The sequence below is a fragment of the Paenibacillus herberti genome (genome assembly GCF_002233675.1).
Taxonomy (GTDB): domain Bacteria; phylum Bacillota; class Bacilli; order Paenibacillales; family Paenibacillaceae; genus Paenibacillus_O; species Paenibacillus_O herberti.
Map to the genome: position 1 here is coordinate 180054 of NZ_NMUQ01000004.1, position 115343 is coordinate 295396.

The window sequence follows — 115343 nt, forward strand, 5'->3', positions numbered from 1 at the left end:
CTCTCGGCCGCACCTAGACGCTCTTTCAAGTAGCTTTGACTACTTGAGCAGGACCATGGCCGCGCCTTTACGCGCATTCAAGTAACTTTGACTACTTGATCAACCTCTCGGCCGCACCTAGCTCGCTCTCAAGTAGCTTTTGCTACTTGAGCAAACCTCTCGACTGCGCCTAGCTCGCCTTCGTTTACTTACCTTTGCTAGCCACGCCTGCGTTTTCCGCTGCTTTAGAGAAGCGCTGCTTCACAAAAGCAGCTGGCGTCCCGGCATGCACCTCACCGTCAGGAACGGATCGAGTGACCGTGCTGCGAGCAGCGACGACGCCCATGACACCAACCGTCACCCCAGGGTAGACAAAAGAGTCACTGGCAATCCAGGCACCATCGTGGATGACGATCGGGCGAGTGATGAGACCAAAGGATTCATCCTCGATATCATGAGAGCCGGTGCACAGGTAGCTGCGCTGCGACACGATGCAGTGACTGCCGACATCGATTCTGTCGAGGCTGTAGAACTCGGCGTCATCTCCGACCCAGGAAAAATCGCCGATACTGACTTTCCATGGGTAGGTGAAACGCGCCGTGGAGCGAACTTGAACGCCTTTGCCCACTTTGGCCCCGAACAGTCGTAGCAGGAAACGCCTCCAGCCGTACATCGGATGCAACGAGTAGCGGAACAGACTTCCCTGCACCAGCCACCACAGGAGCACGATCACGCTGCTTCTGCCGCGGGAATACCAGTCCTGGTTGTACTGGTCCAGTCTGATTCGGTTGTCTAGCCGTATTTCGTTTATTTCCCGTTGCTGAATCCATCCTGCGTCAACCTTCTCATGCTGATCCTTCCGTCTTTCCCTCTTACTCCTGTCCTTGTCCAAGCTCACGCTCTTCTCCACACTCATGAGCCCCAGTTCAGTCCTGCCTCTGCACCTCTGCTGCTTCCTGCCGGGTCCGACTCCCCAATGAGCTGTCGGTATTCCTGCTCTAACTGGGCGCCCACTTGAGACCATTCGTAATAATGCGATACCATCGCACGGCCTTGTTCTCCCATTCGGACGCATAACTCGGGATCGTTCAGCAGCTGGCAAGCAGCCTCCGCTACCTTGACAGGATCCACTGGCACAGCCAGTCCGGCTCCCTCTTGAACGACCTCCCGCCAGATGTTTACCTTGTCAGAAATAACAACTGGAATACCGCAGGCCATCGCCTCCACGACCGCAATGCCGAAATTCTCCGTGTAGGATGGCAACAGGAACAGATCGGCATCGCGCAGTACCGCCAGCTTGTCCTTGCCGGTCAGCATGCCTGTGAAAATTGCGAACTCGCTAAGCCCCGCCGCCTTCAGCCATTCCCGCACCTTTAGGCCGTAGTTCTCGTCATCCGGGCCAGTTAACACAAGCACTGTATCCGGGTGCTCACGATGAATATGTTTGAATGCCTCGACGAGCACGTCGAGTCCCTTCTTGAAGTTGATCCGGCTGAAAAAAAGCAGCATTTTTTTGCCCTCAAGCAGCTTATAGCGGGATCGGAACGAGCCGTGAATAGGCAGTTCCTGGTATTCAGAGGAGTTAACGCCGTTCGGTACGACGAAGCCCGAACTGCCGTGTACATAAGGCTTCGCCAGTAATAGCTCCTCTTCGGTTGTATAATGGAGAGCATTGGCAAGCCGGATGTTGCGATCCTCGAACAGCGTCTCCATGATGCGCTTCCGATAGCGGTGGCGAGCATACATGACCGGATCCAGCGTGCCATGCGGGCGTACGATGTACGGAACCCCATGTTTACGTGCGTAATGACCGGCTGCCATGCCATGGAAAAGATACAACGAATGGATATGCACGATATCAAAGTTAGGAATCGCTTTATTCAGAGCAAAAGCCATTGCCGGCGAGGTACGCCAAAACTTAGGCTGGATGACTGGAAAGTATCGGATGTCCACTCCGTTTTTTCGAATGACTCGATCCGTCGGCTCGTCAAGCACACCGTTGCCATCCTGGTTCGTACTGAAGATTGTTACCTCATGGCCGCGGGCTGCCAGCACTGCTGCCATTTCCATTCCCGCCTTGGCCGGTCCCCCGTAGCGAGGAGCCAAATTGGCGATAACATGCAGAATTTTCATTCCTTCACTTCCGTTCTCAAAAGGTTAACCGGACAAGCTGCCCGAGCTCCGTGTGCCAGTGCGTCCGGACGCTGCGGTCATGTCGCTCCTGATTCGCTCCAGAATGCCATGTAGCCTTGCCGTATAGTTTGAGTAGCTGAAATAACCAAGCTCTTCCGGCACAATGCCGCGAGGAGCGCCCAGCAGCCGATTGATGCCGCTATACACCTCATCCGGGTCGGATGGGTCTATCAGCTCACCGAGCCGGCCGTGCAGCAATGCCTCGCTGCTGCCATCCTTAAGACTTGCCAGCACCGGAACTCCGCAGGCCATCGCCTCCAGTAGCACGATACCGAAGCCCTCGCCGTGGCTCGGCATCGCGAAGCCGTCAGCCAGGCGGTAATGATCCGCCTTCTCCTCCTCCGCAATCATTCCGGTAAACACAACGGAGTCCGTTAATCCAAGCGCCGCTGCTTTCGCTACCAGGCGAGAGCGATCGCTTCCGTCTCCTACAATGAGGTAGCGCAGCATCGGCAGCTCCAGCTTCAGACGGGGCATCGCCTCCAGCACCTCGTCGAACCCTTTCTTCCGGTCCGCCCCTGCCAACCGGCCGAGCGTCATGATGACACGGTCCTCCGGCTTCAAGCTATAACGTTTCATCAAATAAGCAGGGCGTGGTCCCGGTGTGAACAGGCCGGGCTCAAAGGAGTTCGGAAGCACATAAGAAGGCACTCCACTTAGGCCAGACCAGCCAGTAAAACGTTCGAGCGTCAGGCGGCTGACCGAGATTATGGCATCGACCTGACGGAGCGCCCAGCCGATCCCCCGACGCGTGACCGGATCCCATGCATCGATGCCGTGTATGACTAACACGATGGGAGCTCCGGTTAGTTTTTTGGCCAGCGCCGCGAAAGGCAACAAATTGATATGACCACACAGAATGAGGTCGCAGCCTCTGGCGCGACCGATCAGGGAAGCCAGCACTGCCTTCAAGTAACGTTGTTTGCTGTCTAGCCCTGCCGTCACGTAGTCGAGCTTCTCCGGCAGCTCGCCGGGTGGATGGGGCATAATGCGCGGGATAGCCACAGCCCTCTCCAAACCAGGGCTGGAGCAGAGCGCTCCCAGTAGATCCCGGTTGAATTTGGCAATGCCGCCATGCCCGCCGTACGCATCCGTGAGCAGTACAAGCGGCTTCATAAGTTCTTGTCTCCTTTGAGAATTGGTTCGCCGATTATTCAAGGGCCGCCGGGCTGCTTCCCATTACAGAGAAACAGTGCCCGCTTTGAGCCGATCCCGTGGCTTTTCCTCTTGCCGGGCGGCAACATTGTCGACCGCCTCTGGCAATTTTGACGCCGTCTTCGTACCCGTCAGCACCGCCCAACAAGCTGACAGCAGGAACAAGTAAACGAACTGCTCCAGAATATTAGTCGAAATGCATAATACAAGATTGACAACAACGATGACGTAAAGTTGAATGCTTCTTCCCTGCATCTTTTGCAGCAGTCCAGGTGCAGCGGCGATGGCCGCGAAGAGCAGTAGAGCCAGCGTCACCAGGCCGAATTGCGTCAGAATGGAGTTGAACGTACCGTCCATGATCTGATGCTCAAGCTCAACTTCCATTTGTTTATTAAGGTTAACGCCGCTGTTCGTGCCATAACCGAGACCATCTCCGAACAGTACAACGCTGAGTGGATTGCTCGTGAAAAAGCCCGTCAGCATGTCGATGCGGCCACCTTCCACCTGAGCTTCCACGATGCTTCCCCGGTCAGCCATTAGCGTGGCAGCCTGTACACCGCCCATCAGAGCAAGCAGCGAAAAGCAGATGATAGCTGGCGTCAGATACACCGAGCCTGGCCGTTTGCGCCCTTTGAACACCGTCTCCACCACTAAGAAAAACACAACTAGGAAACAGCCGATAATCGCCGAGCGTGTACCGGACATGCCGGCGATACAGAGGCATAGTAACTGCAGCATTGGCCCCAGCCTGCGCTGTGTCTTGCCCACCACAGCCCTTGCGGCATAGAGGAAGATGGAGCTTCCGAGCGCCATATACCCGGCGATAGAGATGCCTCCGAAGGTACCAATCAGCCGCAGCGAAAATGGATTCACAACGCCGAAGCGTCCGGTGAACAGCACATACTGGACAGTCAGCACGGCAAATTCGATTAGGATTAGCCAGCCGAGGCAGCGCGCGAGCATGCGGATGAACTCCGTCTGGCCGCGGATATAACCCACCGCTTTGACGCAGAACAGAATCAGCAGCAGTGAGCGGCCTCCGGCAGCAACCTGGTACAGGTTAAGCCCCGCTTCGCGGAAGACGAGCACGCTGCTTCCGTAGAGCAGCAGCAGCAACACCGGCAAATAATGGGCGGCCAATCGATAGCGCTCCTGCTTGCGAACGTCCATCCAGAAAAACAAGCCGAGCAGCACCACCATGAGAATATCCTTCACATACCGAATGCTGGGACCGAAAATAGGTTCGTTAAGAGCGAACTTGGCGTACGAAATTCGCGCGTTCACCATATCGTTCAGTGCTTCCGGCAAATAGGCCATTGCCGCAAAAATCAGATAAGCGATCAGACCGCGCCGCGCCCAGTCTTCCAGGGATAGCCTGCGCATATTCATCACCTTATGCGTGTACGCTCATCGCAAGCTGGTAAGCCGCTTCATGTCCGACGCGCTTCATATCCTCGTCGACCATCATTTTGACTAGCTGCTCGAAGCCAACCTCAAGCTCCCAGCCGAGCTTCTCCTTCGCCTTCGTGCAATCGCCGAGCAGCAGATCCACCTCTGCGGGACGTTGGAACTCGGGATCAATGACAACATAGTCGCGATAGTCGAGGCCTACATGGGAGAAAGCAACTTCCAGCAGCTCGCGAACGGTATGCATTTCACCCGTGGAGATGACAAAGTCATCCGGCTCATCCTGCTGCAGCATCAGCCACATTGCCTTGATGTAGTCGCCAGCGAAGCCCCAGTCGCGGAGCGCGTCGATGTTGCCCATGCGCAGCTCGGTCGCCAAGCCCAGCTTGATGCGGGCGACGGCATCGGACACTTTGCGTGTCACGAATTCCACACCGCGGCGCGGCGATTCGTGGTTGAACAGAATGCCGGAGCAGGCGAACATGCCGAAGCTTTCCCGGTAATTGACTGTAATCCAGTGGCCGTATACCTTGGCTACGCCGTAAGGGCTGCGCGGATAAAACGGCGTTGTTTCCTTCTGCGGCGTTTCGAGTACTTTGCCGAACATTTCGCTGCTAGAAGCTTGATAGAAACGCGCGCTCGGCTTCACGATGCGCACCGCCTCCAGCATATTCGTCACGCTGATCGCCGTCAGATGGCCTGTCGCGAGCGGCTGCGGCCAGGATGCAGCCACGAACGATTGCGCCGCCAAGTTATACACCTCGTCCGGATCGGATACACGCATCGCCTCGATGAGAGAAGCCAAGTCAGTCAGATCGCCCGACACCCAGTTGATGCGGGTTTTGATATGCTCGACGTTCTCGTAGTTTGGCGTGCTCGTACGGCGACGCATGCCGTACACCTGATACCCCTGGTCGAGCAGAAACTCTGCCAGATAAGATCCATCTTGACCGGTTACTCCTGTAATTAGCGCTCTTTTCATATGCTGTATCCCCCTATTGGATGAATAATTTGAATTGATATTGTTTATTCGCTGACGCTTCTCCGGGCTCGACCTTTGGCTCCGCTGCTCATTTCACCTAAGCAAGAACGGCCTGGCGATAGCCCGCGTAAACCTCGCGGATGCCCTCATCGAGCGGCTTCGACGCCCGCCAGCCGAGGCTGTTAATGCGGCTTGTGTCCACCAGCTTGCGCGGCGTGCCGTCCGGCCGTGATGTGTTGAACGCCAGTTGGCCCTCGAAGCCGACCACCTTGCCGATCTGCTCCGCCAGCTCGCGGATGGCGATATCCTCGCCAACACCGATGTTGACGATGTCGTCGCCGTCATAGTGGTTCATCAGGAACAGGCAGGCATCCGCCAAATCGTCGGAATGCAAGAACTCACGGCGCGGATTGCCCGTGCCCCAAATTTCCACCTGAGCCGCTCCATCCTGCTTGGCCTCATGGATTTTGCGCAGCAGCGCCGGCAGCACATGAGAGGTTTCCAGATCGAAATTGTCGCCTGGTCCGTACAGATTCGTCGGCATCGCCGAGATGAATTTTGTACCGTACTGGCGGTTGTATGCCTGACACATTTTGATGCCAGCGATCTTGGCGATCGCATAGGCTTCGTTGGTCGGCTCCAGATCGCCGCGCAGCAGGCTGTCTTCATGCAGAGGCTGCGGTGCCAGCTTCGGATAAATGCAAGTCGAGCCGAGGAACAGCAGCTTTTTCACGCCATGCCTTCTCGCCGCATCAATCACATTTGTCTGAATGAGCAGATTGTCGCGGATGAAGTCTCCACAGTAATCGTTGTTGGCGACGATGCCGCCGACCTTGGCAGCAGCCAGGAATAGATAGTCGATGCTAACACTACTGAAAAAGGCTTCAACTGCATTGTTATCCCGCAGGTCCAGCTCCCTGCTGGTCCGGCCGATCAGGTTCGTGTAGCCGCGGGCCTCGAGAGCCCGCCAAATGGCGGAACCGGCCAGTCCACGATGTCCAGCCACGTATATTGCGGCATGTTTGTCCATATTCGAGGCTCCTTTATACTCGTATTTCCGTTGCATGCTTGCACTGACCACAGACAGCGAAGACGTATGACAAGCGGAATCGGTCTTTTATTAATGAATCCAACTATTGGGTCAAAATGCATCCTTGCTGCCAAGCAGCACCCGCACGGTCCGCAGCAGAATGGACAGGTCCATGCTAATCGAGCGCTCACGCACATAACGTAGATCCAGCTCGACCATCTGCTCGAAGCTCAGGCTGCTACGGCCGCTCACTTGCCAAAGCCCGGTGCAACCCGGCGTCACTTCCAGCCGCTGGCGGTCATACGGCGTGTATTCCGCCACCTCACGCGGCAGCGGAGGGCGCGGCCCGACGAGCGACATATTGCCTTGCAGCACGTTGACCAGCTGCGGCAGTTCGTCGATGCTCGTTTTGCGGATGAAACGGCCGACACGCGTGATACGAGGATCGTCGCGCATTTTGAACATCGCGCCTTGCACCTCGTTCTGTGCCATCAGTTCCTTAAGCCGCTCCTCCGCATTCGACACCATGGATCTGAACTTGTACATGCGGAACGGCTTGCCGTCCTTGCCAACCCTCGTCTGATAAAAAAATACCGAGCCCTTCGGGTCCTCGAGCTTGATCAACAGACCGAACATGACGAATACCGGACTGAGCAACAACAATCCAATCAGCGAGCAAACCACGTCCAGCACCCGCTTTATTCCCACGTACAGAGCCAACTGCCGCTCCTGAATTGGACAGCTTGCTCCTGCGACCGCAGCTTTATCACTTCTTTCTTGATAAGCCAAGTGTCATCTGCCCCCCGCTTGAATGGAATAATAGTATGACTAGTTCGCCACCTCGCCTGCGGACAGCTCCGATCCCGGAACACCGCTTGTCCAGGCGGTAAAGTAACTCGTGTTTTTGCCGTAGGAGTTGTCGAGCAATACATTCGGCTTGTCCATCAGACAGCTGAGAATATGCCCATGCAGCCGTGAGGTGACGATGCTTCCGTAAAGTCCGAACTCGCGAATCGCCTTATCCACCAAGTATTGGGAGTATCCGTACCAGATCCGCTGCAGCGGCCCACGTGCTCCCGGCAGCCGATACAGCTTCATTAGCAGCACAAGCGCTTTGCGCTCCATTGGCGTGTAAAGGCTGGTCCAGTCGAGCGAGGCGCTGCGGGCTCCACTCTGCTTCTCAAGCTGCTCCTGTTGAGATGTTTTCTCAATGTCGGTCCTGAGGAAGAACAGCGTGTCTCCCTGCGCAACACTTGGAGATTCGATTGGATATAGCTGATGAGCCATATCTGGCGACATGTACACATGCACGTTTTTGAATTTTTTGCGGGCCATCTCGTAGCTAAGGGAATCTCGCACATACAGATGCACATCCCCGTGCCGGTTCAGAATCGCAGCCGTGCGTCCGAAGTTCAGCTCACTCTTATAAAAAATCGTCTGTGGCAGCATGACGATGCGATGCCCCGGATAACGCTCCACAACCCGCTCACGCAGCAGTTGATGCTTGGCGTACAAATCGCCGAAGTTGCCGCCGCCATGCAGGACGAGAATGCAGCCTGGCGGAACCTTCAATCCATCAGGAAAATCCAGCACGCTGTAACGGGCTCTAACCCGGATTCCATAAGCCTTGAAGAAGGCTTCGGTTCCCTTCATGATCAGGATGTCGCCGCCGTTGCTGTGTACGGGATAGTCGATGTAGATGATTTCAGAACCCCTGGGAATGCTCTTTGTTATAAGCGATAGCCGCTCTTTCAACTGTTCCATCGGATGCTGACCGGCTTTGCCGGCGCTTTGCTGCGACTGTCCCTGCTCCATCTTACTCATGCGCTCTCAGCTTCCCCTCCTGCGGCGGCTGCCGCTTTTTTTCTTGATTTGATTCGATCCTTCAAGAACTTCAGATCCTCACGACCGGATAAAATACTGCTCAGCGATACATCGAACAGCAGCTTCATCGAGGCAATCGAGATTGCCATACGGATGAAGGCGCCACACAGCAGCGCGAGAGCCAGACCCGTTAGCCCCATCATCGGGGTGAAAACGAAAAACAATCCGATCGTCGCCGCCAGCGCGATGATTTGCCGCACGAGCACCATGCCCGGACGCCCCATCGCGTTGAAAGCAGAGGCGAGTATCCATGAACCTCCGCCAATGATGCATTCGATGGACAGCAGGTAGAAGGCGGCATTCGCTCCCGCGAAATCCGGTCCGAACACGAGACCGATTAATCGGCTGCCGATCAGCATCGCCGGCACGACGGCCAGCAGCATGAGCAGCATGGACAATCGGAAGGCACGGCTGACAGAGGCGATGACAACTTCCTTGCTTTCGCCCGTAATTTTTGGGAAAACGACACTCGTAATCGCGCTCTGCACGACGTTGAACATGCGCGAAAGCGCGTAGATGACGGAATAGATTCCGAAGTCACGAGGTGTTAGCAGCGCCAAAATGATCAGCTTATCGAACTGGCCGTACAGGGTGCCGAGCAGGTCCGTGCCGTAAACACGGCTGCCGTAGCCGAGCAACGGTCCTGCTACCCGGCGATTCCACATCCCCTTCAGCGATGCAAGTCCAAGCTCGTCTCGCATCGCGACCAGCGCCAGTGCGATGACGATCGCCGTCGTGGCGAGATAAACGATCGTCGCGGCGGGAATCGTCAGCGCACCGACCATCCATAACAGGACCAGACCGACCAGATTGAACAGCGGCACATACAGCCGGATGCTGTTGTAAACGCCAAAGCGTCCACGGCTCTGCGCTGCGGCTGCAATCAGGTTGACTGCCAGCGCCATCGGTATAGCTAACGCCGTGTACAGCTGAGCCGAGCGAATCGCCTCGGGGCTATAAGCGTTCATCCACTGTGGCAACAGCGCCCAAGCTACGGCTCCCGTAATCAAGCTGATCGGAAGCAGCAGAGACAGGGCGAAAGCCGCCGTCTCCCGCAGCGGTGCGCCGCGTTTTACTTGAAAGATGAGCGAGGTCGGCAAGCCGAATCCTGTCAGGCTAGCAAGAAAGGCTGGCCAGAACAGAATTGCGGCTAGCTCGCCTTTGCCCTCAGCGCCGAGCAGCCGGGCCGTGAGTATCGAACCCAGCGTACCGAGCAGCAGGATGAGCATATTGGCGCCGCTCGTACGGGCGATTGTTGCCAGCGAGCCCTTGCCGCGCAGCGCACCGCCCGATAGCCGCGTTGCCATGCGGATGGCGCGCCCAGCAGCCAATCGGACCGCTTCCGTGCTCATAACCGCTCCTCCTTTTGCACCTAAATTATTATTCATAACGCGACCATGAAGGCAAACGAATACCTATAAAATCCGCTATTTCGCCCGTTATACAGCTCGCTATACCGGCCACTACTAGAACTAGCCAAGCTGGCCGGAGATGAGCCGTTGCTACTTGAACCAGCCGAGCCGACCGGCGATGTAGCCGTTGCTGTACTGGATCCGCCGCAGTTGGATGATCTGCTTACGCGGATTCGCCAGCGAGAACAGCAGCATGACGAGCGCGGGACCAATTTTAAGCGCCTGCTTGGTCATATAGGCGGCTCCACGACTTCCCCGGGCAGCATCGCTGATGCCCTGCCAGTATACTCGCCTCAGGAACCATTTTCGGCTAATTCGGCTCTTGTCGATCTTGTGATCAACCGCCGCATGGGGCGTATAGTACACTTGGCTGCTCTGGCGAATGCGCTCGATTAGTTCGCTCTCCTCATTGGACAGAAGACTGCTGCCCACGCGGCCCAGATCTTCGCGGAACGGTGCGTATTGCCGGAACAGCGAAGCCCGAAAGGCTACATTCGCGCCGAACGGGATACGCGGAGACTCCATCTCCATCACGCGCGGCGAGTAATCAAGCACCGTATAAAGCGTCTTGAACGCATCCGGCAGCCAAGCCGGCTCGCCGCCTTCCCAGATGGGATCAATGCGTCCTCCGACACATCCTATCGCTGGGTCGCTCTCGAACACATCAACGATGGCGCCCATCCAACCCGGCTTCGCAATGGCATCATCATCAAGGAACAGGATGTATTCTCCTCTTGCCTCTTTGATTGCCCGATTGCGCGACACGGACAGGCCAAGCTTCTCTTCCCGCACATAACGGACTCTCTCCGCTCCAATGCCGGACATAGCCTGGATTTTTCGTACCTCCGCCTCCGTACCGTCGGTAGAGCGATTGTCGATGACGAGCACCTCGTACTGCAGGTAATCGAACTGCTGCTCCAGCACGCTCAGTACCGCTTCACGGGTATCCCGGGCCCGGTTATGGGTGCAGATGGCTGCCGTTACTTTCATCAATCCCACTCCATTCTTCTAATCGCTGCTATTCTCCGCGTGCTGCCAACAGTTCGTGGCCAAGCTCGCGCTCCAGCAGCTCACTCATTTCCATAAGCAGTGGATGGCGCAGCTCTGGTCTGCGAATCGCGAACTCCAATGTTGTCAAAATAAAGCCCAGCTTCTCGCCAACATCATAACGAACGCCTTCAAAGTCATAGGCGTATACGCCCTGGCTTTCATTGAGCCGCTGAATCGCGTCCGTCAGCTGGATCTCACCGCCAGCTCCCGTCTCATGCTTGCCGAGGAAATCAAAGATTTCCGGTGTCAGCACGTAACGGCCCATAATGGCCAAATTGGAAGGCGCTTCGCCTGGTGCAGGCTTTTCTACAAAACGATGCACGCCATGCAATCTGCCCGCAGGTACTTCGATATGTCCGATTGGATCTACGATGCCATACCGATGCGTCTGATCAACGCCGACCGTCTGCACGCCGATGACCGATTTGCCGGAGCGATCGTACTGCTCAATTAGCTGCTTCGTGCAAGGTACGTCCGATTGCACGATATCGTCGCCGAGCAGCACCGCAAACGGCTCATTGCCGATGAAATTGCGTGCGCACCATACGGCGTGACCAAGTCCCTTGGCTTCTTTTTGGCGAATATAGTGGATCTCGACATTGGATGAACGGCGGACTTTCTCGAGAATGTCCAGCTTGCCTTTTTCGAGCAGCGTATGTTCCAGTTCAAAAGCGATGTCGAAGTGATCCTCGATGGCCCGCTTGCCCTTGCCCGTTACGACGATGATATCTTCAATTCCGGATTCAATCGCTTCCTCGACGATATACTGGATGGTCGGCTTGTCGACAATCGGCAGCATTTCCTTTGGCATTGCCTTAGTTGCGGGAAGAAATCTCGTTCCAAGACCCGCTGCGGGGATGATTGCTTTTCTCACTTTTTGCATACCGCTCACCCTCTTCTTTTCATCGGATTGGTTGATTCCATATTTCTAAATATCACTCAGGGCATCCAACCCTACCTCACATCATGCCCTTGACGATTAACGTCTAAGGCCGCTGGCCCACAGCATGACCGAGTACCTCCGCTGATAAAGGTGCAAGAGGCATTACCTTGGCGGTTGGTCCGCCTTTGTCCTGCGCTTGCCATCTGTGAGCTTCAAAGCTTTATCCGCGCTGCTCCCGCTTAAACGTTCTGCCGCTCTCGCTCAAGCGTTCTGCCCCTCGTCTCCGCCGTAGTAATAATAGTAGTAGCCGTCACCGCTGCTCCGGTCCACATTGTTGAGCACAACGCCCAATATCCGCGAGCCCGCATTCTCAAGTGAAGCCTTCGCCTTACGAGCCACATCGCTCTTGACCTTGCCGGAGTCGATGACGAGCAGCACTCCGTCGCATTTACCGGCGACGATATGAGCATCCGTCACCGCCATAATTGGCGGCGTATCGATGATGACCCGGTCATAACTGCTCTTGGCTAGCTCCAGCAGGGAACTCATCGCCTTTGACCCCAGCATTTCCGACGGATTCGGCGGCGTCTGACCCGCTGTCAGCACATCAAGGCCATTCACTGCCGTCTCTTGTATGCCCTGCTCTAAGCTGAAGCGGCCGTTCAACACACCGGTAAGCCCTGTTCGGTTCGATAGGCCGAAAATATGATGCTGGGATGGTTTCCGCATATCCGCATCGATGAGTAGCACCCGTTGCCCGGCTTGAGCGAAAGTTACCGCCACATTGGCCGAGGTTGTGCTTTTGCCTTCACCGGCTCTGCAGGAGGTGACCATCATCAGGTCGACGGGCTCGTCGACTCCGGCGTATTCCACTCCTGTACGCAGCATCCGGTACGATTCCGATATCGGCGACTTCGGGTTACTCTCCGTGATGAGACTCCATTTACGCGTCGATCGAGACATTGCTTTCCCTCCCCACATGGCCAGCGGCCGGTATTTGCTTCGTATGGCGATTGTTGCCCCCGCTTGGAACAACCTCGCTGCCCTTGAACTTCGGAATGACGGTCAGCACCGGCAATCCCAGCGTATCCATCACATCTTCCTCGGTCTTGATCGTGTCATCCAGATATTCCAGCAGGAAGGCCAGACCAAGTCCCGCCAGCAGCGACAATACAAATGCCATCACGATGTTCAGCTTGGCGTTCGGAGCGACCGGCGCGGCATTCGCTCCAGGATCGGCTTGATTCAGAATCGACACATTGTCAACCTGCAACAGCTTCGGAATCTCATTTGAAAAAACGGCCGATACCGCATTGACGATCCGCGCCGCACTTTCAAAGCTGCTATCCCGCGCCGTCACCGACATGACCTGCGTGTCGTTAACGGAGGTAACCGTAACCTTGCCCGCCAGTTGACCAGCGCTCTGGTTCAGCTGTGGATATTCCTCTGCAACGATCTGCATGATGCGCGGCGTCTTAATAATTTCCTTGTAGGTTTTGATTAGCTGAATGTTGCTGTTGATTAAATTTAGATCCAGGCTCGACATTAACCCTCCGCTGTCCTTTACCTGGCCAACCAGCAACTTGGCCGATGCTTCATACTCCGGCTTGGCATACCAGTAGGAGTAGGTCGCTGATAGCGAGCAGCTCATGATGACAACGGCCACGATCAGCCAAAGCCTCTTTCGGATCATGAACGCATAATGTTTAAGTTCCAAGATGTCCCCTCCAGTGGATAGGCTTGAGATGAGAATTCTTAATGAATTATTAGAAGAAGTTAATTATTCAATACGAGAACTACTAGCCAAAAAAAAGAGGTGCATCTAGCGAGAAAACCTCTACCATTCACCCATTTCTTCTCTAGCTTTGCTTGTTTAGAAAAGTCTCTACGCTGCCGCCATCTAAAACATGCTCGACGAGTTCTTCCGAGCTTCTGCCCAATCCTTGCTCGCGAAGCAGGTTACTTAATAGATCGGCCAGATCGACTGGCTTACCTGTAATGGCAATGGGAGCTAAGCTTCCCTTTACGAATCCGTCTTCTGTCCATTCTGTGATGTCTAAGCTGTCGTCACCCGTCTTGTTCAAGCTGCGGTCATCCGCCAGCTTGTCCAGGAACGCTCGAAGTCTCTCCTGCTTTGCTTCAGCCGATAAAGGCTCCGCTTGATGATGAAGCGCCATGCTTTTTTCCTCCCTGAATCTTCAGCCTTCGTAATCATTAGACATATTCTGCCATACGATTCCGGATTTAACGGGCAAGCATCCGACACTAACAGAGCTTGTTGTTAACGATTATGACACAGATAGTAGTAAAAGCTAGAGGGAAGAAAGGCATGTACGGATTAGGCTTTCCTGTTCATTTTCAAAAACAATTTTTAAGTACCCTGCTCCTAGTTTTACTGTATATTCAATTATGAATATTCTGAACTGTTGCCGCTTACATGATTATGTATGCGCTACCTATTTACTATGACGATCCCTTTACATGAAATAAAAAGAAGACTTGAGACTCATTTCTCCGACATTCTCGATAAAAACAGAAAAACCCGCGTAGAAAGCGGGTTTTTGAGGGAAAATAAAGCCCCTGAAGGGCAATTGGCAGGCATATAGGAATCGCCTTTTGCTTCATTAAAAAAGGACTTTCGAATCAGATAATTGATGCTGGTCCTATTTCATGCTTTGCCAGGATGGGATTCGACAGATTCCGCGACTTTGGTCACCTCTTCCAAAGTTTCCGAATGACGGAAAACCCATAACTTATTGAGTGAAAACCCGGCTCCAGTTGCCACAAATATGGCTATTCCTTTGCTAATTAGTGTATTCCAGTCTAAAAAGCCATGGAAAAAAGCTAAAATAGCGGTTGATAATCCGAACATTAAACCATTTACCGCGAGGAATTTAAGCATTTCATCCCTTTTTGCCCGGCCTGTGCGCCTAAAGGTCCATTTGCGATTCACCACATAGCTGTTAACAGTTGCTAAAGCATAGCTAAATGTCTGAGCCAAAAGATAATGCATACCGAATACAGCATTCAATAGGGCAAAAATGGCATAATCAACTGCCGTATTCATGACACCGGTCAAGCTGTATTTAATTAAAGTTTTCATTAAAACGGTCCCTTTCTTGCTTAATGTTCCTTTTAACCTAAGGCATGATGACTCGGAGCGTCAAGTTTACTATTAAAAAGAAACCATTCAGCAGGATAAAAACGGCTCAAACGGGGTATATAATGCTCATCGCATCTCAGAGAGCGAGGGACAGAAGATGAACAAATGGTTTAAACGGACTACGGTGGGGTTCGCAGCATTACTCTGCGTCTCACCGCTGCTGTCAGGAGCAAAACCCGCCATCGTACATAATCGAGAAGCTCCACCGGCCTGGACATCAGAAACGCTAATCGCCCACGCCATGGGCTCGGTGGATCAGTATTTTTATACAAATTCCCGCGAAGCCCTGCAGCAAAATTACAGGAAAGGTTATCGCGTTTTCGAGGTGGATCTGCAACTCACGACCGATAATTATTTGGTTAGCCGCCATGATTGGGGAAGCTATCTTTACGATCGTTTTGAACAGACACTGCCGCGAGAAAAGATGGACAAGCCGCTCCCGCTGAAAAGTATTTTAAACTTGCCCATTCTGGGGAGTTATCAAGCGATGAGCTTTGAAGATATCGCTGATCTGCTGCAAAACTATCCCGATATCTGGATCGTTACCGATACAAAGGCAGCTAATGCTGAGGAAGCTCGGCTTCAATTTGAGGCGATTGTCCGGGCTGCTAATGGTAAGGAAGAGGTGCTTACCCGTATTGTTCCACAGTTGTACAGCCGGGAGATGTTGGATTGGGTTGAGTCGGTTCATTCTTTCCCTTCCTATATATATACGCTTTATCAATCACCAGACTCTGACGGCGAAGTACTGGATTTCGTCAAGATGAATGATCGTGTTGATGCCATTACGATGCCGGAGGATCGCGCACTGAATTCCCGTTCGTTGATCAGCAAGCTGAATTCCCTGCGCGTCCCAGTGTATGCAAATACGATCAATGATCCAGATATTATCAGGAAGCTGGCCCATGGAGGCGTTCATGGATTTTATAGCGATTCGATGACCTACAGCAGACTTGAGGAAGAGCGAATCAAGCTTGGAGACCGCTAACTGACAGCTATCGTCAACATCCTACTTAGCTCGCCATTTCTCTAACGTAGTTGTCGGTTCATAAGAGAAAAGAAACCCTTCCAAAAGCAAAGTTGATGCAGGAAAGCTTCGCAAAATGAAGAACATGTAGATAATCCAAAAATTAGAAGTATCAGAGGTTGCATCTTTTGTCAAGTTTGATTATACTTACTTTACTTAAGGAACAAATTGCATGCGATTTATGCTTTACAAACACCGTGTTAAGGATGAATTGTAACCAATTCATAACTGTTTTTTAAGAATCTATTAATCTTACTTGGTTACAATAAGAATAACCAAATCAATCGAATAAGCTTCGACGATACAAGCTTGACCAACTCGACCAAGAATTGGAGTGAATGGCCATGAGAACATTGATTTCTTTTCAAAATAAGAGCATTCCCGTATATGTAACTGAACAAAATAATAAAAAAGCTCTGGATAAACTCGGTGAGGTGCTGAATCGCAAGCTGCTGACCGGCAAAAATGCCGTTAAAAGCTGTATCCTTTCCCTGATCAGCGTGGAGATTACCGGCAGCGAAGCGACGCTGCACACAATCAACGAGAAAGATACGCTCACGATTTCGCTTTATTAAGATTAACGCGCGAGCTTAACATCCTTGCTATTGCTTAACATGAACACCTCCCCGCTGGGAGGTGTTTCTTGCTTCCCAGAGCCAACGGTACATTATTGGCATAGCTTACATAACTGAATTGGAGGAGAGCCCACATGCTATTCATCAATAATGGGGACATGCACGACCCGTCCCTTAACCTGGCGCTGGAGGAGTATGTGCTGCGCCACTTGCCTGCCGACAACGACTATCTACTCTTTTATATTAATGAGCCCTCCATCATCATTGGCAAAAACCAGAACACGCTAGAAGAGATCAATGAAGACTATGTACGCGAGCGCGGCATCCATGTGGTTCGCAGGCTGTCGGGAGGGGGCGCGGTATATCATGACCATGGTAACCTGAACTACAGCTTCATTACCAAGGATGACGGCGAGTCGTTCCGCAACTATAAAAAATTTACCGAGCCGGTTATCGGTGCTCTTCGCTCCATGGGCGTAGAAGCTGAACTAAGCGGTCGCAACGACATTGGGGTCGGCGAGCGCAAAATCTCCGGCACAGCGCAGTTCGCCACGCGCGGGCGCATGTACACGCATGGAACGCTGCTATTTAATTCCGACATCTCTCACGTCGCTTCTGCACTCAAAGTAAATCCAGAAAAATTTAAGTCCAAGTCCACCAAGTCGGTTCGCAGTCGTGTGGCGAACATTTCGGAGTTTCTGCAGGAGCCGATGACCGTGCAGCAGTTCCGCACCCGCGTGCTGGAATCTCTATATAAAGGCGAGCCGGTTGAAACTTACGAGCTGACCGAGTCCGATTGGGAAGGTGTGCGGAAAATCGCCGAAGAACGCTATCGGAGTTGGGATTGGAATTACGGCCGTTCACCAGCTTTCAATATGCGTCAGGTCAAACGTCTAAGCGCCGGTACTTACGATGTAAGACTGAATGTGGTTGAAGGCCGCATCCAGCAAGCTTCCATTTACGGCGATTTCTTCGGTACGGCTGAGGTTAGCGAGCTGGAAGCACGGTTCACCGGCATCCGGTACGAGCTCGACTCCGTGCGCGAGGCGCTGGACGGCGTAGAACTTACTCCCTATCTCGGACCGATGGAGCCCGATGAGTTCCTGGGGCTGCTGTTCTAATTAAACATTGTCTAAGGAGCAAAGCTCCCGTCACGGTGACGGGAGCTTTGCTCTTTGCTATTTCGATAAGCGTGCTCACAAAGTCATCTGTTCCCCCAACGCTAATCAACCAAACTGAATCACCCGGTTGTTATCACGCTGGAACTCTTGGTACCTGCTGCCCCGGAACGTGAGCTTGCCGACATCCCCCTCAGCAAGCTGACCGAAGTCGCGCCCGCTGACCGTAAACTCCATCCGATCCCCGCTCTCCACTTCGAAGGTTGCGTAATAATCGGTAAATGTCTGCTGATTCTGCCCTTCCTCATAGGGCTGCTGGCTGCGCACCCTGGATCGTTTGCTGACAACGGCCGCCTTAACCGAGAGAAGCGGCTGAGCGTTGTTCCGGCTCCAGCTCATATAAGACTTCAGCAGGCCTGCGCCGATTATGACCGCTATGACCGCAATCAGAATCGTCAGCGTTGTTCCCGCCGCCGAAAAGATCGAATCAATGCCCGAATCGGTTCCCATTCCCGTTCCCTCCTCAGATGACTGGCCTGATGCTGTCCTTAGTCCCATTTTATGTTGGAGCGATCCCTATATATTCGAAAGGATTAGGGAAGCCCGTCCAGATTCATAAGCGCGAAGCACCGGCAACGTTCAGCCCAATGAAAAAAAAGAGCAGACTCTCTCGCCAGAGAGAATCTGCCCTTCACCTTTAGAGTCAATATTGGCTTAACCCATGCTCATTGCTGCCATTTTTTCAAAAGCGCCTTCCTCAACAAGCGGGAAGTGGCAAGCCACTTGGCGTCCAGGCAAAACCTCGCGAATCAGCGGCTCCTCCGCTTTGCAGCGATCCTTAGCCATCGGGCAACGCGGGTGGAAACGGCAGCCAGATGGCGGATTGGCTGGTGAAGGCACATCGCCCTTCAGGATGATCCGCCCGCGCTTAAGCGCCGGATTCGGGCGCGGAATCGAAGATAGCAGCGCTGCCGTATACGGATGCAGCGGCTTGTTGTACACTTCCTCAGTCGGTCCGACCTCAGCCATTTTTCCTAAGTACATCACGCCAACGCGGTCAGATATATGCCGAACAACGTTCAAACCGTGCGCGATGAACAGGAACGTCAGCCCTAACTCGCGCTGCAGGCGGGCAAGCAGGTTAAGCACCTGGGACTGAACCGATACGTCCAGGGCACTGACCGCTTCATCGGCCACGATGAACTTTGGATTCAGCGCAATCGCTCGCGCGATACCGATCCGCTGCCGCTGGCCGCCTGAGAACTCATGCGGGTAGCGGTTACGACGGTTAGCGTCTAAGCCAACAAGCTCCATCAGCTCCACAACACGGGCTTCGATTTCTCTGGGCTTCATATTGGTATGAACTTTAAGCGGCTCCCCGATGATGTCGCTGATAAGGAAACGTGGATTCAGAGAACCAAATGGATCTTGGAAAATAATTTGCAGATCCTGACGCAGGCCGCGAAGCTCCGAGGAGCCTAGCGTATGAATGTTCTTTCCAGCGTAGATCACTTCGCCATCGGAAGCGCTCTGCAGGCGGAGAATTACCCTGCCAAGCGTTGATTTACCACAGCCGGATTCACCAACAAGGCCGAAGGTCTCCCCTTTTTTGATTGCCAGGGAAATATCATCAACCGCTTTAACCTGGCCGACAACACGACTGAGCAGCCCTTTTTTAATGGGGAAGTATTTTTTGATGTTTTTGACCTCTATTAGCGTCTCATTAGACAGCTGTCTGCTCATACTCTAACCTCCCCGTGCGCAATCGCCGCTCCTGCAGGAGACACAATCGAGTCGCCCCCATGCTCCTCATACAGCCAGCAGGCCGCCTTGTGATCCTGACCCAGTTGGAAAAAGCCTGGCTCTTGCTTGCGGCAAATGTCCATCGCGTGAGTGCAACGAGGATGGAAGCGACATCCGGTCGGCAGCTCATTGATTCGCGGGATATTGCCTTTAATCGTATAGAGCTCCTCACCGTGGCTATCTTCAAAACCAGGTATCGACTTCAGCAAACCGACCGTATAGGGATGGCTTGGTTTCGCGAAAATTTCATGGACGGAGCCTTCCTCCATAATACCGCCAGCATACATGACCACGATACGATCCGCCATCTCGGCGGCTACACCCATATCATGAGTAATCATGATGATAGACATATCGTTGTTCTTTTTGAGCTGTTGCAGCAGGTCCAGAATTTGCGCCTGCACAGTTACGTCAAGCGCCGTCGTAGGTTCGTCCGCGATCAGCAGCTCTGGCTGGCATGCCAAGGCAATCGCGATAACAACACGCTGGCACATACCGCCGGACAGCTCATGGGGATACTGCCTAGCCCGTACTTCAGGAGATGGAATTCCCACCTGGCGCAGTAAATCAACGGCCGCTTTCATCGCCTCTTTATCCGATTTGTTCTGATGCAGTCGCAAGCTTTCGGCAATCTGCTCTCCAACCATAAATACCGGATTGAGCGAGCTCATGGGATCCTGGAAAATCATCGCAATCCGATTTCCACGGATTTTGCGCATCTCCTCCTGGCTTTTCGTCGAAAGCACTTCTCCATTAAATTTGATGTCGCCTTCCAAAATCATACCGCCGGCATAGTCAATGAGCCGCATGACAGCAAGCGAGGTTACGCTTTTTCCGCTTCCCGATTCGCCTACGATACAAAGAGTCTGGCCTTTTTCCAGGTCGAACGAGATCCGATCCGTTGCCTTCACGATATCTGTGTTCACCAGGAATCCGGCGGTCATTTGGTTGACTTCGAGAATTTTGCGCGCCATTGTTCCAGCCTCCTTGGGGAAAGATGCATCTTCTGACGGGGATCCAGAGCATCGCGAATGCCATCGCCGATGAAGTTAACCGCTAGTACAACGATGAAGATGCAAAGACCGGGATAAACGCCCTGCATCGGATCAATAAGCATGAACTCTTGAGCTTTGCTGAGCATCTGGCCCCAGCTTGTATCCGGCGGCTGAATGCCCAGACCGAGATAGGAAAGACCTGATTCCGCCAAAATAGCGCCTCCAACCATCAATGTTGCGTTAACGATAATCGGGAAGCTTGCATTACGCAGCAAGTGACGGAAAATGATGCCCCAGCTCGATACGCCGATCGCCTTCGCCGCTTCCACGTACTGCATCTCGCGCAGCTGCAGGAAGGTGCCGCGGACGAGTCGGGCGACGCCCATCCAGCTAGTAAAGATCATAATCAATATCATGTAGGTGAACTCTGAGCCAAAAATAGCAAGAATGAGAATGTTCAGGAACAGAAGCGGCACGGAATACATGACGTCGACTGCGCGCATAAAAATAACATCAATCCATCCGCCGAAATATCCAGATATGGCTCCAATTAATGTGCCAATGATGACAGCCCCTGCGGCCACGGAGAAACCTACCGTTAATGAAACCTGCGAGCCATAAAGCAAGCGGGAGAAAATATCACGGCCCAATTCATCAGTCCCGAGAATATGGCCATCTACGAAGGGTTTTATGCCAGCGCCCATCATATCCGTTTTCGCCGGATCAAAAGGAGCAATCAGACGGGCAAATATAGCTAAGATTACAAATATCATAAGTGTAATCAAGCCAATCATCGCGTAGGGGTTTCTTCTGAATTTCCTCCATGTCAGCGCCCATGGACCTGGGGGCCTCTTGGCCTTGCCGAGCTTAGTAGCGGGAAGCTTCGCTTCGTTAGGTGTATGCTCCAAATTTACGCTCATGCTTTGCCTCCCTTGCCAAGCTGCACGCGTGGATCAACAACGGCATATAAGATGTCAGCAACAAGATTGCCGATTACGACAAATACAGCGCTAAGCAGTGTTATCGCCATCAAAACCGAATACTCTCGAGAATTGGCCATTTCCACAAACAACCGTCCCATTCCCGGCCAGTTGAAGACCGCTTCCGTGAGCGCAGCTCCTCCAACAAGGATGGACAAATCCAAGCCAATAAGCGTAATGACCGGGATAAGGGCATTGCGTAAAGCGTGACGGAACACAACCTTATTTTCTTTGACTCCTTTGGCTCGCGCTGTACGAATATAGTCTTGTTCAAGCACTTCCAGCATGCTGGCACGAGAGTACTTGAGATACCCGGCCAGAAATCCAAGCGTCAAAACGCTTACAGGAAGCACTAAATGTTGAATTAAATCCATCATATTTCCTTCTTTGCCCATCGTGTACATATCCGATAGAGGAAGCCAGTCCAATTTAAGAGAGAAGAAGCTTTGCAAAATAATGCCGAACCAGAATGTCGGCATCGCAAACCCGACATAGGAAATAAACGAAGCCGTCTGATCAGACACACCGTATTCCTTGGTGCTGTTGTAAATGCCCCAAGGTATCGCAATAATGAGCGAGAGTATCCAGGCTACGCTCATTAATATGATCGTATTTTTGACGGTAGGCCAGAGAATCTCTCCTACTGGAATATTGTTCTTGAAGGTAGTGCCAAGATCGCCAGTGACAATATTGCCAAGCCAATTAAAGTACTGAATAGGAATCGGGCGGTCCAGGCCAAGCTGTTCCGCTCTAATTTGACCTGCTTCTATAGATAGTCCAGGGGATAAAAAGATTTGAGTCGGTCCTCCAGGAGCAGCGTGAATAAGCCCAAATGTAAACACAGTAATGAGAAATAACACTAAGACAGATTGCAACGTCCGTCGAATAATATACTCGCCCATAAGGCTGCTCCTCCTTAAGTAAACTGGGTAGCCGGCTTTGCGCTGTGCAGAACCTGCATTCAAGATGACTGCTGTCCGGTTACGCACAGGGCAAAACCGTCTCTGTTAGCGGTCAAGATCGAGAAAGTAGAAAGGAGGAAGGACGCTGCCCTTCCTCCTCGTTTTTGTGAAGCCAACTGTTGAACTTGTTTATTTAGCGTCCTCGACCCACCATTTGTTGACGCCGAAGAAGGCGCCATATGGGAGAGCAGCTACAGGGGTGTCTTCTGCAGCAAATTTGACGCGTGGTCCGATTACTTCCGGCGTACCATACTGGTAAAGGAATACATATGGCAAGTTGGTTGAAATTTGCTGAGCGACCTGTTTGTAGATTTCTTTGCGCTTCGCTTGATCCGTCGTGGAGTAACCTTCAATCCATAACTTATCGAGCGTTGGGTTGTTATACCAGCCAGAGTTTTGACCATTCGGCGGGAAATACTTCGCCGAGAATACGGACTCGCTGTCAGGATCTGGGCTGTTCAGAGACCATGCCTGCAGGGCTGCCTGGTATTTACCAGGTGTAATATTCTGCTCGATCCACGAGGAGAAATCGATACCCTTCGTCGATACTTTGATGCCAATATCCTTAAGGTTGTCTTGGATAACGGTGGACACTTGCTCGCGGCGGCTATTGCCAGCGTTATATTGCAGTTCGAACTCGAACTCAACTTTGTTTTTGTCGACGGTACCGTTGCCGTTTGTATCTTTCCAGCCGTCTTCGGCAAGCAGTTGCTTCGCTTTTTCAACATTATAGTCGTAAGCAACAGCATCGGCGCCTGGATCAGCCCATGTTCCCGGCAGGAATGGAGCATTCAGCGCTTGGCCTGTGCCTTTGAGAATGTTGTCAAGCATGCCTTGGCGGTTGAGCGAGTAAGCGATAGCTTGGCGGGTTTTTTCGCCGGTGAATGGGGATTCCTTGCCGCCGAAATTCATTTTGTTGAAGTTGAAGCTCATGAATTCATACAGCGGACCCGGAGCCAGCAGAACGTTCAGTCCTTTGGATTTAACTGCCTCTACCGAAGTGACCGGGATGGCGCCAACGAGGTCTATATCGCCTTTAATGATGGCTTGAACGTTCGTATTCTGATCGGCGTATACTTTGTGGATGACTTTCTCAATGTTGACGTCATTCGTATCTTTGGCCCAATAGTTGGCATCCTTATCCAAGATATTGTATTGCTTTTGTTTCCACTCCGTCCATTTCCAAGGACCATTCGACACCGTTACAGCAGGATCTTTACCGTAAGCATGGTTTTGAAGTTCCTTGACCGGGACGTCCTTCAGGATGTGAGAGGGCACAACCGCCGTAACAAGGTTATTAAGGAATGGAGCAAACACCGACTTCATCGTAATTTTGGCCGTTTGGGCATCAACGACTTCAACCTTATCCACTTTGTCAAAGGTGCTGATTCCAGGTGAAGCGGCCACAGGATCTTTGATCGTGTTGATATAGAAGGCAATGTCTTCCGCTGTTACAGGCTGGCCATCGTTCCATTTGGCGTTAGCCTTAAGCTTCAGCGTGTACGTCAAATTGTCAGCTGAAATCTCAGGAAGACTTTCCAGCAGAGACCAAGGCTCGGCGACTACATCCCCATCTTTGTTGTAGTCCAGGAGATTCGCAAACATGAAGTAGGCAACATCGCCTGAAGAAGTGTCAGCAATATAGAGCGGGTTCACCATTACGATATCGGTGAAAGTTCCGACCGTCAGCGTGCCGCCCTTTTTAGGACCTGCCGTCTCTACTGCGCCAGCGTTGTTCGCTGCAGCAGCATTGTTTGCTGCACCATCATTTGTCACCGGCGTATTTGTGCCTGCACCAGTGTTGTTGCTACCTGCGTTGTTGCCGCAGCCTGCTGCAATGACGCTCATAACGGACAAGCCTGCAATCATGGTTTTCCACTTTAACGATGAAGCTGCCACTCCACATTCCCCCTTGGCTCTAGCCATACAAGTGTTTTTCCGGTCTCATTGTAGCACCTTTTTTAATGTTAGAATATAGATTCGTCTGAAAATAATTAAAATTTTATTAATTGTATATTTATTCATCTAAACCTTTTATGTAGGATAACGCTTTCACTCTTGTCACTGTAAGGTTTAAGGCGCTTTTTAATCGACATAGTTTTATGTTTTAAGTATGCGAAGTTTAGGATATTCAAGCAAAATGTCAACAAAATTGACGTTTTATTTTCGTTTCGAAACCGAATTATACACTAGTATAAAACGAGTATAATTACCATTACTATTTTGCATATTTTTGAATTTTCATTGTAACGCTTTAACGCAACATATAATTAATACGTTAACATAGTATTGTAAATCTCTTTCTATAATTACCCTATAATTTACATGATGTGCCATTAACCTGAAGCTTAAGACCTACTGTTTTTCCCCTTTTATATGTCTTCAGACGGAATCCGATTATACATTCAGACACAAAAAAAGACCCCGTACAGGGGTCTTAACTCGAGTCATTTCTATTCTAATTTAGTCTATTACCGGGACAAAATCGTCTCAAAAACGCCCCTGTCGATCTTGCGGACGAGCGTAAATAGCAGTTCCTTCGCCGCTTCATAGTCCTCAATATGCATGATGGAAGCTGCTGTATGGATATAACGAGCCGGCAAGCCGATGACTGCAGAAGGAACGCCGATCCCGGACAGATGAACCTGCCCAGCATCCGTACCGCCTTGCGAGAAATAATATTGATAACGAATGCCGTTATCCTCGGCTGTGTCGCGGATCAGCTCCACCAGCCCCCGGTGTGTAATCATGCCGGGATCCTGCACACGCAGCAAAGCTCCCTTGCCAAGCTGGCCCATCGCATTTTTATCACCGGTCGCATCGGCCGCAGGACTGGCGTCTAGCGCCAGGAACAGATCAGGCTGCACCAGATTGGCTGCCGTGCGCGCTCCACGCAGGCCGACTTCCTCCTGAACGGTGGCTCCGGTATAGATCACATTGGGATGCTCGCTTCCCTTCAATTCCTTGGCCAGCTCCAGCGCCAGCCCTACCCCATAGCGGTTGTCCCAGGCTTTAGCCATAATCTTTTTCGGATTCGCCATAACCGTGAAGGGACAAACGGGTACGATCGCTTGTCCAGGGCGGATGCCCATCTCAAATGCTTCGTCACGGCTGTCTGCGCCGACGTCCAGGTACATCGTCTTGATCTCTACCACCTTGCTGCGCGAAGCGTCATCCAACAAATGAGGCGGTGTTGAGCCAATTACGCCGATAACCGTACCTTTGTCCGTCACAACCTCCATGCGCTGCGCCAGCATCGTCTGAGCGTTCCAGCCGCCGAGCGTTACAAATTTCAGCATTCCGCTCTCTGTAATAGACGTAACCATAAGGCCAACCTCGTCCATATGACCGGCTACCATAATTCGCGGTCCTTCTTCATTGCCGCGGAATACGCCGAATACACTGCCGAGCCGATCGTATACGAGCTCATCGGTGCTCTGCTTCAGCTCCGTCTCCACGAACTGCCGAAGCTCCCGTTCCTGCCCTGGAACGGCTCTCATTTCCGTAATCTTACGGAACAGCTCCATTGTTTCCTGATTCATGCTATTAGCTACCTCCTGGCTCATCTAATGAATACAGTATACTGCATGAGAGCAGGTGAAGCCAAAAGCAACGCCGCTTTCCCGATCGGTTACCCATGGAGCAGTTGCTCAACGGCTGGAAACAAAAAAAATCCCGCCTCAGCGGGATATATCAGTTAAAATTATGGTGCGGTAGAGAGGACTCGAACCTCCACGGGCGTACGCCCACTACCCCCTCAAGATAGCGTGTCTGCCATTCCACCACTACCGCACATTTGTAAAGTTAAAAAACTGGTGAGCCATGAAGGACTCGAACCTTCGACACCCTGATTAAAAGTCAGGTGCTCTACCAACTGAGCTAATGGCTCTTAAGGAAAATGGTGACCCGTAGGGGATTCGAACCCCTGTTACCTCCGTGAAAGGGAGGTGTCTTAACCCCTTGACCAACGGGCCATGATTGCTTGTCCAAAAGACATTTCTTAAATCAACATGAATGATCTTAACACAGCACAATAATCAATGCAAGCATTAATTTTCGAGGGCACCAATCAATCCATAAAACAACCGGACAAAGAAAAAAGACCATTACGGTCTCTTCTTCATCAAACTTAAAAGAAGATGGCGGAGAGAGAGGGATTCGAACCCTCGCACCACTTACGCAGTCTAACCCCTTAGCAGAGGGTCCCCTTGAGCCACTTGGGTATCTCTCCAAACTGGCTCCCCGAACAGGACTCGAACCTGTGACAACTCGATTAACAGTCGAGTGCTCTACCAACTGAGCTATCAGGGAACATTCAAAACAAGTCTGACAAAGACTAATTTATCATGCACGATTAGCTGTGTCAAGCGCATACAAGCCTAGTTTGCCACGGCATTTTCCGCAGACGTATCGAGCTGGATCTACCTTGCGCTTGCGCGGGTATTCCATCCGGCAAGAGCCGCAAACGAGCTTATACCGATAAGGCAGTGAGCGTCTTGGGGACTTGTCGGGCAGCGGACGGCAATATCGCGAGCCGCCAGAACGGGCGAGCCACTCCTTGAAATCCGCATCGCGATGGCGATATCCTCGTCCAAGCAGATGCAGATGGTAATGGCAAAGCTCATGTTTGATGATTTTCTCCGTTTCCTCCACACCGTAAGCCTGGAGCTGCTTGGCGCTGATCTCAATATTATGAGACTTCATGAAGTAGCGTCCTCCCGTAGCTGACAATCGACGGTTGAAGACGGCCTTGTGGCGGAACGGAAGTCCGAAGGTTTCCACTGAAATTTTTTCCACCCATGCTTGCAGCTCTTTGTCCTCCATATCCATAGACAAGCCCCCCTTTCCCCTTGAATTGTAAAGGCATCCTGGGCTACACTGTCAAGTAGACAACCGTTCGACTGCGAGAGGAGTACGATGTTTCGCCATGCCTACTATGAAATATGTCCTTTTTCAACACGGGGCGCAGCTTTCCCTCGTTGAAATGCCCCATTCACACGCCTACCAGCTTTCCGCGCTCAACCTGCGCTTGCACAAGGAGCTGGACAAGCTGACGGCCGAGCATGTGCCGCCGCTGGCGCGCTGCATCGCCGAATTCTCTCCTGCCGAGCTTCATGAGCGCGCCTTGCCCGTACTGAACGGCCTGGATTACCTCAATGAGCTTGAGGAAACGTTCAAATCCATTCAGGAGAAATCATATCCACTGATCTCCCTGCTGACTGAGATCCGGGCTTTGCAGGCTCAGCTTGAGCAATGGTATGAGGAAGAATACGAAGGTTAAGCAGCCCCAAGATGCTGTGGGACCTGCACGCTGGGCTGAAGCTCCCCATATGCTGTTGAATCCATAAAACAGCAGAAGGGGGGAGGATGCGCATGCCGCAATGGCTGAGCAACCAACTGATGCGAGCTTTCCAGCAAAAGGATCTCCGGCAGGTTCGGCTGCTGAACGATTGCTGGTTTTTTTACCGGACCAAGGAGGACGCGAAACAAAGTCGCCTGACCGCCCAGCAAGATCTTTGATTAACCAGCATGGCCCTTTTCAGGCGCCATACCGGCTATGGATCGCCTCATCGCAAAGAGGGCGTCCCTGCAGCAGATCGTTGATCTGCTTAAGGGACGCCCTCTTTGTGCAGGCAGCTTCGTGCTCCATTAACTTCGCGCCATCAGCTTCACAGCTTTAGGAAGGCCCGCGCATCGTTAGCCCTACACGACCCCTTTTAAGATCAATATTCAGCACCCACACGGTGACGACATCACCGACGGAGACAACATCCATCGGATGTTTAACAAATTTGCTGCTCAGCTGGGAAATGTGGACAAGACCGTCGTTTTTGATGCCGACATCCACAAAAGCTCCGAAGTCGATGACATTGCGCACCGTACCTTGCAGCTCCATTCCCGGCTGAAGATCCTCGATTGCCAGCACATCTTGAGAAAATACCGGCGCCGCCAGTTCCTCGCGCGGATCACGGCCGGGACGCATCAGACTGTCCACGATGTCACGCAGCGTCGGCTCACCAATGCCGATTACGGGAGCCAAAGCCGGAATGTCCGCTGCGGCCAGCCCCTCGCGGACCGCCTCACTGCCGATCGCATCCAAACTGTGCCCGAGCTCACGGAACAGCCTGTCCACAAAGCTGTACGATTCCGGGTGAATCGGCGTGCGATCCAGCGGATTGGCGGCTTCCGGAATACGGATGAAGCCGATGCATTGCTCGTAGGTTTTGGCGCCGAGACGCGGAACCTTTTGCAATTCCTTGCGGGAGGTGAAGCTCCCGCTTGCATCGCGATGTTTGACGATATTTTTGGCCGTTGTTGCGTTAATGCCGGCCACATACGACAGCAGCGAAGCCGAAGCCGTATTGGCATCAACTCCGACATGGTTAACCGCCGATTCTACGACGCCGCCAAGCGTCTCTCCAAGCCGCTTTTGGCTGACGTCATGCTGATATTGACCAACGCCAATCGCCTTCGGCTCGATCTTCACGAGCTCGGCCAGCGGATCTTGCAATCGGCGGGCAATCGAGACTGCGCTGCGCTCCGCTACATCCAGGGAAGGGAACTCTTCTTGAGCAAGCTTGGAGGCCGAGTACACGCTCGCGCCCGCCTCGTTGACGATAATGTACTTCAAGCCGTCTCCCCGCGTACGGATCAACGAGGCGACAAAGCTTTCCGTCTCACGTGAGGCTGTCCCGTTACCAATGACCAGAAGCGTCACTCCATGTTTGTCGATCAGCCCGTTGATTATACGCTCAGCTTCGGCCACTTTGTTGTTCGGCGGAGTCGGATAGGTGACGGCCACGTCGAGCAGCTTGCCGTTCCCATCAACAACCGCCAGCTTACAGCCGGTGCGGAAGGCGGGATCAACGCCGAGTACGATATGCCCTCTCACCGGCGGCTGCAGCAGCAGGCTGCGCAGATTGGCCGAGAAAATGCCGATGGCATGCTCCTCCGCTTTTTCCGTTAGCTCGGCACGCACCTCGCGTTCGATGGAAGGGGCAATCAAGCGCTTGTACGCATCCTCGATGACAGCGTTTAGAGTCGCCTTAATCTCAGATGCCGTCCCTTGGCGTAGCGTATGGCGGCTGATGTAGTCGTGAATCCGGTCTGCCGGAATCTCAAGAGAGACGCGCAGCACTTCTTCCCTTTCGCCCCGGTTGATGGCCAGCGTCCGGTGCGGCGGCAGCTTGCGCAGCGGCTCGCGATAATCGTAGTACATCTCATAAACCGACTCTGTTCCCGCCTGGCGAGCCTCCGAACGGATGCCGCCCTGATCGGACGTGAACTTGCGGATCCATGCCCGGATACGGGCATCATCAGCAAGACCCTCGGCTACGATATCCATCGCTCCCTGCAGCGCATCCTCAGCAGAGGCGACGCCGAGCTTGTCGCTTATATACCGCTGGGCTTCTGCCAGCGGTACTCCTTGCCTTGGCTGGGAAAGCAGCCACTGAGCCAGTGGTTCCAAACCGCGCTCGCGGGCTACGGAAGCGCGGGTTTTCCGCTTTTGACGATAGGGACGATACAGATCCTCGATTTCCTGTAGCTTAACAGCCGCTACAATCGATTTCTCCAGCTCCGCCGTCAGCTTGTCCTGCTCGCCTATTAGCCGAAGCACCTCACGCTTGCGATCCTCGAGATTGCGACGGTAAGCCAGCTTCTCCTCGATAGAGCGCAGCTCGTTCTCATCCAGCTCACCCGTCATCTCCTTGCGGTAGCGGGCGATAAATGGAATGGTATTACCCTCATCCAGCAAGCTTACCGCTGCCTTGACCTTACCTAGCGGAAGTGCAAGCTCTTGGGCAATGCCCTTGACGATGCGCTCCTGCTCGGCTGCCTTCTCGGCTGGCGTAGGTGTTGCAGCTCCACCTTCCGCTTTGTCTACTTGCAGAACTCCTTTTTCCTCCATATGTCGCATTCCTCCTGTAACCAGCAAACAGCAGCGTCCCCCAAGTCACGGCAAAACGCTGATCTGGCTTGATTTGAGATGAGTTGAAATAAAGATGCTTCCAGTCACCGCTCAGCCGGCAAAAGGAAGCGAAAATGATCAGCTCAGACGCACGTAAGGGTTATTGTTCATCTCATAACCGATCGTCGTCTTGGGGCCATGCCCGTTATAAACGGTTACATCCGGGTCCAGCCGGTACAGCTTGCTACGGATCGTATTGTAGAGATCGGCTTCACGTCCGCCGGGAAGGTCCGTTCTACCGATAGACTGTCGGAACAGCACATCGCCGGAAAATAGATCCTTCCCATGCAGGAAGCTAACGCTGCCGGGGCTATGTCCTGGCGTGTGCAGCACTCGGAACTCGAATCCAGCAAGCTTCAGCCGCTGCCCCTCATCAAGCGCATATTCGGCAGGAGCTGTCGTCAGCGGAGGGGTAATATCACTCCAGCGCAAAGAACCGTTGAGCGCTGGATTGGTCAGCCACTCCGCCTCCAGATCATGCACATAAACCGGACATTCTGTCGCCTTGCGTACCTCGTCGACCCCGCCCATATGATCCAAGTGGGCATGGGTAAGCAAAATAGCTTCCAGCTTAATGTTCCCGCTGGCGATTCGGTCCAACAGCTTCTTCGGCTTCATGCCGGGATCGATGACGACCGCCTGATTCGTTTCCTCATTGAGGAGCAAATAACAGTTGGTCTGGATCGGTCCAAGGACGAACGACTCCATTCTCATCGTACTCATCAGAACGAGGAAAGGAGCTCTCGCAGCTCACGGACGATTACGGCCTGATACTCGGTTCCTTCTCCATAACGCCGCCCCATCTCCTGACGGGTGAGCGTCAGCTTGTCCTGGTAGTCCGCCGCATTGCGGTCCTGATTTTCCTGTTTGAACTGCGTCATCGCCTCTTGAACATGCTTCGGACGAGGGCCCCAAGTGCCGAGTACATGGCCGCCGGTGTCTGCCACAATAACGACTGGAACTGCACGTCCGCCCATCGTCAAGAATTCGTCCATTGTATCCAAATGATCCTCCATAATGAGCACCTCAACCGGTAATCCACTATTCTCAAGCGCACGGAAAACGACCGGAATATTGCGAACGACATCACCGCACCACTCCGCCATCAAAATCAGCACCCGCAGGTCATCGCGATTGTTCAGTTGCTCAAAAAATTCGCGATCCCCTTCGCTAGACCACTGGTACTGCTCCCCCCAGCTGTCGAAAGCCTCCTGATTTTTCGTCATACCTTCCCGGAATTGCTGCGGAGTAATGCCACTGTTCAGCTTATTCGCTACGTTTCTCGCCATGAAATACCACTCCTTAATTGAATTCGTATCCTTCTATTGTAACAAAAGCCGTGTACAGGTCTCAATTAAACGATCGAGCTGATGAATCTTACAAGGACCGTAAGATGTCAACGGTATTCTATCACAGCGCTGCCAAGGGATACCATAGATTGATTGTACAAGACAACAGGCATGGAAGGACAATCCCTCGCATAAAAATAGGGCAATGATAGGACAAGAAGGGGGAAACCGCATGAGGACCATTATTATTACGAAGCGGCAGCTTCGACTAGGTGGGCTGGTTGCAGCCGTCGTGATTCTCGCTTTAGCTTGCTGGGGTCTTTATCCCAAGGAGACCGCTCAGACCTCTGCATCGGCAATGTCACAACAGCCGGACAGCGGATATGTATACGAGATGGTTACGGGCGAGTTCAAAACGACGACGCGCGGCGGCAAGGAGCTCGAGGTTTACCAATGGAGCCCGAGCACACTCGTTGTGCCAAAGGGAGAGAAGATTACGCTGCGGATCAACGGCGTGAACGGGGAATCTCATCCTTTTACGATCAAGGGGCTAGGCATCAATGGCGAGGTTAAAAAAGGCGAGACGACCGAGGTCAGCTTCGTCGCTTCCAAAGCTGGCACCTATCCTATCGTGTGCCAAGTTCATACCGATCTCAATCATAACGGACCAATGGTCGGGTATATCGTCGTACAGTAGATCGTTGCGCAGCCAATTGTTCTGATCGCTCTATAAGTGAAGCCAGCCTCTAATTCCTTTTAACAGGAGAGAGGCTTTTTCGTTTGTGGCTCTGAGGCAGCACCGCTGGCGTGACTGGTGGTGGGATTGGTGGCGGGATTGGTGGCGGACTGGCCCGCTGTTGCACTTTGCTTTTAGCCGGCATATACATGTTGGGAATGAAAGGAGTGGGCTTCATGAATAAACCGCCAGCCAACAAACATCGGCCAGAACTCCCTACCGCCCGGAAAATCCGACGTGCATGCAGCAATGAGCTGTATCGTACCGTAAAGCGCCTCAAAATCTTTATTCCTAAAGATAAGATCGAGGAGGCGGAGAAGCTTTACACAAAAAAGGTAAGCTTAAATATCATTTTTGTTCATGAAAATCATGACAACCGTAAAAAGCTTTGCGAATGGTGGGACGCAAACGTCTGCGACGAAATCGCAGAGTTATGGGAAGTCGATCCCGCCCGCTTGCGCGAGGCTTTCCGGGATGCTTTTGGCGGCTGAGCCGCCCCACCTGCGCGAGGCTTCGGGGGTATGCTTGGCCGCTGATCCGCCCCACCTGCGTGGGGCTTCGGGGATGCTTTTGGCGGCTGAACCGCCCCACTCCCACGGGACGTTAACGTGTAAGTAGATGACGGCGTAACCACCCCCGCCCCCTCTCACCGCTCGGCGCTGTGACTACTCCTGCTGCCTCCACTTGGCCAAGCTCCGCTGCTGCTGCTGCAAATGCAAACAGCAGCAGCCAATACAAGCCGTATGACATATCCACGTCAACAGCAGCATGCAGCAACAGCGTAGCCACGGGCAGTGCATAGAGACGAGAACCAGCAGCAGCTGCGTAAAGCAGCGTTACGCCAAGACCAGCGAGCAGCAAAAAGCCAATAACTCCACCGGTCAGCAGCATATCCAAATATCCACTATGCACTTCAGAAGCTGCATACGGGTTGGACTGGAATAATCCGCGCAGCATTTCCCACGCCTTTGCTCCATGGCCAAGTAGCCACGATTCCTGAAAAGCGTTCCAGCCGTCCTTATACATACTCAGCCGAGACATCCCCGTAGCTAGCGCGCTGTCTTCCAGCGGATTGAACCGTCCCCTCCCTCCTGCACTCAGCATACTGAGTGTTGACGCATAAGCCAGCACGCACATAGCTGCAAATTCACTCCATCTTTCGATACTCTCTGGAGCGGCTCGCTCCAGAGAGACCTGTTTCAGCAAAAGAACCGCGCTCGATCCGAACACCAGGAGGAGCAACAGCACAGCCGTCATCCTCTCATCCATCCCTATGATGTAATCCCCGCCGCGTTCAAACATCCAAGCCAGCCCTACCGCAGCAATTGCGCCAGGACAAGTCCAGAGAACAACGCCGACCCAGCGTAGACGGCTGCCGCGTGGAACAAGAAGAAGCCCTGGCACGACTGCTGCCAGCAGAACGAGTCCGGCCCCTCTCGATTCAGTCAAAATCAGTACGGTCAGGCAAGGCACAGCGAGAATCGCCCCGCTGAGGCGCAGCAGCTGGCTGTGCGAGCGGACAAGCAGCAGCCACTGCCAAGTGAGCAGCGCTACGGCAAAGGCACCGAGCGAGTTGCTGTATTGAAGGTAACCGGCGAGCCGCGCTCCTGAAGCGCTCAAGCGGATGTCCGTTGTCCTTAGCATATAATCCGGCCCATTGATCCAACCGAACCAGATGGCAAGAGAACTCCCGACTGCATACAGACAAAAGAGCTGCAAGCCGTAACTAATAACCGGCAAAGGCAAGCCTAGCGGGCGGATTCCATCTGCGCTGGTTTTTTCAGAAAAAACTGTCTCCTCAGCTTGTCGCACAGCCAGCTGCCTATTCAATAGTAAGAGGAATGAGGCATAGGCCCCCCAGCGAAGAGCTTCATCCAAATTTCCTTGCACCGTTACTGGTTTGGTTAGCAGACCAATGGCATAGAACAAGGATAGGCCCAGGCACAACCAAGCAGATGCAGACAGCATTATGCCAGATCGCTCAGTCATCCCGTCGCCCTTTCGACGCATGACCATCATGCCAGATTGCCCGGCCATCCCGCCTCCCTTTCGACGCATGACCATCATGCCGAGCAAACAGACAGCGCCAAGTACAGTCAACAGCAGCGCAAACACGTACCCATCCTGATCAAAAAACCATCCTGAGCTGCGGAAAACAGCACAAAGAATCCATGCGATGCCCGCTGCCTGAACCACAGCAACTATCTCTATCTGTTTCCGCCTCATCCGGCTTCTTTTCCCTAATTCGGACAAACGCTGTAATGCTCTCAGAAGCAATCTCTCCATCCCTGCACCGGCAGCCCGTGTATCCGCTTACGGCTCTGATGATAAAAGCTTTGCCGCAATCGGCTTAGCTTAGACAGCAGAATGGTCGGTCGCCTCAGCTCGTCCCTATAAATACTAGCGGATTGTGCCCTGAAACTCTCTCAATAGCGTCTCTCAGATCCGTTACGCTTGGAAATCCTCCATTTTGTCGAAATAAAAATTTCTCAGGTCCGTATGTATGGCCGCGCTTTAATTGATGCACAAACGAAGCTCAAAGCGCCTTAGATTCAAAAACAATTCAGTGCCAATAGCCTGGCCTATATGGGATTGGCTCTCTTAAATAATTAAGGGGCCGTCCCTGCGTCATCGTTAGATGACGCAGGGACGGCCCCTTTCTATCTGGCTTGTATTATTACCATTCTTACGCGCAAAGAGGCAGCTTAATAAAGCTAGTTACTCGGCTCGTCACTCTCTGCAATATTACCGTCTGCAGCAAGGCTGCGACGTGCCTGATAGTACTGCTTCATCTGCTCATGCAGCACAAAAGCCCGCAGCTGACGCGCCCCCTCGACGGTCAGATCGCTCATGCGCGCTCCGTAGCTGAGAATGCCGCCGGCGTCCTGACGCCATAAAATTTCTAGCGTGCAAGTCAGCTCAAAGCCAAAATCAAGCACTGCACCAATCGTTCCGTGGCAATTCAGTTCCATACCACCGGTAGCTCGGAAACCTACGCCCTCAAGACTGATATTGGATACGATAATCTCGGCGCGTGCAGCTTTCTCACGGCGAGTACGATCCTCCTCCTCAAGAACGTGGAGATCCTCCTCATCCATCAGCTTGACCAGCTTCTGCAGCAGCACCTCGTCCAAACCTTCATGACGGAGTTCATCGGACCAGCGGTAGCGGAGCAGATCGGCCCGGCTCGGATCGTTCTTCAGCCTATCATCCTCTAGCACCAGCCTACCCGCGCAATTGATCTCCACACGGGGGTGAACCCTCTTCTCATCCATAAGGCGGAATCTCTCATAGGGGAACAACAACGCCAGCGATTTCGGCCTGCGCCCGATCACTCGTGTTGACATGCGATAGCTACCGGATGGGGAATTTACGGTCAGCCAGATCGGATCCCCCAAGCGGAATCGGTCAGGCGATTCAACCTCTATTTCGATCAGATCTCCTTCGAGCAATGTAAGCGTGCCAGGAGCGGAAAGCTGCTGTTGTTCCACAAATGCACGACTGCCCAAAAGCAATGCAGGTATAAGTGTTGTCTCGATTCCGTCTTCCGGATAAACGGCCCGTTTACTCTCTGTTTCTTGAGCCGCAGACGATGAATCAGGCTGCATCATTGTTGGTCCTCCCCAATCCGTAATAACCTTGCTAAACTTCGCGGATAATCGTCAGATGCAGCTGGTCCCGCAGATCCACCTCGTATGGCTCCGCAGGCACAGTCCCGTCAGCCTCGCGGATAACCCGCACGACCGGGCGATGAACGGCGACCTGAAAATTGCGGGCAACTACACAAACCTGCCCGGAACTAAGCACGACGCTGGTCGATACCGGATACATAGAGATATGACTGCAGAACAACCGTACAAGCTCCAAATCGAAATAAGTGTTCCCTGCTGCGAACATGAATTCAATTGCTTCCGATGGCGTATACCGCTTGCGGTAGGGTCTGGACGAAGTCAGCGCGTCGAAAACATCCGAAATAGCTACAATCTGCGCGTATTCATGAATCTCATTCTGGCGAATGCCGCGCGGATAGCCGCTTCCATCGTATCTTTCGTGATGCTGCAGCGCACAGTGGGCGGATAAAAGCGATAAATCATGCTGTTTCCGCAGCAGATCGTAGCCATCGGTCGTATGCCGCTGCATGATCTCCCTCTCCTGCATGGTAAAGGGTCCCTTTTTGTTAAGTAGCTCGCGCGGCACCCTGGTCATACCGATATCGAACAACATCGCTCCCATGCCGAGATCCTCAAGCTGATTACGGTTGTAACCCTTGGCGATGCCAATAATGCCAGCCAGCACCGCCACATTGACTGAATGATGGAACAGATACGAATCATGGGTGTGCATTTGGCTGAGTCCCGCGAATATATCTTTACGTGTCATGACATCGTTCAGAATCTCATTGAAAACAGCACGAAAAGTTCTGCCCATCTCCGGAAGCGCCGCTCTGCCCTTGGTTCCTGGATGGTCCATCTGTGTCGCCATCAGTTTATGGATAGCCTCAGCAGCATTTTTTCTCGTATCGTCACGCAGAGTCTCATTTGGCTCTATGCCGTCTGTAAGCGCATCCTCGATATAAACACTATCGATGCCAAGATCCTGCAGCCGCTGGATGAACCGTTCGCTGAGAGGCATCCCAGCGCCCAAGAGCACATTTCCATCCTCGCGAAATATCGGCCTTGCCAGCTTCTCGCCGGGATTGATCCGGTTCAATTGTACTTTTCTCATTACTTGGGCTCCACTTTCTTCGTACAGCCCCGAAGGCACAGGCCTGGTTACGCCTGTTCCTATGATGAGCTGAATGTGCAATATTTGGTTCTATTCTATCAAATGGTTCGGAGTCTTGTCATGCATTTGAGGGGGTCGAATGTCCCTATTCGGTAATCAAGCCCGCATTCGGCCGACAATACAGTTGCGGCCATTGTTTTTGGCCTCGTACAAGGCCGTATCCGCTTCTTGAAACAACTCTCGCAGATAAGCCTTGGGGTCCTTGATTCCGAGCGGGCTCTGATTTTCTACAGACAACACGCCTAGACTGATCGTAATTGAAAGAGACAGTCCCGGCGTGCCGGTTGCAACCTGATTCGACTCCACGCCCTCTTTGAGACGCTCGGCAAGCAGCTCCGCTTGAACCCGGTTCGTATGCGGAAGATAAATGGTAAATTCCTCTCCACCATACCTAGCCAGCACATCCGAACGGCGCAACATACCTTTAACCGCATCCGCAGTTGCCAATAGCACCTCGTCTCCGATCAGATGGCCATAACTGTCATTGATTCCTTTGAAACGGTCTATGTCAAAAAGGATAATTGCGTACGGAATTCGATAGCGCATATTCGCCACCACCTCTTGCTCCAGACGCTGCATAAGAAAGCGCCTGTTATAACAGCCGGTCAGACTATCCGTCGTGGCCAGCTCCTCCAGCTTGAGATTAGCGTTGAACAGCTCCTCTTGAATTTGCACCAACTCGCGGTTACGCAGCTGAAGAATTTCGTTCTGGCGATGTTTCTCTTCTACAAGATACCGGATTTCCGTTATATCCTGGAATGTTATGACCCTGCCAAGCAACTCCTTGTCCGATGTTAATATAGGAGACGCGTCCATCTGAAGATGGCGGACCGATCCACTTAAGGGACTATCCGCAGGCTCTATCCTGATCTCCTGGACGACTCGTTCAGGCACAATTGAGTTATATCGGTGCAGGAAAGTTTCTGACTCCGACGGCAACACCTTCAACGAGCGCAAATACGCCCCCATATCAAAACGGTCACCGCTCTTTACAGATAAATAGGATTGCAGCGACCGATTGCCTTCAAGCACTGTACCTTCGGCATCAAGCACCATCAATCCTGCCGGAGTGGAGTTGGCAATGTCCTGCTGGGCAATCCGCACAATATCAAAAACACGGTAACGATGAATAGAGATACAGAAATAAAGGGCAGACATAGTCAAACCTAGCGAGGTAATACCCGCAATATCGGGGAAGCGCGCGTCGAATACAACGTTGAGAAGCAAATCAATCCAGCCAAAAAGTAGAAAAAGAAGCAGTCCTTTAAGTGCCATGCTGACCTGATTGCGGTGGCGTGGAGTTGTTCCTTCCAACATAGCCCGGATGATGCAAGTTATCGATAGAATGCAGCAGACAAATAACTGGCCGAACATAATCCAGAAGAGAGGACCGAATTCACGATCTACGGCGACTCCAAACTCGGAGCTTACAAATAGATGGTAGGGATTGGCCAATATAAGTACAGCGAGCACCACGGTCGGAACCGCCAGCAGCAGCCATGTTCGACGCGTAAGCAGATAAGAGCGGCCGGTAAGGAAATAGATAAAGATCAGCCAGCCGAACCCCTGCAGCGACAAGGCGGAGAAGGAAATAGAAAAGAAAAACAGCTGCGAGGAAACCCGATCCGTCGTATAGATCAAAAATTGAGAAGCGGGCCATAAGAGCATAAAAAAATGAAACAGCAAATACACCTTATGAAGGCGTGTTATTGGATTATAAATAAATACATAAAAGAATAGGCCGAGCATGAAGACAAACAAAATGAAATCAATCCAAATCCATGACTCCAAGCCCTTCACCCATCCCTGCAACATCCATTGTCTTCCATTATAGCATAGCCTGTAAGCAATGACAGCAGGGATTGGGCTCTGGAAAAGGATAAAATTCCAACTTTTAGGTGGAGCTAGTTCTGAGCTGGCAGTCGTCCTGCCGCAACCAGCATTCTTTCAAAGGAAGGATCCAAACCGAGCGAATCCCGGTAGCGAACATAGTCCAGCCATTTTTGCTGCTGCCGCTCGGTCGAACCGCTTCGGCCCTGTCTGCGAACAGCGCGAATGAGCAGATTTTTGGGTGTATGCTCAGGATCAATAAACTCCAACATCTGAGTTTTGTAACCAACAGTCTCCAGCAGCGCTGCGCGTGCTGCATCGGTAGCTAGAGCAGCGAACCTTTCCTTGAGCAATCCATGGTCCAACAGTGGTGACAGCGTCTCATTACGAATTTGCCGGAACGCCTCGTGCTGGCAACAGGGAACGGACAGGATAACCGAGGCATCCCAACTGACCGCCTTGGCTAATGCCGCATCAGTCGCGGTATCGCAGGCATGCAGCGTCACAACCATATCAGCCTTGTCCAGTCCGCCGAATTGACCGATGTCGCCTACTTGAAAGCTCAACCGATCGTAACCAAGCCTGTCCGCCAGCCCCGAGCAAAGCGCGATAACATCCTCTTTCAAATCGAGGCCGATCACACGAATTTCCCGCTTCTGCTCAATCGCTAGAAAATGGTAAAGCGCAAAGGTTAGATAGGACTTGCCGCAGCCGAAATCGACAATCGTAATCTCCCTATCTGTCGGCAGCTCCCCCGCCACATCATTCACCATTTCCAGGAAGCGGTTGATTTGACGGTACTTGTCCTGCTTATCCGCCTTTACCTTGCCATCCTTGGTCAAAATGCCAAGCTCCAACAAAAAGGGCGGTGCCTCCGCCCCATCAAGCAGTCGCTTTTTGTTGCGATTATGCGCCGCTATCCCATCCTGAGGTTTACTTGTAGGCGGCTTGCGCAGTAGCGCAGCTTTGCCTTTTTTATTCAGTAGAATCTGTAGGTCAGATTCCGTAGTTTTGACGAGCGCCTGCCGATATCCGGCCTTCAGCAGCCCAGCCATCCGTCCAGCCGCTTCCTCCGGGTTCACATTTTCATGCAAAACCTTCGTTTTATAATGCAGCTCGAACTGATAGAACAGCCCTGACTTCAACTGCACCGGACGTACGATCGTGCGCGGCGGCAGTTCTTCCTGCGCGCTCTTCGGTCCGCTGAAGGTCGCCTGTAGCAAGGTCCCCTGTCCGATGGCATCCACCAAAGCCTGTTCCCATTGTTCCTGTGCCATATCTGCCTTGCCCCTTTCCATGATTAGCAGCAAGCAAGGCCCCATGCCGATTGTGCGGCTTGGGGCCTCGTCCACTATTGCTGTGTATTAAATAAGTTGAACTTGGAAATTTAACGGTGGAACTCGCTGCGCGAACCAAACCTTCATCCGATCGCTGTTGTAGTCTGATTCCTTGATTCCTACCCCTGTTAAGGGGGGAATCCGCCTACAAAGGCGAACGCGTTGCTTCTCCAGAAGGCTGGTTCACTCCGCTTCCACGTTCAATTCTTAGTTCCTCTTATATAGGCATCTTTATAGCTACTCTTATGACTGCGTCACTTCGCCTTTGTTGGAGTGTGCCTTGGCGGGCACTGACTTCGCCGCTTCCAAAAGCTCGCTGCGGCTCAGTCCGCCGCGCTCCAACGCTACATCCGGCAGCGGCAGCAGGCGGTTATAAAATTGGTCGAGCTCGCCGGGCTGCAGTTGCCCGTCATCTTGCAGCTCGTACCAGAGATCCTCGGCTTGAGCGTACTTGCCCTGCTCTTCCCGCCAGCCAGCGACGAGTCGCTTCGTAGCGGTTGGAAGCTCATAAGGCAGAAGCATGCGAAGCTGTTCCTCAGCCGTGTCATCCGGGCTCGGCTCCGCTCCCAGTGAGGAGATCCGCAACAGCAGATGCAGCGATTTTAGCCTGGATTGAAAAGCTGCCGGCTCCCGACCCAGATCCCCCTGCAAATCGGCTTCTTCCTTAAACAACAGAGCAAGTGCGTGCAGCATCGCCGTGTCCGGCTCTCCGGATCGTGACATCATGCGGATCAGGTCCTCTTCGGACAGACTTCTCAGCAGGCGGGCATTCATCCGAAAATGCTTATCCAGCAGCTCCTCGATAACCTGCAGCGCCTCTTCTTGCTTGCCGGCCTTCCTGAGTCCAAGAAGGGAGCCCGACACCTGAGCCATCTGCTCGATCATACGCATGATATAATCCCGCTGGAACAAGTCTATTCCTCCCCTTCATGCCCTCTGTCCGTATCGTCTCAATCAAACATTCAGCTCTGTCTTCAGCCATTCCTCCAACAAGGAGGCTAGCTTCTCTGGCTGTTCCATCATGCTCATATGACCGGCACCTTCCAATACTTCGGTCCGAGTCCGGCTGCCTTGGGCCGCAAATACCTTCGCCGGAGGAATAACCGCATCCTCGCTGCCCGCCACGAGCAGAAGTGGAATCTGCAGCGATTCCAGCACCGAGCTGCGATCTGGACGTTGCTTCATGCCAAGCGCGGCTGCAGCGGCATCGGCTGCCGCAGTACCGTAGCCGATTTCTTTGGCGCGACTGATAAGATCGGATTCTAAGTTGGATGGAGCGAACAGCTTCGGCACAAGGCCGTCGACGAACGACACGATGCCGTTGTTCGCCAGGGCAGCAGCAGCTTTTTCGCGTCCTTCCTGCGCCTCAGGGCTATCCGGCATAGGCGTCGAGTGGATCAGACCGAGTCCGGATAGCAGATCCGGATACTTTTCCGCTAAAGCAAGCGCAGCATAACCACCCATGGAATGCCCCAGCAGTACAATATTGTCGGCCTCGATAGCCGAGAGCAGCTCTGCGATATCATCTGCCAACTGCTCCATCTGAAGCACTCGATCTCCGGCTCCTGATGAGTTGCCATGGCCACGAAGATCCGCCGTGATAATCCGGTAGCGCGGCTCAAGGAGCGGCAGCAGTTTTTCCCAATAGGCCGAACTACCGCAAAAGCCATGCAGCAGAACGAGCGTCAGCTCATGTCCAGAACTCTTGCCCGTACTTCTTCCATTATCACGATATGCCAGATCGGTGCCTCCAGGCAGTGTCAGCCGGCGGTTAGCCAAAGAACGGTTCGACATGCTGCATCATCCTTTCCATCCCTATGCTTATTGATTCAGTCGTCATTAACGCTGCGAACCCGGAATCAAACTCTCGCGCGGTAAAACTCCATCCACCGCATCAGGCCAAACGACAACAGCGGCATCGGCAATTGTGCGAGCCATGCCCAGCACCCGGTAGAGACTTGTCGTCTGGATAATCCAATAAGGCTTATGGCCCTGTGTGTTGACGACTGCGGCGACGCTGAAGTCGCCGACCGCAGGTAGATGCTGGCCAATCGCCTGGCCCGGCTGTAACGGTCCGTTGCGGACGAGATAAAGTCCAGTCGACTCGGCACGGCCCAGACAAGCGTCGATCGCGATGACGCAGGGTGCTTCATTTAGCGTGGATAGAATTGGACTCACCTGCTCCGAATCGCAGGGCTGCTCCAGCGTACCCACGACACGAGGGAAGCCAAGCTCGGTTAACAGCGAGCCGACCAGAGGACCAAGAGAGTCCCCGGTTGAACGGTCGCTTCCGACACATAGAAACACGACCTCATCCCTCGATGGAAATTTGGCCGCGATCGCTTCAAAAAACGTTTGCAGGCCAGCCTTGTCCACGCGTGCCCATTTGGCGACCTCTTGGGTCCGGTTTAATCTTGTATCCCGACTCATGGTCAGCAACCTCTTTTGCCCTGCAGATTTGGTTAGTCATGCGTTTTGCATTTTCCTCATGCCTATATTGTAACGGATTCACTGAAGTAGATTCAATTTATCAGTACGGCTGGCAAGCAGAAAGCCGTCGTTCATGGTACAATGTGAACGAACGCTTCAAGCAGAAAGCATTGAAAGCTGCCGGCTGGCGCCCCGGAACGGGCCTCAAGCTTGCAATAACGCACAGGAGGGCTCCATGCCAGATCTTAATCAGCCTACCCAGCAAAACGTGGAATTCATGATTGAAGAAATTAAGGTTAAGCTCCGCATGGCGACTGCAGCTGCGATGCAAGGATCTTCTTTTGGAACAGACAACTATGAGGACATTCGGGATCTATACGAGGTAGTGGCCTCCAAGCCTTCCTTCAGCATCTCCGAGGTGGAAGCACTCGTATCGGAGCTAGGTAAGCTCAGAGCGGTCCGCTAAGGGACTCATTTAGGCAGCTTCATGGCTGTTGACACATTTCGCCGCAGCCTCCTTGGCTGCAAAAAGGTACCCGCAGCAGCTGCGGGTACCTTTTTTTGAGCTAAAATTTGATATACGGGATGAACCATCCCGTACTTGTCGCCGGTAATTAAACTGCAGCTTGCTCAGGCTCGCTGGATTCCTCCGTAGCAGAAACTTCTTCCGCTACAGCTTCAATCGCCAGACGGACCGTAACTGTCTTCTGCTCTCCGCGAAGGAAAGTAGCCAAACGCTCCAGCTTGTCAGCCAGCTCGGGACCAGTCAGCGCCACGTTCAACTGGTAGCCGAACTGATCGGCAGGAAGTTTTTGCTCACGGGAAGGGAGAGAATAATCAGCGCCGCGATCTCCACCAGCAACTTGGCTGCCAGCGAGTTGATCCGGGTAGAACTTGTCGGACTTGTTCACGACACGCTCGTAAATCCGCAGCTTCTTGAGCAGCATATAATATTGAGCAGAGTGCTTGAAATTCCAAGCTTCACGAATATCTTTAAGTGTGTAGTCGGTCTTCCAATGCTTAAGCTTCTCTACCTGTTCATCAGAATCAAGTTTAAGAAAATCCTCGAGCGGCATAATTTGCATCGTGCTTGTTTCCCCTCCAATTAGCATATCGAATGTGGCGTTAATCATATAATTAACGTTTATATATAAAAAAATACCATAAATAAGTTCATTGCACAATTCATTTTTTTAAAAAGTAATCATTAAAATGAACAAGTTTTTAGCCAAGCACCGTCTCATTACTGCACATTCGTAAAAATCAATACGAGAATCTGTTCATTTTCTGTAAAAGTCGACACTCGTTAGCATCTTACGACAATTGAACTGCATCAAAAGCACAAAAAGGCGGCGTAAAACACGCCGCCTAATCGTATGGAGTTTTATTTTGCAACGGCAACCTTCTCAAGATTCGATGCCTGCAGGAAGCGCTGGAAGCCGGCGCGGCCTTGTTCCGTCAGCTTATACACGCCTGCATCATTAAGCACCTGCAGGAACTTATCCCCCGCAGAAGCCTGGACCAGGTTCAGTGCATCGACATGGCTAAGACCGCCCCCGCTTGCTTTGAGCAGCTCATCCATCCACGGCCCATGCTGAGACATCGTGGAAGAACCGGATTCTACGGCCTGCTGCCAAGTCATGGCGCCTTCCAGACAAGCGGCAATCAACTCCATCTCCTGCTTCAGCCTTCCCGGCAGAACGGCAAGACCCATGACCTCGATCAGCCCGATGTTCTCCTTTTTGAGATGATGAAGCTCGCGATGGGGATGGAAGATGCCCTCGGGATGCTGCTCGCTTGTACGATTGTTGCGCAGCACCAGATCGAGCTCGTAGGCTCCGTTCCCGCCGCGCCGTGCCACTGGCGTAATCGTATTATGTGGAATGCGTTCACTGCCCGTGTCCGTAAAAGCAAACACATCGGCTTCAGGATCGCTATAACCGCGCCAAACATCCAGAATCTCTCCTGCTGCTTGCTGCAACTGCTTGCGGTCCATGCCGCTGAGCCTAAGGACGCTCATCGGCCAATTGACGATGCCGTAAGTGACGTCAGGATGGCTAGGATGATGGAATTCCGCCTCTACCGGCGCCGTTTGCATCGGGAAGACATAATGCCCTCCCTGGAAATGATCATGGCTCAAAATAGAGCCGCCCACGATGGGAAGATCCGCATTGGAGCCGACGAAATAATGCGGAATCTGCTCTGTGAACTCCAGCAGCCTTCCGAAGCTGTCCCGGCTAATTGTCATTGGCGTATGCTCTGCCCGGAACACGATGCAATGCTCCTTATAGTACACATAAGGCGAATATTGCAGGAACCAGGCTTCTTCGTTCAACAGCATGGGAAGAATACGGTGGTTCTGGCGGGCGGGATGATCCGCCCTTCCTGAATATCCCATATTTTCCTTACAGAGCAAACATTTAGGATAGCTGGCGGGAGGCATCGTTTTGAGCAAGGCAATTTCCGCAGGATCCTTCTCCGGCTTCGAAAGATTGACCGTAATTTCCAGCTCTCCATACTCCGTCTCATGTTTCCAGCTCTGGTTGAGCGCTACACGGTCCATGCGAATGTAGTTGCTGTCCACGTTGAGATGATAGAACCAGTCCGTAGCCGCCTGCATACCCTGCTTGGCCGCCGTCAGCGCAAAGCGCGCCTGCGTCTCGGAAGGGCGAGGCATGAGCAGCCCCATGATGCGCGCATCAAGTAAATCCCGCTGTGTCACCGTGAGGTCTGGAAGTATGCCTGCCTCTGCTGCATAATCCAGAAGCGGAGCCAGCAGCTCCGGCATACCAGGCAGCTCGTCCTGGGATAAGGAGGTTTTATCCACTCTCATCGAGGCGGATCGATCTGCTGCGGCCGCCCAAGCAGGCGGGTCCAGCAGTCCTTGCCTCCAGACAGTTAGCTCCTCTGCGCCTGAGAGCGGGGCGGTGAAGCCGAGCAAATCCATAATCGCGTTGCGAGCAGCGCCAGCATCGAGCGGCTCCAGCATGCCTCGCTTCATTGCACCGAAGACAAGCTGCTCGATAGCCTGAAGCGCCTCTTCGGAAGACGGCGCGGATTGATGCGTTGTCATGGGGTATAGCTCCTTTCTAGATTGAGCAGATCCGGGGACATCCAAGGAGGTCTGCCCACGGCTCTTGCACCAGACATGTAACGCCTGGGTTAGTCGTTGTAACCTTGCGGACGGGACTGATGCCACGCCCAGGCGGACTCAATAATCCGCTCCAGGTTGCTGCGATGCGGATTCCAGCCAAGCTCAGCGCGGGCTTTGTCAGAGGAAGCGACGAGCACGGCAGGATCGCCGGCGCGGCGGGCTTCGATGACCGCTGGAATGTCGCGGCCAGTGATGCGACGGGCGATCTCAATAACTTGCTTAACGGAGAAACCTTCGCCGTTGCCGAGATTGTAAATCGCGCTGTCTTCGCCACGGCGCAGACGTTCTACCGCGAGGATATGAGCATCCGACAGATCGCTTACATGGATGTAGTCGCGTACACAGCTGCCATCCTCGGTCGGATAGTCTTCGCCGAATACGGAGATATGCGATCGCTGGCCGAGCGCGGTTTGCAGGATGATCGGCACCAAATGCGATTCCGGGCGGTGATCCTCGCCGATCCGGCCGCTCTCATGGGCGCCAGCGGCATTGAAATACCGCAGTGATACAAAGCGGAATTCATGTGCGACTTCGTACCAGCGGATCATTTTTTCCATGGCAAGCTTCGTTTCACCGTAAACGTTCGTCGGCTGTGTGCGGTCCGTCTCACGAATCGGTACGCTGTCCGGCTCGCCGTAGGTAGCAGCGGTGCTGGAGAAGACGATGCGCTTCACGCCAACACGGTTCATTGCCTCAAGCAAGCATAATGCGCCGTACACATTGTTGTGATAGTATTTGCCGGGCTCCTTCATGCTCTCACCAACGAGCGAGCTAGCAGCAAAATGGATAACCGCGTCGATGCTGTTCTCACGGAAAACGCGGTCCAGCACTTCTTCATCGCGCAGATCGCCCTCATAGAAGCGACCTCCAGTTACCGCCTCGCGGTGGCCCTGTTGCAAATTATCGAGAACGACAACCTCTTCTCCTTTTTCCAAAAGCGCGGCAACCGTATGTGAACCGATATATCCGGCTCCTCCTGTAACAAGAACTGCCATCAGCACTCTCTCCTCTCTCAAACTTATCTAGTAAACTGCCTTACGATCATACGATATTCGACAGAGCTAGCCTACTGTCCGGGGAACTAGACTACTAGTGCTGCGAATGCCGATTCCGTGAAAATTGAGCAGTGCGCTCTCGCCCTTCACGGCCGCTTGGCTCATTATTAAGCCTGGATCGGAGCATCCAGCTGGGAAGCGCCGTCTCCAATTGAGCAGACGTAGAAGTCAGGGACAAGGCCAGTCACTCCGGTATACTGGGCTGCAACTTCCTCACGGAAACGATCCACGCTGTCCTTATGGACAAGTGATACCGTGCATCCGCCGAAGCCAGCTCCCGTCATGCGCGAGCCAAGCACGCCAGGTACTTTGCGGGCCGCATCGACCATCGCGTCAAGCTCTTTTCCCGTTACTTCGTACAAGTCGCGGAGGGAATCATGAGAATCGTTCATGAGCTGGCCGAAGGTGTGTAAATCGCCTTTTTCGAGCACGCTTACCGATTGCAGCACACGATCGATCTCTTCGACCACATGCAGAGCGCGGCGGCGTACCGTCATGCTTTCGATCCGTCCAGCCTCGGTATGGAACTGCTCCGGCGTCAGTTGGCCCAGCAGTGTTAGCTCAGGATAAGCTTCCTTTAGTTCCTCCACGGCTTGATCACATTCGCTGCGACGCTCGTTGTACTTGGAGTCGACCAGTCCGCGACGCTTGTTGGTGTTGCCGATGACCAGAACATACTCTTCGGATTCAAAAGGGACATGACGGAACTCAAGCGTGTCGCACATGAGCAGCATCGCCTGATCCCTGCGGCCGTTCGCCACGGCGAACTGATCCATGATGCCGCACTGGACGCCGTTGAACTCGTTCTCGGATTTTTGCGCCAGCAGCGCAAGCTCAGTCCGATCAATGGGATGGCCTCCCTCAGAGAGCAGCGCGTAACCGGTCAACACTTCAATAGAAGCGGAGGACGACAAGCCTGAGCCATTCGGAATTTCACCGTGATAAAGCAGGTCATACCCCTGTGCAGGTCCGCGGCCGCTAATTTGCAGCTCGTTAACGACACCTTTGGGATAATTCACCCAGTCATCTTCTTCACGATATTCAATTCCGTCCAGCAGCACCTCGCCTTGCTTGTGTGGGAAGTTAGTAGAAGCAAATCGTAGAACGCGGTCGCCGCGAGGGCGAAGAAGCAGCGTTGTGCCAAAGGTAAGCGCTGCTGGGAACACGTAACCGCCGTTGTAATCCGTATGCTCACCGATCAGGTTAACCCGGCCAGGAGCCTGATAATACCGGATTCCTTCGACCTCTCCACCAAACAAAGTAAGGAACTGTCCCGTCAGCTGCTTCAGATCCGCCATGTTGATCATCCTTTTCTTCTATATATTTGGGCATGCCGATAAGCTCGCGCAATCGCTTCCATGCTTGAAAATCTTTTTACCGAGTTTAGTGTCAGTATACTCCCGGGTTTGCTTACACGGAATGGCATGATGTGAACTGTATATGGATATTTGTGACTTCTTCTGTTCGGGGGAGCGGAAATTGGATACAATTTTGCTAGAGATGAAGAAAGCGGTGACGCCAATGAAGGAGTTCTACTACCGGGTCGCGTCGAGCCCGGAGGCAGGAAACGGAAATGCTTATGAGGTGCTTTACGCCGGCGAAAGCCAGACGCGGCCCGGCCATCGGCTCGGCCCGAGGGTTTTCGATTTTTATTTGCTGCATCACGTTCTGTCGGGCAAAGGAGAATTTACAAGCCGCGGCGTTGTCTACCGGCTGGAAGCCGGTCAGTCGTTTCTGATTGAGCCGGAGCAGCTGGTCACCTACGCCTCTAATCCCGAGTACCCTTGGGCGTACCGCTGGATTGCGTTTCGAGGACCGCTCGCCGGCGAAGCCGTGGCGGCGTTCGGGAACAACTCCCCTGTTGCCGACACCGGGCGAAACCGCCGCCCCGCCGCCGCTTTGCGCAGAGCGATGGACTATTTGAAACAGCCTGCCGGTGCGCAGCTTGGCGCCGCCGGATGTTTGCAGCTGGTGCTGGCCGACATTGCCGCCTCTACAGCCATTCGAAACGAGCCAGATCGATCCGGGGGAAACGACGAGGACAACGGACTCGTCAAAAGCCTGCTTCGCTTGCTGGAAACCCAGTATGCGGAGCCGATTACGATGGAGGGTCTCGCCGAAGCACTGGGCTACAGCCGGGCTTATTTGTCCCGGGTGTTCAAGCGGCAAATCGGCGTAACGCCGGTTTCCTATTTGCTGCGTCTGCGGATTGACAAAGGAAGGCTCATGCTGCGCGAGCGCCGCACTCTGACCGTCGAGCAGGTGGCCTCCAGCGTCGGACTGCAGGACGCGCTGTATTTTTCCCGGCAGTTTCGCCGTTTCTACGGCGAATCGCCGAGCGAATACCGCGAAGCGGTTTGGGGCGGGTGACGGTTTGTCCGCTTCCTGATGGGTTTGCTAGAATTGAACCCTCTAGACGAGACGCACAGCAAAAAGCCCCCTTCCATTTATTTGCAGAGGGGCTTCCATGCTTGAAAAAGCGCTTTGATGCTCCCGAAATAATCTAACGTCTTAATAAAGTCGCGGCGGCTGATCCTGAACGGTAAACTCTGATGTTCCTCTAAGAATATACACGGACATAATCAGTTTGGGGTTAAACAGACTCGCATTATAAAGCTCCAGCTTGTATAGGGTCGTTGTCGGAACGGGGACATTCAAAATTGTGACGGCATTCGAATTAAATTGGCTGTAGGTGACACCTGAATTATCGCTAGCTTTTTTCAGCCAAGCATAATAACCGTTCACCCCTGTCTTAGGATTGCCGTTAATGTCCACCCACTGAATTCTGAGCCCGGCTAAATTGTTGATTCCCTGCCCGTTGTCCGAGATGCAACGGTTCGGCACATAGCCGCACCCTATACGGTTGCCGTAAGGGCGGTATCGTGGATTATAATTCATTGTACATCTGCTCCTCTCCTTGAGTTTCTATTACTCTATGCAAATAGGATCATAGATGGCAGGGCACTACTTAGGTACCTATAGAGGTAAATGAAAAACGTCCGAATAATTCTGCGCTGTGCAGGATCATCGGGGCGTGCTTCTCCTCTCGATTTGAATGGAATAGGGTTTGAACTCGGCTTTCGTGGGCAACGCAACTTTTTTTTGTACGATTTATCGTATAAAATTCGGTTTATAGCCGCCTCTTTTCAACACTTTGTGTGATAAAACATACAAAGCCGAGCTTTCGTCGCCTATGCCCAGCCATTTTGAATGATTTATCGTACAAAATCTAAAAAATCAGCTCGGCCCGAATGCATGTTGGGTGAAAAATCATACAAAATGTGCATGCCCACATCAATATGAGACTGACTTGGTGTTACGACTTAGGCCAATCTAAGCCGCAGTTGCCCCGACAAGGCTGAAACAGGCGAAGGGAGCAGTTCCTGCTACTGCTTCATGATCGCTGAAACAAGCAAAGGGAGCAGCTCCAGCTACTGCTTCATGATCGCTGAAACAAGCAAAGGGAGCAGCTCCAGCTACTGCTTCATGATCATCGAAACCACACTGCGCTTCCAGCGAATTGCCGGGCTCCTTCCGTCGTTCGAAAACTCCCGGAAACCTTCTGTTTGACCCCCTCCATTTTTCTGAATTAAGACTTCTCCGTTTCGTTACGCATCAAGGACGATGCAACGCCATCAGCCAATATGGTACTGGCGGCCAAACATACTAAGGGGCCGTCCCTAAATCATCTAAAGATGACTTTTGGGACAGCCCCGTTCTTTGTATATGAGCAGTTGCAAACCGCTGTTGCTCTACCATTACCTTTTTGTATTAGCTACGAAAAATAATCTTTCTTGTTACGCCCATACCAGGCTTAAAAGCGCCTGCCGCGAGCCCGTCTCTTCTCCTGTGGAGCTGAACATGCGCTCCGGGAACTGTCCGCGCACCGCCTCAGCGGCGCTGGACAACTGCCCCTCCAGCGCTGGCCGCTCGCTGTCCGGCACGCCGGCCGCAGGCAAATTGAGCCGGAGCTGATCCAGCAGCCCCGCCGTTATGACCGGCCAGGCGGATTCACCGCCGTCATCTATCTGAACGGCAGCTCCAATCGACGCCGCGGGCACAGCTAACGCGAATACGCCTTGGGCGCCGCTTTTGGCGACGATACCTTGTTTCAGCAGCACGGTTGCTAGGCGTCCCTCGCCTTCGACCATATCCGGCCAAGCTTGCATCGCAGCGGCGATTCTGGGAGCTGCCGACAGCGGGTCCGCCGCGCTTTTATTCGGCGAAGCGTCTCCCAGCCTGGCATAGGCGAGCGCCAATCTGGATAACGGCATGCGGAATACCGGTAGGCCGCAGCCGTCTATAGCCCGCTCGATCGAGGCCGGCTGCAAACCCGTGTAAGCAGCAACCGAGCCCAGCAGTTGGTCCTGCAGCGGATGGCTGAAGTCCGTGTACCCTTCCAGCGGCCAACCCATCATTTTGCAATAAGCCAACAACCCGATATGCTTGCCAGAGCAAGTGTGGTACAGCTTACGCGGAATCGCTCCTGCTCGCATCGCCAAATCACGCTCGGCCTGACCAAGCGGAAGATCCTCATGGAAAGCAAGCTGCTCCTCACGAACGCTTGTCAGCTCCAGCATCCGCTCCAACAGCTCAATATGCTCCGGCCCGCCACGATGCGAAGCCGATAAGAGAGCGATGGCTGCTTCAGGCAGCCCGTAATACTCGATAAGGCCGGCTGTTACCCCTGCGGCAGCTTGTATCGGTTTGGCAGTAGAGCGCATGAATACCATGACTTCCGGATTCCCTGCTGCGGCGAGCACCTGGGAATCATATGCTGCTCGAGTGGATACGATAGCGACATGGCCGGTATGAATGTTTTCGGTCCACTTACCCCGGCTTGTGCTAGATAGCGGCATGCCAGGTGAACGATGCTGAATAGATTCCATCTTGTGTCAAGCTCCCTTTCGCTTTCAGCCTATGTAAATACCTATATATAAAGTGTTTTTCCTCAGGTAGCAATCCATTATACCAGTCCTCAGCATATCTTCACCACCTGCCCCCAACGTTTCAAGCCCCTCAAATACGTTTAATCATCATCAACAACGACTAAAGGAGATGAACGGTTATGGCAAACGAAACAGTCAAGGGTAGCGGCGTCACAAAAGGGATTCTGATCGGTGGAGCAATTGGTGCAGCAGCAGCGCTTCTCTTTGCTCCAAAAGCAGGTAAGGAGCTTCGCTCCGATATTGCCCGTAAATCATCCGACGCAACGGATTACGCCAAGCGACAAGGTACGTTGCTAGCCGAACAGGCCAAGTCTACGGCAGTAGTTTGCGGCGAGAAGGCTTCCGCTATCGGCTCCAAGGTGCAAGAAATCGCCATCAAAGCCAAAGATGCAGCTCTAATTCATCAGGATGCCATCAAGGAAACGGCGGCAACCGCAGTAGCTGAGACGAAGGAAGCCGTGGCCGAGGTAAAGGATCATGCACATCAAGTGACCTCCGAAGCAAACCGCCATATCGACAACATCAAAAATGAAGCAGCCGAAAATCGGAACGATGCCATGAAGTCGACCAATTCCGTTACCGGCTCAAACTTCTCCAACTAAGGAGCAAACAGGATGAGCGACCGCGATAAGGAAGCTACCCCTCTCAGCGACGGACAGGCTGGCACCCCGCATCGGGATGTTGAGGATGCACAGAACGGGTCCATGGTTCAGGACGAGCAAGATATGAAAAGACTCGGTAATGACATGGAGCGTGTTCAAACCAACGCTGAGCTAGAAGAAGAGGGCTTGGTGCCGGATCCAATTCAAGAGTAATCGGTTTTTTTTAGCCTATGAGTGCAGCCCCGCCTTCATCTACGGATGAAGGCGGGGCTGCTGCCTGTCCAGTCAGTAATAAATAACATACGTCATGGGTCATATTAACTTCAGGAGCTGATCAATGATGATTGACCATCACACAGGCAAGTTGTTTTGGCCGCTTACGATGACCCATGTAGAGGAATATCCCGCCCTGCAAGGCCAGGAAAAAGTGCAAGTCGCCATCATCGGCGGCGGCATGTCCGGCATTAGCTGCGGACTCGTGCTTGCCCGCAGCGGCATCTCCGCTTGCGTCATCGAGCGCGAGAAAGTGGCGGGAGCAAGCACTTCGGCCAATACGGGCCTGCTCCAATTTTCCAATGACGTCATGCTGTCAGAGCTGGTCGAGCAGATCGGCAAAAAGGACGCTGTCCACTTTTACCGGGACTGTGTCCATGCTGTAGAGCAGCTCGCTCTTGTAGCCGGCACTCTTCCTGGCGAAACGGGCTTCCGTCGACAGCGCAGCTTGTACTACGCCAGCTCTGAGCAGGATTTGCCAAGGCTGCGTCAGGAATACAAGTTGCTTCATGAGAATGGCTTTGCCGTCGATTACTGGGAGCCGGACGACATTGCCTCCCGCTTCCCGTTCCGCAAGCCCGGCGCGATCGTTACGAGCGGCGATGCTGAAGTGAATCCTTATCAATTTGTTCAGGCCATGTCCCGCGCCGCAGTTGCAGACGGACTTCTTATCCGCGAGCATACGGATATTGTGCGTCATTCATCCGGGGAAGGCGGCAAACATCGGCTTGAGGCAGCCGACGGCTCCGTCGTGGAGGCAGATCATGTCATTTATGCCATCGGCTACGAGCCGGAGGAGTTACGCGGCAAGCTGGTCAAGGCGGCGATTAATCGATCTTTTGCTGGAGTGACCGGAATTCAGCAGTCGCTTGCTCCTTGGCATCAGGGGATGATGATCTGGGAGACGGCCCGCCCCTATTTGTACATGCGCACAACAGTTGATGGACGAGTCGTCATTGGCGGACTTGATGAGGAAAATCCCCATCCTGTGCAAGGCGAGGCGGCGCGCCAAAAGCGCATCGACAAGCTTTCGAAGCAGCTTGCCGAACTTTTCCCTATGCTCGACAGCAAATTGGACTACGAATGGAGCGCAGTATTCGGCGAATCACGGGACAATCTGCCTTTTATCGGCCGCGATCCATCCCTTCACAACGTCTACTACTGCCTCGGCTATGGAGGTAATGGAACCGTCTACAGCATGATGGCCGCTCATATGTTACGCGATCTCATTCAGGGAGAGAGCCATCCGCTGGAGAAAATAGTCGGTCTGACGCGTCCTTCGCTGACAGAGGTTTAGAAATGTAACCGCGGAACTCGCTGCGCGAACCAAACCTTCTTCCGTAAGGGGAGAATCCACGCTCCCTACTCCACGTAAAAAAGCGGAATCATCACCCTTGGGGGCGCGATTCCGCTTCTTTAGTTGAAGCAATTGTTTTATAAAATAGTCGTTGCACCGTTGGAGCGAAGAATCGTCTCGGCACCGCTAAGCGCATCGTCGGTCGGACCGTCTGCAACAAAATCGGCGTCGGAACCGTCCTCACGCTCTGCAACTACAACGATGTTACCTTCCGAGATGGCATCGCGGCAGCGCTCGGCATCATTTTTATTCAAGCCGAAATCCTTAAAAATATCCTCAAACGTCGTATCACCGCCGCCCAAAACACCGCCTACCACTACCGGATAAGCTCCGCCCAAATAGGGAGCTACACCAGTACCGGACACCGTACCTCCGCCCATCGGGGCAGCTCCTACAATTAAACCGTCTCCCGGAATGTAGGCTCCGTCTCCGCTTCGGGCGTCCCGAATTTCCTGCAGCTCATCTGCGTGCACATCCGTATCCGCTTCAATGAAACGCACGGAATCTCGGTCGCGTCCTACCACTTTGATCTCATCGGGCGCAAATCCGCCCTCCCGCAACGCCTGAACGGCATTCACCGCATCCTTCTGGTTGTCGAATATCGCAATTGTTTTGCTCATGGTCGTTCTCCTCCTTATTTAAGTGCTTGTTCAAAAAAGTCGCCATTGGGCACCGAGAAGGTTGTTTCTACCTCACTATGCCCAGCCCATCAGCCCGGCATCCATTAGAACATGGGGATGATGTATTTAATTAAGAAGTACAGTACACCGAAGAAAATAATGATGTATGCCGCGTATTTAATGAATGTTGATGCTACCAGGCTGGAATCCGATCTATGCTCCACATGCCTTTCCTCCACTTGCACATTCCGATTTTCCATGATCTTGACCTCCTCTGGATTTCATTGCTTAATGCTGTATTACCCTTGCTTTTATAGAAAAAACCGATTTCTGGAATTAAAAAAAAATTCTATATTTACGTTGTTTCAGACGTTTCAAGAGTTCTCTGGTGGGTTATTATCTACTTATGAACTTATATCAACTAAGCTGCTAAGACACTTAATCAGGAGAGGGATCTATGAACCAGAATGAAAAGTTTCAACTACGCACCGAGACTCAGGAAGGCCGCTGTATCGTCTACCTGAGCGGAGAGCTTGATCTTGATTCCGCTTCCCAGCTACGCGCCGCAATGGCTCCACTCATGGAACTGACGGATCGAGAATTGATCCTTAACCTGAGAGATCTCAAATATATCGACAGCACCGGTATCGGCATTTTTGTCTCTGTTCTCAAAGCCCGTCACGCCAAGAACGCTCCGTTCGAAGTCGAGGCGATACCACCTGGCATTCGCAAGTTGTTCGACATGACCGGCATCACCACATTCCTTACCAAATCCTGAAGCCTCCAGCGCCTAGAAAGGACCGAACTGAATCATGACAGCTGATGAAAAAATTACACTCAAACTGCCGGCAAAATCCGATTATCTGGATTTGATCCGACTTACTCTGTACGGTATAGCCACGAAAATAGGGTTTACGTACGAGGAGATTGAAGATATGAAGGTTGCCGTATCGGAAGCCTGCAACAATGCCGTTCTTTACGCATACGCCGGACGTCTTGACACCGAGCCTCACGGCGAAATGGAAGTAAGCTTCGTTCGCACGGTGGATTCCCTATCCATCGTCGTCAAAGATGAAGGCCATAGCTTCGATGCCGCATCCGTCGCTCAAAAAGCCGAGCCTTTACATGGCAAGTCCATTCAAGACATTCAGGCAGGAGGCCTTGGCCTTTACCTGATGCAAGCTCTTATGGATGAAGTCGAAGTTCGAAGTGAAAAAGGGACGGAGGTAGTTCTTACCAAACGCCTGGAAAAAAGTGGGGAGATGGCATGACCATGCAGCCGGCCAGCCAATCCTCCCAAGCGGGGACAGCTCTCATTCTGGAATACCAGAACAATCCCAATAACGAAATAGCCACGCTGCTCATTACCCATTATGAGCCGATGGTTAAGATGGCTTCCGGCAAAATTGCCCGAAACCGTCCAGACTTGTATGAGGATCTGTATCAGGTAGGCCAGATGGCGCTTCTTCGCCTCTTTGCCCAGTTCGATGCTTCGCTCGGTGTGCAGTTCGAACCTTATGCCATGAAGAGCATTATCGGCCATATGAAAAACTACCTGCGGGACAAATCCTGGTATATCCAGGTACCGCGCCGCATCAAGGAGAAGGGCATAGCCGTTCAGCAAGCTATCGATGAGCTGACGGTACGCCTTGAGCGATCTCCGCGTGTAGAAGAAATTGCCGAACGGATGGAGCTTTCAGTGGAAGAAACACTGGAAATTCTCGGCGGACGGGACTTATACCATTACATTTCGCTTGATACACCTATTTCCGAGGATGAGAGTACAACAACGCTCGGCGAGCTGATTGGCTCCCAAGGGGATGACTTCGATTCCGTAGACAAAAAGATGGACCTGCAGTCCGCGCTGGAACAACTTAAGCCGGAAGAACAACAGGTACTGCAGCTTGCTTTCGAGGAAGGCATTCCGCAGCGGCTCATCGCCGACCGACTTGGCGTCTCCCAGATGAGCATATCGCGTATCCAACGACGTGCGATTGATAAGCTTAAGCGACTTCTGTCTGAGGATGGACAGCCCTACGATGAGAGTTGAGTCACTTCTTGTTGACAGAATCTCCAGCACGCACTTAAGGCCGTATCCGGCTTCGACGGATGCGGCCTTTATTTATGGCCGCTTTACGAGACTTCACGAGTGAGATTAAGCCCTGTTTAGGCTCGACTGAACGCCGTCCGTACCTGCTCCCATTAGTTGTAAGAGGCGGCTCTTCGGGGTATGATGTTGAAGATTGATTAACCTTGAACGGAAGGAGGCGCGACACTATGATTCATCGCAAGCTGCGATACGAGACCGGCTGGGCATGGCATATTATCCAGGAAGAACGAAGTCTGTCCCTCTCCGCAGCAGCCAATGTCGCGCCTCCCACTCCCCTTTCGCGCTCGCACCGTAAGAGCCGCCCTGCCGCAACTGAAAAGGGTCCAACAACCGTGGCGCAGAAGGAGTACGCTGAAACGGCAGAGCCTCACATGCTTGAGGACCGCCAGCTGGCTCTTGAGCTGCCCTTCTGCGGTCCCTGGATTCGCGAGACGACTGGCAGACGCCACAACCAGGTCAGCTACGCTCTCGACGAGACTGGAAAACCGTTACTGTCCGGCACCGTAATGATTCAACCGACCGAACAGAGTAGCAGCCTGCAGCCGATGCATTTCTGGCTTTGTGGCAATCGCCTGGTCACCTGGCATGAAGACCCGCGGCTTCCTTTGCGGTTACAAGCCAGCACCTGGTCCTCCTCAATGGAGAGTTGCGTCTCCGCACAAGAAGCTTTTCTCGTTCTGCTTGGGGCTATGCTGGAAGTATTCCATAGCGGCCTCGACGATTACGAGCGCAAGCTCACGAAGGTTGAAGAGTCCGTGCGCAGACGCAACCGAACCGCTCTTTTGCCGGTCATATTTGAGCTGAGACATGAACTGCTTCACTGGACCCATCAGTTTCTGGCCATCCAGGAAGTGCAGGACTCCGCCAAGGAAGCTTACATGGACGAGCTCATGGAGACAACCGCTTTCCAGCGGCTTAGCTATAAGCTGGAGAGAATAGATTCTCTGCTCACCCGCTATACCGTCGAGATAGACACGCTGATCGCGATGGACGATGCCATTGCCAGCTTCCGGGGCAACGACATTATGAAAACACTGACGATCTTCACCGCCTTGTTCGTTCCTCCGACCATTGCCGGATCTCTCTGGGGGGTCAATTTCCGCTATTTGCCGGGGGTAGAAAGCCGCTGGGGCTTCGTCATTTTATGTACTGCCATCGTGCTGTTCGCAGCCGTCCTCTATGCGTGGCTGTGGTATAAGGGCTGGACCGGCGATCTGCTCACTGATCGGAGCAGTTCCAAGCGCAAAGGTCGAAGGCGCTCCGGCAGAAGTCAAGCAGCGACGAGTGACACTTACGAAGCTTATGGAGGAACCTTCGATTGGTCCGAAGCCATCCCCGCCCGTTCGAGGGCAACTGGAGACGGATCACTAGAACCGAGCGGGACGGATGGCCGACGGCAACGGGGTAAAACGCAGAGTAAAGCAGCCCGCAAGGCAGCTAAAAACACTGCCAAGTCCGGCGGCAAAAATAGCCGCAGTAGCAGGCCGTATCCCGGCTTGGATGGTTCGGACGGTTCGGATGGTATGTAAAAGGCTCCAATCGGCAGATTATCTGCCAATTGGAGCCTTTTTTCACCACGTTGATTAGATACACACTGCATTAACGAATGCTGATCTGCACTAGGCAGCAGTCGTCTGGACGAGGCTGACCGGGCTCACCCTGGATCAGCTCCTGAAGAGAACCGCTCTGTCGCACCGCTCCGGCCATTCGCTCCATCAGCAGGTCCAGCCTGTTCTCCTCTGGGCCTGTAACAAGCTCAAGCAGTCCGTCCGTGAACAATAACAGCTGGTCGCCTTCTCGAACCTTGAGCACCTGCTTCGTGAACGGAACGTCCTCGAATAGTCCAACGGCCATACCACCACCTGATAACTGCTCGACAGGTTCATCCGCCCCAGCTCGGACAAGCAGTCCCGGTGGATGGCCCGCATTGACATACTCCACCGTGCCGCGGCCCAGGTCTACAACTAAATATAAAGCCGTGAAGTAATACTGGATCAGTTGATCCGCGAACTCCAGCTGCAGCGCACGGCGGTTAAGCTCTTCCATGACGCGGACCGGCTCGACCTTGGTCACCATTGCATCACGAAGCACAGAGGCAATGAACATACAGACCAAAGAGGAAGAAATACCGTGCCCCATCGCATCAATGACGGCTATACCGTACCGATTGTCATCAATACGATTCCAGGCGTACAGATCTCCGGACAGCTCCTCCGAGGGCTGGTAGATGGCATCGATAACGATGCCCTTCTCATCCAGTTTAGATGGGAGGGCAGCAGACTGAACCTCCTTGGCCAGCTGCAGCTCCTCCCGGATGCGGCGATCCCTCTCTTTATGCCAATCCTTCTCCTGCTTGAGCCGCAGCGCCACGCGAATGCGCGCAAGCAGCTCGATCCGATTGATCGGCTTAGTTACATAATCGATTGCGCCGGCATCCAGCGCCTCGGCGAGCTTTTTGGAATCACCGATCGCCGTTACCATAATGACAGGAATGTCGCGCAAGCGCTCCGAAGCCTGTATCGCTTGGCACGCAGCAATTCCGTCTATCCGAGGCATCATCATGTCCAACAGAATAAGATCAACATCTGGCGTATGTCCGCTTCCCTCTGGCTCTGTGCCATCCTCTTCGAGTCCCATCATGGAGAAAAGCTCCATGCCGGAAGAAGCGGCGCGAACATCCCAATATCCTGCACGTTTGAGCATTTCCTGAACGACTGTAATGTTCATCGCGTTATCATCGACTACCACAATGCGCATGTTGATTCATTCTCCCCAAATCATAGCAAGTGCAGATGAACTGCCTGATAAAAGCTAAGTAGTAACCTAAGCCATTCCCGTGACAACAGCGTTATTCCAATTGTTTCTTGAGATTTATCGTAGCGGAACTAACCGGCAAAGTCCAGTAAGACCGCAAGCATGGCCAGATTAACAGCAACAACTGCAAAGTGTCAATTGTACATTAACCAAAGCGGAGAAGGATTAAACGGGCTGCTTAAATATCTGCATCCGGCCTCCCCAGGATTGCCGATATTTTAACAAAAAAAACAGAACATTTGACCAAAAAATGAAATCGATTTCATTATAATTATAGTTGATATTGCTTCACGAGGGGGGACGGAACGCAGTTTTACTATTTTGTATAAAAACTACTTTAAAATGAGGTGGAATGTAATGAAGTTAAAGAAGCGCTTCATGGTTTTGCTAAGTGTACTTACGCTCTCAAGTACAATAATACCTCTAACAACTGTCAGTGCAACGGCGAATCCGGTTATTTCATTTAATGCTAATACCAATGCAACAAACGTCTCCCCTTTGCTGTTTGGCGGTAATCATCGGTATTACAAAAATGGCATTGGCATGTATGATTCGGTGAACCAGCAAGTATATCCTGACTTTGAAAACAGTTATAACGATATCGGTCTGAAGACAATGCGATACCCTGGCGGTACAATAGCAAACTTATTTCAATGGCAGCGTGGTGTAGGCAACGGGAACAATACCAATCCAGACAGCGGACTTCCCCAAATTCACGGCAAAACGTTCGCACCGGAGATTTCCGACTTCGATCTGGATGCTGCGCTTAAATTCTCCGAAGATACCGGCACTGAAATGACGTATATGTACAACATGGGGAACGGCAATCCGACAGATGCAGCTAACCTGGTGCAGTACTTGAACGGCACGAATACCAGCAATCCTTATGTGCAGCTGCGAATCAGCAACGGTCACCCAGCACCGTACAACATCAACTATTTTGAAATCGGGAACGAGACATATCTTGGTTATCAAAAGTATTGGCTCAATGGAATCCCTGCAGGCCAAGATTATCAAAACTATTATGTCAATGGAGGCACCATTTCCTTCACGAAACAGCCTGTTGTTCTCAAAGGGGACTGGAGTTCTTTAAACAATAAGTATTCCAGCACTGGAGCTGCGGGGCAGCAGGTTTATGTAGCTTATGGACCTGTAACGGCGGGAACCGACGCGGTTTACGTGGACAATACAGCGTGGACAAAAGTGGCTACTTTTGCAGGCTACGGCCCGAATGATCCCGTTTACCAATTGGATAACAACAGCGGATTGATTAGATTCGGAAATGGCGTGAATGGAAAAATCCCGCCGGCCGGCGCGGCAATAACGGTTTCGTACAGTTCCTACCATTTTGGATACAAAGATTATATTACGGCTATGAAAAGCGTCGATCCTTCCATTAAAGTGCTCAGCAACCTGCATGACGGTAAAACAATAGCTGCGCTTGCTGCCGCTAACGTCGCTTACGACGGCATGTCGATCCATCCCTATACGGTGAATCAAAACAGGACCCTGAGCTTGGTCGATTATTACAAAGCTACGATGAGCCAAGTCGGTGCCACCCTTTATGAAGTTAACAATCTGCAGAGGATTTTAAAAAATGAACCGCTATCCGGCGGGATCGTCTATCCTTCCGAATATGGGCTTGGCCAGGATTCTCACATTAACGAATCCAAAAATTATCAGCTCGGGTTAGGCAGCGCCCTTATTACAGCCAAGTACCAGTTCAACTTTATTCAAAATGGCGTTCCAGTAGCAGCTAAACATAGTATGATTGATGATTGGGCAACCAATGACACGCTAGGAAATGGGCCTGCTGCCATCTTTAATAGTAATAATATACCGGGCAGCTCCTATAACTTCTCACAGAGTGCAACGGCTCAAATGTTCAAGCTGCTCGTGAATATGACGGGATCAGTAGCATTGGACGCTCCTACGATTCAAAATATACCTACCTACACCCCGCCGGGTACTAACCCGAAACCGGTCAATTCACTTAATGCCGTTGCAACAAAGGATGCCAATGGTGATTTATACGTACTTGTCATGAATGAAGATCCGACGAATGACTACGCAACAAACCTTAACATTGCGAATTACGCACCAGGAGCAAGCGCTGCGGTGTGGAAGCTTGGAGAAGGACTGGCACTGGACCAATTGAATCCATCCGGTCAGGCGCCAGTAGTCGTGAATCAAGTGTCGATGATTCCTGTATCAGGAAGTTCGTTCACCTATACCTTCCCTGCGCACACCTTAACCGCGATTAAATTAACGGGTTCTATCGTTCTTCCCTCCGATGGCAGTACGGCTCATTACAAGCTGGATGAAACTTCCGGTTCTATAGCAGCCGATTCTTCGGGCAACAACCTGAACGGTACGATTTCTTCCACTGGCGGAACGGCAACATGGGTTTCACAAGGCAAAACAGGTGGCGCGCTTGACCTCGCACCTATAGGAACAAGTACTTTTGGCGATTATTTTATAAAAATTCCGAATTTCTTCGACCCTGCTGCTACCGACTTCACGATGGCTGCCTGGGTTAAACTCGATCAAGCTTCGAATGCCGGCTCTAATCAAACGATATTTGCCCAAGAAGGCAGTTCAGGACGAAGCATCTTATATCGGGATGTCAATTCCGGGCAGCTGAGATCTTATCTCGGGGGTGTCACCTCGATGTCCACAGGTACGATTCCTACGGGAACATGGACACATGTGGCGCTGGTCAAAAGCGGAAGCAACCTTCAGTTCTATATCAACGGTGTGTTGGATTCAACAAGAACAGCAACCACACAATCATCAACGGGTGATTTCCGAATCGGAGCGCATAAGTCGCCTTCCGTGACAAGCGCGAACTGGAACGGTGTAATTGACGAAGTTCATCTTTCCAAAAAAGCTCTCACAGCTGCCGAGATCAGTAATCTGTATAATGTAACACCTTAACTTCATGATAAAGGAGCGAACCCCGTTTGGGATTCACTCCTTTTTTATCGTAACCGTATACGGGAGGGGAGACTGTGATTACACTTTGCTGCGGCTGGAGCGAATGAGGCGCGCAGCCTGGATGCCAACATCCAACCAGCCGACCCATGCCGGAGCGCCTGCTGGTTCTTCGGCGACAACCGGAATCTTTTGCGGAGGCTGACCGGGTGCGGCTGCACCTGCACGAAGCGGAACCGCTGTACCTACAGCGCTGCTGCTGAGAGAATCTGCTCCGACAGCTGGCAAGGATGCCTTGATGCCTTCCGTTTTGAGCTCGGTGGCAACGGCCGACTCATGAGCCTTGCGGCGCAGGCGGTTCGTCCAGCCGCTAGAGAATTCACGAGCTGCTGCTGCAACCTCATGCACCGTCGTGCCAACTTCCCGAACTGAAGCCATTAGCGGATCGACTGCATCAATTTGATGATTCACTTGATTAGTCAAGTCCTTAACGCTGATGACGAGAGCATCTACATCGCCTTTCCACTCTTTAATCGCTCCTTGTACCTCACGAATTGCGCCACTCGCCGCTTCCATCGACTGCTGAGCCTTGCGCAGCGTTTGCACCAAAAACACCACGAGTACCGCAATTGAAATGGCAATAATCAGTACGCTGATTGCAATAACTGTATCCATTTTTTATGTCCTCCCTTTGACGGCCTTGAACTTGCCGGGTCTATGTATTCGTTAATACCCTTGGCAGCGCTGCTCCAATCAAGCCAAGCCTTTTCGGAAGAATAATAAAAAGATTAATAAGATGTAGGCTTATTTTCCAACTCAAATACTTGTTTCGCCGTCATGGGCAAGGGTTAATATTGCTACAACAGCGGACGACAAGTAAACGTTCGGCAGATTCGAAAGCTTCTGACAGGTTATAAAAACAGCGTCCGAAGCTGCCGAATCTGCTTAAAAAACCTTTGAAGGGCACGGTGATTTCCATGTTAAGATGGGCAGCTATTTTTCTTATTATCGCGATCGTCGCAGCAATCTTCGGCTTCGGCGGCATTGTAGGAGCAGCAGCAAGCATTGCAAAAGTTCTGTTCTTCGTCTTCCTGATCCTGTTCGTAGTTTCCCTTATTACGGGCCGAAAGACGAAAGTTTAACGACGGTAGCGCGAAGGTAGCGCGAAGGTAGCGCGAACAAAACTGGCTGAGCCCGCAAGGGCTCTAGGCAAGCTGACCGCCTGACCGATATCCCGGCACCCTTACTAAGGGGCCGGGATTTTTCGGTTTCTTGGCAGCAGTCTAGGCTTGTTTGCTAGCAAGTGGCTGACGCATTATTGAAGCAATCTTTTCTTTTCCAGGCCAGTACTCTACTCCACTTCTCACAAACACCAGCTAACGCCCATCTTCTTTGAGCATCCGTCTAGGCGCAACTGCCGTCCTTGCTGCATATACTACTTTATAAGTTATTTAGCGGCGAAGGAGTTGGGCAGCGTGTGCAGGAAAAAGAAACTCAGCAGCGGCACCCCTGTCATGGACGACCGGACGGCCTTGTTTTTGGCGGCTGTGTGCGGACAAACCTATCTGCTTCTCAAAGGAACCGGAGAGGTACGCTTGCCAAATGAATTCAAGGTAATCGGCATTATCCACACAGGTGGAGCTTCTAGCGTAAATAGTCAGCCTTTCGGCTTCGTGGCGGAGTCACCTGATGCGGTGTTGGTCGCCTTTCGCGGCACTATCTCCACGTCGGAGTGGCTGACCGACTTCATGGCGGATCAAATCGATTTTGACCTAGTCAAAAATGGCGGCTCCACCCATCGCGGCTTCACTTCCCTGTACAAAAGCCTTCGCCCGCAGCTGCTTGAGCTGCTCGGCAAAACACCTTCACGCAAGCCGCTGTTCCTTACCGGGCACAGCTTAGGGGGAGCAATCTCCACACTGGCGGCGCTGGATCTGGCTGTGAATAGCGTTTTTCGCTCGCCGATTGTCTATACGTACGCCTCCCCACGTGTCGGTAATTCCCAGTTCGCCGAAACCTATGCCAAAGCAGTTACCCGCAGCTTCCGAGTGGCGAATGGCAATGACATCGTTACCTACCTGCCACCCCTCGTCTACCAGGAGCCTCGAACGAAGCTGATTTATTACTACTCGCATGTCAGCGAATTGTCAGAGCTGGATTTCAACGGCGGGAGCTTTTCCGGTAATCATGTGTTAGTTAACTACTTCAATGCCCTTGCCGAAAAGGAACCCCAATTAGCAGAGGCCATGTGCCGCAGTCCGATCGGATGGTGCCCGCATGAGCAGAAGCTGCCGGGAGAAGGCAGTTGAAACAAGAAAAAGCCCGGCTGCCCTCCCTCTCGGGAACAGACATCCAGACTGAACTTATTTTGATAGATGCGGTATAATAGGGCGAACTTCATCCTTAACTTCGGAAAGGAGTCCGCCTCTGTGAGCTCATCTACTTCTGATTCCGGTTGGTCCGGCATCGGTTCCCAGCTTCGCAAACAGCGACAGCTACTCGGCTGGACGCAGCGACAGCTTGCGAATCGACTCGGTCTTGCCAAGTCCACCGTGTCCCAATATGAAAATGACATCAATGAGCCCGATTACGCCATGCTGCTGCAGCTATGCCACCTGTTCGGCGTGTCAACGGATTATTTGCTCGGCCTGGACGGGCCCGATGCGGGCACGCCTGTTAATGGGGCAGTCGCATCAGTCGGTGCGGGAGCAACTGATGTTACAGCAGTTGATGCTGCTGTCATCAATTCGGCTGCTGGGCTTTCAGCCCGCGCTGCCGATGCGAATGCGTCAGCGACTGGCGCTGCTAGTCTTGCGAGCCCTGTAAGTTCTGCGAGCCTTGCGAGCCTTGCGAGTCCTGCAAGTACTGCGAGTCCTGCGAGCCTTGCGAATCCTGCGAATTCCGGCTTGCCAGCCGCGACCGCTCCTACTGGCGCGCATGCTTCCGTCTCGGAAGCCAATCCTCTAATATTGGACAACCTGACGGCGGATGAACGACACTTCCTTGTTGCCAGCTTGGAAGCCTATCGGCAGGCTCAACGCTTGAAACTCTAGAGCAGGAGTCGCTTAGAATGTACCTGCTCTAAAGATGCTTCAAGTGCTGCAGATGCTAAATTACCAGTTCCCGTTGCCCCGCTCCAGCGGGAGCGTTCTTCCAGATGTTTTACTACGAATGGTGAGCGGTGGCCGTTCTATCGTCATTGTCATCGTCAATTTTCAGATGACAGGGACTGTGTACACAGGCCAAACACTGCGAGGCACGGGATAAAGTCTCGCCGTTCAGAGGGCAATAATCCTCTATTTATACGATGGAATATTTGTTGGCTTTGACAGCTTTACTACCGTTTCGTGATTATATAACAAGCCCACTTTAATGATTAATATAAGGGGTACAAGCGATTTAACTTGCTTTATTTTTCACAAAAAACCACATGGAATATTAAATTCACATGTGGTAGTCAACACCTAAATTTTAATAAATTCAATTAAAAATCTCCCTCTGACTTTTAGTTTACCATGGTCACCAATACTCACATTATTATACGCTTCTGGATTCAGAACAATAACTGTAATTTCCTTAAATTCTCTTGTTATGACAACAAATTCATATGAGGTCATCTTGCTTGAAGCGGACATACCATTCCATCTAGTCTTATTTTTATCTATTACATTACAATCATATTCCCTAACAGGTAAATAAATCTTAATTAATATAGATATTATTAAGATAAGAAATATTAACACGAAAAACCAAATAAAATAGTCCATGTGCCGTCCTTTCTTAAAATCACTTTATCGTTCCAAAATCAAATCTCATCTAGATAAAATCAAGGCAAGTGGACCTTCTTTAACTTAAAGCTCGTAACTTTATTCTAACGTTATCCCTAAATTCTTCAATTGCATTTCTAGTCTCCAATCATTTGGCTTGTCTTCTTCAGAGAGCCATTCAGCACCATTCTTAATCCAGCTAAACCGATATTCAGGAATTGTATGCTTAGGATTATAACCAAAATGAAAAGCACAGCAAGGACAAATATCAAAGCTGCCTGCTTCACTATTTTTTATATAAGGCTTCTCATCCAAATCAGGAAATCCACATACTGGACAATAATGCTTCATAAAAGATCACTCCATGATTTAAACTCCTTTTGATCTACCACAATAGCCCCTGCTAAAATATCCCCTATTCTCTGCTTTTTTCTCGTAAATAAAATAAAAATACATCCTAAAAATAAACCATGATCCAACATCCTTAATAAATTCCGCATAATAATTTTCGAAAACCCGAATCTTTTCCCTTCTAAATTAATAATGGATAATCCCATTACTTTTTTTCCAACTGATCGTTGAAAGATCACTTCGCATATAATTTCGTAAATTATCAAGGGAGAAATAATTAATATTAAAAGTATAAAACTATTTAAATCAAATAAAATTTTATCTCCATAAATTAACACTACAAGAATAACAACAGGGGTTGTGATCAAAGAAACAATAATTGTATCTAAGATAATCGCAATTATTCTTTTTATTAAGTACATAATTTCTATGCTCCTTCACACTTGTATTGGAGTAGAACTGAAAATAATAAAGCTACTTCATTGCTTAATATTAATTATTCAGTTTCTTCGGTAGAATGATTAAACCTGAATTACGAAAGCTCATAACACCAAGCTCGATCTCATATTCCCGCTTTTCTCTTCTTTTATTCTATAAGGAAGCAAATCCGAATAATCTTCTTCATCAAAATTATGTTTTCCTCCACTCCATATACTTTTCTATGTAAAAAGGAAATTCATCATAACTATACTTAGGCTTAAGAGAATCCTCTCTAAAAAGATTACACGGAGTCATTCTCCCTCATCCGGTCTCAGTTTGATTATCTCATCACAAGAAAAATAGTTAATAACGTTACGTATAGCACAATTAAAGCCAAACCAATTGAAACAAATAGTACTACTCGTCTTTTTGATTCATCATGTTTTACTTTTTGATAAGATCCAATACAAATAAATAAAATTGATCCAAGCACGAACGGCATTGGAGCAAGTCCAAGATAAATTGAGTATTTCCCATCAATATTAAATTCTTTCAAAATCCTAACTATACCTGCAATTAAAGATGAAAGAGCCAAAAAAGTAGTTCCAAAAATAAGGGTTGTAGGATATTCATACGTTCTTCTTAGAAAATAGATACCGATAGCAAACGAACCACCGATGGTTAATAATAAGTAAATTGGTAAAGGCATACTTTCATAAAAAGTATTCAAATTGTATAACTCATCCTTCCTCATCCAAGTATCGGTCTTTCAACACATTCACCCAAATTAATTCTTGCACCACCAACTACAATCACTGGAACACCAGCTCCAATAAGACCAACGGCTACTAAGGTGTGTATGCAATCCTAGGCAAGACGGACCAAAATAGAAGCCAACGTCAAAAAAGCCTTGAACGTACACGATAATTTGTCAAAGCGAGTGGCTAATCGGCGGTTGTTTTCAACCTTATTGAAGAAGCATTCGACCAAATGACTCTCTTTGTCCAGCTAACGTGGCTTGCGGTGGTTTCTCTTGCTTAGAATGATGAGAGTCGCTTTCTGTTGGTTGGGAAGATCCATAATTTGGTGGAATGTTAAGCCCGATCTACGAAGACTCAGCTTTATAATAGGTCTCGTCAAGCAAAGATATTGTAACCCATGACGGAATCATGCGATTCTCCTCCAATCAGCTCGAATTGAAATGGATTCCCAGGAGCGTCTACAACGACAATGGATTTTTGCGCTTAATCTACCTCGTTAATCGGCCCATGGCTTGGGCATACTCCCCTTTTGCCCCGGCACCGAGTTGATGAACGCCTACAATGGTCGCTAGTTCTTAATACCAGTGTCCTTTTGTCTCTGAAACTTTCTAATAGCTGTATATCTGCTTAATGAAAGTAGGTAAGTTTTTTTACTTCCTTTTCATAAGTGCAATTAAAACAATTACCCCCAAAAATATCATTATAGAAATAAACAAAACACCTAATCTTATAATTAATTTCCTTTTTTCAGGATCGCGGCTTGATTGTTGATATGCTCCTATAATGAGTAATGGAATACCAATAAAACCAATGAAGGGTAACTTTTGAACATACTCCAATTGTCTATTAAATAATGTGTATTCATTAATTAATCTCATTATCCCTGACAGGATAGATGTCAAACTAATAAAAATCATTCCAATCACGAAGAGAACTGAGTATTTTGATCTTCTGCAAATAAAATAGGCTATTAATAATAAACCTGAACCGATTGACACAATTAAATATATTGGTAATGATAGGTTTTCATAAAATAATCCCCAATCATCTTCCTTCTGATCAAAAAAATAGACTTTTAGCTTTGCTCCATATGAGACATCAAGTCCAATTTTAACCACCGCAGGTGCAGTGGTAGCAAATATAGCATTCTCCAACAATCCAGCACCATTCTCTAATCTGTTGTATATGTTCCTAGAGTTTCAAGACTGGCTTTTGATACTTAAATACTTCTAAAAATGAGACGGATAATCCTTGGCGAATTGTTCATCCGTAACGGAGGCAAAGACTTGCTCTTTGGGAATGAATTTACGGAGTCGGTCGTTAGCGCTCTTATTGGAACCTCGTCGTTTAATCATTTTAATATTGATTTACCAAATTCAAATTTTACTATTTTAATATTATACAATTTCGTATTGGATATAGCCTCACTCGATGTTATTGTTCCATCTTTTTCTTCCTTTATTATATTTGGAAAACTATTTATGTATTCTATGTTTTCATTTTTTTCGTCCAAATTATAATTCATTTCTCTAATCGCCAGAAAAACTCTAACCATCCCTCCTTCATCAAACAATACAACTTCATCATTTCCACTAGCCAAGGTTTGCTTCCACTTTATATACTTACCCGTGCCTGTGCTCAAACCAATACCATCATATTTAACTATGACTTTATCTTTTACAATTATTTTCTCTCCGTTTTTTTCATACTCTAAGTAAAAAGGAAATTCACCATAACTATACTTGGGCTTAGGAGGATCCTCTCCAGATGCAAGACCTAGATACAATAAAATCCAAGGCCCTGCAATTAAAAGGACAACAATTATAATTACTAACAATAAAATTAATAATAATTGCTTCAAAAATGTCCCTCCTCTATTAATCCGTTGATAAGTATAAAGATTTTAGCTCAGCAGATTAGTCATTTGATAAACTAATTGCAGTCTTTAGAAATAGAACGGAAAACAGACGACATAGAACAATATATTTCCTATAATACTTACCGAGGATATGTTTCCTTTTTGATCCAAGCCCGGACTACCTGCTATTCCCTTAACAACTACAGCTTTTTTATTGTCATAATTAGAAACCAATATCTCTGTAAACTCTACTTCATTACCAGTACCATATGAATTCACTAATATTCGATCGTTATTTACTCCATTTTATTAAATTCATTTGTCCATAGTCTAATCATTATTCCAATCACAATGAAATCAATAATAAAAAAAACTAAAGAGAGATCATAAGTAATTGCCAGTCGAAAAAAGAGAATGGCGAAAATAATGCAAATTTGACAAGAATAAAATTTTCCACCAGCAAACATTTTGAATAACAAGGACAATGGTATTTTTCTCAATTTTCAAATCCTCTTTCACATAAAATAGATAGATCCTTTGATAAGACTATAAATCAATAATAATTATCGATAAAATAATCATTTGGCTCAATTTGATTTAATTCTAAATTATAAAGATAGGATATTTCGGTAGATTGATTAACGCAATTCGTTTTGAACCAGCTTGTTGCCTAGAGCTTTTTAATCCTCAAAAATTCTAATGCTACTCTATTAGTAGGTTCAATCAGAAGAATTTGTTTGGCATAACTTTCTGCTTCACTTTTAGAGATAAGTTGATCCGGAACTATATTCAAAAGAATCATTAACTCTTTAAAAGATATATCTATATAAGTTGAACTAAAGAAATCGAGAATCGAGAATTAAAATCTAATACAAAGACGATCAATAATGGAAGTTGGCCTTTTCATTATTTCGTCCATAAACTGCCCGACGTTTTTGCGAATTTCAGAAACAGTATGATAAAACACGTTGTTGATCGCATCGGATTTCAGCCATTTCCAGAGTCCTTCGACAAGGTTAAACTGAGGGCTGTAAGGAGGCAAAAAAACCAGTTCGAGCCGTCCATTCATTTCTTTTAGAAACGGTCGCAGTAACTTTGCATGATGAATACGAGCGTTATCCAAAATCATGACGATTTTGCCGTCTGGATACACGGAAACTACCTTTTGAAGAAAACTCAAAAAGGTCTCCGCAGTATAATGTTCGTCTTCTTGCCAGACAATGTGGCCTGTTTCATAATCCAATGTGGCAAGTAACTTCACTCCGAGATGTTTGCCTGTGGTTTTAATGATGCGCTGTTTGCCGCGTAGAAACCATGTTTTTTGAATGGCTTGGTAATCGCGAATCATCGATTCATCCTCAAATAACAAGTGGCGGACTTCGCCATTCAAGAGTCTTTTTTTAAATGGGGAAACGTATTTTCTGAAAACTCGTGTTGTTTGGCTGGATCTGCTGCCGCCAAGGTGTAGGTAGGTTTTGTATAGCTCAGTCCTAGACGATGCATCATTTTAGAGACGCCTCGAAGGGAATAGTGACGATCAAACTCGCGCTCAATAAAAGCCGCAATAATTTCAAGCGTCCAATTATGACGAGCAGTGAAGCCCACCTCATGTGGGACTGAGTCGACGATGGTTTGCATCAGTTTGTTCTGTTGATCTTTTGTTAATCGGGTTGGCGCGCCAGACGAATACTTCATTTGTAAAGCCGATAATCCGCCAGTTTGATAGCGATGAATGTAGTTATTTACCGTTTCGTCACTTCGGTCCAGTGTCTCAGCAATCTCCTTGACTGACTTTCCCTTCAGGTAGAGATAGATCGCTTGATAACGTTCATACATGCGGCGTTCCTTTTCTTGTTTCATGGCTTCTTTTAATTTATTTAGTGCGGTTTGGTTTTCCATCTTCGCCCCTGCCTGTTCGAATTGTTTTCTTTCTTATTCGACATGCAGTCGCGATTTCCTTACCATACTTTTCTGAAACTTTAGTTCAACTTATCTAATTCATCAATTTCGAGCGCTCTCTTTACATGATACAGTGCCACACTGTATGCTCCATCAAGAAAAGAAAGTGGAGTTATCATTAAATTTGCAGCAATCCCATGTAACTCAATTGTTTCTTTCTTCGAAATTAAATATGAAACAAAAGAATAAATAGTAATCTCACTAATTTCATATGCAATATCTAATATTAATGACTCAATCTCATCATAGTTGTTATGATTTGAAAATAATATGCTCTCAGCCTCCAAATATTTACCTGTCCTAATCAAATCTATCATAATGTTTTTTATCATTTAGCACCCTATCCATCCCAACTTTTATGCACGTATAAGACATTATTAACCCTTATGCTGTTATAGAATTTAGATGATATAGTTTTATCTTGCGACAATCCATCTAATGTTGTAAAGCAAATACTCCTATACTCCCCCAAAAAACATTGACCAAGTTTTAATGATGTAGGAATCCGAACAACACAAAAAAACCTTGATCAATAGTAGAGTTTGTAAAACCCTATTATCGATCAAGGTTTATTTAATTAAGTCCTTACAAAACCTTAGACAAAAACTCTTTTGTCCGGGCATGCTGAGGGTTGCTGAGCACCTCGCGAGGCAAGCCCTCCTCGACGATGTAGCCGCCGTCCATGAAAATCAGGCGGTCGGCAACTTCGCGGGCGAAGCCCATCTCATGCGTGACGATGATCATCGTCATCCCATTTTGCGCCAGCCGCTTCATGACATCGAGCACTTCGCCGACCATCTCGGGATCAAGCGCCGACGTCGGCTCGTCAAACAGCATAACCTCTGGCTGCATCGCAAGCGCACGAGCGATTGCGATCCGCTGCTTTTGACCGCCGGAAAGGCTGTCGGGACGCGCATCACGCTTATCCTCAAGGCCGACAGAGCGAAGAAGCTCAAGTGCGATTTTTTCGGCTTCTTCTTTATTCATGCCTTTTACTTTACGAGGAGTGATCGTCAAGTTTTCCAGTACAGACATATGCGGGAACAGGTTGAAATGCTGGAACACCATTCCCATCTTCTGACGGATCACATTGAGGTCCCTCTGGGCCGCCGTTACGTCGCGATCCTTAAAGCGAATCGTACCACCCGTCGGCTCTTCAAGCCGATTCAGGCAACGGAGAAAAGTACTTTTACCGGAGCCGCTGGGCCCGATGACGGCGACAACTTCGCCCTTTTGAATAGTAGCGTCGATACCCTTCAGCACCTGATTTTTACCGAAGGATTTCATTAGTCCTTTAATCTCGATCATCGTTTGCCCAGCCTCCTTTCAAGCACATTCAGCAGTTGGGACAAGGTGAACGTCATGACGAAGTACACACCCGCAGCCACCAAGAGCGGCTCCAGTGGAATATAAGTCGAGCTTTGTACTGTCCTTGCATTGTACATCAGCTCGGCGATACCGATCGTTGATACCAGTGAAGAATCCTTGATAATGACGATCAGCTCATTGCCGATGGCTGGCAGCATGTTGCGAAAAGCCTGGGGCAGCACGATGAGTCTCATCGCCTGGCCGCGGGACATGCCAAGCGAGCGAGCAGCTTCCGTCTGCCCTTTGTCGATGGCCTGAATACCCGCCCGGAAAACCTCGGCCATATAGGCGGCACTGTTGATTGTGAGAGCAATAACGCCGGACATGAATGGCGAAAAGTTAATGCCAAAGTTAGTTAATCCGAAGTGAATAATGAAAATCTGGACCAGCATCGGCGTTCCGCGGATGATTTCAATATAAGCCGTAGCTAGAATACGGACGATCCAAACTCTAGACAGCCGCATGAGAGCGAATACGATACCGAGCAGGGTACCGAACAGCACGCCGAAAAACGACAGCTGCAGCGTGACCCAGGCTCCGTTCAGAAAATACGATCCATAATCATCCAAAAAAGAAAAGTTCATATAACGCGCTCCGTCCGTCTATTATTCCCCAACCATCTCGTTGGCTTCAACGACAAACCGGTCAATATCTCCGCTTGCTTGCAGGCGATCAATCGTTTTATTCACCGAATCCAGCACTTCCTTGTTGCCTTTTTTGATGGCAATAGCAGAGCCTGCTTCTTCTTCGGTTTGTTCAATCTTCACGTCCGCCATCGCAATGCCGTCTTGTGTTTTCAGGTACTGCTCGGCGACTGGTTTCTCTACGATTAGTGCATCTACACGGCCGCTAGACAGCTCCATGACCAGCTCTGGAATTTTCGCCAGTGCAGTCAGTTTGGCTCCCTCAACCTCTTTTGCGATGCCTTCTTGAATCGAACCCTTTTGCACGCCGATCTTTTTGCCTTTCAGGCTATCGAGCGAGGTGTATTTGCCTTCGTCACCTTTTTTCACGAGAACGCCTTGTTCAGCCCTGTAGTAAATTTTCGAGAAATCAACGTTCTGTTTACGCTCTTCTGTCGGCGTCATGCCGGAGATAACGATATCGACCTTATCGGTGTTCAGCGCCATGAGCAGACCGTCGAAGTCCATGTCGCTGATGACCAGCTTGGCGTTCATGTCTTTGGCGATTTCCTTGGCGATCTCGATGTCAAAACCGACAATTGTGTCCTTGCCGTCGATTTGTTTGTGGAACTCATAAGGTGCATAATCAGCGCTTGTACCCAGAGTCAATGTTTTTTGCTCGGCTCCGCCGCCTGCTCCTGTATTGGAAGCTGCGTTATTGTCCGCGCTCTCCTTCTGTCCACATGCGCTGAGCAGCAGTGCTGCCGCGATTGTTACCGTCCATACCTTTTTCATATCTGTATCTCCCCTGCCCTAAGAATGTGATGGAATTATGCATAGAAATTAATATTAATTACACGGTAGCCAGTATAACATCGCCTGACTCCAAGCACAATGGCTCGGTATAAATATGCATTAAACTTTACAGTTCTGCCCAATTTTCTTTGATATATTCATGACTTTAATGATGATTTAGTATAGTACTATACCAATGCTTTTATTCTTTAATACTTTATCGCTTTTTATGACGAAAATAATTGTTATCCGCAAAACAGTCCAACTTACTTCATTGCTCTACAAGCAGCAGAGAGAAGAACGGTTCAAAAGCCGTTCTTCTCCATGTGCCATGCTGCATAAAGGGGTTATTACGAAGCGAGCAACAAGCGGCTAACGATTACCGCAGCTTGGGCGCGGTTCGCATCGCCCCTCGGCGTGAACTTGCCATCTCCCGTGCCGAGGATAATCCCCTCGCTCGCAAGCAGTCCTACAGCTTCCTTCGCATAGGAAGCGATAGCGCCCCTATCGGCAAAACCGCTAAGCGCAGCAGCGATGTCCGGTGTAGTCGGCTCAGAGTTCAGCTTCCACACGTTGGCCGCCATAATTGCCATCTCTTCGCGAGTTACTGGACGGTTCGGCTCAAACTTGCCGTTGCCCGTACCTTTCACGATGCCTGCGGCTACCGCTTGAGCAACCGCTTCGCTGTACCATGCTCCTGCAGGCACATCGCTGAAGCTTGCCGCCTTGTCACTTGCTGGCAGCTCATAAGCGCGTGCAAGCATCGTCAGGAACTCGGCGCGAGTCAGCTTTTTCAGTGGGCCGAATGTATCGCCAGTAAGACCTTTCAGGATGCCTTTAGCTGCCAGCTCATTAATTGCTGCGGATGCCCATGCTGCAACTGGACCAAGATCCTTGAACTCCGGCGCATTCACCGGCGGCGTAGGCGTTGGTGTTGGCTCTGGTGTCACGCTTGGTGCAGTAGAAGGACTTGGCGTTGGCGTCGGAATCGGTCCTGGGAACGATGGTTGGTTACCGTTATCCGTCACAGGAACTTCGCCGTTACCGTCATTCATCGAGCCAGCCGCAGCCGCTGGAGCTGCTTTGTAGATCGCATTCGCCAGCAAACGGTACTGTACCTGCGGATGCGCTTTGTTCGTCAGCTCGTTGGAGAAGAGCGTGATGTCGGTCAGATCTTTTTTATAGGTGAAACCGATTGTTTTGCCCCTTACATTTTCATAACCTGGCCACCAGCCAGCAACGAAGAAATCATTCTCGGAGCTAGCTTTAGCGACGATTGCCGCCCCATCCGGAATATTCGTGAAGTAAGTACCGGATTGCGTGTACAGATAATCTTTTGCCTCATAAGGCGCACCGATGATGCTGTCTTGGCTTACTTCCGCTTTGAACAAACCTTCATGTGTGCTGCCTGTCGTCTTGAAATCCAAGCCTGGAAGCAGCCCCGAGCCCTTCAGCGTGTTCGCCCACGAGCGGCCGTATCCAACAAACGGCTTGCCCGCCTCGACGAGTGACTTGTTGAACGAATTGACCAGCACATCGCTGGATGCCTGATCCTTCGTTACCGTGTAACCCAGATCGTTAAGGGCAAACGCCGGTACGCCCGAAGAAGCAACTTTCACCGATGGCAAAAGCTTACCTTCCACTGCCGTCCCAGCCGGGAACGGTACGGTTTGCAGCGTGTATTTGCCGAGCAGCGGCTTGAGGTTAGAGTAGGAAACGAGGTAATCACCCAGCTCGTATCCTTGTCCGCCCTTGTTAAGCAGCGTGACCGCTTTGCCAGCAGCCGTCAATTCATTCACCGCGCGCACCGCATCATTGTTCGTGCTGCGGATTACATAATGCGTCGCCGAGCCTGATACGACGCTAGTCGGTTTCTCTGCCGAGCTTACCGGAGCCGTGGCGCCGGAGAAGGCCCCTTTTGCATATACCGTGTAGCGGTCGAATCCTCTCATATAAGAGAAGCTTTGCACAATATCCGCATACATTTCGTCGAAGTCCGATACATTGATGCCATCATAGAGCACCAGGTTGGCGAAGCTGCGTTTCGCTTGCGTCATAGGAACGATATAAGTGCCAGTTGGATAAGTGACTCCATCCACCGTCACCGCGCGATTCGATTTCTCTACCTTTACCCCATTACGGAGCAGGTAGTTCACCATATTGGCGGCTTCCAGTGCGTTCTTTTGAACTGATGCATCTACAGGAAGAACATAATAATCCGGGAAAAAGCTCTTGCCATCCGGACGCGGACGTCCGATTTCTTCATTTTTAGCATTGACCAGATACTTGTCGACAGCCGGGCTGTCAACGTTGTTGATGCCGCGCTCGTACACCTCGAGCTGGTTCAAGAACAACTTCTGCTTATTTTTGATCACATAATCGGTAGAAGCCAGCAGCGTGTACAGCAGCGCTGTTGTCGATTCCTCATTCAGCTCAGGAATCTCGATTGTGTGGCCAAGTGCGCCTTGATGCATCGCATATACCGCCGTATAGGCCGGGGAAGCGTCGTCCCATCCTTTGTCATAACCAATCGGTTTGTAGTTTGGATCATTCGCTACTTCTTTGGCTTCCACATAAGGGATGTGGTACTTATCGTAATAAGTATTCGCTATAGCTGCGCGTCCCATCGCATGCGCCTGCTCCACCATGTTATCGATCAGCAGATCGTAGTCGATGTTAGGATCATGCGGCGGTGTGCAAGGCTCGATGAGGAAATCACCGACAAAGCCGTGCAGGTCCAGGAACGACAGCGGGGACCACTTGGCAATTTCCTGGGTGACAATTTTCGTCTCCGGCTGAGTCTGGTAGGAGTTGTCACGGTTCAGGTCGAAGCCGTTTGCATTCGCACGGTCATTATTGTAGCGGCCATCTGGATTTTGCGTGAAATTCATCAGGAAGATGACATTATCCAGCGCTTCGCTGATGTTGATGGTTACTTTCTGAGTGTTGCCGTTTTTGTCGGTTGTGTTGTATTCGATCGTGTCCTTCTTCGTCATCTCTTCAAAGAAGTTCAGAATCGAATCGACGCCCGGAGTCTCGTCCGGATGGATGTTGTTGATCCAGATCGGCACTTTGTAACCGCTCAATTGGCCTTTAAGGATTTTGGCCTGCAATCCAGCTGGATCGTTGGTCATCGCTGGCAGCGTCTCATTCACATACTGCTCAACGGACGCTTTGTCCTTCGCCAAAATGGTGAAGTTAATGTCGCGGCCTTGCACCGATTTACCAAGTACGCTCGTCTCGATGTAACGATCCTGCTTCGCTTCCGCCGTAATGCGGTCGATCTCAGGACGAATCTCGTCATACGAGCGGAAAGTATCGTACACGTTCAGCTTGATCGGCGCGGAAGCGAGACGATTGCCTTTTTTGTCCGTCACCATCAGCTCGTTCGTGCCGAGCAGCTTCGGATAATCCACACGGAGCGCCCTCGGCGACAGATCTTTTGTGCCATAAGCGAGGTCGAACACGATATTCGCTGTCACTTTACCATTAGCGATGACAGGTTTGCCATCCAGGTAAATGAATGCCTTATCGGTTTCTTTAGCTTTAGAATCACGCTGTTTCCAATCGGATAACGGCTTGCCGCCGTAGGTCCAATTGAGGTAAGTGTCATCCGTTACCGTGCTTCTAGGCGGAATCGTAAACTCGACTGCGATGGTACGTTTTTCGGTCAGTGAAGCCTTTTCATTGCTCAGCAGCAACACTTTCCCAGGCTCTTTGATCTCTTGCAGCAGCGTTGTCAGAACAGAACTGAAAGTGCTCAGCCGCTCATCAACGCGTCCCGGATAGTTAGCCTGCAAATACCCCAGGCTGTCCTTGCCCGTATGCCAGATGGCCCCGTCATTTTCCGTCTGGGTGTAACCATCCTTGTCGCCAAGGTTCCAGTTGGTCGCTTCCAGATAACCGTAAGGAATTCCGGCGGCTTTAAAAGGAGCATGATCGCTCCAGTCGCCCGTTGTACCAGCCGGGTACTCTGGATTGACTCCTTGCTGCGTCTGCACGTTCAGTCCCAGTCTCTGCGCAATGGCGAGCGCCTGGTTGCGTACGAAGCCAGCGTCACCCTCGTTGCCATAAACATACATATTGTCGCCAGCTGCAAGACTGTCCAGATTGATCATAGCGACGGTATTATTTTTCTCTTCCTCCGTCATAGCGGCTACATAGGCTTTGGAGCCTTGCAGACCGTTTTCCTCCGAGCCGAAAGCAACAAACTTAACGGTGTAAGGCAGGCTTTGTTGCGAGATCGCTTTAGCTGACTCAAGCATGACCGCAACGCCAGACGCGTTATCGTCTGCGCCCTTGCTTGGCGCTTTTGCACTGTCATAATGAGCTCCGACGATAATCGTGCGTGGAGACTGGCCATGCTTTACAGTAATAACATTGCTGCTTCTGCCTTCTGTGGTTCTGGTTTTGTACACAAACTCTTGAACTGTTGGGCTGTACCCCATGTTCTCAAGCTCAAGCTTGATATAGTCTCGTGCCGCAGCTTCCTCTGCCGAGCCAGCTGGACGAGAACCGATCGTCCCTGTGAGATGACTTAGATAACCGTAAGCGTCATAACCAGGCTGTCCTTGTTTAAGCTGTGTTCCAGCAAGCGTTTGCGCGGCGAGTGCCTCTAGCGCTGCGGATGACATGACCGCAGATGGCGCAGCCGTAGATTCGGCAGCATATGCTGCCGGCGACAGAATCGATCCGATGACGGACAGGGCTACAGCAGCGGACAACAGAGCTTTGCTTTTTTTTCTCTTTTTCTGAATGTACAAAACCCAATTCCTCCCTAAGAGTTGAATAAAATGAATCTATCACTCTAGCTATGTATACAATATTCATAACACTGTATATTGTATGGGAGAGATTATAACATCCACTACTAATTCTGCACAGCCTTGTTCGTTGAATACTGCGATATGATGCGATCTAGAGAGATAACGCGAGATTATGCATCTTTATTCATAGAGTACATTTACAAAACATAGCCTAACACCTCCCGCTAACGTGAAGTAGCTGCGTGAGCAGACAGCAAAAAACCGGGAAGTTAACACGTAGATTCCCGGTTTGCACATGTTGTGTGTTGATTATTAGATTGTTGATTAAGTTGATTGAGTTAATTAAGTTGATTATTAAGTTGATGAATGATTAAGTTAGATTACAAGATTCGTTTGCCAAGCAGCGATGCGGCTAGCTCCACGGCCAGCCGAGCCGTGCGCCGGTTCTGATCCAGTAAAGGATTGACTTCGACGAGCTCCATCGAGGTGACAAGCCCCGTTTCTGCCAACAGCTCCATTGCATAGTGTGCTTCGCGGTAGTTGAGCCCTCCAGGTACAGGAGTGCCTACGCCGCAGGCTTCTAGCGGATCGAGGCAGTCGAGGTCGAAGCTGACGTGAACGCCGTCCGTACCGCGTCCGGCAATCGCAATCGCCTGTTCCATGACGGCATGGATGCCCATTCGGTCAATTTCATGCATCGTGAAACAAGTGATTCCTTCTGCGCGGATGTACTCCTGCTCTCCCAGATCCAGTTCGCGGGCGCCGATGATGACAACATTTTCTTTGCGGATATACGGTCCTGAGCCAGCGATATCTTTTAGCGTAAAAGAACCCCGTCCAACAGCAGCAGCAAGCGACATTCCGTGAATATTCCCCGACGGAGTCGTTTCCTCCGTGTTGAGGTCGCCATGCGCGTCGAACCAGATCAAGCCGAGGTTCCCGTAATGTCCGGTCAGGCCGGCCAGCGTGCCGATTGCGATGCTATGGTCGCCACCCATGATGAGCGGAAAAAGACCTGCTCCCACCGTACGGTAAACCTGCTCGCCGAGCAAACTTGCCATCTCTTTTACTTCTTGAAGATATTTCATCTTCGCCATTGCCGGAGCTGGCTCAGCCGCCAGTCTCGGTACATCAACGACGGTCTCTCCAGCGAGCTCAAGGCCCATGTTTTTCAGCTGGCGTTTCATGCCAGCTTCGATGATGCTTTCCGGGCCGAGCTCGGCTCCGGCCCTTCCTCCGCCCAACCAGAATGGTGCATGGATGAGTTGAATTTTTTTGGCGGCGTCTGGACGGCTCGTATATGATTCGGCTTGACTGAACATAGCGGATTACCCCTTTATCAGTTGAATTAGGCTTATACTCGATTCGATCTAACCTAAACAAGCGGGATTCCATTCCTATATGCAAAAGGGAGCTCTAGGTCCCGTACTGCACGGTACTATAGGCGCGGTGACTGACTGAGCTGCTTGCTGACGCGCAAAGTTCACGTTTCAAAAAACTACTTGAGCGACTCACTTCCAACTAAAATCCGCTTTTCAAGTAACTCAAACTACTTGAGCGACCCACTTCCAACTAAAATCCGCTTTTCAAGTAACTCAAACTACTTGAGCGACTCATTTCCGACCAAATTCAGCATTTCAAGTAACTCAAACTACTTGAACGACCCACTTCCAGTCAAAATTCGCATTTCAAGTAGCCAAAGCTACTTGAACGCTGGACTTCCAACTAAAATCCACTTTTCAAGTAGCTCAAACTACTTGAGCGACTCATTTCCGACCAAATTCAGCATTTCAAGTAACTCAAACTACTTGAACGACCCACTTCCAACTAAAATCCGCTTTTCAAGTAACTCAAACTACTTGAGCGACTCATTTCCGACCAAATTCAGCATTTCAAGTAACTCAAACTACTTGAACGACCCACTTCCAGCCAAATTCCGCATTTCAAGTAGCCAAAGCTACTTGAGCGACTCACTTCCAACTAAAATCCGCTTTTCAAGTAGCTCAAACTACTTGAGCGACTCGTTGCCGACCAAATTCAGCATTTCAAGTAACTCAAACTACTTGAGCGACTCACTTCCAACTAAAATCCGCTTTTCAAGTAACTCAAACTACTTAAACGACCCACTTCCAGCCAAATTCCGCAGTTCAAGTAGCCAAAGCTACTTGAACGCTGCACTTCCGCTCATGCTACTCGCTTGCCGCTTCGCCGACTAATACAAGGCGAAGGCGCTCCAGCGCCCAATCCAGCTCTTCCTCCGTAATGGTCAGGGGCGGCGCGAGGCGAATTGTATTTTCATGCGTTTCCTTGCACAGCAGGCCAAGCTGCATCAGTTGCTCGCAATAAGGACGCGCCGGACCGTGCAGCTCCACTCCGATGAACAAACCGCTGCCACGAATTTCTTTGACGATTGGACTGTCCATCTCCCGCAAACGCTGCATCGTGAGCTCACCAAGTCGCAGCGATCGGCCTGCAAGATCCTCCTGCTCCAACACATCCAGAGCGGCCGAAGCGACCGCACAGGCAAGCGGATTGCCGCCGAAGGTGGAGCCGTGAGAGCCAGGCTCGAATAGTCCGAGCACCTCTTCGTCAGCGGCCACTGCGGAGATCGGCAAAATACCGCCTCCAAGAGCTTTGCCCATCACATACAAATCTGGTGTGACATTCTCGCGATCACAAGCGAAAGGTTTGCCAGTTCTGCCGAATCCGGTCTGAATCTCATCAGCGATGAACAGTACATGATGCCTATCGCATAACTCTCGTATTCCGCGAAGATAACCTTCCGGTGGGAGCACAATGCCTGCTTCACCCTGGATCGGCTCGACTAACACGGCTGCAGTGCGGTCGCTTATCGCTGCTTCCATCGCCTCCAAGTCGCCATACGGCACCATGATGAAGCCAGGTAGAAACGGTCCGAACCCGCTGCGGTATTCCTCATGTGAGGAAAAAGAAGTAATCGCCAAAGTGCGGCCATGGAAATTACCGCTGCAGACGATAATTTCCGCTTCATTATCTGGCACACCCTTCACCCGATAACCCCAGCGCCGCGCTGCTTTGAGAGCGGTTTCAACTGCTTCGGCACCAGTATTCATGGCGATGATTTTACTTTTGCCCGTGTAAGCAGCCAGCTTTTCGTAAAATTCTCCTGCCGCAGTACTATGGAAAGCCCGGGAGGTCAGAGTTACGCGATCAGCCTGGTTCTTGAGTGCAGCGATGAGCGCCGGATGCCGATGCCCGTGGTTAAGCGCCGAATAAGCGCTGAGAAAGTCCATATACTTTTTTCCTTCTGGACTTTTAACCCACACTCCCTCAGCTTCCTCAATAACAACTGGCAAAGGATGATAATTATGCGCTGCGTACTTATCGGAGATTTCAATCGTATGTGCTGAGTTCATAAAACCTCTCCCGTCTGCATAATTATGAATATTGTATTCTGTATACAAAATATTCGGTTAAAAAACCTGGATTCATCGAGCATCCAGGCGGATCTCTGTATTGTAATTGTAAGTCAGCTTCTTGCTGCTCTATCCTATTCGCCAAGCTGGAGGATGATTCCTTCCAGCCCATCCCAAATGTGGAAAGCTCCAAATGTGAAAGCCGGGTGCCTGCAGTTTTGTTATTTTTCTTCGGAAATTTGTATACAATATTCACATTGCCTCAAAAAAAATGTACTTGTGGCAGTAATCATAACACAAAGCATTTCCCTCGACAACGAATATTCTGACTCTTCCGAAATTGGACGGCTACAACCCGTCTTTCTTCCATATTTCGGTCATTTAATTACTTGATGAAGCCGTAGCACGGTGATATGATGGCGGTAGATAAGATGTATACAGAATATTGCATATCCATGCAATATTGGGCTAACGGGCAAGTTAACAGAAATAAAGCGGTAAAGGAGTCTTGGCATGCAGCTCAAATACCAATCCTTAAAAGATCATGTTTATGAATATATTGCTCAGCGCATTCAGAGTGGACGCCTGCAGCCAGGCTCCAAAATTAACGAAGCAGAAATATGCAAAAAGCTCGAGATTAGCCGCACCCCCACACGGGAGGCTCTGTTCCAGCTTTCGTCGGATAATTTACTCGATTACCTGCCGCGGCGCGGCTTCACGGTAAAAGCGTTTGACAGCAAGAAAAAAGAAGATTACTCTCTCTTGCTCGGCACGCTTGATGCACTCGCCGCGACACTGTCTTGCGACTTGCTGGAAGAGCGCGATTTCAAAAAATTGGAGCGTTTAGTCGATATGATTGAAGAGGATATCGAAGCTCACGAATTTACTGATTATTACGCGCATCAGTCGGAATTTCATGAATATTACCAGAACAAATGCGGCAACACGCCGCTCATCGATACGCTTAACTCGCTCAAAAACGGCTTCATGCGCCAGAGCTATGCCAGCGATGACAAGGAGAAGCTTGCGACTTTGCTGAGGCAGGTCAATAGCGAACATCGCCTTATTGCAGAGCTTTTTCGGGAGAGGGACAAGGAACGTTTGGAGCAGGCGATCCGGCATCATTGGCGAATTATCGATTTTGATATGATTTGAACCCAAATCGTAATCCGTAATGAGGGATCCTATGGAGGAAATCTGGCATCGACATCTTGGTGTGTACGGCATCTGTATTCATGAGGGAAAAATCTTATTAGTTCATAAGCAAGGCGGTCCCTACACGAACCGTTACGACCTGCCAGGTGGAACCGTTGAGACCAATGAGCCCTTGGCCCACGCGCTTCACAGAGAGTTCAAAGAAGAAACAGGGACCGGGATCAACATTATCCGAAATCTCGGTACTCTCGATTATGTCATTCCCTATGAGTTAGCAAAGCGCGGGACAACGCATATTCATCACATTGCCATCTACTACGAAGTGCAGTATGTAGATGGCGAAGTCGGAAGTTGCATGGATATGCAAAACAACGATTCCGTTGGAGCAGAATGGATCGATGTTAACCTCTTATCCTCTGATAATAGTTCCCCGCTAGTCATGCAAGCGCTGAGTTGGCTGAAAGACAACAATGATCCTACTGTTGAACTAACAAGGCTGGATCATTGGACGGTTAAATCCTAATCAAAAAAGACAGCGGGGGTCGAAAATCTCGATCCGCTGTCTTTTTGTATACAATCCCGAATGTCCCTAAGGAAGAACATACAGCAATATCGTAAAGAAATGCAAAACCGAGCCTGCGAGCACGAATAGATGCCAAACGGCATGATGGTAAGGGAAGCTGCGCCACATGTAAAAGATCGTTCCAAACGTGTAGCTCAAACCTCCAGCAATCAGTAAGGTCACGCCGGTCGGCGCAAGGCTTTCGGTGAGGGGGCCCCAGGCAAACACAACCATCCAACCCATCAGAATGTACAAGATCGTCGAGGTGAACAGGAATCGTTTGACGAAAAAGGACTTGAACACTACACCTGCGATGGCCAGTCCCCAGACGATGCCAAACAGCGTCCAGCCCAGCTTGCCGCCGATCGTGTGAAGCATTAGCGGTGTGTACGTCCCGGCGATGAACACATAGATGAACGAATGATCAAGCACCTCAAAAAAGTCCTTAACCTTGCCTTCCCTAAAGCTGTGTACAAGCGTGGATGCGGTATACAGCAGCAGCATCGCCGTCCCGTAAATGGTGAAGCTGACGACATGCATCGCTGTCCCTTTCCATGAAGCGAACACAATCAGCAGCACTAGTGCTGCAATGCTGAGAGCTGTGCCGATGCCATGCGTGATCGCATTGGCAACCTCTTCCCTGCGGGAGTATGTGTGCGTGTTAGCCATAGAGCCCTCCTCCTTTCCTTCATGCTCCACAATATGAAATCGCTGTCTGGGCGGTTACTGCCTGGAGCTTCATTTGCTATAGACGATTCCCTTGTCCAAAAAGTCTACACACGCTCGTTGGAATAAGCCACGCGAGAGTCTACCTCAAAAACTGCTTCGCCCGTCGCTGGGTCGTACTGATACAATGGGCGCTCGAGATCATACAGCCAGAACTTGCGGATCAGCTTCATCTCGGTACCGGAATCATCGGTATTATCGTCAGAATCATCGGAAATAAAATGGAAAAAGTTCAGTTGGTCAATGTTGGCGCCGATATATTCCGCTTCGCGGTTGCCAAGTCCACCTACAGAAATGATCCAGCCGCGACCGCCCTGCTCGACGAGCAGAGGAAGCTTGAACTCCGTTGTATCCACGAGCACACGACCAACGACAAGTTTAATCAAAAGTCTTTCGCTCATGATGGCTCGCCTCCACCCTGCACCGCTGCCATGTCGATCAGCAGCACTCTCGCTCCCTCTGAGCCAGCTTTAACTTCCAGTGTTGACAGTCCGTCCGCCCGCAGCGTGTCGCCGCTCTGCAGCTCACCCATACTTTGCGCCTCCAAGCTGCCGTCGATGACGAACAGGTAGATCAATCTTTCTGGGCGAGTAGGATGGGTTACTGCCGCTCCCGCATCCAGCACGGACAGATACATAGTAACATCCTGATGGATGCCCGCCGTGCCAGGTCCTGCCGCATCGCGCGATACAATCGGCAGCAGCTGCCCATGCGCGGACTTCGGATCGAAGCTGCTTGTCTCATAGGATGGTTCAAGCCGCCGTGTCTCCGGCGTGAACCAGATTTGCAACAGATGAACCGGCTCATCTGCCTCCGGATTGACCTCCGAATGTACGATACCAGTGCCTGCAGTCATGCGCTGCACGCCGCCGTAAGTTGTCACTGCGCTGTTGCCAGCACTATCTTCATGCTTCAGATGTCCGCTCAGTACGACCGAGACGATCTCCATTTCGCGATGCGGATGCGCCCCGAAACCTCTGCCTCCTGCGATCACATCTTCGTTGAACACGCATAGCGGACCGAAGCTGCGGTTCTCTTCTTCATAATAATCCCCAAAGGTGAAGCTAAGGCTGCTCTTCAGCCAGTCGTTCTCCCGGTGGAACCGTTCCTCGTTGCGACGGATCTCATACATGAGCGTCGCCCCCTCCGCATTATATTTACTAACCTTTTAATAGTGTACTTGAGAAATAGCTCGACTTCAACCACTCGGCCATTGCTCCGACGGTTTTGTCCAGATTGCTCAGCGAGCGCTCATCCACATAGGGCAGCTGATGGCGAAAATAATTCGTATGCCCGCCGATCACCGTCAGCCCCTGCATATGCCCTGGAGCATGGCGCGCACGGCTCCATGCCGGAACCCGTCCCGAACCGCCGCTTGCCCATCCGGCCCAGCTGCCTATTCGCGTGATGGGATCGGCTGGCTTTCCGGCCGCATTCACGGCGTAGAAATAACCGACGGATGCCTTTAATGCGTCATCCACCGGCACCTTCGGCGAGCCGATCTGGGCTACGCGCAGCTCCTCTGGCGGAATGCCCTGACGGAGCAACATGCGGGCAGTCTGATAGGCGGCCACACCGCCACCGCTATGCCCAATAAGCAAAATCGGCCCTCCCTCATGCGAGCGCTCAATTTCGCGAAGCATCGTTTTGCTGCCGATGCGCGTTGGCAGCACCAAGCGCGTCAGATCGGAGCGAACCTCCCATATTTGGCGCCACATACTGCGAGAATAATCGCCGTAGGGGAATAGCGTTTCAAAGGAGGCTTCCGTGCCATGCAGTGCGAGGATCCGCTCCAACTGCTTTCGGCATTCAACAAAGGTGGACGGATAGGTCGCTACGCCCGCGACATGGTACACCGTCAGCTTGGACGGCATGGTATCCCGATCCATATCTTCGCCCCCTTTCCATTCGTAAATTGTAGCATGTTCCGATTTCAGTATGCCAATTCGGCAGTGAACCTTAAGCGCACGCCCGTTAAGGGATTTTGCCTTGCTGGATGAACATCCAGCATCAGGAACATACTTACTTTAGATACCAACCCTGAGGGCATAAGGGATTCAAATATCGCTCTAACGGTTAAAGGAAACCTTTAGCGTATAATTCTGTCGGCTCAAGCCGCGGTACGCAACTGTAAACTTAATTTGGTCGTAAATCATGCCCTAGTGCAATACGGAGGTTAAGACATCATGATTCAGTTTCAAAATGTGAACAAAATGTACGATGATGGCTTCCACGCCCTCAAAAATATTAATCTGGAGTTCCGAAAAGGCGAAATGACCGTGCTTATCGGGCCGAGCGGCTGTGGTAAATCGACCACAATGCGGATGATCAATCGTCTCGTTTCCCCTTCAAGCGGCTCAATCAAGATCGACGGCAGCGACATTCTGTCCATCGATCCGGTGGAGCTGCGCCGAAGCATCGGTTATGTCATTCAGAGTGTCGGCCTGTTCCCTCATATGACTATAGCCCGCAATGTGGCCATCGTTCCCCGCCTTAAGCGCTGGACCGCGGACAAAATGTCCCGCCGCGTTGATGAGCTGCTGGACATGGTTGGGCTCAAACCAGAGCTGTACCGCGACCGCTACCCATCTGAACTAAGCGGCGGCCAGCAGCAGCGCGTCGGCGTTGTGCGGGCGCTTGCAGCTGATCCCGATATCATTTTGATGGATGAACCGTTCAGCGCACTTGATCCGATGAGCCGCGAGCAGCTTCAAGAAGATGTTGCCAGGCTTCAGCAAGAACTCCACAAAACGATTGTGTTTGTCACCCATGATATGGATGAAGCACTCAAAATTGCCGATCGCATCGTGCTGATGAAAGATGGAGAAGTTGTTCAGAGCGACACACCTGATCGCATCCTCCGCCGTCCAGCTAATGATTTCGTGCGAAGCTTCATCGGGCAAAAGCGGCTCGATCAGGAGCAAATTATCGTGGCTTCAGCGCAGGACCGGGAAGCCGGCTCTGATTTTGGCTCCGTCATGCAAGATACTCCATCCGTCGATGAAGTCATGATCACGCAGCCTGCTGTAACCTATCCGAGCCGCGGCCTTGCCGAAGCGATCAGTACGATGGAGCGACGCAAGGTCGACTCCCTGTATGTGGTTGACCGCCAGAGAAAGCTACTAGGCAGCGTTTCTATTTACAATGTGATGGATAGCTACCGTGATGAGGACAAAACCGTAGCAGACGTCATGCTGCCTGTCCGCTATTCCGTTGTGTCCGGCACGCCGCTCACTCAAGCCGTGGAGCTGCTTGCGGGACATCGACTGCACAATGTAGCCGTAGTCGACGAAAGCGGCCGTTTCATTGGCCTTATTACGCGAGGCAGCGTCGTGCGCCATCTGGCTGAACAGCTGCCGATGATGGAATACGATCAATTGGACAATCCAAACGATGAGCCAGGACAAGCACGGAAAGACATTACTCCTGGGATGGAGCCGGATAGTTCCCCAAGCAGCAGCGTACCAAGCCTTGAGCCAGCAAGCTCTGTTCGTGAAAATGACTCCGACGATCGGGATAGCAAGTCCGGTCGGGAGGCCCGCTCATGAGCGGCTTCTTCGCTTTCCTTATCGAGCGGCTGCCTGATATTATGACCGCCCTGCGCGAGCATCTGACGCTTTCCCTCGTCGCAGTAGCGCTAGGGTCTGCGATCTCGTTGCCGCTCGCCGTTTTACTCGTCCATAGTCGACTGCCTTGGCTGAGCAGCATCGTCTTTTTTATCGCCAATCTGTTGCAGACGATTCCAAGCTTGGCCTTGCTTGCCATTCTCATCCCACTCATGGGTATCGGGATGAAGCCGGCCATACTGGCGCTGCTGCTCTACTCCATCATGCCAGTTCTGCGCAATACTTACGAAGGCTTCCGCTCTGTTGATCCCCATGTGCTGGAAGCGGCGCGCGGACTCGGTTATTCGTCCGTCCAAAGCTTGCTGCGTGTCCAGCTACCGCTGGCACTCCCTTATATTATGTCCGGCGTCCGCCTGACGACGGTATATATCATCAGTTGGACGACGCTCGCCACCCTGGTCGGAGCTGGTGGGCTGGGACAGCTTATCATGGCAGGCATGGGCGTTAATCAGCCGTACCTCATTATAGCGGGAGCGCTCGGCGCCATCGTGCTTGCGCTAGTCGCTGATTTACTGCTCGGCTGGCTGGAGTCGTTGTTGAACCGTCGCTTCGGCATGCGGGGAGGTGCTGCGGCATGAGCAAGGCATTTATGCGAAAAGCGGCCCTGCCCTTGTTCGGCGCGCTGATGTTGGCAGGCGTTGCCGGCTGCGGCAACCGTCCCGATCTGATCATCGGCGCTCAGACGTTCACCGAGACCAAGATTTTGGCGGAAATGTACAAAACGCTGATCGAGCAAAAAACCGGGCTTGAGGTGAAGGTCATCCCCGACCTGGCCGCTAGTCCGCTCGTATTAAACGCGCTGGATCGTGAAGACATCGATCTGGCTACACTGTATTCGGGAGAGATTTTCAATAACCATTTCCCTATCGAGCAGACCAAAGAGCGTGCAGCCGTGCTGCGCCAAGCTCAGGAAGGCTTCGATAAGTACTATGGCTTCGACTGGATGGACCCGCTCGGCTTCGAAAATACGTACGCGTTCACGGTACGCGAGCAGGTTGCCAAGGAAAAAGGCTACAAAACCATTTCCGACATCAAGCCGGATGCCGCCACCATGCGCTTCGGCGTTGATACCTCGTGGCTGGAGCGAGTGAGCGACGGTTATCCCGCTTTCCAGAAGGAATACGGCATCACTTTTGCCAAAGCTTTTCCGATGGAGCTCAGCCTCGTGTATACAGCCGTGAAAAACGAACAGGTAGACATCGTACTCGCTTATTCTACCGATGCCCGGCTCAAGGCATTTCAGCTGAAAACGCTGGAGGATGATCGGCAATTTTTCCCTCCTTACGATGCATCACCGGTTATGCGCAAAGAGATGCAGGAGCGTTATCCCGGCGTAAAAGAGGCGATTCAGCCGCTCATCGGGATGATGGATATCAATACAATGGTCGATCTGAACTATCAAGTAGACATCGAGAAAAAAAGTGAGCGCGAGGTCGCCCTCGCCTTTCTGAAGCAGAAGGGGCTGATTCAATAATGCCGGATACCAGTGTTAACTTCGTCGATTTCGTGGACTATTTCTGGCGCAATCGGGGGTTGATGGGGGAATATTTCCTGCAGCATGTGCAAATGGTAACGCTCGGCGTGCTGCTCGCCCTGCTGGTCGGCGTCCCGCTCGGCGTCCTGTGCATGAAAAGCCGCTGGCTCTCCCGGATTATCCTGTCGATCACCGGTATTTTGCAGGTGCTTCCGTCTCTCGCTATGCTCGTGCTGCTCATGCTCTGGATGGGACTCGGCAACACGACCGTGACCGTAGGATTGTTCCTGTACTCCCTGAATCCAATCGTACGCAATACGTACGTCGGGCTGCAGCAAGTAAGCAGCAGCCTGATTGATGCGGCGCGCGGCGTTGGCATGAACCGCTGGCAGCAGCTTTGGCGCGTGCGCGTGCCGCTGGCGCTGCCTTATATGATGACCGGCCTGCGCGTCGCGGCCGTCATCGCCATCGGCGTCGCCACGATCGCTCCGCTTGTTGGCGGCGACGGTCTTGGACGCGAGTTGTACGCCGGGATCAACGGCCAAAACTCGCTGCGGATCTATGCCGGAGCGATTCCTGCGGCGCTGCTGGCGATTGTCGCCGATATCGGCCTCGGCGCGCTTCAGCGACGCCTCGATCCGGCGCATCGCAGCGCCCGTGCGAGTAGCAAGCGCGGCTCCGGCGGCTCCTCCTCCGGCAAAGCTGCAGCCGATAAAGCTGTGCCGCCAGTACCGAAGGCGCAGGGTTAATATCCTAACACCCTAGTGCTGGGTAAGATTGCGCGCGGCGGGTAATAAAAGAGGACAAAACTTGCCTTGCGGGCAAGCTGCAAAAGGAGAGGACAGCCGGATGAAACTGACGCATGAACAAGTCATAACTCTGCATGGGTTCAACAATTTGACCAAGTCGCTCAGCTTCAACATGTATGACATCTGCTACACCCGCAATAAGGAAGAACGGGAAGCCTACCTCGCCTATATCGATGAGCAGTACAACTCGGAGAGACTGAACCAAATCCTCCATCATGTGTCCGACATTATCGGCGCGCATGTTTTGAATACAGCCAAGCAGGATTACGAGCCACAAGGCGCAAGCGTTACTCTGCTCGTATCGGAGGGGCCGGTCGTAGAGGTGCCGATGGAAGCTTTTGACGAGTCTCCCGGTCCCATGCCTTCCAACGTCGTGCTGCAACTGGACAAAAGCCATATTACCGTCCACACCTACCCGGAGTACCATCCCGATGAAGGCATTAGCACATTCCGTGCAGACATCGACGTGTCCACCTGCGGCGAGATCAGCCCGCTCAAGGCGCTCACCTACCTGATCTCATCCTTTGATACCGACATTATGACGCTGGACTATCGGGTACGCGGGTTCACGCGGGACATTATGGGACATAAGCTGTTCATCGACCATGATATTAGCTCCATCCAGAACTATATTCCCGATGAAGCCAAAGAACTGTTTCAGATGATCGACGTGAATGTCTATCAGGAAAATATTTTTCACACCAAGTGTAAGCTCAAGCAGTTCGATCTCAATAACTACCTGTTCGGTTATACGAAGGATAAGCTTAGTCCCGAGGAGCAGGCGGATATTACCGAGAAGCTTAAGGGCGAGATGGACGAGATTTTTTATGGTAAAAATATAAGTTAAAGAAAGCGGCGGTCGCCATCCAGCAATTAACTGGTGGTGGCCGCCGTTTTTTGAGTCGTCAATAGTGACTAATGAATGCGGGACGAGATACCACCCTACTTGCGGAGCGTCATCGTCTCCTGTTTGTCGTTCCAGATTACCGTAAGTTGGATTTCTTTTTCTTCGGACTTATCCTTGCTGGTTGCAATTTGACTGCTGATATAGAATGGCGGCGCCTGCACCTGCTTGTCGCTTGCGCTTTCGAAATTCAACCTATCTCCAAGGAACTTAACCCTGTAACCCTTGATTAACTCCTTTTGGCCGATGTAGTCAATCTTGTACATGAAAGTCGATTTATCCGATACAGTCAGCCTCGCCTTCCAGCTGTCACTGGATCCGGTCCAAACCGGAGGCGCTGTACAGGAAACAAGCGAAAGCAATACCGCGAGGAGAATTACCACTCGTGAAGCCCGCCTAAAGAAATTATGATTGCCGCTTGCCGGCAGCTTCTTTTTGCTCATCAAGTGCATTCTGCGTGTTCCTCTTCCTTAGTCCCATCGACTGCTGTTTCCGGATCTTTGGAAAAGAGCAGGATGCCGCTGCGTCTCTCCCAACCGGCCCTGCTCCAAAATTCCGCGCCGCCCTCGTTATCCTCAAGTACCATGAGAAAGCAGCGTTCAATCCCGGCTTCCCCAAGCCGCTCCAGCGAGCTCGCTGCAAGCAAACGACCGATACCAAGCCCGCGGAACTCCTCGTCCACGGCGAGATGATAAAGATAACCACGCCTGCCGTCATGGCCGCACATCACTGTTCCCACGACGCGCTCCCCGCTTAAACATACAAAGCTCATTCCGGGATTCCGCTCCAGATAAGCGGCAATGGCCTCCAGCGAGTCTGCTTTGCTGAGCACAAGGCCGTCCGTCCGGTCCCATAGGGCAAAAGCTCCGCCATAGTGGCTAATGTTCATCGACATGATGCTGGGACCAGCAGCTTGCAGCCGGGAATCATCGCGTTCCAAATCGATATCACTCCTTCTATTCTTTGATCCTCCACAACGGTTGAAACCGTGGGGTGTTTAGTTAATTCACAAACGCATACCATTTCCGTTTTGGCAATTCATATTCGTGTAATTAATGCGAGACATGTGTACCCATCTGTTCGAGCTCAAAATGGCTCGCTTCGCGGAAATTGACAGCTACTCGCAGTTTTCCGGCAAGTTTGCGATCGATTTCCCCTGCCTCGAACAATCGCTGAATCTCGTTGCGCTCGGCCTGGACAGCCTTTTGTTCCAGCTCGCGGCGGTCAGTTACAGATACCGTTACGTCCTTGGACAACCCTGCGTTGCGCAAACGAAGCTCAAGCTCCTCGTAATGACTCAGTAGCGCCATAACGAGATCATGGCTATATTCGGTCTCTACCTCACGAAGCCGCTTTTTCGCGGCGGCGATAGAGGCTTGTTTGAACTCGACATAGGCCATCATGATGGGATGTGCTTTACGGCGGGTTTTACGAAAACGTCCCGGCAACTTGAACAACCGCAGGAAAAACCCGTACACCAGCGAAAAAATCAGCTTCGTGCGGTTCGTAAGAGCAAGCTCGATCTGGTTAAGCGAGGTCTGTATCCCGGCTTCCAGCCCTGGGCTAATACGCCCTTCGGCTAGCCACTCTTGAGCAAGCTTGCGCTCAACTTCCAGCGCCTCAAGTCGTAGCGGCACGATGGCAACGCGGAATTCCGACTCGATTAATAGGCCGCGTCTGAGTTGTTGCAGTCTTTTGGCATAGTCGGATTTAAGCTCCAACGCTGCAGCCTCGTTATCCTCGCGCATCTCTTCCCGCACGGTATGCAGCCCCGCCTCCAATACGGAAATGCGCGCTCTGCGTTCCGCCTCCGCAGCAGCCGCCTCGGCATTGCCGCTTGCCCCAGCTCCCGGCTCGCGGGTGAGCAGCGGCAACGCTACACTCGCCACAACGAGCGTCAGCAGAATGACTCCGGCGCAGATAAACAGAATCAGATTGCGTTCCGGAAAGGGAGAGCCGTCGCCGAGCAGCAACGGAATCGAAAATGCACCCGCAAGTGTGACGGCGCCTCTTACTCCGGAAAGTGCGGTAAGCAGGGACGTTTTCCATCTGCGCTCACTCACCCATACCCACACGAAACGCAACAGAAGGAGCAGAACCGTGATCGTCAAAATATAGCCGATGACCTGACCGTTGTTATAGCTCGGATCTTCCCAGATCGTCGAAATAACACCCGGAATCTCCAGGCCGAGTAACATGAACACAAGTCCGTTCAAGCAGTACAAAATAACGGACCACGTGCTGTTTGCCACCACATTAAGCCGGATGTTCGCAGGGCCGACACGGTCGCGTTCGACCGCATGCATAATACCTGCCGCAACGACGGCAAGAATGCCGGACACATGCAGATGCTCTGCCGCCAAAAACACTAAAAACGGTGTCAGAATCAGAATGAGCACATGAACCGTCACATCTTCCATGCCCCAGCGGCGCAGCCACACCCGCAACCAGACGGCGGCAAAACCAAGCACCGCTCCAAGCACTAGTCCGCCAAGGGCAATAACGATAAAGCTGCCAACAGCGGTAGTCAGTGAAAAATAACCGGTTACGGTAGCCGCAATCGCAAAATTGAATGCCACGAGACCGGAAGCATCATTCATGAGCGCTTCACCCTCAAGCAGCCGCTGAATGCCGCCCGGCAGCTTGGCACGGCTAGATATTGAGCCGACCGCTACCGCGTCGGTCGGTGATAGAATCGCCGCAAGCGCAAAGGCTGCGGACAACGGAATCGCCGGAATCATCCAGTGAATGAACGGCCCGGCAAGGAGCACTGTGGCGAAAACGAGTCCGAGCGCCATCAGCAGAATCGGCGTGCGCAGCCGCCATAAATCTTCCCTCGGCGTTATTTGGCCATCATTGAATAGAAGCGGCGCGATAAACAACACAAAAAACAGCTCCGGGTTGAGCGGAGCATGATGTAGGCTTGGTAGATAAGCAGCTCCAATACCCAGCGCAATCTGAATGATCGGCACCGGCAGGAATGGAACTAACCGTTGAACGACATTGGATGCGCCGATTAGCACAAGCAGCACGAGCACGAGCAGCAGAATTTCCATGTACCATCAAGCTCCTTAAGTAAACATGTAGCCGAATTCGGCGATATCTTACTACTTTAGCATAAGTTGCACTTGCGGCAAAAATGGAACTCTGAGTGCATTGTGAAATGGAACTCTGAGTGCATTGAGAATTAGCGGAGCTGCTTCGGAAGGAATCGGCTAATTTCATAAGCCGCCCAGTAAAACGTCTCGCGCGCTAGAAAAGGGAGCTTCGTCCGCAAGCTGCGATGAGCGCTCGTTGATGTCGGAGCCGGGCGGGCATCCATCTCTAGATTTTCCGCTACGCACATGGCCCACTTCATATGAAGTGGGTCGCTGACGACATAAAAGCGGCTGAAGCCGCTCCGCTGCGCCACCTCCATCGCGTTCCGCAGATTTTCCTCCGTTATGCGCGACTTCGACTCTAGGAGGATTTTATGTGGCGGGATACCTTGCTGCAGCGCGTATTCACGCGACGCTTCAGCATCAGAGCAACGGTCCCCGGTGCCAATACCTCCGGTAAAAATAAGAGCCTCTACCATGCCTGCCCGGTACAGCTGGATCGACTCTTCGATCGGCTCCCTCAGCACCGGCGAAGGCTTGCAGTTCCATGCCGCCGCGTCGAGAACAATTGCTGCGTCTGCCCGAACATTCCACGGAGCATCCGCAGGAGCTCCAATCAGAGTATTTCCTGGAGCTCCAGCCACAGCATCCCCCAAGACGCCATCCGCATTGCGACTATTGTCATAACCATAGGACCAGATAGTCCAGGCCATACCTGCGAGTACCAATGTAATCACGGCCAAAACATCGGCCGCAGCAAACAGCGCTCGCTTGAGTATTGACGGTTTTTGGGTTGGAGGCTCGTTACTCTCGCCGCCTCTTCCATCCACGGAGGTTTGCTTCATGGTTTGCTTCATGCGCTGTTCCACACCCCTTACATTCCCCATCCCCGGTCGGATCGCCGATCTGATTCATTCTACAGATGGGATATATCCTATATCTGGAATAACGAGTACTCGCCTACTTCAGCTTCGCATGCAGCAAAGTCACATGCTCACATTAGATTTTCGTTGGGGTTTCTTAAGTAACTTCGACTACTTCCTCAGGCTTCCGGCGCGCATTCGGAGCGATTCAAGTAACTTCGACTACTTCCTCAGGCTTCCGGCGCGCATTCGGAGCGATTCAAGTAGCTTCGACTACTTCCTTAGGCTTCCGGTGCGCATTCGGAGCGATTCAAGTAACTTCGACTACTTGCTCAGGCTTCCAGCGCGCATTCCGAGCGATTCAAGTAGCTTCGACTACTTGCTCAGGCTTTCGGCGCACATTCCGAGCGATTCAAGTAGCTTCGACTACTTGCTCAGGCTTCCGGTGCGCATTCGGAGCGATTCAAGTAACTTCGACTACTTGCTCAGGCTTCCAGCACGCATTCGGAGCGATTCAAGTAGCTTCGAATACTTCCTTAGGCTTTCGGCGCTCATTCGGAGCGATTCAAGTAACTTCGACTACTTGCTCACTCTTCCGGCGCTCATTCGGAGCGATTCAAGTAACTTCGACTACTTACTCAGGCTTCCGGCGCTCATTCGGAGCGATTCAAGTAACTTCGACTACTTGCTCACTCTTCCGGCGCTCATTCGGAGCGATTCAAGTAACTTCGAGTACTTACTCAGGCTTCCGGCGCTCATTCGGAGCCATTCAAGTAGCTTCGACTACTTCCTTAGGCTTCCGGCGCTCATTCGGAGCGATTCAAGTAACTTCGACTACTTGCTCAGGCTTTCGGCGCTCATTCGGAGCGATTCAAGTAACTTCGACTACTTGCTCACTCTTCCCGCGCGCATTCGGAGCGATTCAAGTAACTTCGACTACTTACTCACGCTTCCCGCGCGCATTCGGAGCGTTTAAAGTAGCTTCAGCTACTTGAGCTCACTTACGACGTGCAGCGCCCGGCAATCAGCCCCAAAAACAAAAACCCGCAGACGCCCCTAGAGGCTCTGCGGGTTAACTACCCTCAAATGCTCAACCGCTACTCAGCGGGAGCTTCATTCATTTCCCTCGAGCGGGAACTTCATTCATTTCCCTCGAGCGGAAGCTTCATTCATTTCCCTCGAACGAGAGCTTCATTCATTCCCCTCGAGCGGAGCTCATTCATTTCCCTGAACGGGAATTTCATTCACTTCCCTTGCCCCTTTCACGAAACGAGCCAGACCTCGCGCCTCTGTCGAAGCCGCTCATATTCATTCAGAAGCATGTCAAGTTCCTGGGACAGCCGCAGCACATGCTCTGTCCGGTGTCCGCATCGCTCAGCGGCCTGAATCATCTCCAAGCGTTTACGCTCAATCGTATCCCGGATCCGGGTCAAATTCATGTCCATGGCAATCCCTCCTGCTTCTACTATCGGCAGGCAAAGGATATATTTCCATATATTTTCATTAAATTTTACAATTGATTTCCTTTTTCAGTCGTTCCAGCAATGCGCTCAAAGGCATCGTTCCGATGTCGCCGTCACCACGCCGGCGCACGGATACCTCCCCCAATTCCGACTCCGCCTCTGACGAGCCCAAAATGAGCATATACGGAGCCTTTTGCAGCTGTGCCTCACGAATTTTATAGCCGAGCTTCTCGCTCCTACCATCCACATCAGCACGAATACCCGCCGCTACCAACTGTTCTTTCACCTGTAACGCGTAATCCAGCTGGACATCGGACACCGGCAACAGCTTCACCTGCACAGGAGCGAGCCAGAGCGGGAAAGCCCCTGCAAAATGCTCCGTAAGGATGCCTATGAACCGGTCGATCGAGCCGTAAACGGCGCGGTGAATGATGATAGGGCGATGCTTGCCCCCGTCCTCCCCGATGTAAGTGAGATCGAACTTTTCCGCCATCTGGAAGTCGAGCTGGATTGTGCCGCATTGCCAGCTCCGGCCAAGCGCGTCGAGAATATGATAGTCTATTTTCGGCCCATAAAAGGCTCCGTCGCCTTCGTTCAACCGATACTCCGCTCCCCGGCTGTCCAACACATCTCGCAGCTCAGCCTCCGCTTGCTCCCATAGCTCAGTAGAACCCATGCTGTCCTCCGGCCGCGTCGATAGCTCCAGCCTGTACGTGAAACCTAGCACGCTGTAAACATAGTCGATGAGATCCATGACCCGGCGAATTTCCTCGCCGATCCCCTCCGGCTGCACGAACAGATGCGCATCATCCTGGCAAAACGAGCGAACCCGCATTATGCCACTTAAAGCGCCCGAGAACTCGTGGCGATGCACGTGCCCGAATTCAGACAGCCGGATTGGCAGCTCACGATAAGATCGCAGACTATTTTTGAACACGAGCATATGGCCTGGACAGTTCATCGGCTTGAGTGCATACGGCGTGTCGTCGACATCACAGAAATACATATTGTCTTTGTAGTGATCCCAATGACCGGACTGCTCCCATAACCTGCGATTCATGAGCAGCGGTGTGCGAACCTCTTCATAGTCACGGCGCCGCTGCAACTCGCGAATGAACTCCTCCAGCTGCGTGCGAATTACCATGCCATTTGGCAGATAAAAGGGCATGCCCGGCGCCTCTTCCGAGAACATGAACAGCCCAAGCTCCTTACCGAGCTTGCGGTGATCACGCTTGCGAGCTTCCTCCAGCAGCTTCAGATGATCGTCTAACTGCGATTTTTTGCAAAAAGCCGTTCCGTAAATCCGCTGCAGCACGCGACTATTCGAGTCACCACGCCAGTAAGCGCCAGCTACACTCAGCAGCTTGAACGCTTTGAGACGGCCTGTTGACGGTAAATGAGGGCCGCGACACAGGTCGACGAACTCGCCCTGGCTGTACATCGTAATGGCTGCATCCTCCGGAAGTTCCTGCAGCAGCTCCAACTTGAGCAGTTCTCCGCGGTCCAGCAGCAGTATCTCGGCTTCTTCTCGACTGACCTCGCGACGTTGGAACGGCAGATCAGCCTGCGTTATACGCTCCATCTCTTTCTCGATCTCGGCCAGATCAGTTGCAGAGAGCGGGTTCGCCAGCTCCACATCGTAGTAGAAGCCATCCTTGATTGATGGCCCGATGCCAAGCTTCACGCCTTGCTCACCGTACAGCCGTTTCAGCGCTTGCGCTAAAATATGGGCCGCACTATGCCGCAGCAGCTCCAGTCCTTCCGGACTGTCCGGCAGCACCAGCTCCAGATCGCCGTCCTGCTCTAGCCGATGCGAAAGATCGACTAGCCTGCCGCTGGCTTTGCCCGCTACCGCCTGCTTTCGAAGGCCAGGGCGGATCGAATCTGCCACATGCGCGACCGTCGTTCCGGCTGGGTACCTCCTGACACTTCCGCTTGGCAATGCGATGCTAATTTCTTGCCCTTTTCCATTGCTCACACTCTCTTCGACTTTCCCGTTGCTCCGGTTCTCTTGTCCTTCTTCTCTGCTCAAGCTCTCTTCGACTTTCCCGTTGCTCCGACTCTCTTGCACTTCTTCTCTGCTCACACTCTCTTCGACTATCCCATTGCTCCCGCTCTCTTGCATTTTCCCAATGTTCTGAGCTTCCTTGGCTTCCTTGGCTTTCTTGGCTTTCTTGTTTTCCATATGCTCTGCTCCTCCTTTCTAAATGTTGTTGCGGATAGCAACACAAAAAACGCGCTCATCCCGAGAAGGGACGAGCGCGCTAAAGGACCCGTGGTTCCACCCTGATTCGACCTTTCACACGGCATGAGCTCTATAGGGCATGATGCCCCAGCAGCCGGAAAGGTCCTTCATTGGCGTCCGATAACGGGGACAGACCGGCAGACTTACGGCCACCGGCACTTGCAGGCGGGTTCAGTCTCGCAGCTATCAGAGGGGTAATCCTCACATCCGGCACCGAAGAAGCTCGCAGCAATCGCTTCTCTCTCTGGGCGGCCCGCAAAGGGGATCTTGTCTCTGGTCATGGCTCACTGAAGAATGAGATTTGCCTTATCTTACCTGCATGGACAGAGACGAGTCAAGCGCAGGATTTAAATTTCCATCTGGAACAGCTTCCTTTTTCCACCAGAGTCATTCCTGATTTCGCTGCAATCTTAATTGAAACCTATGACCATTCATTGTTAGACTATGGAAAAGGAGATGAGCTATCATGCCAACTATGATCTGTCTGCACGGATTTACCCCCGAACAAGAAGAACGGGTGCGCGATGCCGCTCCAGGCTGGAATTGTATATTCGGCCGCCCCAAAGAGCTGGAAGATAGCTTGTTCCGCGAAGCCGAAGTAATCTGCGGCTGGAGCCCCGCCATCGAGAAAGAATCACTTGGCGAGAGCGGCAAGCTCAAATGGCTGCAGGCTTGGTCTGCCGGAGTGGACAAGCTGCCGCTTGGCAAGCTGGAACAGGGAGGAGTCATACTGACGACGGCCAGCGGCGTGCATCCCGTACCGATGTCAGAAACAGCGCTCGCTATGATGCTCGCCTTTTCCCGTGGACTGCATCATTCGGTGCGCAGCCAGTCTCGCGGCAAATGGGAGCTGCGCGAGCCTTACGGCGAGCTGCATGGGGGCACATTGGCCATCATTGGAGCCGGCGAAATCGGCATGGAGCTGGGCCGACTCGGCAAAGCGCTCGGCATGCGTACAATTGGGGTGCGCCGCACCGCCAAAGAAACGCCGCATATGGACGAAACGCTGGCGATGGAGCAGCTGCATGAGGCGCTCGGACGAGCGGATTACGTCGTGAATGTGCTGCCGAATACGCCGGACACAGAGCGTGCCTTTGGCCGGGAGCAGTTTGCGTTGATGAAGAGCAGCGCCGTATTTATCAACATCGGGCGCGGTATATCTGTCGATACCGAAGCGCTGGTCGAGGCGCTGGAAAGCGGCGCTATTGGCGGAGCCGGTCTGGATGTGACTGCCCCTGAGCCGCTGCCGGAAGGGCATGCACTCTGGTCGATGGAGCAGGTAATCATCACGCCGCATATGGGCGGCAGCTCCGAGCGTTACAAGGAGCGGGTGACAGATCTATTCGTCCAAAATCTCAAAAGCTACCTAGATACCGGACGCCCGTCGCGGAATATCGTAGATTACGAATTAGGCTATTAATCTTCCGATCCGCCTGAATAAGTAAGGGGCCGTTCCCAAAGTTATCATTAGATAAATTTGGGAACGGCCCCTATTTTAGTTACATACTTAACCTACGACAGACGCAGTTGCTTAACCAGACGAGTCAGATGCTCAAGCGCATACAGAATCCGCTGTTTTGTTTTATCATTAGCCGGTTGGCCATCTTCAGCGAAATTGCGGTTATCGCCGCCGAGAGATACCCACTCCGTGCAGTTAATGCCATGCAGGTTGCGAACAACGGTTTGCAGTTGCGTGAGCGAGCTAACGCCGACAGCTCCTGCCGAAGCGTTGGCAACGAGTACTGGCTTGCCCTCAAACTGAGCTGCTCCCAAGTAATCCAGCGCGTTTTTGAGCACGCCGGAGAAAGAGCCATGGTACTCGGGCGTACCAAGGATAATGCCATCCGCATCGGATACCGCCTGCACTAGAGCGTCAACTTGCGCGCTCGGCTCCGAGGAATCCGGGGAGTACAGTGGGAGCTGATGCTGGTAGAGATCCACAAACGTAATCTGAATCTCTTTCTCCTTCAGCGCCTTCTCCATATAACGCAGCATCTGCGTGCTGCTCGAATCCTTGCGGTTGCCTCCAGCAATAATTGCGATTTTCATCTTCGGCCATCCTTTCATTCCCAGAAAGTATTCTCTCTGGAATTCATTATAACGATATCACCAGCTCTCTCAAGTGTTAAATTTAAAAGCTCTCGTTTTTACTGAATGGCTGGATGCCCTCAGCTTCCGTTCCCGTTGCCACTTGGCTGCTTGCGAGGTTATGTTCCGTCCCTTCACCGGCAACCGGCGAATAGTACCCAGTCTCAATGTAAAAGACAGCTTCCGCTCCTTGAAGGAGCGGTTTCAACGTAATCTCGCCCCTCATCCCCTCCACGAGCGTTTTGCAGATGGCTAGCCCAAGCCCCGTCCCGCCGTACATACGGGAAATGGAAGAGTCTGTCTGGCTGAACGGTTTGAACAGCAGATGCTGTTTATCCTTGGGGATGCCGATGCCGGTATCCTGGATGCGGAATTCAAGCTTAATGAGATGATCATTGCGCTCTAGTTCCTTTACCTTGACGGAAATGCCACCTTCCTCGGTAAATTTGACGGCGTTGCCGATCAGATTATGAAGCACCTGGGCCAGTCTTTTCTCATCGCCTACGAGCACTTCGGGTAAACCTGGATCAAGCTCCAGAATGGCCTTCAGCCGCTTCTCCCTCAACTTGCCGATGAACAGCTGCAGAGATCCGACGACAACATCCCGCAGCACAAAAGGATCTTCGGCAAGCGTAATCTGGTCTCCCGACTCTAACCGTGAGTAATCTAGCACCCCGTCGATGATCTCTACCAAATCGGCTCCGCTGCTGCGGATAATGCCGATATAATCGCGTTGCTCCTCGTTCAGCTCGGTGTCGAGCAGTAGATCGCTCATGCCTAACACGCCGTTCAGAGGTGTATGAATCTCATGGCTCATGACGGCAAGGAATTCACTTTTGATTCTAAGCGCATTCTCCGCTTCCGTCTTGGCCTTCCATAGCTCCCGCTTCGCCGTATTGCTGGGGGTTAGGTCCTTGGAAATCGTATAAATATCCACCGTGCCATGCCTGTCATTCCAAGGAACAAATACTGTGCTCAGCTCAAGCACTCGTCCTTCCTTGTTCTTGATCCTCATCTCCACTGTCTGTGATCGCCCCTGCTTGACGCGCAGAAAGCAGCGGCTAATCCGTTTAATATCGTTGTGATCAATCAGATTCCAAAAGCGGGTGCCTTCTAGCTCCTCCGCTCGGTATCCCGTCAATTTCTCAGCGGCGGGGTTGAGGCGTAACAGCCGACCGTCCTGGCTAAATAGGCATACCATATCCGGGTTGCTTTCAAAAATGGAATCGTAGCGGCTCCGATTTCCCTCGGCTGCTTTCCAAGCAGCTTTCTTTTCCAGGGTAAGACTAAGAACGAACAGGATCAGAGCGATGATTGCCAGCATAACAACGATACCAAACATATTCAGCCAATCCATCGTTGATCCACTCCTCCATCGTCTTTCTCTCTTTGTAATAATTAACCGTCGACTGGTAAATAGAACCGCGAGGATCAATATATGGGCTAATCTGGCGACGAGGTATGATTAGCTCCCTTCATCCGTTGATGAGGGTTCAGCCATGTCCTGCAAGGGTACAATAGCAGCATGACCACACTTAATGAAGGAGTGAAATGATATGGCAAATCGTGCGGAACTTGAAGAAAAAATTATCACTCGTCTGCATAAGGAGAAATATGGCGTCTTTTCCACAGTGGAGGAGGACAAACCCCGCTCCAGGTACATGGCCGTGTTTCATGATGGACTGACCGTGCTACTGTTGGCGGACCGCCGTTCCTATAAGGTTGATCAATTGGAGAACAATCCACATGCCAACCTGCTTCTCGGTATGGAAGGACATTTGTGGCCTAAGGACATCGTCGATATCCAGGGAAAGGCCAGCATTAGCAGCGACAAATCGATTATTCACGGCCTGTGGGAAAAGGATATGAACCGCTACTGGGACGGCCCAGATGATCCCAATATTGTAGTGCTGAAGCTTGAGCCGGACACGATCGTCCTGACCGAAGGACATAACAATGAGAGTGTATGGAAAAAAGACGGCAACTAAGCCCGAAGGGAAAATAGCCTGTGGCCCCTATGAGGCGGGCCTTCTGGGACAAGCTTTCTAGGCGACTCAGATCGAACGGCTTGGGCCATGGTCGGTAAGCTTTGCGAGAACCCGCGTCTGCTCATGGGGATGACGGGTTCTTTTCATTTTCTATAAGGTTCAGGTTATAACCAGCTATTCCTATTTGCAATTAGGCAGATTGCTCTGCTCCTTCTATAATTAAGCCTAATTCAAGGCAATTTCATACAGGAGGTTGAAGCATGAGCCAAAGTATTCGCAGCAGCAGCTTGGGTTATCCCAATATCGGGGCAGACCGGGAATGGAAAAAAACATTGGAAGCCTTCTGGTCGGGTAAAATTAGTGAGCAGAATTTCAATGAGGAAATGGAAGGAATTCGACTGGAGCGCCTGCGCCGTCAAAACGATTCCGGGCTCGGACTCGTTCCTGTAGGAGACTTCACCTATTACGATCGGATGCTCGATACGGCAGCTATGTTCGGCCTCGTGCCGCAGCGCTTCAGTTATGAGGGCGGACCCGTATCGCTGGAGCTATACTTCTCGATGGCGAGGGGCAATGCAGGAGCAACCGCTTGCGAAATGACGAAATGGTTCAATACGAACTATCACTATATTGTCCCAGAACTGAACGGTGCCAAGCCGAGCCTGACGGCTAATCTGCCGCTGCAAGCCTATGTAGAAGCCCGCGAGAAGCTTGGCATCCAAGGCAAGCCGGTACTGATCGGACCGCTCACCTTCCTTAAGCTGTCCAAAGGCTACAACGCCGCCAGCGAAACGGATGCCTGGCTGGATCGCCTCATTCCGCTGTACGGCCAAGTACTGGCCGAACTGCAAGCGGCAGGCGCGCAATGGGTGCAGCTTGATGAACCTTCCATCGCTGGCGATCTGGGAGCAGACGACTGGCAGCGACTGCAGCGCATCTACACGGAGCTGGCTGCGGCTGCGCCGGAACTTAAGCTGATCGTGCAGACTTACTTTGACGCACCGGACAACTATGCGGCGCTCGTCTCCCTGCCCGTAGCGGGCATCGGGCTGGACTTCGTCCATGATCGCGGCCGCAACCTGCAAGCCGTGCTCGGCCAAGGCTTCCCGGCCGGGCTGACACTGGCCGCTGGCGTACTTGACGGACGCGGCATCTGGCGCGCCGATCCCGATGCGGCGCTGGCGCTCGTCCGCGAGCTCGCGGCCGTCGTCCCAGCCGACCGGCTCCTGCTGCAGCCATCCTGCAGCCTGCTGCATGTACCGGTCAGCCTCGCCGGCGAAGGGGCGCTTGGCGCCGCGCTGCAAGGCGCGCTTGCCGGCGCAGACGAAAAGCTCGCCGAGCTGGCGCTGCTCGCTGAAGCCGCCGGGCTCAGCGCTGCCGAGCTGAGCGCAGGCGCAGGGCGCGGCGCGGCCGCGGCGGCCGGCTTCGCCGCAGGCCGCCAGGCGCTCGCCGCGCTGAACGCGTTGCCGCAGCGCGAAGCTGCTGCCGTCCGCGCCAAAGCCCGCTTGCTCGGCAGCAGCCGCGCCTCCCGCGCCAGCGGCTTCGCCGAACGCCGCCAGCTGCAGCAGCAGCGCTGGCAGCTGCCGTTCCTGCCGACGACAACGATCGGCAGCTTCCCGCAGACGGCGGAAATTCGCTCTGCCCGCGCCAGATGGCGCAAGGGCTCGCTGGACAACGCCGCCTACGAAACCTTTATCCGCGATCAGATCAACGACTGGATCTCGCTTCAAGAAGAGATCGGCCTCGACGTGCTTGTACACGGCGAATTCGAGCGTACCGACATGGTGGAGTTTTTCGGCGAAAAGCTCGCCGGATTCGCTTTTACAGCCAATGGATGGGTGCAGTCATATGGCTCCCGCTGTGTGAAACCTCCCGTCATCTACGGAGATGTCGACTTCGTTGAGCCGATGACGGTCAAAGAAACCGTCTATGCCCAGTCGCTTACCGACAAGCCGGTGAAGGGCATGCTAACCGGACCGCTCACAATTCTCAACTGGTCCTTTGTCAGGGATGATCTTCCCCGCAGCGAAGTGGCGCTGCAAATCGCGCTCGCGCTGCGCAAGGAAGTCGAGGAGTTGGAGAAATCCGGAATCGGCATGATTCAGGTTGATGAACCCGCGCTGCGTGAAGGACTTCCGCTCAAGAAAAGCCGCTGGCCGGAAGAGCTGAAAGCTGCCGTGGACGCCTTCCGCCTAGCCACAACCGGTGTGGCGGATACAACGCAAATCCATACCCATATGTGCTACTGCGAATTTTCGGATATTATCGATACAATCCGCGACCTGGATGCTGACGTCATTTCTATCGAGACATCCCGCTCCCATGGCGAGCTGATCCATAGCTTTGAAGAGAACATATATGAGAAAGGCATCGGGCTCGGCGTTTACGACATCCATAGCCCTCGGGTTCCATCTGTTGAGGAAATGGTAGCGATGATCGAGCGCTCGCTGCGCAGCCTGGATCCGGAGCTGTTCTGGATTAATCCAGACTGCGGCCTCAAAACCCGTGGTAAGGAAGAGACTGCTGCTTCCCTCAATCATATGGTCGCCGCTGCGCGTGAGGTCCGTGCGAACCGTGTCGAATCGAGTCACATTAACTAATGAAGGACTTACTCTCTCCTCTCTTCCCGCTCTTTTTTCTAATTAAATCCAGATAATAAACTGATTTTTCTGCCATTTGAAGATAACTTCAAAGGAAAAAAGTCAAGGCTGCCAGCCAATTCCGCGCTTTGCGGTGAAGTTGGCCGTCTTTTTGTTCGCTTTATGAAGAATAAAAAATCGTTAATAGCGAAATAAATTTTAAAAATGATGATAAAAATAGTACAAATTTCCCGGAAATTTTCCGATATAAGAGTCAACTAGGTCATTGGACTTGTATATTAAGGAAAGGGAGTTTGCTATGAGCACAACCAGCACTTACGACAAAGCTACGCACCGCATTCAAAGCAATCTGGAAACTCTGATCCGCCAGTATTTCATTGACGAATCGACAAACACTCTTCTTCCCATCCGATCCTACACGGAGCTGAGCAGTGACGCCAAAAGACTATACAAACCGCTGACAAAAGGCGCTTTGGCACGTTTGGCTGGCGTAAGACCTAATGTAATTACAGAAATTTGCCATCTGCAGCGCGGTACACTCAACATCTATCATCTGAGCTCAATCGCTGAGGCGCTCAAGATCAAAAACATCAACGATATCATCGAATTGAGGTAAGCGCCTTCCTGCTTTAGCGGCATAACAAAAACTCCTGATGTTCATCAGGAGTTTTTGTTATGCCGCTATACTTCCACTCGCAACGGGATCACCTTTAATCTCCCGAAGCTTGGCGTCCCTTCAAGCTCCTTAGATCACCGAAGATTCAGCATCCTTTCAAGCCCCTTTATTCACCGAAGCCTCGCCATCTTTCAAGGCTCTTTCGCCCCAAACCGTACAGCCTCTTTCCTGTTCCTCCCCATTTCTTGTCCATACATAAATCCATCCTGTTCCTGCATAGTAGTCTGTGATGAGCCGGCAAACTGCGGCCAGAAAGGATTGCTGGGATGCCATTTGTAAACCGTTTCTTTCTCAACGACAATGGTGCCATCACTTACACGGGCAACACTCTTGGTCTTAGCAGATCCGATACGGTTGGTGTTCCCGGCACCGTTGACAGTATCGGAGCTTTTGTCACGATCGACACAAGCCAAACTTTCGGCGCGTATCCTCCTGGAACGACTGGAGACTACACGTTAGACAGTTCGTCAGCTATACTTCAGCTGCCGCTTGGCAGCACAGTCCTCTATGCAGAGCTTATCTGGGGAGGCATGTACATCAATCAAGGGGTTGATCTCAGCGCATTCATCGACAACCCCGTCAGCTTCACCACCCCTTCGGGCGCTTTCAACATCGCGCCCGATCCGGCGACCAACTTTGAAGTGCTGCTGTCGAACACCCCGCCCTTCGATCCCGCTTTCGCCTATGTCCGCTCAGCTGACGTCACCACCATCATTCAGGCTGCTGGGGCTGGCACCTATACTACAGGCGGCGTTGTCGGCACCATAGTCGTTCCGGACCCAACTTCCAACCATGCGATGTGGACGCTGGCCGTAGTTTACAGCAACGCGTCCCTGCCGTTACGCAATTTGTCCATCCGCGTCGGGGCGGATGTCATTTTGGCTACTTCTGGACCTGTCGATACCGTTATTAGCGGATTTGCCACACCGTTTATGGGACCTCTCGATGGAAGAGCTTTGATCAGCGCCCAAGAGGGCGATGCGAACAAGACAGGAGACATGACTTTATTCGGTCCAGACATTGGAACATTAACCGCCCTTTCCGGCCCGAACAACTTTTCCAATAATTTTTTTGCCTCACAGATCAACGACGACGCCGGCATGCTTGATATGAGTGGGACATTCGGCACCCGCAATCAGATCAATGGCGATCCTGGCTCAGATATTATCGGCGGCAGGCAAGGATACGATGTTACCAATGTCAGTATTGCGGGAACGCTGCAAAATGCGCAAACGACGGCTGTTTTCCGCTTGACCACCAATGGAGACGGTTATTTGGTTGACTCGATCGGACTGCAGATCAACATTCAAAAGCCAATCATTACTATTGTCAAATCGACTCCAGCAACGGATGCCGTTGTAGGAGATATCATCACCTATACGCTAACCGTCGAAAACATAGGCGAAGTAGACGCTACTGGCGTACAGGTCACGGACAGCATCGATGAGACCTCTTCAGTGTTCGTGCCGGGAAGCGTGACGCTTAATGGGGTTTCCGTTCCGGGAGCTGATCCTGATACCGGAGTGACCGTCGGCACGTTCACTCCGGGGGAAATTGCCCTCATTACCTTCCAGTACCAGGTGACCGCAGTCCCATTCGGAGGCGAACTGGACGATCAAGGGTTCGCCGCTTACACCTACCAGCTTACACCGGATTCGCCGATCATATCGACCTTTGTCCCCTCTAATATTATCCAAATCCCGGTATATCAGCCGATTGTTGGACTGGTAAAGAGCGCCGATATGTCCACAGCTTTTATCGGCGATACGGTAACGTATACGCTAGTTGCGTCCAATACCGGCAATATTAGCATCATGAATGCCGTCATTACGGACCCGCTGCCTGTCGGAAGCAGCTTTATTGCGGGAAGCGTAACCGTTGGCGGCGTCTCCGTACCTGCTGCTGATCCAACAACAGGTATATCGGTTGGTACGATCGGTATCAACTCATCGGTCACGGTGACCTTTCAAGTACTAGTTACTGCGGAACCTCCGGGCGGGAATCTCGTCAATCAATCGACCATTAGCTATACCTATCAGCCGCCGGATGGGCGTATTATAGTAGGCTCAACGCCATCCAATCAGGTCGTCATCCCTATCGTGACGCCCCCGGACTCTCCCGATGTTGAGATCATCAAAGTCGGTCTTCCAAATAGCGGCATCGTCGGAGATATTGTCACTTATACGATTACCGCCACAAACAACAGTATTGCGGCTGTATTCAACGCTGTGCTGACCGACATCATCCCAAGCAGTTTCGCTTTTGTGCCCGCATCCGTCACAATTAACGGCGTTCCGAGCCCAGCAGCGGATCCCGCCGCGGGCATTCCGATTGGCACTTTGCTTATCGGCCAGTCGGTTATGGTTGCCTTCCAGGTGCAAATCGTATCCGTGCCTGACACGCCGGTCGTATTTAATCAGGCTTCGCTTACGTACGATTTTATCGGCAATCCGGTAACTACACCGTCTACACCAGGAGGCGTCACTGTCCTCCAGCCCGTTATTGGACTTCTCAAACGCGCTTCCGTAACAGTCGCCTCAGTCGGGGATACGGTCAATTACTCTGTCACAGTGACGAATACAGGCAATTTGGCGGCAAACGTAACGTTGACAGACCCGCTTAATGCCTTTAGCAGCTTTGTTCCGGGCACCGTGCGAATTAACGGAACTTTGACGCCAGCCGCTAATCCCGGCGCCGGTGTTCCTCTGGGATCGATAGCTCCTGGCGGTTCCGTCCTCGTCTCCTACGACGTGCTGCTGACCAGTTCGCCGCCAAGTGGATTTTTCGACAACCAAGCTTCGGCCGCTTTTACGTTCCAATCTCCATCTGGCGCAACCGGCAGCGGCTCGTCGTTATCCAATATCGTGCGAATCGCGGAAACGAGTCCTCTGCTAACCGTGGTGAAATCCGCGTCAGAGCCATTCGGACTCGTTGGAGATATCGTCACCTTTACGGCTGTCATTACCAATGCATCCGCAGGCCCGATCACAAACACAGTTGCTGTCGATAATTCAACATCTGGCACGGACTTCGTGCCTGGCAGTCTGACGATTGATGGCGTTCCTTCAGCTGGCAATATCCGCATAGGAGTCAACCTTGGCACACTTGTGGTTGGTCAAGTCGTCGTGCTCACCTACCAAGAGGTCATTCTGCCGCTGCCCGAGCCTTCTTATGAAGTTGATGACGTTATTACGGTCACCTTTACTCAAGACGGCGTGACCCACACCTCGCTGTCCAATATTGTTGCTATTACCGTCTTCCGGCCTAGCGCCACCTCGACCAAAAGTGCGCAGGAGCCGTTTGCCTTCGTTGGTGACGAGATTCATTACCAAGTCACCATTACGAACACAGGCAATTTGAATGCGGGTGTAACCTGGAATGACATGCTGCCAGAAGGAACTGTTTTTGTAGAAAACAGCCTGAAGCTAAATGGCGTTCCCGTCCCTGGCGTGAATATGTATACGGGCGCGTTTATCGGTACGGTGGAGGCACATTCAACGGCCATCGTTACCTACAAACTTAAAGTGGTCTCCTACCCGCCTTCGGGGCAGGTAGTCAATCAAGCACAGCTTTCCCTTCTGTATATACTGCCGAACGGGCGAACTCTCACGGATGTCATAATGACAAATCCGGTTACGGTGCCGATTCTTACCCTTGCGTTGCTCACCAAAACAGCCAGCTCAAGCAGCGTCGTCGTCGGAAACACGATTTCCTTTGAGCTGACCGTATTCAATCCTAACGTCAATCCGATCGCTAACGTCATCGTCCGGGATGAACTACCGCACGGACTCAGCTTTGTTCCTGGCAGTCTGAGCCTTAATGGAACTCCGTTGCCGAATACGACTAGTCTTGATAGCATTTCTATTGGCACTATTCCTGCCAAAGGAACGGCAACGTTGCGCTTCCTAGCTAAAGCGATTTTCGCACCGGCTAATCCGGTTGTCATCAACACCGCAACTGTAAGCTATGATCTGCTGCTTCCGAATGGAAGCCGCATCTCGCGTATTGGAGTTTCTAACCCGGTTCGGGTTGTCATCGAAGAGCATGAGGAGTAGGTTAAGGTATAATTTGCAACTACATGCTCTCTCCCCTTCAACTTTCTTTCTGTAGTAAAAAAGCACCTCGGAAAAGGCGATGGATTCCCATGCCTGCTCCGAAGTGCTTTATTTTTGCCATCTTAAAAATCAAATACAAAGTCCTCATCGCGCAGTGGCTCTACATTCAGCGTACGCACATAACCATTGCCCTTCTTGGAGAAGAAGTCATGCTGCTTCGTGCGTGTGCTGATGCCGTTGAACACGATCGGGTTGACGTCCTCTTCCTCGAAAACCGGATCTAGGCCGAGATTCATCAGCGCTTTGTTGGCGTTGTAGCGGACGAAAGTTTTGACCTCATTTTGCAATCCGATGCCCCTGTAGAGTTCATCGGTGTACAACTCCTCATTCTCGTGAAGCAACAACAGCAGCTCATTCAGCTCCTGCAGCGTTTCTGCTTGCTCTTGGCCGCTCAGCGAAGCATGCACTTCTTGAGCCAGTACTCCGACGTACAGACCGTGAATGCTCTCATCGCGCAGGATTAGGTCGATGATCTCGCCGCTGCTCGTCATCTTGCCCTGGCCAGCCAGATAGAGAGGGTAGAAAAAGCCGCTGTAGAACAGATAGCTCTCCAGCAAAACGGAAGCTGCCATCGCCATATACAGATCACGCGGCGTTTGAATGTTCTTGTAGTAACCGGAAATAATCGACGCCTTTTTTTGGAGCTGCGGATGTATTTCTACCCATTTGAATACCGCATCGATCTCTTCCGTGGAAGCCAGCGTCGTGAAGATGCTGCTGTACGACTTGGCGTGGATCTGCTCCATCATGCCCATGAAGCCGAGCACTGCTTTGCGCTGCAGCCCGTCCACATGCTCGAGCAACTTCGGCATACCGACGCCGCCTTGCACCGTATCCAGCAAGGTCAGCCCACCAAGCACCTTCATGTACGTGTCGCGCTCCTGGTCGTTCAGGTACATCCAGCTCATCTTGTCATCCGACAGCGGAATCTCCTCATCCGTCCAGAATTGCATCAGGTTCTGACTCCAAAAAGATGCCGTGAAGTCATCATCTGGACGGTTCCAGTTAACGGCGCGCAGTGGGGCTGCTGCCGGAGCGGCGGAGCCAGAGGCCGGTGCTTCCGGCATGGCTAGATCGATCGGTTTCATGGGTGGTTCCTCCTCTTATATGCCTGCGCGTCTTAAACTGCGCAGCTAACGCACTCTTCCACGCCGAGGCGGTTGGTGCGGGTATAGTACAGGGATTTGAGCCCTTTTTTGGCCGCATAGAGATAATAACGGGCCAGCTCACGTGTCGTCACATCACTATTGACATGAAGTACGGCCGAGATGCCTTGATCGACATGCTCTTGAATGTCTGCAATCAGGTCGATGACCTTGAACTGATCCATCGCGTAGGCAGACTTGTAATAGAAGAAGTTGTCCTGCGACAGGAAAGGCATTGGATAGTAGGTCGTCGAGTTCGCGTAGGTGCGGGTCTCAATAGGCTCTACGATCGGCATGACACTGGAAGTTGCGTTCTGGACGTACGAAATGCTTTGCGTTGGCGCAATCGCCAAACGGTACGCATGGTACAGACCTTGACGAGCAACCTTCGACTTCAGCTCGGACCAGTCCTGAGGAGAAGGAATATAAATTCCCTCAAACATCTCCTTCACGCGGTCCGTAACGGGACGGTAATCCGTCTCCAGATAGCGGTCGAAGTACGTTCCCTTCGCATACTCGGAGCGATCGTAGTCGCGGAAGCGTTCGTTTTTCTCAGCCGCGATGTCCGAGCTCTTGTCCAGCGAGTAGAAGTTCAACATCATGAAGAAGGTACGGACAAAATCACGAGCTTCCGGGCTCTCGTAGGCGAGCCTCATCTTCGCCAGGTAGCCGTGCAAGTTCATAGCGCCGAGGCCGACGGAGTGCATCTCCTCGTTAGCTTTGACAACGCCTGGCGCGTTGGAGACGCGCGTCATGTCGCTGACCGAAGTCAGACCGGCGATGCCTTCTTGCACCGTCTCGCGGATTTTGCCATGCTGCATCACATTAGCGATGTTGAGCGAAGCCAAGTTGCAGCTGATGTCACGGCGAATCGTATCCGCCTCGCCAAAGTCGCCGATTTCGGATGTCTCTTGCAGCTGGTAGATCTCCGTGCACAGATTCGACATTTTGATCGAACCGATATCCTTCAGCGCATGGAAACGGTTGGCGTTGCTCTTGTTCATAATATATGGATAGCCGGATTCAAGCTGAATCGTAGCAATTTTGATAAGCATATCACGTGCGCCCATGATCAGCTTCTTCTTGACGGCCGGATTGGCCATCAGTTCGTCGTACATCTCGTCCAGATTTAGATCATCCAGATGAGTACCGTACGCCTTGAACACTGAGTAAGGAGCAAATACATGCAGCGGCTGATTGTCCTCCGCCAGCTTGTAGAAGCGGTTCGGTACGATTAGGCCGATCGACAGTGTTTTGAGGCGTGACTTCTCGTCGGCGTTGATCTTTTTGCTGTCGAGGAACTCCATGATGTCCCAGCCGAAAATGTTGTAATACGCTGCGCCGGAACCTTTCCGCTGGCCCATTTGATCCGCATAGGAGAAAGCATCCTCCATCAGCTTAAGCACCGGCATGATGCCTTTGGCTGCGCCCTCTACACCCTTAATCGGCTCACCGCGTCCACGCAGCTTGCTCAGATTAACGGCTACGCCGCCGCCAATTTTGGACAGCTGCATGCAAGTGGACAGGTTGTAGTTGATCGAGTTGAGAGAGTCGTCCATCTCTAGCAGGAAACAGCTGACCATCTCGCCGCGACGGCTCTTGCCGGCATTGAGAAAGGTTGGCGTCGCTGGTTGCAGGCGCTGCTCCATCATGGAAACGGCCAGAGACTTGGCGAGCCCTATGTCGCCGCGTCCGAGGTGAAGCGCCGTAACCGCCACGCGGTCCGGGTAATGCTCCAGGTACTGACTGCGGTCATTGCTGCGCATTGCGTAGTCCGTATAAAACTTGGATGCTGCCATATAGGAAGGGAATTCAAACTCCAGGCTATGCGCCAGCTCGTATACAGCCACGGCATCATCAGCAGAATAGAGCTTGTACATATCCTCGTAATAGTCGTTCTGAATCAAATAATCGATTTTTTCCTTGTGGTTGTTGAATGCCGGGCTCTTGGCACGGACTTCTTCCATGAATGCCGCAACGGCCTCACGATCCTTCTCCAACTTGAAAAATCCGTCTGCACCGCGTTTCATAATTTCGTTATTGAGCTCAATATGCCGCAAGTGGCTCCACCTCCCGCATGAATTGTTCTACATCGCGTGTCGTTCCCGACAGTTCGAATTTGCAGACGACCGGAACCTCGTAACGTTCCGAAACCTTATCCGCGCTGCCTGCAAAGCATGTTCCCCAGTTGCGGTTGCCGCTGGCCGACACTCCCCGCAAATAATCCCGATTCTTCTCCAAGAACGCATTAACTGCAGGAGGAACTTCTCCAAAACCAGTTGTATAAGTGACCAGTACGAAAGGCTCCTCAACCGTTGTCGATTCGTTAATCTGAACGGCGGGATAACCAAGCTTGCTCACGAATTTGCGCACGTTCCCGGTACGGGATGTATAAGCGATTAACACAGCGGTCCACTCCTTCTCTATAATTGTCCTGAACTTGCCTCTATGATGCTTGCCACTAGATGTAGTATCTGTTACCGAAACTATATAGGTTAACCGCTCCAGTGAAAAAAGCAGATTCCTGTCGATAAAACAACAAAAAACAAACCCGTATGGAGATTTGAACTTTTCCTCGTGGCTCCATCAGGCCTTAACTAGGTTGTCATGCGCGAGAGTGTTCTGGATGCTCTTGCTCCGCCTCATACCAGGGACAAGAGCATCCTGTGAAACGGTATCGCGCGCTGTCTGTGCGCTTCAGCGTCATTGTTGCGAATCTCTTGTCGAAAGACCCGTTCCAGAGAAATATCTTGTAGATTTTGGGTCTTGACAGCTCGTCCGGTTCATGCTTGCAAATCCCATATGTAGAGGCTAGGTGTTTAATTTACCTCAATATATTGTGGTTGTCAAGCCGATGAACTGCTATTACCCCCCAGATCAAGAGAGGAATCCAAACCCCTT

Annotated in this window: 106 protein-coding genes and 5 tRNA genes; 34 read left to right on the forward strand and 77 right to left on the reverse strand. The window is 51.6% G+C overall.

The annotated features are described in order from the left end of the window. Positions 1–184 precede the first annotated feature (184 nt). From CGZ75_RS23375 to CGZ75_RS23445, 15 genes are all read right to left on the reverse strand, one after another. A complete protein-coding gene (locus CGZ75_RS23375; RefSeq protein ID WP_245851108.1) occupies positions 185–871 on the reverse strand; it encodes a WcaF family extracellular polysaccharide biosynthesis acetyltransferase in 687 nt (228 codons plus the stop codon). Between the two features lie 20 nt (positions 872–891). Beyond that, positions 892–2112 (reverse strand): glycosyltransferase, encoded by a 1221-nt coding sequence (locus CGZ75_RS23380; protein ID WP_089526819.1) that lies wholly within the window; start codon positions 2110–2112, stop codon positions 892–894. Between the two features lie 24 nt (positions 2113–2136). Next, positions 2137–3288 carry a glycosyltransferase gene (locus CGZ75_RS23385; RefSeq protein ID WP_089526821.1) on the reverse strand — a complete coding sequence of 384 codons (1152 nt, stop codon included), beginning with the start codon at positions 3286–3288 and terminating at the stop codon, positions 2137–2139. Positions 3289–3351: 63 nt separating this feature from the next. Then, positions 3352–4710, reverse strand: coding sequence for a hypothetical protein (locus CGZ75_RS23390; protein ID WP_089526823.1), 1359 nt, complete (start codon positions 4708–4710; stop codon positions 3352–3354). Between the two features lie 10 nt (positions 4711–4720). Further along, positions 4721–5716 (reverse strand): GDP-mannose 4,6-dehydratase, encoded by a 996-nt coding sequence (gene gmd / locus CGZ75_RS23395; protein WP_089526824.1) that lies wholly within the window; start codon positions 5714–5716, stop codon positions 4721–4723. Positions 5717–5813: 97 nt separating this feature from the next. After that, the gene (locus CGZ75_RS23400) at positions 5814–6746 is read right to left on the reverse strand and encodes a GDP-L-fucose synthase family protein (RefSeq protein ID WP_089526826.1); all 933 of its coding nucleotides are present in this window, start codon (positions 6744–6746) and stop codon (positions 5814–5816) included. Positions 6747–6857: 111 nt separating this feature from the next. Beyond that, on the reverse strand, positions 6858–7466 hold the full coding sequence (locus CGZ75_RS23405; protein ID WP_425436568.1) for a sugar transferase: 609 nt from the start codon (positions 7464–7466) through the stop codon (positions 6858–6860). A gap of 108 nt (positions 7467–7574) precedes the next feature. Further along, positions 7575–8570, reverse strand: a complete 996-nt coding sequence (locus CGZ75_RS23410) for a polysaccharide pyruvyl transferase family protein (RefSeq protein ID WP_245851111.1) — start codon at positions 8568–8570, stop codon at positions 7575–7577. After that, positions 8567–9982: an oligosaccharide flippase family protein gene (locus CGZ75_RS23415; RefSeq protein WP_245851113.1), complete on the reverse strand. Its 1416-nt coding sequence runs from the start codon at positions 9980–9982 to the stop codon at positions 8567–8569. The genes CGZ75_RS23410 and CGZ75_RS23415 overlap by 4 nt, the downstream gene beginning before the upstream one ends. Before the next feature lie 150 nt (positions 9983–10132). After that, entirely contained in the window at positions 10133–11032 is a 900-nt protein-coding gene (locus CGZ75_RS23420) for a glycosyltransferase (RefSeq protein WP_089526831.1), read from the reverse strand. 28 nt (positions 11033–11060) lie between these two features. Then, on the reverse strand, positions 11061–11975 hold the full coding sequence (gene galU, locus CGZ75_RS23425) for a UTP--glucose-1-phosphate uridylyltransferase GalU (RefSeq protein WP_089526832.1): 915 nt from the start codon (positions 11973–11975) through the stop codon (positions 11061–11063). A gap of 261 nt (positions 11976–12236) precedes the next feature. Beyond that, positions 12237–12938: a CpsD/CapB family tyrosine-protein kinase gene (locus CGZ75_RS23430; protein ID WP_089526834.1), complete on the reverse strand. Its 702-nt coding sequence runs from the start codon at positions 12936–12938 to the stop codon at positions 12237–12239. After that, positions 12919–13692 (reverse strand): YveK family protein, encoded by a 774-nt coding sequence (locus CGZ75_RS23435; protein WP_089526836.1) that lies wholly within the window; start codon positions 13690–13692, stop codon positions 12919–12921. The genes CGZ75_RS23430 and CGZ75_RS23435 overlap by 20 nt, the downstream gene beginning before the upstream one ends. Before the next feature lie 142 nt (positions 13693–13834). Next, on the reverse strand, positions 13835–14152 hold the full coding sequence (locus CGZ75_RS23440; RefSeq protein WP_089526838.1) for a hypothetical protein: 318 nt from the start codon (positions 14150–14152) through the stop codon (positions 13835–13837). 491 nt (positions 14153–14643) lie between these two features. Then, entirely contained in the window at positions 14644–15078 is a 435-nt protein-coding gene (locus tag CGZ75_RS23445; RefSeq protein ID WP_089526840.1) for a GtrA family protein, read from the reverse strand. A gap of 157 nt (positions 15079–15235) precedes the next feature. Between CGZ75_RS23445 and CGZ75_RS23450 the strand changes: the two genes are divergently transcribed. The 3 genes from CGZ75_RS23450 (at position 15236) to lplA (ending at position 17861) form a co-directional block, all read left to right on the forward strand. Next, a complete protein-coding gene (locus CGZ75_RS23450; RefSeq protein WP_089526842.1) occupies positions 15236–16126 on the forward strand; it encodes a phosphatidylinositol-specific phospholipase C/glycerophosphodiester phosphodiesterase family protein in 891 nt (296 codons plus the stop codon). A gap of 383 nt (positions 16127–16509) precedes the next feature. Further along, positions 16510–16740 carry a 3-dehydroquinate dehydratase gene (locus CGZ75_RS23455; protein WP_089526844.1) on the forward strand — a complete coding sequence of 77 codons (231 nt, stop codon included), beginning with the start codon at positions 16510–16512 and terminating at the stop codon, positions 16738–16740. 134 nt (positions 16741–16874) lie between these two features. Further along, positions 16875–17861, forward strand: a complete 987-nt coding sequence (lplA, locus tag CGZ75_RS23460) for a lipoate--protein ligase (protein ID WP_089526847.1) — start codon at positions 16875–16877, stop codon at positions 17859–17861. 105 nt (positions 17862–17966) lie between these two features. On the opposite strand, the gene CGZ75_RS23465 is transcribed toward lplA, so the two are convergent. The 13 genes from CGZ75_RS23465 to CGZ75_RS23525 all read right to left on the reverse strand — a co-directional run bounded on the left by CGZ75_RS23465 (position 17967) and on the right by CGZ75_RS23525 (position 27422). After that, entirely contained in the window at positions 17967–18368 is a 402-nt protein-coding gene (locus CGZ75_RS23465; RefSeq protein ID WP_176444996.1) for a DUF2500 domain-containing protein, read from the reverse strand. A 204-nt stretch (positions 18369–18572) separates the two neighbouring features. After that, a complete protein-coding gene (locus CGZ75_RS23470; RefSeq protein WP_089526851.1) occupies positions 18573–19601 on the reverse strand; it encodes an ABC transporter ATP-binding protein in 1029 nt (342 codons plus the stop codon). Beyond that, a complete protein-coding gene (locus CGZ75_RS23475) occupies positions 19598–20635 on the reverse strand; it encodes an ABC transporter ATP-binding protein (protein WP_089526854.1) in 1038 nt (345 codons plus the stop codon). Before CGZ75_RS23475 ends, CGZ75_RS23470 begins: the two co-directional genes overlap by 4 nt. Further along, positions 20602–21576: an ABC transporter permease gene (locus CGZ75_RS23480; protein WP_089526856.1), complete on the reverse strand. Its 975-nt coding sequence runs from the start codon at positions 21574–21576 to the stop codon at positions 20602–20604. Before CGZ75_RS23480 ends, CGZ75_RS23475 begins: the two co-directional genes overlap by 34 nt. Continuing rightward, positions 21573–22538, reverse strand: a complete 966-nt coding sequence (locus CGZ75_RS23485) for an ABC transporter permease (RefSeq protein ID WP_089526858.1) — start codon at positions 22536–22538, stop codon at positions 21573–21575. The genes CGZ75_RS23480 and CGZ75_RS23485 overlap by 4 nt, the downstream gene beginning before the upstream one ends. A gap of 189 nt (positions 22539–22727) precedes the next feature. Beyond that, entirely contained in the window at positions 22728–24497 is a 1770-nt protein-coding gene (locus CGZ75_RS23490; RefSeq protein WP_342745717.1) for an ABC transporter substrate-binding protein, read from the reverse strand. A gap of 572 nt (positions 24498–25069) precedes the next feature. Further along, positions 25070–26140, reverse strand: a complete 1071-nt coding sequence (locus tag CGZ75_RS23495) for a M42 family metallopeptidase (RefSeq protein ID WP_089526860.1) — start codon at positions 26138–26140, stop codon at positions 25070–25072. A gap of 164 nt (positions 26141–26304) precedes the next feature. Then, positions 26305–26390, reverse strand: a tRNA-Leu gene (locus CGZ75_RS23500). Positions 26391–26411: 21 nt separating this feature from the next. Next, positions 26412–26487: transfer RNA gene (locus tag CGZ75_RS23505), tRNA-Lys, on the reverse strand. A gap of 10 nt (positions 26488–26497) precedes the next feature. Next, positions 26498–26572: transfer RNA gene (locus CGZ75_RS23510), tRNA-Glu, on the reverse strand. A gap of 166 nt (positions 26573–26738) precedes the next feature. Continuing rightward, positions 26739–26829, reverse strand: a tRNA-Ser gene (locus CGZ75_RS23515). Positions 26830–26833: 4 nt separating this feature from the next. Further along, a tRNA-Asn gene (locus CGZ75_RS23520) sits at positions 26834–26909 on the reverse strand. A 33-nt stretch (positions 26910–26942) separates the two neighbouring features. Continuing rightward, complete coding sequence (locus tag CGZ75_RS23525) at positions 26943–27422, reverse strand: SprT family protein (RefSeq protein ID WP_089526993.1); 480 nt, start codon at positions 27420–27422, stop codon at positions 26943–26945. 103 nt (positions 27423–27525) lie between these two features. On the opposite strand from CGZ75_RS23525, the gene CGZ75_RS23530 reads away from it, so the two are divergent. Together CGZ75_RS23530 and cmpA are read left to right on the forward strand one after the other, a co-directional pair. Continuing rightward, the gene (locus CGZ75_RS23530; protein WP_089526862.1) at positions 27526–27879 is read left to right on the forward strand and encodes a hydrolase/acyltransferase; all 354 of its coding nucleotides are present in this window, start codon (positions 27526–27528) and stop codon (positions 27877–27879) included. A gap of 92 nt (positions 27880–27971) precedes the next feature. Then, entirely contained in the window at positions 27972–28118 is a 147-nt protein-coding gene (gene cmpA, locus CGZ75_RS23535; protein WP_089526864.1) for a cortex morphogenetic protein CmpA, read from the forward strand. 157 nt (positions 28119–28275) lie between these two features. On the opposite strand, the gene CGZ75_RS23540 is transcribed toward cmpA, so the two are convergent. From CGZ75_RS23540 to CGZ75_RS23550, 3 genes are all read right to left on the reverse strand, one after another. Then, positions 28276–30507: a Tex family protein gene (locus CGZ75_RS23540; protein WP_089526865.1), complete on the reverse strand. Its 2232-nt coding sequence runs from the start codon at positions 30505–30507 to the stop codon at positions 28276–28278. Between the two features lie 138 nt (positions 30508–30645). After that, positions 30646–31281, reverse strand: coding sequence for an MBL fold metallo-hydrolase (locus tag CGZ75_RS23545; RefSeq protein WP_245851115.1), 636 nt, complete (start codon positions 31279–31281; stop codon positions 30646–30648). An 8-nt stretch (positions 31282–31289) separates the two neighbouring features. After that, positions 31290–31856, reverse strand: coding sequence for a thioredoxin family protein (locus CGZ75_RS23550; protein ID WP_089526869.1), 567 nt, complete (start codon positions 31854–31856; stop codon positions 31290–31292). A gap of 232 nt (positions 31857–32088) precedes the next feature. On the opposite strand from CGZ75_RS23550, the gene CGZ75_RS23555 reads away from it, so the two are divergent. Both CGZ75_RS23555 and CGZ75_RS23560 read left to right on the forward strand, forming a co-directional pair. Next, entirely contained in the window at positions 32089–32553 is a 465-nt protein-coding gene (locus CGZ75_RS23555) for a cupredoxin domain-containing protein (RefSeq protein ID WP_089526871.1), read from the forward strand. 215 nt (positions 32554–32768) lie between these two features. After that, a complete protein-coding gene (locus CGZ75_RS23560; RefSeq protein WP_089526872.1) occupies positions 32769–33083 on the forward strand; it encodes a dehydrogenase in 315 nt (104 codons plus the stop codon). Between the two features lie 112 nt (positions 33084–33195). Here CGZ75_RS23560 and CGZ75_RS23565 read toward each other — a convergent pair whose 3' ends face one another. From CGZ75_RS23565 to yyaC, 8 genes are all read right to left on the reverse strand, one after another. Further along, positions 33196–34818: an O-antigen ligase family protein gene (locus tag CGZ75_RS23565; RefSeq protein ID WP_176444997.1), complete on the reverse strand. Its 1623-nt coding sequence runs from the start codon at positions 34816–34818 to the stop codon at positions 33196–33198. 488 nt (positions 34819–35306) lie between these two features. Then, complete coding sequence (locus tag CGZ75_RS23570) at positions 35307–36203, reverse strand: hypothetical protein (RefSeq protein ID WP_089526874.1); 897 nt, start codon at positions 36201–36203, stop codon at positions 35307–35309. Between the two features lie 31 nt (positions 36204–36234). Next, the gene (locus tag CGZ75_RS23575; RefSeq protein ID WP_089526875.1) at positions 36235–37317 is read right to left on the reverse strand and encodes an HD-GYP domain-containing protein; all 1083 of its coding nucleotides are present in this window, start codon (positions 37315–37317) and stop codon (positions 36235–36237) included. 156 nt (positions 37318–37473) lie between these two features. Continuing rightward, positions 37474–39192, reverse strand: coding sequence for a histidine kinase N-terminal 7TM domain-containing diguanylate cyclase (locus CGZ75_RS23580; protein ID WP_089526876.1), 1719 nt, complete (start codon positions 39190–39192; stop codon positions 37474–37476). Positions 39193–39281: 89 nt separating this feature from the next. Further along, a complete protein-coding gene (locus tag CGZ75_RS23585; RefSeq protein ID WP_245851116.1) occupies positions 39282–40484 on the reverse strand; it encodes a class I SAM-dependent methyltransferase in 1203 nt (400 codons plus the stop codon). A gap of 303 nt (positions 40485–40787) precedes the next feature. Beyond that, entirely contained in the window at positions 40788–41456 is a 669-nt protein-coding gene (locus CGZ75_RS23590; RefSeq protein ID WP_089526877.1) for a DUF6483 family protein, read from the reverse strand. A gap of 42 nt (positions 41457–41498) precedes the next feature. After that, positions 41499–42338: an alpha/beta fold hydrolase gene (locus CGZ75_RS23595; protein ID WP_089526878.1), complete on the reverse strand. Its 840-nt coding sequence runs from the start codon at positions 42336–42338 to the stop codon at positions 41499–41501. A 45-nt stretch (positions 42339–42383) separates the two neighbouring features. Then, entirely contained in the window at positions 42384–42974 is a 591-nt protein-coding gene (gene yyaC, locus CGZ75_RS23600) for a spore protease YyaC (RefSeq protein WP_089526879.1), read from the reverse strand. A 235-nt stretch (positions 42975–43209) separates the two neighbouring features. Between yyaC and CGZ75_RS23605 the strand changes: the two genes are divergently transcribed. Then, the gene (locus CGZ75_RS23605; protein WP_089526880.1) at positions 43210–43440 is read left to right on the forward strand and encodes a DUF1128 domain-containing protein; all 231 of its coding nucleotides are present in this window, start codon (positions 43210–43212) and stop codon (positions 43438–43440) included. 148 nt (positions 43441–43588) lie between these two features. On the opposite strand, the gene CGZ75_RS23610 is transcribed toward CGZ75_RS23605, so the two are convergent. The 4 genes from CGZ75_RS23610 to CGZ75_RS23625 form a co-directional block, all read right to left on the reverse strand. Further along, positions 43589–44059, reverse strand: coding sequence for a hypothetical protein (locus CGZ75_RS23610; protein WP_089526881.1), 471 nt, complete (start codon positions 44057–44059; stop codon positions 43589–43591). A 299-nt stretch (positions 44060–44358) separates the two neighbouring features. Next, complete coding sequence (locus CGZ75_RS23615) at positions 44359–46047, reverse strand: UDP-glucose--hexose-1-phosphate uridylyltransferase (protein WP_089526882.1); 1689 nt, start codon at positions 46045–46047, stop codon at positions 44359–44361. Positions 46048–46136: 89 nt separating this feature from the next. After that, positions 46137–47123, reverse strand: a complete 987-nt coding sequence (galE, locus tag CGZ75_RS23620) for a UDP-glucose 4-epimerase GalE (RefSeq protein WP_089526883.1) — start codon at positions 47121–47123, stop codon at positions 46137–46139. Between the two features lie 167 nt (positions 47124–47290). Continuing rightward, a complete protein-coding gene (locus tag CGZ75_RS23625) occupies positions 47291–48481 on the reverse strand; it encodes a galactokinase (RefSeq protein ID WP_089526884.1) in 1191 nt (396 codons plus the stop codon). Between the two features lie 181 nt (positions 48482–48662). Between CGZ75_RS23625 and CGZ75_RS23630 the strand changes: the two genes are divergently transcribed. Further along, complete coding sequence (locus tag CGZ75_RS23630; protein ID WP_245851118.1) at positions 48663–49553, forward strand: AraC family transcriptional regulator; 891 nt, start codon at positions 48663–48665, stop codon at positions 49551–49553. Between the two features lie 141 nt (positions 49554–49694). On the opposite strand, the gene CGZ75_RS23635 is transcribed toward CGZ75_RS23630, so the two are convergent. Beyond that, a complete protein-coding gene (locus CGZ75_RS23635) occupies positions 49695–50081 on the reverse strand; it encodes a hypothetical protein (RefSeq protein WP_089526885.1) in 387 nt (128 codons plus the stop codon). Positions 50082–50980: 899 nt separating this feature from the next. Then, entirely contained in the window at positions 50981–52072 is a 1092-nt protein-coding gene (locus CGZ75_RS23640; RefSeq protein ID WP_089526886.1) for an asparaginase, read from the reverse strand. Positions 52073–52251: 179 nt separating this feature from the next. On the opposite strand from CGZ75_RS23640, the gene CGZ75_RS23645 reads away from it, so the two are divergent. From CGZ75_RS23645 to CGZ75_RS23655, 3 genes are all read left to right on the forward strand, one after another. Next, positions 52252–52734, forward strand: coding sequence for a YtxH domain-containing protein (locus CGZ75_RS23645; protein WP_089526887.1), 483 nt, complete (start codon positions 52252–52254; stop codon positions 52732–52734). A gap of 12 nt (positions 52735–52746) precedes the next feature. Next, positions 52747–52947, forward strand: coding sequence for a hypothetical protein (locus CGZ75_RS23650; protein ID WP_089526888.1), 201 nt, complete (start codon positions 52747–52749; stop codon positions 52945–52947). Positions 52948–53071: 124 nt separating this feature from the next. After that, on the forward strand, positions 53072–54304 hold the full coding sequence (locus tag CGZ75_RS23655; RefSeq protein ID WP_245851120.1) for an NAD(P)/FAD-dependent oxidoreductase: 1233 nt from the start codon (positions 53072–53074) through the stop codon (positions 54302–54304). Between the two features lie 137 nt (positions 54305–54441). Here CGZ75_RS23655 and CGZ75_RS23660 read toward each other — a convergent pair whose 3' ends face one another. Further along, the gene (locus tag CGZ75_RS23660; RefSeq protein WP_089526889.1) at positions 54442–54984 is read right to left on the reverse strand and encodes a general stress protein; all 543 of its coding nucleotides are present in this window, start codon (positions 54982–54984) and stop codon (positions 54442–54444) included. Positions 54985–55088: 104 nt separating this feature from the next. After that, entirely contained in the window at positions 55089–55244 is a 156-nt protein-coding gene (locus tag CGZ75_RS25510) for a hypothetical protein (protein ID WP_176444998.1), read from the reverse strand. Positions 55245–55441: 197 nt separating this feature from the next. Between CGZ75_RS25510 and CGZ75_RS23665 the strand changes: the two genes are divergently transcribed. The 4 genes from CGZ75_RS23665 (at position 55442) to CGZ75_RS23680 (ending at position 58623) form a co-directional block, all read left to right on the forward strand. Continuing rightward, positions 55442–55762: an STAS domain-containing protein gene (locus CGZ75_RS23665; protein WP_089526890.1), complete on the forward strand. Its 321-nt coding sequence runs from the start codon at positions 55442–55444 to the stop codon at positions 55760–55762. A gap of 34 nt (positions 55763–55796) precedes the next feature. Continuing rightward, positions 55797–56255: an anti-sigma B factor RsbW gene (gene rsbW, locus CGZ75_RS23670; RefSeq protein ID WP_089526891.1), complete on the forward strand. Its 459-nt coding sequence runs from the start codon at positions 55797–55799 to the stop codon at positions 56253–56255. Beyond that, a complete protein-coding gene (locus CGZ75_RS23675) occupies positions 56252–57034 on the forward strand; it encodes a sigma-70 family RNA polymerase sigma factor (RefSeq protein WP_089526892.1) in 783 nt (260 codons plus the stop codon). The genes rsbW and CGZ75_RS23675 overlap by 4 nt, the downstream gene beginning before the upstream one ends. A gap of 227 nt (positions 57035–57261) precedes the next feature. Further along, a complete protein-coding gene (locus tag CGZ75_RS23680) occupies positions 57262–58623 on the forward strand; it encodes a magnesium transporter CorA family protein (RefSeq protein WP_089526893.1) in 1362 nt (453 codons plus the stop codon). A 70-nt stretch (positions 58624–58693) separates the two neighbouring features. On the opposite strand, the gene CGZ75_RS23685 is transcribed toward CGZ75_RS23680, so the two are convergent. Continuing rightward, positions 58694–59851, reverse strand: coding sequence for a PP2C family protein-serine/threonine phosphatase (locus tag CGZ75_RS23685; RefSeq protein ID WP_089526894.1), 1158 nt, complete (start codon positions 59849–59851; stop codon positions 58694–58696). A 414-nt stretch (positions 59852–60265) separates the two neighbouring features. Between CGZ75_RS23685 and CGZ75_RS23690 the strand changes: the two genes are divergently transcribed. Beyond that, positions 60266–62845 carry a LamG-like jellyroll fold domain-containing protein gene (locus CGZ75_RS23690; RefSeq protein WP_176444999.1) on the forward strand — a complete coding sequence of 860 codons (2580 nt, stop codon included), beginning with the start codon at positions 60266–60268 and terminating at the stop codon, positions 62843–62845. Between the two features lie 78 nt (positions 62846–62923). Here the strand turns inward: CGZ75_RS23690 and CGZ75_RS23695 are convergent, their stop codons facing one another. After that, positions 62924–63517: a DUF948 domain-containing protein gene (locus CGZ75_RS23695; protein WP_089526896.1), complete on the reverse strand. Its 594-nt coding sequence runs from the start codon at positions 63515–63517 to the stop codon at positions 62924–62926. A 302-nt stretch (positions 63518–63819) separates the two neighbouring features. Between CGZ75_RS23695 and CGZ75_RS23700 the strand changes: the two genes are divergently transcribed. From CGZ75_RS23700 to CGZ75_RS25660, 3 genes are all read left to right on the forward strand, one after another. After that, positions 63820–63984, forward strand: coding sequence for a DUF1328 domain-containing protein (locus CGZ75_RS23700; protein WP_089526897.1), 165 nt, complete (start codon positions 63820–63822; stop codon positions 63982–63984). 333 nt (positions 63985–64317) lie between these two features. Beyond that, entirely contained in the window at positions 64318–65151 is an 834-nt protein-coding gene (locus tag CGZ75_RS23705; RefSeq protein WP_089526898.1) for a lipase family protein, read from the forward strand. Positions 65152–65271: 120 nt separating this feature from the next. Beyond that, complete coding sequence (locus CGZ75_RS25660) at positions 65272–65895, forward strand: helix-turn-helix domain-containing protein (RefSeq protein WP_245851123.1); 624 nt, start codon at positions 65272–65274, stop codon at positions 65893–65895. An 813-nt stretch (positions 65896–66708) separates the two neighbouring features. Here CGZ75_RS25660 and CGZ75_RS23725 read toward each other — a convergent pair. The 12 genes from CGZ75_RS23725 to rocF form a co-directional block, all read right to left on the reverse strand. Next, positions 66709–66960, reverse strand: a complete 252-nt coding sequence (locus CGZ75_RS23725) for a hypothetical protein (RefSeq protein WP_089526902.1) — start codon at positions 66958–66960, stop codon at positions 66709–66711. Further along, the gene (locus tag CGZ75_RS23730) at positions 66957–67382 is read right to left on the reverse strand and encodes an RDD family protein (protein WP_089526903.1); all 426 of its coding nucleotides are present in this window, start codon (positions 67380–67382) and stop codon (positions 66957–66959) included. The genes CGZ75_RS23725 and CGZ75_RS23730 overlap by 4 nt, the downstream gene beginning before the upstream one ends. Before the next feature lie 338 nt (positions 67383–67720). Then, positions 67721–68110, reverse strand: coding sequence for a hypothetical protein (locus CGZ75_RS24910; RefSeq protein ID WP_141136884.1), 390 nt, complete (start codon positions 68108–68110; stop codon positions 67721–67723). 681 nt (positions 68111–68791) lie between these two features. After that, complete coding sequence (locus CGZ75_RS23735; protein ID WP_089526904.1) at positions 68792–69298, reverse strand: hypothetical protein; 507 nt, start codon at positions 69296–69298, stop codon at positions 68792–68794. A 194-nt stretch (positions 69299–69492) separates the two neighbouring features. Beyond that, positions 69493–70002, reverse strand: a complete 510-nt coding sequence (locus CGZ75_RS23740; RefSeq protein ID WP_089526905.1) for a hypothetical protein — start codon at positions 70000–70002, stop codon at positions 69493–69495. 856 nt (positions 70003–70858) lie between these two features. Beyond that, a protein-coding gene (locus CGZ75_RS23750; protein WP_281255134.1) for an IS630 family transposase occupies positions 70859–71898 on the reverse strand; the annotation gives its coding sequence in 2 pieces (ribosomal slippage) (positions 70859–71392 and positions 71395–71898; 1038 coding nt in all). Between the two features lie 80 nt (positions 71899–71978). Further along, positions 71979–72290: a hypothetical protein gene (locus tag CGZ75_RS23755; protein WP_089526907.1), complete on the reverse strand. Its 312-nt coding sequence runs from the start codon at positions 72288–72290 to the stop codon at positions 71979–71981. Positions 72291–72543: 253 nt separating this feature from the next. After that, entirely contained in the window at positions 72544–73266 is a 723-nt protein-coding gene (locus CGZ75_RS23760) for an amino acid ABC transporter ATP-binding protein (RefSeq protein ID WP_089526908.1), read from the reverse strand. Then, complete coding sequence (locus tag CGZ75_RS23765) at positions 73263–73910, reverse strand: amino acid ABC transporter permease (protein ID WP_089526909.1); 648 nt, start codon at positions 73908–73910, stop codon at positions 73263–73265. The genes CGZ75_RS23760 and CGZ75_RS23765 overlap by 4 nt, the downstream gene beginning before the upstream one ends. 21 nt (positions 73911–73931) lie before the next feature. Then, positions 73932–74744 (reverse strand): ABC transporter substrate-binding protein, encoded by an 813-nt coding sequence (locus CGZ75_RS23770; protein WP_089526910.1) that lies wholly within the window; start codon positions 74742–74744, stop codon positions 73932–73934. A 350-nt stretch (positions 74745–75094) separates the two neighbouring features. After that, positions 75095–79507 (reverse strand): M20/M25/M40 family metallo-hydrolase, encoded by a 4413-nt coding sequence (locus CGZ75_RS23775; RefSeq protein WP_089526911.1) that lies wholly within the window; start codon positions 79505–79507, stop codon positions 75095–75097. Positions 79508–79890: 383 nt separating this feature from the next. Further along, positions 79891–80832, reverse strand: a complete 942-nt coding sequence (gene rocF, locus CGZ75_RS23780; protein ID WP_089526912.1) for an arginase — start codon at positions 80830–80832, stop codon at positions 79891–79893. A gap of 144 nt (positions 80833–80976) precedes the next feature. Between rocF and CGZ75_RS24915 the strand changes: the two genes are divergently transcribed. Next, a complete protein-coding gene (locus CGZ75_RS24915; RefSeq protein ID WP_176445000.1) occupies positions 80977–81726 on the forward strand; it encodes a hypothetical protein in 750 nt (249 codons plus the stop codon). Here CGZ75_RS24915 and CGZ75_RS23785 read toward each other — a convergent pair. Continuing rightward, positions 81700–82905 carry an ornithine--oxo-acid transaminase gene (locus CGZ75_RS23785; RefSeq protein ID WP_089526913.1) on the reverse strand — a complete coding sequence of 402 codons (1206 nt, stop codon included), beginning with the start codon at positions 82903–82905 and terminating at the stop codon, positions 81700–81702. The genes CGZ75_RS24915 and CGZ75_RS23785 overlap by 27 nt on opposite strands. A 513-nt stretch (positions 82906–83418) precedes the next feature. Between CGZ75_RS23785 and CGZ75_RS23790 the strand changes: the two genes are divergently transcribed. Beyond that, positions 83419–84060, forward strand: a complete 642-nt coding sequence (locus CGZ75_RS23790) for a GntR family transcriptional regulator (RefSeq protein ID WP_089526914.1) — start codon at positions 83419–83421, stop codon at positions 84058–84060. A gap of 31 nt (positions 84061–84091) precedes the next feature. Then, complete coding sequence (locus tag CGZ75_RS23795; protein ID WP_176445001.1) at positions 84092–84583, forward strand: NUDIX hydrolase; 492 nt, start codon at positions 84092–84094, stop codon at positions 84581–84583. Between the two features lie 66 nt (positions 84584–84649). Here CGZ75_RS23795 and trhA read toward each other — a convergent pair whose 3' ends face one another. From trhA to CGZ75_RS23815, 4 genes are all read right to left on the reverse strand, one after another. Then, a complete protein-coding gene (gene trhA / locus CGZ75_RS23800) occupies positions 84650–85291 on the reverse strand; it encodes a PAQR family membrane homeostasis protein TrhA (RefSeq protein WP_089526916.1) in 642 nt (213 codons plus the stop codon). 104 nt (positions 85292–85395) lie between these two features. Continuing rightward, the gene (locus tag CGZ75_RS23805) at positions 85396–85749 is read right to left on the reverse strand and encodes a hypothetical protein (RefSeq protein WP_089526917.1); all 354 of its coding nucleotides are present in this window, start codon (positions 85747–85749) and stop codon (positions 85396–85398) included. Next, positions 85746–86480 (reverse strand): pirin family protein, encoded by a 735-nt coding sequence (locus CGZ75_RS23810; RefSeq protein WP_089526918.1) that lies wholly within the window; start codon positions 86478–86480, stop codon positions 85746–85748. Before CGZ75_RS23810 ends, CGZ75_RS23805 begins: the two co-directional genes overlap by 4 nt. 28 nt (positions 86481–86508) lie before the next feature. Then, positions 86509–87237 carry a thioesterase domain-containing protein gene (locus tag CGZ75_RS23815; RefSeq protein WP_089526919.1) on the reverse strand — a complete coding sequence of 243 codons (729 nt, stop codon included), beginning with the start codon at positions 87235–87237 and terminating at the stop codon, positions 86509–86511. Between the two features lie 297 nt (positions 87238–87534). On the opposite strand from CGZ75_RS23815, the gene CGZ75_RS23820 reads away from it, so the two are divergent. From CGZ75_RS23820 to speD, 5 genes are all read left to right on the forward strand, one after another. Further along, positions 87535–88896 (forward strand): ABC transporter ATP-binding protein, encoded by a 1362-nt coding sequence (locus tag CGZ75_RS23820; protein WP_089526920.1) that lies wholly within the window; start codon positions 87535–87537, stop codon positions 88894–88896. Further along, on the forward strand, positions 88893–89552 hold the full coding sequence (locus CGZ75_RS23825; protein ID WP_089526921.1) for an ABC transporter permease: 660 nt from the start codon (positions 88893–88895) through the stop codon (positions 89550–89552). Before CGZ75_RS23820 ends, CGZ75_RS23825 begins: the two co-directional genes overlap by 4 nt. Continuing rightward, the gene (locus CGZ75_RS23830; RefSeq protein ID WP_245851125.1) at positions 89549–90448 is read left to right on the forward strand and encodes a glycine betaine ABC transporter substrate-binding protein; all 900 of its coding nucleotides are present in this window, start codon (positions 89549–89551) and stop codon (positions 90446–90448) included. Before CGZ75_RS23825 ends, CGZ75_RS23830 begins: the two co-directional genes overlap by 4 nt. Beyond that, positions 90448–91197 (forward strand): ABC transporter permease, encoded by a 750-nt coding sequence (locus CGZ75_RS23835; RefSeq protein WP_089526922.1) that lies wholly within the window; start codon positions 90448–90450, stop codon positions 91195–91197. Before CGZ75_RS23830 ends, CGZ75_RS23835 begins: the two co-directional genes overlap by 1 nt. 100 nt (positions 91198–91297) lie before the next feature. Continuing rightward, a complete protein-coding gene (gene speD / locus CGZ75_RS23840; protein ID WP_089526923.1) occupies positions 91298–92104 on the forward strand; it encodes an adenosylmethionine decarboxylase in 807 nt (268 codons plus the stop codon). 95 nt (positions 92105–92199) lie between these two features. On the opposite strand, the gene CGZ75_RS23845 is transcribed toward speD, so the two are convergent. From CGZ75_RS23845 to CGZ75_RS23860, 4 genes are all read right to left on the reverse strand, one after another. Continuing rightward, the gene (locus CGZ75_RS23845; protein WP_089526924.1) at positions 92200–92613 is read right to left on the reverse strand and encodes a hypothetical protein; all 414 of its coding nucleotides are present in this window, start codon (positions 92611–92613) and stop codon (positions 92200–92202) included. Beyond that, positions 92604–93101 carry a GNAT family N-acetyltransferase gene (locus CGZ75_RS23850; protein WP_245851127.1) on the reverse strand — a complete coding sequence of 166 codons (498 nt, stop codon included), beginning with the start codon at positions 93099–93101 and terminating at the stop codon, positions 92604–92606. The genes CGZ75_RS23845 and CGZ75_RS23850 overlap by 10 nt, the downstream gene beginning before the upstream one ends. 112 nt (positions 93102–93213) lie before the next feature. Then, positions 93214–95217, reverse strand: coding sequence for a Na+/H+ antiporter (locus CGZ75_RS23855; RefSeq protein ID WP_089526925.1), 2004 nt, complete (start codon positions 95215–95217; stop codon positions 93214–93216). Between the two features lie 131 nt (positions 95218–95348). Continuing rightward, entirely contained in the window at positions 95349–96116 is a 768-nt protein-coding gene (locus CGZ75_RS23860; RefSeq protein WP_176445002.1) for a YdcF family protein, read from the reverse strand. 133 nt (positions 96117–96249) lie between these two features. On the opposite strand from CGZ75_RS23860, the gene CGZ75_RS23865 reads away from it, so the two are divergent. Then, positions 96250–97098, forward strand: coding sequence for a hypothetical protein (locus CGZ75_RS23865; RefSeq protein ID WP_089526927.1), 849 nt, complete (start codon positions 96250–96252; stop codon positions 97096–97098). A gap of 286 nt (positions 97099–97384) precedes the next feature. On the opposite strand, the gene CGZ75_RS23870 is transcribed toward CGZ75_RS23865, so the two are convergent. After that, a complete protein-coding gene (locus tag CGZ75_RS23870; protein ID WP_089526928.1) occupies positions 97385–97567 on the reverse strand; it encodes an aspartyl-phosphate phosphatase Spo0E family protein in 183 nt (60 codons plus the stop codon). A 58-nt stretch (positions 97568–97625) separates the two neighbouring features. Next, positions 97626–99770 carry a threonine--tRNA ligase gene (gene thrS / locus CGZ75_RS23875; protein ID WP_245851129.1) on the reverse strand — a complete coding sequence of 715 codons (2145 nt, stop codon included), beginning with the start codon at positions 99768–99770 and terminating at the stop codon, positions 97626–97628. Between the two features lie 526 nt (positions 99771–100296). On the opposite strand from thrS, the gene CGZ75_RS23885 reads away from it, so the two are divergent. Further along, a complete protein-coding gene (locus tag CGZ75_RS23885; protein WP_089526930.1) occupies positions 100297–101250 on the forward strand; it encodes a D-2-hydroxyacid dehydrogenase in 954 nt (317 codons plus the stop codon). A 92-nt stretch (positions 101251–101342) separates the two neighbouring features. Here the strand turns inward: CGZ75_RS23885 and CGZ75_RS23890 are convergent, their stop codons facing one another. Then, complete coding sequence (locus CGZ75_RS23890) at positions 101343–101879, reverse strand: NADPH-dependent FMN reductase (protein ID WP_089526931.1); 537 nt, start codon at positions 101877–101879, stop codon at positions 101343–101345. A gap of 82 nt (positions 101880–101961) precedes the next feature. Continuing rightward, positions 101962–103275, reverse strand: coding sequence for an ATP-binding protein (locus tag CGZ75_RS23895; RefSeq protein ID WP_089526932.1), 1314 nt, complete (start codon positions 103273–103275; stop codon positions 101962–101964). A gap of 199 nt (positions 103276–103474) precedes the next feature. Here CGZ75_RS23895 and CGZ75_RS23900 point away from each other — a divergent pair, with 199 nt between their 5' ends. From CGZ75_RS23900 to CGZ75_RS23915, 4 genes are all read left to right on the forward strand, one after another. Then, positions 103475–103906, forward strand: coding sequence for a pyridoxamine 5'-phosphate oxidase family protein (locus CGZ75_RS23900; RefSeq protein WP_089526933.1), 432 nt, complete (start codon positions 103475–103477; stop codon positions 103904–103906). 260 nt (positions 103907–104166) lie between these two features. Then, the gene (gene metE, locus CGZ75_RS23905; RefSeq protein ID WP_089526934.1) at positions 104167–106506 is read left to right on the forward strand and encodes a 5-methyltetrahydropteroyltriglutamate--homocysteine S-methyltransferase; all 2340 of its coding nucleotides are present in this window, start codon (positions 104167–104169) and stop codon (positions 106504–106506) included. A 298-nt stretch (positions 106507–106804) separates the two neighbouring features. Continuing rightward, the gene (locus CGZ75_RS23910; protein WP_089526935.1) at positions 106805–107122 is read left to right on the forward strand and encodes a hypothetical protein; all 318 of its coding nucleotides are present in this window, start codon (positions 106805–106807) and stop codon (positions 107120–107122) included. 326 nt (positions 107123–107448) lie between these two features. Beyond that, a complete protein-coding gene (locus CGZ75_RS23915) occupies positions 107449–111237 on the forward strand; it encodes a DUF7507 domain-containing protein (RefSeq protein ID WP_089526936.1) in 3789 nt (1262 codons plus the stop codon). A gap of 122 nt (positions 111238–111359) precedes the next feature. Here the strand turns inward: CGZ75_RS23915 and nrdF are convergent, their stop codons facing one another. From nrdF to nrdI, 3 genes are all read right to left on the reverse strand, one after another. Beyond that, positions 111360–112316, reverse strand: coding sequence for a class 1b ribonucleoside-diphosphate reductase subunit beta (nrdF, locus tag CGZ75_RS23920; RefSeq protein ID WP_089527000.1), 957 nt, complete (start codon positions 112314–112316; stop codon positions 111360–111362). 101 nt (positions 112317–112417) lie between these two features. Then, positions 112418–114502, reverse strand: a complete 2085-nt coding sequence (gene nrdE, locus CGZ75_RS23925) for a class 1b ribonucleoside-diphosphate reductase subunit alpha (protein WP_089526937.1) — start codon at positions 114500–114502, stop codon at positions 112418–112420. Then, complete coding sequence (gene nrdI / locus CGZ75_RS23930; RefSeq protein WP_089526938.1) at positions 114489–114848, reverse strand: class Ib ribonucleoside-diphosphate reductase assembly flavoprotein NrdI; 360 nt, start codon at positions 114846–114848, stop codon at positions 114489–114491. The genes nrdE and nrdI overlap by 14 nt, the downstream gene beginning before the upstream one ends. Positions 114849–115343 lie beyond the last annotated feature (495 nt).

Excerpts from the sequence above, each read along its gene's own strand:
- CGZ75_RS23540 (WP_089526865.1), bottom strand. The coding sequence starts at position 30,507 with ATGGAGGAAAAAGGAGTTCTGCAAGTAGACAAAGCGGAAGGTGGAGCT.
- CGZ75_RS23830 (WP_245851125.1), top strand. The coding sequence starts at position 89,549 with ATGAGCAAGGCATTTATGCGAAAAGCGGCCCTGCCCTTGTTCGGCGCG.
- CGZ75_RS23805 (WP_089526917.1), bottom strand. The coding sequence starts at position 85,749 with ATGAGCGAAAGACTTTTGATTAAACTTGTCGTTGGTCGTGTGCTCGTG.
- CGZ75_RS23465 (WP_176444996.1), bottom strand. The coding sequence starts at position 18,368 with ATGGGAACCGATTCGGGCATTGATTCGATCTTTTCGGCGGCGGGAACA.
- rsbW (WP_089526891.1), top strand. The coding sequence starts at position 55,797 with ATGACAGCTGATGAAAAAATTACACTCAAACTGCCGGCAAAATCCGAT.
- CGZ75_RS25510 (WP_176444998.1), bottom strand. The coding sequence starts at position 55,244 with ATGGAAAATCGGAATGTGCAAGTGGAGGAAAGGCATGTGGAGCATAGA.
- CGZ75_RS23845 (WP_089526924.1), bottom strand. The coding sequence starts at position 92,613 with ATGCACTTGATGAGCAAAAAGAAGCTGCCGGCAAGCGGCAATCATAAT.
- CGZ75_RS23445 (WP_089526840.1), bottom strand. The coding sequence starts at position 15,078 with ATGAAAACTTTAATTAAATACAGCTTGACCGGTGTCATGAATACGGCA.
- CGZ75_RS23380 (WP_089526819.1), bottom strand. The coding sequence starts at position 2,112 with ATGAAAATTCTGCATGTTATCGCCAATTTGGCTCCTCGCTACGGGGGA.
- CGZ75_RS23645 (WP_089526887.1), top strand. The coding sequence starts at position 52,252 with ATGGCAAACGAAACAGTCAAGGGTAGCGGCGTCACAAAAGGGATTCTG.
- CGZ75_RS23480 (WP_089526856.1), bottom strand. The coding sequence starts at position 21,576 with ATGAGCGTAAATTTGGAGCATACACCTAACGAAGCGAAGCTTCCCGCT.
- CGZ75_RS23570 (WP_089526874.1), bottom strand. The coding sequence starts at position 36,203 with ATGATGCAGCCTGATTCATCGTCTGCGGCTCAAGAAACAGAGAGTAAA.
- CGZ75_RS23890 (WP_089526931.1), bottom strand. The coding sequence starts at position 101,879 with ATGAAAATCGCAATTATTGCTGGAGGCAACCGCAAGGATTCGAGCAGC.
- metE (WP_089526934.1), top strand. The coding sequence starts at position 104,167 with ATGAGCCAAAGTATTCGCAGCAGCAGCTTGGGTTATCCCAATATCGGG.
- CGZ75_RS23855 (WP_089526925.1), bottom strand. The coding sequence starts at position 95,217 with ATGGAAATTCTGCTGCTCGTGCTCGTGCTGCTTGTGCTAATCGGCGCA.
- CGZ75_RS23495 (WP_089526860.1), bottom strand. The coding sequence starts at position 26,140 with ATGAATCAGGAAACAATGGAGCTGTTCCGTAAGATTACGGAAATGAGA.
- CGZ75_RS23400 (WP_089526826.1), bottom strand. The coding sequence starts at position 6,746 with ATGGACAAACATGCCGCAATATACGTGGCTGGACATCGTGGACTGGCC.
- CGZ75_RS23575 (WP_089526875.1), bottom strand. The coding sequence starts at position 37,317 with ATGAGAAAAGTACAATTGAACCGGATCAATCCCGGCGAGAAGCTGGCA.
- speD (WP_089526923.1), top strand. The coding sequence starts at position 91,298 with ATGAAACTGACGCATGAACAAGTCATAACTCTGCATGGGTTCAACAAT.
- CGZ75_RS23785 (WP_089526913.1), bottom strand. The coding sequence starts at position 82,905 with ATGAACTCAGCACATACGATTGAAATCTCCGATAAGTACGCAGCGCAT.
- CGZ75_RS23680 (WP_089526893.1), top strand. The coding sequence starts at position 57,262 with ATGATTCATCGCAAGCTGCGATACGAGACCGGCTGGGCATGGCATATT.
- CGZ75_RS23440 (WP_089526838.1), bottom strand. The coding sequence starts at position 14,152 with ATGGCGCTTCATCATCAAGCGGAGCCTTTATCGGCTGAAGCAAAGCAG.
- CGZ75_RS23915 (WP_089526936.1), top strand. The coding sequence starts at position 107,449 with ATGCCATTTGTAAACCGTTTCTTTCTCAACGACAATGGTGCCATCACT.
- CGZ75_RS23550 (WP_089526869.1), bottom strand. The coding sequence starts at position 31,856 with ATGGCGAGAAACGTAGCGAATAAGCTGAACAGTGGCATTACTCCGCAG.
- CGZ75_RS23815 (WP_089526919.1), bottom strand. The coding sequence starts at position 87,237 with ATGGATCGGGATACCATGCCGTCCAAGCTGACGGTGTACCATGTCGCG.
- CGZ75_RS23410 (WP_245851111.1), bottom strand. The coding sequence starts at position 8,570 with ATGAGTAAGATGGAGCAGGGACAGTCGCAGCAAAGCGCCGGCAAAGCC.
- CGZ75_RS23605 (WP_089526880.1), top strand. The coding sequence starts at position 43,210 with ATGCCAGATCTTAATCAGCCTACCCAGCAAAACGTGGAATTCATGATT.
- trhA (WP_089526916.1), bottom strand. The coding sequence starts at position 85,291 with ATGGCTAACACGCACACATACTCCCGCAGGGAAGAGGTTGCCAATGCG.
- CGZ75_RS23795 (WP_176445001.1), top strand. The coding sequence starts at position 84,092 with ATGGAGGAAATCTGGCATCGACATCTTGGTGTGTACGGCATCTGTATT.
- CGZ75_RS23755 (WP_089526907.1), bottom strand. The coding sequence starts at position 72,290 with ATGATAAAAAACATTATGATAGATTTGATTAGGACAGGTAAATATTTG.
- CGZ75_RS23430 (WP_089526834.1), bottom strand. The coding sequence starts at position 12,938 with ATGTCTCGATCGACGCGTAAATGGAGTCTCATCACGGAGAGTAACCCG.
- CGZ75_RS23635 (WP_089526885.1), bottom strand. The coding sequence starts at position 50,081 with ATGAATTATAATCCACGATACCGCCCTTACGGCAACCGTATAGGGTGC.
- CGZ75_RS23810 (WP_089526918.1), bottom strand. The coding sequence starts at position 86,480 with ATGTATGAGATCCGTCGCAACGAGGAACGGTTCCACCGGGAGAACGAC.
- CGZ75_RS23485 (WP_089526858.1), bottom strand. The coding sequence starts at position 22,538 with ATGGGCGAGTATATTATTCGACGGACGTTGCAATCTGTCTTAGTGTTA.
- CGZ75_RS23585 (WP_245851116.1), bottom strand. The coding sequence starts at position 40,484 with ATGGCACAGGAACAATGGGAACAGGCTTTGGTGGATGCCATCGGACAG.
- CGZ75_RS23415 (WP_245851113.1), bottom strand. The coding sequence starts at position 9,982 with ATGAGCACGGAAGCGGTCCGATTGGCTGCTGGGCGCGCCATCCGCATG.
- CGZ75_RS23725 (WP_089526902.1), bottom strand. The coding sequence starts at position 66,960 with ATGAAGCATTATTGTCCAGTATGTGGATTTCCTGATTTGGATGAGAAG.
- CGZ75_RS23820 (WP_089526920.1), top strand. The coding sequence starts at position 87,535 with ATGATTCAGTTTCAAAATGTGAACAAAATGTACGATGATGGCTTCCAC.
- CGZ75_RS23390 (WP_089526823.1), bottom strand. The coding sequence starts at position 4,710 with ATGCGCAGGCTATCCCTGGAAGACTGGGCGCGGCGCGGTCTGATCGCT.
- CGZ75_RS23765 (WP_089526909.1), bottom strand. The coding sequence starts at position 73,910 with ATGAACTTTTCTTTTTTGGATGATTATGGATCGTATTTTCTGAACGGA.
- CGZ75_RS23695 (WP_089526896.1), bottom strand. The coding sequence starts at position 63,517 with ATGGATACAGTTATTGCAATCAGCGTACTGATTATTGCCATTTCAATT.
- CGZ75_RS23470 (WP_089526851.1), bottom strand. The coding sequence starts at position 19,601 with ATGAGCAGACAGCTGTCTAATGAGACGCTAATAGAGGTCAAAAACATC.
- CGZ75_RS23835 (WP_089526922.1), top strand. The coding sequence starts at position 90,448 with ATGCCGGATACCAGTGTTAACTTCGTCGATTTCGTGGACTATTTCTGG.
- lplA (WP_089526847.1), top strand. The coding sequence starts at position 16,875 with ATGCTATTCATCAATAATGGGGACATGCACGACCCGTCCCTTAACCTG.
- CGZ75_RS23885 (WP_089526930.1), top strand. The coding sequence starts at position 100,297 with ATGCCAACTATGATCTGTCTGCACGGATTTACCCCCGAACAAGAAGAA.
- CGZ75_RS23860 (WP_176445002.1), bottom strand. The coding sequence starts at position 96,116 with ATGAAGCAAACCATGAAGCAAACCTCCGTGGATGGAAGAGGCGGCGAG.
- CGZ75_RS23685 (WP_089526894.1), bottom strand. The coding sequence starts at position 59,851 with ATGCGCATTGTGGTAGTCGATGATAACGCGATGAACATTACAGTCGTT.
- CGZ75_RS23545 (WP_245851115.1), bottom strand. The coding sequence starts at position 31,281 with ATGAGAATGGAGTCGTTCGTCCTTGGACCGATCCAGACCAACTGTTAT.
- CGZ75_RS23770 (WP_089526910.1), bottom strand. The coding sequence starts at position 74,744 with ATGAAAAAGGTATGGACGGTAACAATCGCGGCAGCACTGCTGCTCAGC.
- CGZ75_RS23870 (WP_089526928.1), bottom strand. The coding sequence starts at position 97,567 with ATGGACATGAATTTGACCCGGATCCGGGATACGATTGAGCGTAAACGC.
- CGZ75_RS23690 (WP_176444999.1), top strand. The coding sequence starts at position 60,266 with ATGAAGTTAAAGAAGCGCTTCATGGTTTTGCTAAGTGTACTTACGCTC.
- CGZ75_RS23865 (WP_089526927.1), top strand. The coding sequence starts at position 96,250 with ATGCTCACATTAGATTTTCGTTGGGGTTTCTTAAGTAACTTCGACTAC.
- CGZ75_RS23580 (WP_089526876.1), bottom strand. The coding sequence starts at position 39,192 with ATGTTGCAGGGATGGGTGAAGGGCTTGGAGTCATGGATTTGGATTGAT.
- CGZ75_RS23640 (WP_089526886.1), bottom strand. The coding sequence starts at position 52,072 with ATGGAATCTATTCAGCATCGTTCACCTGGCATGCCGCTATCTAGCACA.
- CGZ75_RS23910 (WP_089526935.1), top strand. The coding sequence starts at position 106,805 with ATGAGCACAACCAGCACTTACGACAAAGCTACGCACCGCATTCAAAGC.
- CGZ75_RS23895 (WP_089526932.1), bottom strand. The coding sequence starts at position 103,275 with ATGGATTGGCTGAATATGTTTGGTATCGTTGTTATGCTGGCAATCATC.
- CGZ75_RS23700 (WP_089526897.1), top strand. The coding sequence starts at position 63,820 with ATGTTAAGATGGGCAGCTATTTTTCTTATTATCGCGATCGTCGCAGCA.
- CGZ75_RS23455 (WP_089526844.1), top strand. The coding sequence starts at position 16,510 with ATGAGAACATTGATTTCTTTTCAAAATAAGAGCATTCCCGTATATGTA.
- galE (WP_089526883.1), bottom strand. The coding sequence starts at position 47,123 with ATGGCAGTTCTTGTTACAGGAGGAGCCGGATATATCGGTTCACATACG.
- CGZ75_RS23650 (WP_089526888.1), top strand. The coding sequence starts at position 52,747 with ATGAGCGACCGCGATAAGGAAGCTACCCCTCTCAGCGACGGACAGGCT.
- thrS (WP_245851129.1), bottom strand. The coding sequence starts at position 99,770 with ATGGAAAACAAGAAAGCCAAGAAAGCCAAGGAAGCCAAGGAAGCTCAG.
- CGZ75_RS23560 (WP_089526872.1), top strand. The coding sequence starts at position 32,769 with ATGAATAAACCGCCAGCCAACAAACATCGGCCAGAACTCCCTACCGCC.
- CGZ75_RS23525 (WP_089526993.1), bottom strand. The coding sequence starts at position 27,422 with ATGGAGGACAAAGAGCTGCAAGCATGGGTGGAAAAAATTTCAGTGGAA.
- CGZ75_RS23655 (WP_245851120.1), top strand. The coding sequence starts at position 53,072 with ATGATGATTGACCATCACACAGGCAAGTTGTTTTGGCCGCTTACGATG.
- CGZ75_RS23615 (WP_089526882.1), bottom strand. The coding sequence starts at position 46,047 with ATGACAACGCATCAATCCGCGCCGTCTTCCGAAGAGGCGCTTCAGGCT.
- CGZ75_RS23475 (WP_089526854.1), bottom strand. The coding sequence starts at position 20,635 with ATGGCGCGCAAAATTCTCGAAGTCAACCAAATGACCGCCGGATTCCTG.
- cmpA (WP_089526864.1), top strand. The coding sequence starts at position 27,972 with ATGCCGCAATGGCTGAGCAACCAACTGATGCGAGCTTTCCAGCAAAAG.
- CGZ75_RS23660 (WP_089526889.1), bottom strand. The coding sequence starts at position 54,984 with ATGAGCAAAACAATTGCGATATTCGACAACCAGAAGGATGCGGTGAAT.
- rocF (WP_089526912.1), bottom strand. The coding sequence starts at position 80,832 with ATGTTCAGTCAAGCCGAATCATATACGAGCCGTCCAGACGCCGCCAAA.
- galU (WP_089526832.1), bottom strand. The coding sequence starts at position 11,975 with ATGCAAAAAGTGAGAAAAGCAATCATCCCCGCAGCGGGTCTTGGAACG.
- gmd (WP_089526824.1), bottom strand. The coding sequence starts at position 5,716 with ATGAAAAGAGCGCTAATTACAGGAGTAACCGGTCAAGATGGATCTTAT.
- CGZ75_RS23790 (WP_089526914.1), top strand. The coding sequence starts at position 83,419 with ATGCAGCTCAAATACCAATCCTTAAAAGATCATGTTTATGAATATATT.
- CGZ75_RS23610 (WP_089526881.1), bottom strand. The coding sequence starts at position 44,059 with ATGCAAATTATGCCGCTCGAGGATTTTCTTAAACTTGATTCTGATGAA.
- yyaC (WP_089526879.1), bottom strand. The coding sequence starts at position 42,974 with ATGAGTCGGGATACAAGATTAAACCGGACCCAAGAGGTCGCCAAATGG.
- CGZ75_RS23665 (WP_089526890.1), top strand. The coding sequence starts at position 55,442 with ATGAACCAGAATGAAAAGTTTCAACTACGCACCGAGACTCAGGAAGGC.
- CGZ75_RS23900 (WP_089526933.1), top strand. The coding sequence starts at position 103,475 with ATGGCAAATCGTGCGGAACTTGAAGAAAAAATTATCACTCGTCTGCAT.
- CGZ75_RS23450 (WP_089526842.1), top strand. The coding sequence starts at position 15,236 with ATGAACAAATGGTTTAAACGGACTACGGTGGGGTTCGCAGCATTACTC.
- CGZ75_RS23555 (WP_089526871.1), top strand. The coding sequence starts at position 32,089 with ATGAGGACCATTATTATTACGAAGCGGCAGCTTCGACTAGGTGGGCTG.
- CGZ75_RS23625 (WP_089526884.1), bottom strand. The coding sequence starts at position 48,481 with ATGGCGGATCTGAAGCAGCTGACGGGACAGTTCCTTACTTTGTTTGGT.
- CGZ75_RS23385 (WP_089526821.1), bottom strand. The coding sequence starts at position 3,288 with ATGAAGCCGCTTGTACTGCTCACGGATGCGTACGGCGGGCATGGCGGC.
- CGZ75_RS23565 (WP_176444997.1), bottom strand. The coding sequence starts at position 34,818 with ATGAGGCGGAAACAGATAGAGATAGTTGCTGTGGTTCAGGCAGCGGGC.
- CGZ75_RS23675 (WP_089526892.1), top strand. The coding sequence starts at position 56,252 with ATGACCATGCAGCCGGCCAGCCAATCCTCCCAAGCGGGGACAGCTCTC.
- CGZ75_RS23760 (WP_089526908.1), bottom strand. The coding sequence starts at position 73,266 with ATGATCGAGATTAAAGGACTAATGAAATCCTTCGGTAAAAATCAGGTG.
- CGZ75_RS23730 (WP_089526903.1), bottom strand. The coding sequence starts at position 67,382 with ATGTACTTAATAAAAAGAATAATTGCGATTATCTTAGATACAATTATT.
- CGZ75_RS23530 (WP_089526862.1), top strand. The coding sequence starts at position 27,526 with ATGCCTACTATGAAATATGTCCTTTTTCAACACGGGGCGCAGCTTTCC.
- CGZ75_RS23825 (WP_089526921.1), top strand. The coding sequence starts at position 88,893 with ATGAGCGGCTTCTTCGCTTTCCTTATCGAGCGGCTGCCTGATATTATG.
- CGZ75_RS23595 (WP_089526878.1), bottom strand. The coding sequence starts at position 42,338 with ATGTCGAACCGTTCTTTGGCTAACCGCCGGCTGACACTGCCTGGAGGC.
- CGZ75_RS23420 (WP_089526831.1), bottom strand. The coding sequence starts at position 11,032 with ATGAAAGTAACGGCAGCCATCTGCACCCATAACCGGGCCCGGGATACC.